The sequence below is a fragment of the Paraburkholderia sp. BGA-UO-ETr-F12 genome (assembly GCF_059567945.1).
On sequence record NZ_JCAQOZ010000051.1, the window covers coordinates 115,343 to 230,685 of the forward strand.

At 62.3% G+C, this 115,343-nt stretch carries 95 protein-coding genes (2 of these 95 running past the window's edge); 56 read left to right on the forward strand and 39 right to left on the reverse strand.

The features are described from left to right. Nucleotides 1–852 carry the 3' portion of a DUF1254 domain-containing protein gene (locus tag AC57B6_RS22600; protein ID WP_216750946.1) on the forward strand. 567 nt of this gene lie to the left of the window's left edge, so only the last 852 of its 1,419 coding nucleotides appear in the window; its start codon lies beyond the left edge, outside the window; it ends in the stop codon at nucleotides 850–852. Nucleotides 853–1,116: 264 nt separating this feature from the next. Beyond that, complete coding sequence (locus tag AC57B6_RS22605; RefSeq protein ID WP_496422143.1) at nucleotides 1,117–4,944, forward strand: DUF748 domain-containing protein; 3,828 nt, start codon at nucleotides 1,117–1,119, stop codon at nucleotides 4,942–4,944. A 5-nt stretch (nucleotides 4,945–4,949) separates the two neighbouring features. On the opposite strand, the gene pdxR is transcribed toward AC57B6_RS22605, so the two are convergent. Further along, nucleotides 4,950–6,503: a MocR-like pyridoxine biosynthesis transcription factor PdxR gene (pdxR, locus tag AC57B6_RS22610; protein ID WP_496422144.1), complete on the reverse strand. Its 1,554-nt coding sequence runs from the start codon at nucleotides 6,501–6,503 to the stop codon at nucleotides 4,950–4,952. Between the two features lie 128 nt (nucleotides 6,504–6,631). Here pdxR and AC57B6_RS22615 point away from each other — a divergent pair, with 128 nt between their 5' ends. The 8 genes from AC57B6_RS22615 to AC57B6_RS22650 all read left to right on the forward strand — a co-directional run bounded on the left by AC57B6_RS22615 (nucleotide 6,632) and on the right by AC57B6_RS22650 (nucleotide 15,808). Continuing rightward, nucleotides 6,632–7,738: an ABC transporter ATP-binding protein gene (locus tag AC57B6_RS22615; protein ID WP_028196093.1), complete on the forward strand. Its 1,107-nt coding sequence runs from the start codon at nucleotides 6,632–6,634 to the stop codon at nucleotides 7,736–7,738. Between the two features lie 119 nt (nucleotides 7,739–7,857). Then, nucleotides 7,858–8,907: an ABC transporter substrate-binding protein gene (locus AC57B6_RS22620; protein ID WP_028196094.1), complete on the forward strand. Its 1,050-nt coding sequence runs from the start codon at nucleotides 7,858–7,860 to the stop codon at nucleotides 8,905–8,907. 180 nt (nucleotides 8,908–9,087) lie between these two features. Further along, entirely contained in the window at nucleotides 9,088–10,356 is a 1,269-nt protein-coding gene (locus tag AC57B6_RS22625; protein ID WP_183797276.1) for an ABC transporter permease, read from the forward strand. 24 nt (nucleotides 10,357–10,380) lie between these two features. Further along, the gene (locus AC57B6_RS22630) at nucleotides 10,381–11,220 is read left to right on the forward strand and encodes an ABC transporter permease (RefSeq protein WP_144195565.1); all 840 of its coding nucleotides are present in this window, start codon (nucleotides 10,381–10,383) and stop codon (nucleotides 11,218–11,220) included. A 593-nt stretch (nucleotides 11,221–11,813) separates the two neighbouring features. After that, nucleotides 11,814–12,881, forward strand: coding sequence for an OmpA family protein (locus AC57B6_RS22635; RefSeq protein ID WP_496422145.1), 1,068 nt, complete (start codon nucleotides 11,814–11,816; stop codon nucleotides 12,879–12,881). A 6-nt stretch (nucleotides 12,882–12,887) separates the two neighbouring features. Next, nucleotides 12,888–13,511 (forward strand): response regulator transcription factor, encoded by a 624-nt coding sequence (locus tag AC57B6_RS22640; RefSeq protein WP_028196098.1) that lies wholly within the window; start codon nucleotides 12,888–12,890, stop codon nucleotides 13,509–13,511. A gap of 258 nt (nucleotides 13,512–13,769) precedes the next feature. Then, on the forward strand, nucleotides 13,770–14,879 hold the full coding sequence (locus tag AC57B6_RS22645; RefSeq protein ID WP_496422146.1) for an Hpt domain-containing protein: 1,110 nt from the start codon (nucleotides 13,770–13,772) through the stop codon (nucleotides 14,877–14,879). Continuing rightward, complete coding sequence (locus AC57B6_RS22650) at nucleotides 14,876–15,808, forward strand: hypothetical protein (protein WP_496422147.1); 933 nt, start codon at nucleotides 14,876–14,878, stop codon at nucleotides 15,806–15,808. Before AC57B6_RS22645 ends, AC57B6_RS22650 begins: the two co-directional genes overlap by 4 nt. A gap of 113 nt (nucleotides 15,809–15,921) precedes the next feature. Here the strand turns inward: AC57B6_RS22650 and acnA are convergent, their stop codons facing one another. The 6 genes from acnA to AC57B6_RS22680 all read right to left on the reverse strand — a co-directional run bounded on the left by acnA (nucleotide 15,922) and on the right by AC57B6_RS22680 (nucleotide 24,212). Further along, nucleotides 15,922–18,639, reverse strand: coding sequence for an aconitate hydratase AcnA (acnA, locus tag AC57B6_RS22655; protein WP_028196101.1), 2,718 nt, complete (start codon nucleotides 18,637–18,639; stop codon nucleotides 15,922–15,924). Between the two features lie 45 nt (nucleotides 18,640–18,684). Then, nucleotides 18,685–20,136 (reverse strand): bifunctional 2-methylcitrate dehydratase/aconitate hydratase, encoded by a 1,452-nt coding sequence (locus AC57B6_RS22660; RefSeq protein ID WP_178370527.1) that lies wholly within the window; start codon nucleotides 20,134–20,136, stop codon nucleotides 18,685–18,687. Between the two features lie 25 nt (nucleotides 20,137–20,161). Then, nucleotides 20,162–20,668, reverse strand: a complete 507-nt coding sequence (locus AC57B6_RS22665) for a hypothetical protein (RefSeq protein ID WP_028196103.1) — start codon at nucleotides 20,666–20,668, stop codon at nucleotides 20,162–20,164. Nucleotides 20,669–20,770: 102 nt separating this feature from the next. Further along, nucleotides 20,771–21,958, reverse strand: a complete 1,188-nt coding sequence (gene prpC, locus AC57B6_RS22670; protein ID WP_496422148.1) for a bifunctional 2-methylcitrate synthase/citrate synthase — start codon at nucleotides 21,956–21,958, stop codon at nucleotides 20,771–20,773. 25 nt (nucleotides 21,959–21,983) lie between these two features. Next, complete coding sequence (locus AC57B6_RS22675; RefSeq protein WP_028196105.1) at nucleotides 21,984–23,000, reverse strand: HpcH/HpaI aldolase/citrate lyase family protein; 1,017 nt, start codon at nucleotides 22,998–23,000, stop codon at nucleotides 21,984–21,986. Nucleotides 23,001–23,228: 228 nt separating this feature from the next. Further along, nucleotides 23,229–24,212 carry a malate dehydrogenase gene (locus tag AC57B6_RS22680; protein WP_028196106.1) on the reverse strand — a complete coding sequence of 328 codons (984 nt, stop codon included), beginning with the start codon at nucleotides 24,210–24,212 and terminating at the stop codon, nucleotides 23,229–23,231. 505 nt (nucleotides 24,213–24,717) lie between these two features. Here AC57B6_RS22680 and AC57B6_RS22685 point away from each other — a divergent pair. The 24 genes from AC57B6_RS22685 (at nucleotide 24,718) to AC57B6_RS22800 (ending at nucleotide 50,359) form a co-directional block, all read left to right on the forward strand. Then, a complete protein-coding gene (locus tag AC57B6_RS22685; RefSeq protein WP_028196107.1) occupies nucleotides 24,718–25,518 on the forward strand; it encodes a GntR family transcriptional regulator in 801 nt (266 codons plus the stop codon). A gap of 157 nt (nucleotides 25,519–25,675) precedes the next feature. Continuing rightward, complete coding sequence (gene sdhC, locus AC57B6_RS22690) at nucleotides 25,676–26,092, forward strand: succinate dehydrogenase, cytochrome b556 subunit (RefSeq protein WP_028196108.1); 417 nt, start codon at nucleotides 25,676–25,678, stop codon at nucleotides 26,090–26,092. A gap of 4 nt (nucleotides 26,093–26,096) precedes the next feature. Then, the gene (sdhD, locus tag AC57B6_RS22695; RefSeq protein WP_028196109.1) at nucleotides 26,097–26,465 is read left to right on the forward strand and encodes a succinate dehydrogenase, hydrophobic membrane anchor protein; all 369 of its coding nucleotides are present in this window, start codon (nucleotides 26,097–26,099) and stop codon (nucleotides 26,463–26,465) included. Nucleotides 26,466–26,469: 4 nt separating this feature from the next. Then, complete coding sequence (sdhA, locus tag AC57B6_RS22700) at nucleotides 26,470–28,245, forward strand: succinate dehydrogenase flavoprotein subunit (protein WP_028196110.1); 1,776 nt, start codon at nucleotides 26,470–26,472, stop codon at nucleotides 28,243–28,245. 24 nt (nucleotides 28,246–28,269) lie between these two features. Beyond that, on the forward strand, nucleotides 28,270–28,974 hold the full coding sequence (locus AC57B6_RS22705; RefSeq protein WP_028196111.1) for a succinate dehydrogenase iron-sulfur subunit: 705 nt from the start codon (nucleotides 28,270–28,272) through the stop codon (nucleotides 28,972–28,974). A gap of 84 nt (nucleotides 28,975–29,058) precedes the next feature. Beyond that, on the forward strand, nucleotides 29,059–29,334 hold the full coding sequence (locus tag AC57B6_RS22710) for an FAD assembly factor SdhE (protein WP_028196112.1): 276 nt from the start codon (nucleotides 29,059–29,061) through the stop codon (nucleotides 29,332–29,334). Nucleotides 29,335–29,426: 92 nt separating this feature from the next. Then, entirely contained in the window at nucleotides 29,427–30,728 is a 1,302-nt protein-coding gene (gene gltA, locus AC57B6_RS22715; RefSeq protein WP_028196113.1) for a citrate synthase, read from the forward strand. 409 nt (nucleotides 30,729–31,137) lie between these two features. Beyond that, entirely contained in the window at nucleotides 31,138–32,547 is a 1,410-nt protein-coding gene (leuC, locus tag AC57B6_RS22720; protein ID WP_028196114.1) for a 3-isopropylmalate dehydratase large subunit, read from the forward strand. Nucleotides 32,548–32,553: 6 nt separating this feature from the next. Next, nucleotides 32,554–32,712 (forward strand): entericidin A/B family lipoprotein, encoded by a 159-nt coding sequence (locus tag AC57B6_RS22725; RefSeq protein WP_028196115.1) that lies wholly within the window; start codon nucleotides 32,554–32,556, stop codon nucleotides 32,710–32,712. Nucleotides 32,713–32,799: 87 nt separating this feature from the next. After that, entirely contained in the window at nucleotides 32,800–33,453 is a 654-nt protein-coding gene (gene leuD / locus AC57B6_RS22730) for a 3-isopropylmalate dehydratase small subunit (RefSeq protein ID WP_028196116.1), read from the forward strand. A 77-nt stretch (nucleotides 33,454–33,530) separates the two neighbouring features. Continuing rightward, the gene (leuB, locus tag AC57B6_RS22735) at nucleotides 33,531–34,598 is read left to right on the forward strand and encodes a 3-isopropylmalate dehydrogenase (RefSeq protein WP_028196117.1); all 1,068 of its coding nucleotides are present in this window, start codon (nucleotides 33,531–33,533) and stop codon (nucleotides 34,596–34,598) included. 361 nt (nucleotides 34,599–34,959) lie between these two features. Continuing rightward, nucleotides 34,960–36,081, forward strand: a complete 1,122-nt coding sequence (gene asd / locus AC57B6_RS22740) for an aspartate-semialdehyde dehydrogenase (RefSeq protein WP_027805102.1) — start codon at nucleotides 34,960–34,962, stop codon at nucleotides 36,079–36,081. Between the two features lie 167 nt (nucleotides 36,082–36,248). Then, the gene (locus AC57B6_RS22745; protein WP_496422149.1) at nucleotides 36,249–38,792 is read left to right on the forward strand and encodes a motility hub landmark protein FimV; all 2,544 of its coding nucleotides are present in this window, start codon (nucleotides 36,249–36,251) and stop codon (nucleotides 38,790–38,792) included. Further along, a complete protein-coding gene (gene truA, locus AC57B6_RS22750) occupies nucleotides 38,789–39,601 on the forward strand; it encodes a tRNA pseudouridine(38-40) synthase TruA (RefSeq protein ID WP_278496700.1) in 813 nt (270 codons plus the stop codon). The genes AC57B6_RS22745 and truA overlap by 4 nt, the downstream gene beginning before the upstream one ends. Next, a complete protein-coding gene (locus AC57B6_RS22755; protein WP_496422150.1) occupies nucleotides 39,598–40,311 on the forward strand; it encodes a phosphoribosylanthranilate isomerase in 714 nt (237 codons plus the stop codon). Before truA ends, AC57B6_RS22755 begins: the two co-directional genes overlap by 4 nt. Before the next feature lie 59 nt (nucleotides 40,312–40,370). Then, on the forward strand, nucleotides 40,371–41,564 hold the full coding sequence (trpB, locus tag AC57B6_RS22760; RefSeq protein ID WP_183797035.1) for a tryptophan synthase subunit beta: 1,194 nt from the start codon (nucleotides 40,371–40,373) through the stop codon (nucleotides 41,562–41,564). 11 nt (nucleotides 41,565–41,575) lie between these two features. Next, nucleotides 41,576–42,496 (forward strand): DNA-methyltransferase, encoded by a 921-nt coding sequence (locus AC57B6_RS22765; protein WP_216751767.1) that lies wholly within the window; start codon nucleotides 41,576–41,578, stop codon nucleotides 42,494–42,496. Between the two features lie 33 nt (nucleotides 42,497–42,529). Continuing rightward, entirely contained in the window at nucleotides 42,530–43,342 is an 813-nt protein-coding gene (gene trpA / locus AC57B6_RS22770; protein ID WP_444514287.1) for a tryptophan synthase subunit alpha, read from the forward strand. An 81-nt stretch (nucleotides 43,343–43,423) separates the two neighbouring features. Next, nucleotides 43,424–44,296, forward strand: a complete 873-nt coding sequence (gene accD / locus AC57B6_RS22775) for an acetyl-CoA carboxylase, carboxyltransferase subunit beta (RefSeq protein WP_028196124.1) — start codon at nucleotides 43,424–43,426, stop codon at nucleotides 44,294–44,296. Between the two features lie 147 nt (nucleotides 44,297–44,443). After that, nucleotides 44,444–45,754 carry a bifunctional tetrahydrofolate synthase/dihydrofolate synthase gene (gene folC, locus AC57B6_RS22780; protein WP_028196125.1) on the forward strand — a complete coding sequence of 437 codons (1,311 nt, stop codon included), beginning with the start codon at nucleotides 44,444–44,446 and terminating at the stop codon, nucleotides 45,752–45,754. Nucleotides 45,755–45,783: 29 nt separating this feature from the next. Beyond that, nucleotides 45,784–46,689: an SPOR domain-containing protein gene (locus AC57B6_RS22785; protein WP_496422151.1), complete on the forward strand. Its 906-nt coding sequence runs from the start codon at nucleotides 45,784–45,786 to the stop codon at nucleotides 46,687–46,689. A 7-nt stretch (nucleotides 46,690–46,696) separates the two neighbouring features. After that, nucleotides 46,697–47,191 carry a CvpA family protein gene (locus tag AC57B6_RS22790; RefSeq protein WP_028196127.1) on the forward strand — a complete coding sequence of 165 codons (495 nt, stop codon included), beginning with the start codon at nucleotides 46,697–46,699 and terminating at the stop codon, nucleotides 47,189–47,191. Nucleotides 47,192–47,327: 136 nt separating this feature from the next. Further along, nucleotides 47,328–48,875 carry an amidophosphoribosyltransferase gene (gene purF / locus AC57B6_RS22795; RefSeq protein WP_028196128.1) on the forward strand — a complete coding sequence of 516 codons (1,548 nt, stop codon included), beginning with the start codon at nucleotides 47,328–47,330 and terminating at the stop codon, nucleotides 48,873–48,875. 293 nt (nucleotides 48,876–49,168) lie between these two features. Then, on the forward strand, nucleotides 49,169–50,359 hold the full coding sequence (locus AC57B6_RS22800; protein WP_028196129.1) for an O-succinylhomoserine sulfhydrylase: 1,191 nt from the start codon (nucleotides 49,169–49,171) through the stop codon (nucleotides 50,357–50,359). Between the two features lie 94 nt (nucleotides 50,360–50,453). Here the strand turns inward: AC57B6_RS22800 and AC57B6_RS22805 are convergent, their stop codons facing one another. Both AC57B6_RS22805 and AC57B6_RS22810 read right to left on the reverse strand, forming a co-directional pair. Continuing rightward, nucleotides 50,454–51,233 carry an AraC family transcriptional regulator gene (locus AC57B6_RS22805; protein ID WP_183797033.1) on the reverse strand — a complete coding sequence of 260 codons (780 nt, stop codon included), beginning with the start codon at nucleotides 51,231–51,233 and terminating at the stop codon, nucleotides 50,454–50,456. 34 nt (nucleotides 51,234–51,267) lie between these two features. Then, nucleotides 51,268–51,609: an FKBP-type peptidyl-prolyl cis-trans isomerase gene (locus AC57B6_RS22810; protein WP_006047612.1), complete on the reverse strand. Its 342-nt coding sequence runs from the start codon at nucleotides 51,607–51,609 to the stop codon at nucleotides 51,268–51,270. 188 nt (nucleotides 51,610–51,797) lie between these two features. On the opposite strand from AC57B6_RS22810, the gene AC57B6_RS22815 reads away from it, so the two are divergent. Together AC57B6_RS22815 and AC57B6_RS22820 are read left to right on the forward strand one after the other, a co-directional pair. Beyond that, nucleotides 51,798–52,604: a sensor histidine kinase gene (locus tag AC57B6_RS22815; protein ID WP_183797032.1), complete on the forward strand. Its 807-nt coding sequence runs from the start codon at nucleotides 51,798–51,800 to the stop codon at nucleotides 52,602–52,604. A 93-nt stretch (nucleotides 52,605–52,697) separates the two neighbouring features. Then, complete coding sequence (locus tag AC57B6_RS22820; RefSeq protein WP_028196132.1) at nucleotides 52,698–54,041, forward strand: hemolysin family protein; 1,344 nt, start codon at nucleotides 52,698–52,700, stop codon at nucleotides 54,039–54,041. A 171-nt stretch (nucleotides 54,042–54,212) separates the two neighbouring features. Here the strand turns inward: AC57B6_RS22820 and AC57B6_RS22825 are convergent, their stop codons facing one another. Further along, the gene (locus AC57B6_RS22825) at nucleotides 54,213–54,971 is read right to left on the reverse strand and encodes a TetR/AcrR family transcriptional regulator (protein WP_496422152.1); all 759 of its coding nucleotides are present in this window, start codon (nucleotides 54,969–54,971) and stop codon (nucleotides 54,213–54,215) included. A gap of 47 nt (nucleotides 54,972–55,018) precedes the next feature. Between AC57B6_RS22825 and AC57B6_RS22830 the strand changes: the two genes are divergently transcribed. Further along, nucleotides 55,019–55,468: a nuclear transport factor 2 family protein gene (locus AC57B6_RS22830; RefSeq protein WP_028196133.1), complete on the forward strand. Its 450-nt coding sequence runs from the start codon at nucleotides 55,019–55,021 to the stop codon at nucleotides 55,466–55,468. Between the two features lie 113 nt (nucleotides 55,469–55,581). Here AC57B6_RS22830 and treY read toward each other — a convergent pair whose 3' ends face one another. The 8 genes from treY to AC57B6_RS22870 all read right to left on the reverse strand — a co-directional run bounded on the left by treY (nucleotide 55,582) and on the right by AC57B6_RS22870 (nucleotide 75,089). Then, a complete protein-coding gene (gene treY / locus AC57B6_RS22835; protein ID WP_178370517.1) occupies nucleotides 55,582–58,458 on the reverse strand; it encodes a malto-oligosyltrehalose synthase in 2,877 nt (958 codons plus the stop codon). Further along, nucleotides 58,455–60,680: a 4-alpha-glucanotransferase gene (malQ, locus tag AC57B6_RS22840; RefSeq protein WP_106352213.1), complete on the reverse strand. Its 2,226-nt coding sequence runs from the start codon at nucleotides 60,678–60,680 to the stop codon at nucleotides 58,455–58,457. The genes treY and malQ overlap by 4 nt, the downstream gene beginning before the upstream one ends. Then, nucleotides 60,677–62,596: a malto-oligosyltrehalose trehalohydrolase gene (gene treZ, locus AC57B6_RS22845; RefSeq protein ID WP_183797030.1), complete on the reverse strand. Its 1,920-nt coding sequence runs from the start codon at nucleotides 62,594–62,596 to the stop codon at nucleotides 60,677–60,679. Before treZ ends, malQ begins: the two co-directional genes overlap by 4 nt. A gap of 30 nt (nucleotides 62,597–62,626) precedes the next feature. Beyond that, nucleotides 62,627–64,846, reverse strand: a complete 2,220-nt coding sequence (gene glgX, locus AC57B6_RS22850) for a glycogen debranching protein GlgX (protein WP_183797029.1) — start codon at nucleotides 64,844–64,846, stop codon at nucleotides 62,627–62,629. Nucleotides 64,847–64,944: 98 nt separating this feature from the next. Next, nucleotides 64,945–67,155, reverse strand: a complete 2,211-nt coding sequence (glgB, locus tag AC57B6_RS22855; RefSeq protein ID WP_178370513.1) for a 1,4-alpha-glucan branching protein GlgB — start codon at nucleotides 67,153–67,155, stop codon at nucleotides 64,945–64,947. After that, nucleotides 67,148–70,603: a maltose alpha-D-glucosyltransferase gene (treS, locus tag AC57B6_RS22860; RefSeq protein ID WP_444514295.1), complete on the reverse strand. Its 3,456-nt coding sequence runs from the start codon at nucleotides 70,601–70,603 to the stop codon at nucleotides 67,148–67,150. Before treS ends, glgB begins: the two co-directional genes overlap by 8 nt. Beyond that, a complete protein-coding gene (locus tag AC57B6_RS22865) occupies nucleotides 70,593–74,042 on the reverse strand; it encodes a maltotransferase domain-containing protein (protein ID WP_081833030.1) in 3,450 nt (1,149 codons plus the stop codon). The genes treS and AC57B6_RS22865 overlap by 11 nt, the downstream gene beginning before the upstream one ends. Nucleotides 74,043–74,423: 381 nt before the next feature. After that, nucleotides 74,424–75,089: a DUF1345 domain-containing protein gene (locus AC57B6_RS22870; RefSeq protein WP_030102197.1), complete on the reverse strand. Its 666-nt coding sequence runs from the start codon at nucleotides 75,087–75,089 to the stop codon at nucleotides 74,424–74,426. Nucleotides 75,090–75,465: 376 nt separating this feature from the next. Between AC57B6_RS22870 and AC57B6_RS22875 the strand changes: the two genes are divergently transcribed. From AC57B6_RS22875 to AC57B6_RS22890, 4 genes are all read left to right on the forward strand, one after another. Further along, the gene (locus tag AC57B6_RS22875) at nucleotides 75,466–76,098 is read left to right on the forward strand and encodes a sugar dehydrogenase complex small subunit (RefSeq protein WP_028196141.1); all 633 of its coding nucleotides are present in this window, start codon (nucleotides 75,466–75,468) and stop codon (nucleotides 76,096–76,098) included. A 124-nt stretch (nucleotides 76,099–76,222) separates the two neighbouring features. Beyond that, nucleotides 76,223–77,824 (forward strand): GMC family oxidoreductase, encoded by a 1,602-nt coding sequence (locus AC57B6_RS22880; protein WP_496422153.1) that lies wholly within the window; start codon nucleotides 76,223–76,225, stop codon nucleotides 77,822–77,824. A gap of 19 nt (nucleotides 77,825–77,843) precedes the next feature. Beyond that, on the forward strand, nucleotides 77,844–79,271 hold the full coding sequence (locus tag AC57B6_RS22885) for a c-type cytochrome (RefSeq protein WP_491562964.1): 1,428 nt from the start codon (nucleotides 77,844–77,846) through the stop codon (nucleotides 79,269–79,271). Nucleotides 79,272–79,419: 148 nt separating this feature from the next. Beyond that, nucleotides 79,420–80,157 carry a metallophosphoesterase gene (locus AC57B6_RS22890; protein ID WP_028196144.1) on the forward strand — a complete coding sequence of 246 codons (738 nt, stop codon included), beginning with the start codon at nucleotides 79,420–79,422 and terminating at the stop codon, nucleotides 80,155–80,157. Between the two features lie 7 nt (nucleotides 80,158–80,164). Here the strand turns inward: AC57B6_RS22890 and AC57B6_RS22895 are convergent, their stop codons facing one another. Both AC57B6_RS22895 and AC57B6_RS22900 read right to left on the reverse strand, forming a co-directional pair. After that, nucleotides 80,165–80,866 (reverse strand): RES family NAD+ phosphorylase, encoded by a 702-nt coding sequence (locus AC57B6_RS22895; protein WP_496422154.1) that lies wholly within the window; start codon nucleotides 80,864–80,866, stop codon nucleotides 80,165–80,167. Further along, nucleotides 80,863–81,300, reverse strand: a complete 438-nt coding sequence (locus AC57B6_RS22900; RefSeq protein ID WP_496422155.1) for an MbcA/ParS/Xre antitoxin family protein — start codon at nucleotides 81,298–81,300, stop codon at nucleotides 80,863–80,865. The genes AC57B6_RS22895 and AC57B6_RS22900 overlap by 4 nt, the downstream gene beginning before the upstream one ends. 112 nt (nucleotides 81,301–81,412) lie before the next feature. Here AC57B6_RS22900 and AC57B6_RS22905 point away from each other — a divergent pair, with 112 nt between their 5' ends. Next, nucleotides 81,413–82,030 (forward strand): hypothetical protein, encoded by a 618-nt coding sequence (locus AC57B6_RS22905; RefSeq protein ID WP_444514301.1) that lies wholly within the window; start codon nucleotides 81,413–81,415, stop codon nucleotides 82,028–82,030. Between the two features lie 12 nt (nucleotides 82,031–82,042). Here the strand turns inward: AC57B6_RS22905 and AC57B6_RS22910 are convergent, their stop codons facing one another. The 3 genes from AC57B6_RS22910 to AC57B6_RS22920 all read right to left on the reverse strand — a co-directional run bounded on the left by AC57B6_RS22910 (nucleotide 82,043) and on the right by AC57B6_RS22920 (nucleotide 84,550). Further along, nucleotides 82,043–82,966, reverse strand: a complete 924-nt coding sequence (locus AC57B6_RS22910; protein WP_028196148.1) for an HTH-type transcriptional regulator ArgP — start codon at nucleotides 82,964–82,966, stop codon at nucleotides 82,043–82,045. A gap of 34 nt (nucleotides 82,967–83,000) precedes the next feature. After that, nucleotides 83,001–83,402, reverse strand: a complete 402-nt coding sequence (locus AC57B6_RS22915) for a DUF2442 domain-containing protein (protein ID WP_496422156.1) — start codon at nucleotides 83,400–83,402, stop codon at nucleotides 83,001–83,003. A gap of 296 nt (nucleotides 83,403–83,698) precedes the next feature. Then, nucleotides 83,699–84,550 (reverse strand): LysR family transcriptional regulator, encoded by an 852-nt coding sequence (locus tag AC57B6_RS22920; RefSeq protein ID WP_496422157.1) that lies wholly within the window; start codon nucleotides 84,548–84,550, stop codon nucleotides 83,699–83,701. Nucleotides 84,551–84,650: 100 nt separating this feature from the next. Here AC57B6_RS22920 and AC57B6_RS22925 point away from each other — a divergent pair, with 100 nt between their 5' ends. After that, nucleotides 84,651–85,034 (forward strand): tautomerase family protein, encoded by a 384-nt coding sequence (locus tag AC57B6_RS22925; RefSeq protein ID WP_028196151.1) that lies wholly within the window; start codon nucleotides 84,651–84,653, stop codon nucleotides 85,032–85,034. Between the two features lie 111 nt (nucleotides 85,035–85,145). Continuing rightward, entirely contained in the window at nucleotides 85,146–85,982 is an 837-nt protein-coding gene (locus tag AC57B6_RS22930) for a TOBE domain-containing protein (protein ID WP_144192932.1), read from the forward strand. A 42-nt stretch (nucleotides 85,983–86,024) separates the two neighbouring features. Here the strand turns inward: AC57B6_RS22930 and AC57B6_RS22935 are convergent, their stop codons facing one another. The 4 genes from AC57B6_RS22935 to AC57B6_RS22950 form a co-directional block, all read right to left on the reverse strand. Then, a complete protein-coding gene (locus AC57B6_RS22935; RefSeq protein ID WP_216751784.1) occupies nucleotides 86,025–86,726 on the reverse strand; it encodes a sulfate/molybdate ABC transporter ATP-binding protein in 702 nt (233 codons plus the stop codon). Between the two features lies 1 nt (nucleotide 86,727). Then, nucleotides 86,728–87,402, reverse strand: coding sequence for a molybdate ABC transporter permease subunit (gene modB / locus AC57B6_RS22940; protein ID WP_496422158.1), 675 nt, complete (start codon nucleotides 87,400–87,402; stop codon nucleotides 86,728–86,730). A 16-nt stretch (nucleotides 87,403–87,418) separates the two neighbouring features. After that, a complete protein-coding gene (gene modA, locus AC57B6_RS22945; protein WP_496422159.1) occupies nucleotides 87,419–88,192 on the reverse strand; it encodes a molybdate ABC transporter substrate-binding protein in 774 nt (257 codons plus the stop codon). A 169-nt stretch (nucleotides 88,193–88,361) separates the two neighbouring features. Continuing rightward, nucleotides 88,362–89,063: a phosphatase PAP2 family protein gene (locus AC57B6_RS22950; RefSeq protein ID WP_183797011.1), complete on the reverse strand. Its 702-nt coding sequence runs from the start codon at nucleotides 89,061–89,063 to the stop codon at nucleotides 88,362–88,364. A 357-nt stretch (nucleotides 89,064–89,420) separates the two neighbouring features. Between AC57B6_RS22950 and AC57B6_RS22955 the strand changes: the two genes are divergently transcribed. Together AC57B6_RS22955 and AC57B6_RS22960 are read left to right on the forward strand one after the other, a co-directional pair. Then, nucleotides 89,421–90,617, forward strand: coding sequence for an extracellular catalytic domain type 1 short-chain-length polyhydroxyalkanoate depolymerase (locus AC57B6_RS22955; RefSeq protein ID WP_178370504.1), 1,197 nt, complete (start codon nucleotides 89,421–89,423; stop codon nucleotides 90,615–90,617). A gap of 107 nt (nucleotides 90,618–90,724) precedes the next feature. Beyond that, the gene (locus AC57B6_RS22960; RefSeq protein ID WP_081833034.1) at nucleotides 90,725–90,901 is read left to right on the forward strand and encodes a DUF3563 family protein; all 177 of its coding nucleotides are present in this window, start codon (nucleotides 90,725–90,727) and stop codon (nucleotides 90,899–90,901) included. Between the two features lie 152 nt (nucleotides 90,902–91,053). On the opposite strand, the gene AC57B6_RS22965 is transcribed toward AC57B6_RS22960, so the two are convergent. The 6 genes from AC57B6_RS22965 to AC57B6_RS22990 all read right to left on the reverse strand — a co-directional run bounded on the left by AC57B6_RS22965 (nucleotide 91,054) and on the right by AC57B6_RS22990 (nucleotide 96,383). Next, a complete protein-coding gene (locus AC57B6_RS22965) occupies nucleotides 91,054–92,553 on the reverse strand; it encodes a cryptochrome/photolyase family protein (RefSeq protein ID WP_496422160.1) in 1,500 nt (499 codons plus the stop codon). Nucleotides 92,554–92,820: 267 nt separating this feature from the next. Further along, on the reverse strand, nucleotides 92,821–93,240 hold the full coding sequence (locus AC57B6_RS22970) for an organic hydroperoxide resistance protein (RefSeq protein ID WP_030102183.1): 420 nt from the start codon (nucleotides 93,238–93,240) through the stop codon (nucleotides 92,821–92,823). 172 nt (nucleotides 93,241–93,412) lie between these two features. After that, nucleotides 93,413–93,865, reverse strand: coding sequence for a MarR family winged helix-turn-helix transcriptional regulator (locus tag AC57B6_RS22975; RefSeq protein ID WP_028196160.1), 453 nt, complete (start codon nucleotides 93,863–93,865; stop codon nucleotides 93,413–93,415). A gap of 170 nt (nucleotides 93,866–94,035) precedes the next feature. Beyond that, entirely contained in the window at nucleotides 94,036–94,842 is an 807-nt protein-coding gene (locus AC57B6_RS22980) for a BPSS1780 family membrane protein (RefSeq protein WP_144192938.1), read from the reverse strand. After that, nucleotides 94,833–95,828 (reverse strand): homoserine kinase, encoded by a 996-nt coding sequence (locus AC57B6_RS22985; protein ID WP_496422161.1) that lies wholly within the window; start codon nucleotides 95,826–95,828, stop codon nucleotides 94,833–94,835. Before AC57B6_RS22985 ends, AC57B6_RS22980 begins: the two co-directional genes overlap by 10 nt. 159 nt (nucleotides 95,829–95,987) lie before the next feature. Then, on the reverse strand, nucleotides 95,988–96,383 hold the full coding sequence (locus AC57B6_RS22990) for a hypothetical protein (protein WP_028196163.1): 396 nt from the start codon (nucleotides 96,381–96,383) through the stop codon (nucleotides 95,988–95,990). Nucleotides 96,384–96,583: 200 nt separating this feature from the next. Between AC57B6_RS22990 and AC57B6_RS22995 the strand changes: the two genes are divergently transcribed. Further along, nucleotides 96,584–98,110, forward strand: coding sequence for an AMP nucleosidase (locus AC57B6_RS22995; RefSeq protein WP_030102181.1), 1,527 nt, complete (start codon nucleotides 96,584–96,586; stop codon nucleotides 98,108–98,110). Between the two features lie 61 nt (nucleotides 98,111–98,171). Here AC57B6_RS22995 and AC57B6_RS23000 read toward each other — a convergent pair whose 3' ends face one another. Both AC57B6_RS23000 and AC57B6_RS23005 read right to left on the reverse strand, forming a co-directional pair. After that, nucleotides 98,172–98,702, reverse strand: coding sequence for a chromate transporter (locus tag AC57B6_RS23000; RefSeq protein ID WP_028196165.1), 531 nt, complete (start codon nucleotides 98,700–98,702; stop codon nucleotides 98,172–98,174). Beyond that, nucleotides 98,699–99,268 (reverse strand): chromate transporter, encoded by a 570-nt coding sequence (locus AC57B6_RS23005; protein WP_496422162.1) that lies wholly within the window; start codon nucleotides 99,266–99,268, stop codon nucleotides 98,699–98,701. Before AC57B6_RS23005 ends, AC57B6_RS23000 begins: the two co-directional genes overlap by 4 nt. Nucleotides 99,269–99,366: 98 nt before the next feature. On the opposite strand from AC57B6_RS23005, the gene AC57B6_RS23010 reads away from it, so the two are divergent. Next, a complete protein-coding gene (locus AC57B6_RS23010) occupies nucleotides 99,367–100,284 on the forward strand; it encodes a transcriptional regulator GcvA (protein WP_496422163.1) in 918 nt (305 codons plus the stop codon). 99 nt (nucleotides 100,285–100,383) lie between these two features. On the opposite strand, the gene AC57B6_RS23015 is transcribed toward AC57B6_RS23010, so the two are convergent. Next, nucleotides 100,384–101,127 (reverse strand): LOG family protein, encoded by a 744-nt coding sequence (locus AC57B6_RS23015; protein WP_054034825.1) that lies wholly within the window; start codon nucleotides 101,125–101,127, stop codon nucleotides 100,384–100,386. A gap of 1 nt (nucleotide 101,128) precedes the next feature. Here AC57B6_RS23015 and polA point away from each other — a divergent pair, with 1 nt between their 5' ends. The 3 genes from polA to AC57B6_RS23030 all read left to right on the forward strand — a co-directional run bounded on the left by polA (nucleotide 101,129) and on the right by AC57B6_RS23030 (nucleotide 106,379). Beyond that, complete coding sequence (polA, locus tag AC57B6_RS23020) at nucleotides 101,129–103,870, forward strand: DNA polymerase I (protein ID WP_496422164.1); 2,742 nt, start codon at nucleotides 101,129–101,131, stop codon at nucleotides 103,868–103,870. Nucleotides 103,871–104,059: 189 nt separating this feature from the next. Next, nucleotides 104,060–105,409, forward strand: a complete 1,350-nt coding sequence (locus AC57B6_RS23025) for an NAD(P)/FAD-dependent oxidoreductase (protein ID WP_046571987.1) — start codon at nucleotides 104,060–104,062, stop codon at nucleotides 105,407–105,409. 97 nt (nucleotides 105,410–105,506) lie between these two features. Then, nucleotides 105,507–106,379: a dienelactone hydrolase family protein gene (locus tag AC57B6_RS23030; protein WP_496422165.1), complete on the forward strand. Its 873-nt coding sequence runs from the start codon at nucleotides 105,507–105,509 to the stop codon at nucleotides 106,377–106,379. 136 nt (nucleotides 106,380–106,515) lie between these two features. On the opposite strand, the gene AC57B6_RS23035 is transcribed toward AC57B6_RS23030, so the two are convergent. After that, the gene (locus AC57B6_RS23035) at nucleotides 106,516–107,385 is read right to left on the reverse strand and encodes a sulfurtransferase (protein ID WP_030102171.1); all 870 of its coding nucleotides are present in this window, start codon (nucleotides 107,383–107,385) and stop codon (nucleotides 106,516–106,518) included. Nucleotides 107,386–107,595: 210 nt separating this feature from the next. Continuing rightward, nucleotides 107,596–108,702 (reverse strand): aromatic ring-hydroxylating oxygenase subunit alpha, encoded by a 1,107-nt coding sequence (locus AC57B6_RS23040; RefSeq protein ID WP_028196173.1) that lies wholly within the window; start codon nucleotides 108,700–108,702, stop codon nucleotides 107,596–107,598. A 287-nt stretch (nucleotides 108,703–108,989) separates the two neighbouring features. Between AC57B6_RS23040 and AC57B6_RS23045 the strand changes: the two genes are divergently transcribed. The 4 genes from AC57B6_RS23045 (at nucleotide 108,990) to folE2 (ending at nucleotide 113,316) form a co-directional block, all read left to right on the forward strand. Beyond that, complete coding sequence (locus AC57B6_RS23045; RefSeq protein WP_028196174.1) at nucleotides 108,990–109,298, forward strand: exodeoxyribonuclease VII small subunit; 309 nt, start codon at nucleotides 108,990–108,992, stop codon at nucleotides 109,296–109,298. Continuing rightward, complete coding sequence (locus AC57B6_RS23050) at nucleotides 109,295–110,176, forward strand: polyprenyl synthetase family protein (protein WP_496422166.1); 882 nt, start codon at nucleotides 109,295–109,297, stop codon at nucleotides 110,174–110,176. Before AC57B6_RS23045 ends, AC57B6_RS23050 begins: the two co-directional genes overlap by 4 nt. 85 nt (nucleotides 110,177–110,261) lie before the next feature. Beyond that, on the forward strand, nucleotides 110,262–112,169 hold the full coding sequence (gene dxs, locus AC57B6_RS23055) for a 1-deoxy-D-xylulose-5-phosphate synthase (protein WP_028196176.1): 1,908 nt from the start codon (nucleotides 110,262–110,264) through the stop codon (nucleotides 112,167–112,169). 340 nt (nucleotides 112,170–112,509) lie between these two features. Beyond that, nucleotides 112,510–113,316 (forward strand): GTP cyclohydrolase FolE2, encoded by an 807-nt coding sequence (gene folE2 / locus AC57B6_RS23060; protein ID WP_046571986.1) that lies wholly within the window; start codon nucleotides 112,510–112,512, stop codon nucleotides 113,314–113,316. Between the two features lie 78 nt (nucleotides 113,317–113,394). On the opposite strand, the gene tsaD is transcribed toward folE2, so the two are convergent. Continuing rightward, nucleotides 113,395–114,423, reverse strand: coding sequence for a tRNA (adenosine(37)-N6)-threonylcarbamoyltransferase complex transferase subunit TsaD (tsaD, locus tag AC57B6_RS23065; protein ID WP_153142495.1), 1,029 nt, complete (start codon nucleotides 114,421–114,423; stop codon nucleotides 113,395–113,397). A gap of 121 nt (nucleotides 114,424–114,544) precedes the next feature. Between tsaD and AC57B6_RS23070 the strand changes: the two genes are divergently transcribed. Continuing rightward, nucleotides 114,545–115,343 carry the 5' portion of a BaiN/RdsA family NAD(P)/FAD-dependent oxidoreductase gene (locus AC57B6_RS23070; RefSeq protein WP_496422167.1) on the forward strand. The gene runs 419 nt beyond the window's last position, so only the first 799 of its 1,218 coding nucleotides appear in the window; its start codon is at nucleotides 114,545–114,547; its stop codon lies off the right edge, out of view.

Sequence of the window (115,343 nt, forward strand, 5' to 3'; positions counted from 1 at the left end):
AACGGCACCCGTGACCTTACCGCGGTGCGCAAGCTGCAGCGCGCGATTCGCGTTGTGCCGCTGAGCGTCTACGCCGGCGGCACGCGCTCGGCGTCGATCGCGGCGCCGCGCAGCACGGCCGCCGATGCCGCGGTGGCCGCTTCCGGCACACCGGCCGCGCAAGTTGCTGCGCTCGACGCAAACGGTTTTTTCAGCCGGCTCGCGCAGGCGCTGCCGGACAACCCGCCAACGCCGGCTGACCCGCATGCGCTGAAAATCCTTTCCGATTTCGGCGTGACGCCAGGCGAGCCGGTGAAGCTGCCGAACTCCCCCGATGTGATTGCCGCGGGTCTCGCCGACGGGCACGAGCGCGTCGTCACGCCGCCGTCCAATCTGCTGAGCAGCAATGGCTGGAGCTGGTTCGGCGACGGCGTCGGCAATTACGGCACCGACTACGCGATGCGGGCCTACGCTGCGGCGACCCAGCCGGGCATCGGCACGAAGGACGACGAAGTGCGCGCTGTCGTTACCCAGGACAGCGACGGCCATGCGCTCAACGGTGCGAACCGCTACGTGATCCACTTCGCGCCGAATCAGTTGCCGCCGGTGCGTGGTTTCTGGTCGATCACCGCCTACACGAAGGACGGTGCGTTAGGGGAAAGCGCGCCGGCGCGTCTGGCGGTTGGCGATCGCAACGGCGCGCGCCGCAATCGCGACGGTTCGCTCGACGTGACGGTGTCCTCGGTGCGCAGCAGGAGCGGCAACTGGCTGCCGGCGCCGCGCGCCGATCTGCAACTGGTGCTGCGCTTGTACGCTCCTAAGCCGCAAGCGACTGACGGCAGCTGGCAACCACCGGCCGTGGTGCGCCAGTGAAATGGCGGCAATGCAGTTCGCGAGTGAAAGACCTCAATGAAATACCTTGGCGATATGCGTCGCTAATGTGACAGCCATGCATGAATGACGCATAAATCGCCCATGTCCGCCACTTTGTGCCGGCGGACATGGGCAACGGCAGCATGCAACAATATGTAAGCTGCGTCTGACATTGCTACCCCGCGTAAGATTCACCACTTATACTGCCGCTTGCGGGATTTTCGTTTCGCGGCGGGCTTGCCGCCGCATTACCCAAGACCGAGCATGGCAAGCCTCAACAAAGCATCAATCGCTTCTTCCATGCAGACCGTGCGCAATGTCGCGCAGTCACGCCGCACCCGGCGTGTCATCACAGGTCTGCTGATCTTCCTCTTATTGTTCGGTCTGCTGGGTTTTTTCGCGGCACCGCCATTGATTCGCCACATTGCCGAGCAGCAACTCAGCAAGCAACTCGACCGGCCTGCCACGATCGGCCGCATCGCGCTCAATCCGTACACGCTCAAACTCGAAGCCGATCGCGTGCATATCGGCGAGCGAGGCGGCGCGGGCGACTTCGTCGATATTTCGCGGCTTATCGTAAAGCCGTCGTGGAGTTCACTGTTTCGCGCAGCACCGATCATCGACGAAGTGCAGCTCGATTCACCGCGTTTTCATATCGTTCGGTACGATGCGCAGCGCTTCAATTTCACCGACCTGATCGAGAAATTCTCGAAGCAGCCGGCCAAGCCCGATAGCAAACCGACGCTCTTTTCGGTGTCGAACATTCGCCTCGAAAACGGCCAGATCACATTCGACGACAAGCTGCTCGGCGTCACGCATGTGATCGATCAATGGAAGCTGGGCATTCCGTTCATTGCCACGCTGCCTTCGAAAACCGATATCTTCGTCGAGCCGTTGCTGCGTGCGCGGATCGACGGCAGCCCGCTCGCTATCGACGGCAAGACCAAGCCGTTTGCCGCGTCGCGCGAATCGGAGGTGTCGCTGCGCTTCGACGGGCTCGACGTGCCGCGGCTCATTTCCTATGCGCCGACCAAATTGCCGGTGGTTGTGCAGAGCGGCAAACTGTCCACCGATCTCAAGCTTAATTTCGTAGTCTCCAACGACGCGCCTTCGTTGCGGGTGGCGGGCACGGTCGATTTGAACGACGTGGACATACGCGACCAGAGCAAGGCGCCGTTCTTTGCCGCGCGCACGGTGCATGTGGCCGCCGCGACGCTCGAGCCGCTGAAGAGCCTGTATCACTTCGACGATATTCGCATCGACGCGCCGAGCGCCAGTCTTGCGCGTGATAAAAACGGCGTGTTGAGTGTCGAGAAAATGTTCACGCCTGAGCCTGCCGCTCATGCATCCGTTCCGGCGTCGGCTGCGGCCGCATCCGCGACGGCAAAAAATGCGGCGAGCGCGCCCGCTGCGGCATCCGGTGCAAGCGCGCCCGTCGCCGCATCCGGCGCAAGCGCGCCGGAAAAAGCCGCGCAGCCGCTGGACCTGTCGATCAAGCGTTTTGCGATCAACGACGGCACCGTCAACGTTCACGACGAAGCCGCCTCGCGGCCGGTCGAGCTTGGCCTGCAAAAACTGGCCGTCACGCTGACCGATTTTTCGACGCTCGCGACTGCTCCCGCGCACTACACGCTCAATACCAACTTCAAGGACGCTACCGGCTCGCTCGGCGTGGCCGGTGCGTTCGGCCTCGTCGCGAAGACCGCCAGCGCAAAGCTCGATCTCAAGTCGCTGCCATTGCCGCCGCTGCAGCCATACCTCGATACGGCGACCGCGGCGCAAGTTGTCGACGGTGCGTTGTCTGTCAATGCGAATGTCGACGCGAACTGGTCGAAATCGCCGGTTGCTGTGATGGTCAGCGATACGCAACTGAATCTGCAATCGCTCAAACTCGCGGCGCGCGGCAGCAAGGCGCCAGCCGTCTCGCTCGCGCAAGGTCAGGTGACGATCAAGCAGGTGGACGTGGCGGGACGCACGGCCGACATCACCGGCGTCGATACGACCGGCCTGGCGGTCAATGCTCAGCGTCTGAAAGACGGCAGCATCGACCTCGCCGCCCTCGCGGGTCCGCATCAAGCCGAACAGCAGCGCACCGCGATCCACGCAGCGAAGAAAGCAGAGGCGGAGGGACCCGCCTGGCACTACAAGATCGGCGAACTCAATCTGAAAGACGCGACCGCGAATTTCACCGACAACACCACGCCGAATCCGGTGAAGCTGAGCGTGACGCCGCTGCAACTGAAGGTGCAGCAGATCAGCGACGATCTGAGCAAACCGTTGCCGATCGATCTGCAAGCCACGCTCAATAAAAAAGGCACGCTCGGCGTGAAAGGCGATGTCACGGCGACGCCGCTCAAGGTGGCCGTCAAGGTGAACGCAAACCGCCTGGATGCGGCGGCTTTCGAACCGTACTTCGGCGGCAAGCTCAATGCGCTGATCGCAAGCGCGTTGCTCAACGCGAACGGCGATCTCGCGCTGAGTCAGGCAAAGGCGCTGAAGGCGACTTATCGCGGCGACGTCGCGCTGGTCGACGTACGGATGCTCGACAAGGTGACGTCCGACCCGTTTGCCGGTTGGGGCTCGCTCGCGCTGACCGATCTGAAGGCAGACTACGACGAACGCGGCACGGTGGTCGACGCCGGCCGCGTCACGTTCACGAAGTTCTATGGGCGTGTGCTGCTCGACGCACAAGGCAAGCTGAATCTCAACGACGTGGTCGCGCATGAAAGCGGCGCCGCGCAATCGCTGACACGCGACAAGAGCGGTTCGGAACCCGTGCCGTTGACACCGCAAGCGGCCTCGTCGCCCGAGGTGGCGTCAGCGCCGGTACCGGCGTCGTCCGTCAAGTCCGCCACTGCGGCCGCTCCGGCCACGGTCACGGCAGCAACGCCGCCGCAAAGTCCCGTCAAACTGCATTTTGGCCAACTGGTGCTGCAACAGGGCCGCGTGACGTACACCGACAACTTCATCAAACCGAACTTCACGGCGAACCTGGTCAGTATTCAAGGCACGGTGGGTGCATTCGGCACACAATCGACCACCCCCGCTCCCGTGGACATTGCCGCGAAACTGGCAGCCAATGGCCCATTGTCGATTCGTGGCACGGTCAATCCGCTGATTGCGAAGCCCGCGCTCGATCTGACCGCGAGCGCGCACGATATCGAGCTCACCAACCTCACGCCGTATTCGGCGAAATATGCCGGGTATCCGATCACCAAGGGCAAGCTGAACGTCGATCTGCACTACAAGCTCGATAACGATCAGTTGAACGCGAACAACCACATTTTCATCGACCAGCTCACGTTCGGCGATCATGTCGAGAACAATACGGCGACCAAGCTGCCGGTGCGTCTCGCGATCTCGCTGCTGAAAAATTCGCGTGGAGAAATCGATGTGAACCTTCCGGTGTCGGGATCGCTGTCGAATCCTGAGTTCAGCATCGGCGGCTTGATCTGGCATGCGGTGCTCAATCTGCTGCAGAAGGCCGTGACCGCGCCGTTCTCGTTGATTGCCAACGCGTTTGGCGGCAGCGGCGAGGAAATGGGCTATGTCGAATTCGACCCGGGCTCGGCGAAACTATCGGACGCCGCGGATAAAAAGCTCGACGCCATCGTAAAAGCACTGGCCGACAAGAGTTCGATCCGTATCGATCTGATTGGCCGGGTCGATCCGGCGGTCGACGAACCGGGCCTGCGGGCGCAATACGTCGAGCGGGCGGTCAAGCAGCAGAAGATCAAGGACGTGGTGGGCAACGGCGAGAGCGTCGATCTGTCGACCGTCACGGTGGATCCGAAGGAATACGACAAGTATCTGACCAAGGCCTACAAGGCGGCCGACTTCAAGAAGCCGCGCAATTTTGTCGGCTTGACCAAGAGCCTGCCGGAGGACGAGATGAAGGCCGCGATGGCCGCCAACGCGCCGATCGACGACGCCAGCTTGCGTCAGCTCGCGCAGCAACGGGCGCAAGCCGTGCAGCAGTATTTCGAGGGCAAGATCGACAGCAGCCGCGTGTTTATCGTCGCGCCGAAGCTGAATGCGGACGGCATCAAGGACAAGGGGGCGACGACGCGGGTGGACTTCGGCCTCAAGTGAGGCGCTTAGGCGGCGCGCGTGGGCTTTTTCTGCAACACCGTCTGCTCGATCACGCGCGCGAGGGTGTCGAACGCGGGACCGATCTTCTCGTTCGCCACGCACGCATAGCCCAGCAATAGTCCGCGCCGGGCGGGCGTCTCGCTGCTGTAATAAGCGGCGAGCGGCCGCACGATCACGCCGGCATCGTAAGCCGCGGCCGTTACTGCCCGATCGTTCGCATGATCCGGCAGGCCGAGTACCAGATGCAGGCCGGCCTCGTCACCCATCACCGGCAGTTCGTTGCCGAACCGCGCGGTGATCGCATCGATCAGAATCTGCCGCCGCTCGCCGTATAGCGCACGCATACGGCGAACGTGCGATGTGAGATGCCCGTCCATGATGAAATCGGTCATCACAGCCTGTTGCATCAACTGGCCCTCGCGGTAGAGCTCGGCAACGCCCGTGCGGAAGGTATCCACCAGATGCTCCGGCGCGATCATGTAGCCGATCCGCAAACCCGGAAACAGCATCTTCCCCAGGCTTCCCACATAGATCACCTGGCCGGCGTCGTCGAGCCCTTGCAGGGACGCGAGTGGGCGGCTGCCGTAGCGGAACTCGCTGTCGTAGTCGTCTTCGATGATCCAGACGTTGTGCTGGCGTGCGTACTCGAGCAGCGTGCGGCGGCGCGCGAGACTCATCACCATGCCAAGCGGATACTGATGTGACGGCGTGACGAGCGCCAGGCGCGGCGGCTGTTGCAAATCCTGCTCGCGCGGGTTGAGTCCCTCATCGTCCACCGGCACCGGCACCAAGGTGATCCCCGACGATTGCAGCACACTGCGCGCGCCCCAGTAGCACGGCTCCTCCACCCAGGCGCGATCGCCGACGTCGGTCAACAGGCGCACGGCCAGATCGATCGACTGATGGATGCCTGTCGTGATGATGATCTGATCGGGCGTGCAATTCACCGAGCGGGCGACGCGCAGGTAATCGGACAACGCACGCCTCAACGGCCGATAGCCGCCGCCTGGCGCATAGGTCAACAGATCGGGATTGGCCTCCTTCCAGAGTCTTGCCTGCAAACGGCTCCATGTACGCGCCGGAAATTCGGCGACGTCGGGCACGCCCGGCATGAACGCACCCCACTGTTTGGCGGAGACGCCGGCCTGATCGATGAGTCTGCGTCCACGCGTGGAGAGGTCACCCAGATCGCGTGCTGGCGGCGTCAAGGCCTCGTCGGCCGGATTGGCGCCGGCCGCATCGACGCCCGCCGCCACCGGCTTCTTGCGCGTATTCATGGCTGCCGCGTCCGGCCGCGTGTCGGCGACGTAGGTGCCGCTGCCGGTGGTCGAGATCACGTAGCCTTCGGCGGTCAACTGGTCGTAGACATGCAGCACCGTATTGCGCGCAATGCCGAGGTCTTCGGCAAGCGTGCGCGAGCTCGGCAGCTTGGTGCCGGGCGGCATCTGGCCGGTCAGGATGGCCTGCTGCATCAGCCGCAAAGTCTGCCTGTAGACCGGTTCGGCGGCGGCGCGGTCGAGCCGTGCGGCAAGCCAATCCGACAAGATCACGGTGTCCAAGTGGTTCTATCCAGAATAATGAAATGGCTCCATATTGTAGAACCGTAAGGGACTATAGTGAGCCACGCAATTGATACACACCTCTGTTTGCAGAGGGAGTCAGCCGGACCGTAGAGGAGACTGAAGCGATGAAAACCGATGACGTGATCGTCAGCTTTCGAGGGGTGCGCAAGACGTACGACGGCGAAACGCTGGTCGTCAAGCAACTCGATCTGGATATCTATCAAGGCGAATTTCTGACGCTGCTCGGACCGTCGGGATCAGGGAAAACCACATGTTTGATGATGCTGGCGGGCTTTGAATTTCCCACCGGCGGCGAGATCTGGCTCGATGGCACGCTGCTCAATACCGTGCCGCCGCATAAGCGCAACATCGGCATGGTGTTTCAGAACTACGCGCTGTTTCCGCATTTGACGGTCGAGCAGAACGTTGCGTATCCGCTTACCGTGCGCAAGCTATCCGCGGAAGAGCGGGCCCATCGCACGAATAATGCATTGAAGATGGTGCGCATGGAGAGCTTCGCGAAGCGCTATCCGGCGCAGCTTTCCGGCGGCCAGCAGCAGCGTATCGCGTTGGCGCGGGCGCTCGTGTTCGAGCCGAAGCTCGTGCTGATGGACGAGCCGCTCGGTGCACTCGACAAACAATTGCGCGAACACATGCAGTACGAACTTAAATCACTGCACGAGAAGCTTGGCGTGACTTTTGTGTACGTCACACACGATCAGGGCGAAGCGCTGACCATGTCGGACCGCGTTGCCGTGTTCGACAAGGGCATCGTGCAGCAACTCGACACCGTGGACCGTTTGTACGAATCACCGTGCAACGAGTTCGTTGCGAACTTCATTGGCGACAGCAACAAGCTGCGCGGCACGATCGCGAACGTCGACGGCGAGTACTGCGAGTTTCACCTGATCGACGGCACGCGGCTCACAGGTCGCAATATCGGCGGCGCGCGGGCGGGCACGCCGGCGGTCGCGTGCATCCGGCCCGAGCGTATGAAACTCGCCAACATGGCGAATGGTGCATCGCGGCACGGCGCCAACGCGCTCAACGGCGAAGCACGCGGGTTGATCTATTTCGGCGACCACGTGCGCATGCGCTGTGGCCTCCCGGAGCAGGACGAGTGCTTCGTCAAGGTGCCGCTCGGTACCGACGCACTCGACACCTTCTCGCCTGGCGCGCCGGTCGCGCTGGAGTTCGCGCCCGAGCATCTGCGGGTGTTCGCAGGGGCGTGAGGCACGTTCGAGACGTTATAGCCGTTTAATGTGGGAAAGAAGTGAATCACGTGAGCAGTACATAACAAAGTCGCACTCTAAATAGCTTGAAGCACACCATCAAAGGAGAGCAACACACCATGAGCAAGATCGGGAAATCGCGCTGCGCCATCGCTGTCGGTGCTGTGGCGCTTGCGTTGGGCGCTGCGCAAGTCAATGCAGCCGAACTGACGGTCGTCAATTTTGGCGGCGCGAATGGCGACGCGCAAAAGGTCGCCTTCAACCAGCCGTTCGAAACGCAAACTGGCAACAAGGTGACCGCCGTCGAGTACAACGGCGAGCAGGCCAAAGTGAAGGCGATGGTCGAAGCGAAGCACGTGAATTGGGATGTGGTGGAAGTCGAATCGGGCGACATCGGCCGTGGCTGTGACGAAGGGCTGTACGAGAAACTCGACTGGTCGAAGATCGGCAAGAAGTCGGATCTGATTCCGGAAGCGCCGCAAACTTGCGGTGTGGGTTTCTTCGTGTGGTCGACGGCGCTGGCCTATAACGCCGACAAACTCAAAACTGCGCCGACAGGCTGGGCCGATTTCTGGGACGTGAAGAAATTCCCGGGCAAGCGCGCAATGCGCAAGGGCGCGCGTTACAACCTCGAATTCGCACTGATGGCCGACGGCGTAGCGCCGAAGGACGTCTACAAGGTGCTCGCCACCAAGGAAGGCCAGGACCGCGCGTTCAAGAAGCTCGACGAACTGAAGCCGAACATCCAGTGGTGGGAAGCGGGCGCGCAGCCGCCGCAATTCCTGGTTGCGGGCGACGTGGTGATGTCCACCGCTTACAACGGCCGGATCGATGCCGCGCAGCGCGAAGGCAAGAACCTGAAAGTGGTGTGGAACGGCAGCATTTACGACCTCGACTACTGGGCAATTCCTAAGGGCACGCCGAATAAGGCGCTGGCGGAGAAGTACATTGCCTATTCGATTTCGTCGAAGCCGCAACAGGACTATGCGCACAATATTGCGTACGGTCCGGTGAATGTGGCGGCCATCAAGGCGCTCGATCCGAAGACGCTCTCCAATCTGCCGAACTCGCCGGCCAACGGCAAGAATGCCGTGCTGCAGAACCTCGCGTTCTGGACTGACCACGGCGATGAACTGGAGCAACGTTTTGCGTCGTGGGCCTCGAAGTAATTAGCCGGGTGCAGGAAGGCGCGGTTTTTCTACGGTGAAGCCGCGCCGTATTGATGCGATGAAGCGCAAACGCAGGTCTTCGCGATGTGCGCGAACGGGCGGATCGACTTGCGATGCGTGGGATTGGAATAGACGCCAAAGCGTCAAGTCCGGTCGACTTAGGAGACGGGTGTGACTACGATGACGATCGCCGCCGATTCAACGCCTGAGTCGAGTGTTCGGCTCAAGCGGGAACTGAAAGCAGCGGAAGCGAAGAAGCGCGCGATGGCGCTGTTATTGATTGCGCCGCTCGCCATTTTTTTACTGCTGATTTTCGTCGTGCCAATTGGCGCGCTGCTTACGCGCGCCGCACAGAATCCGGAAGTGGTGAGCGCCTTACCGCATACGCTGAATGCGTTGAGTGGCTGGGATCGCAAGACGCTACCTCCCGACGCCGCGTATGCGGCATTGGCCGCGGACCTGACCACGGTTGCCGATGGCGACGGCATGGGTGCGCTGGCACGCCGGCTGAACGTCGAAATTCCGGGCTACCGTTCTTTGGTCGCGAAATCGGCACGCGCGATGCCGTTTGCCGACGATAACAGCAAACCGTTGAACCTCACGCCTGCCCAGATCCACGCGAAGTTCGTCGAACTCGACGAGCGGTGGAATGACGTTACTTACTGGCAGGCGATCGCAAAGAACTCGAACGCCTATTCGCCGTTTTACCTGCTGGCTTCGTTGGACCACAAACAGGACGCATTCGGCCATATCATTCCGACCGACCCTGACCAGCAGATCTATCTCGCCGTATTTGGCCGTACGTTTGTGATCGGCGCAGCCGTGACTTTTTTCGCGCTGCTGCTCGGCTATCCGCTCGCTTACTGGATCTCTACGCTTTCCGAGCGTCGCGCGAATCTGGTGATGATTCTCGTGCTGATTCCGTTCTGGACGTCGATTCTCGTGCGCGTTGCCGCGTGGATCGTGATTCTGCAAAGCGAAGGTTTGGTGAACAAGGCGCTGATGGCCACCGGGCTACTGCATGACCCGTTGTCGTTACTGTTCAACCGCACGGGCGTCTACATCTCGATGACGCACATTCTGCTGCCTTTTATGATTCTGCCGCTGTACAGCGTGATGAAGTCGATCCCGCCGACGTATCAGCGTGCCGCGATCTCGCTCGGCAGCCATCCGTTTGCCGCATTCTGGCGCGTGTACGTGCCGCAGACCTATCCGGGCATCGGCGCCGGCGCACTGCTCGTGTTCATTCTCGCGATCGGTTACTACATCACGCCGGCGCTGCTCGGCGGCCCGGGCGACCAGATGGTCAGCTACTACGTCGCTTACTTCACCAACGTGACGATCAACTGGGGCATGGCGTGTGCGCTCGGCGGCTTGCTGCTTGCCGCGACGCTCGTGCTGTATGTCATTTATGGGCGCTTTACGCGTTCGTCACTGAGCCTTGGCTGATTGCCTGAACGGAGCTGATTCGCGATGAAACTTGCCAAGCCCTTGTTCGCACCGCACACCTCGTTGGTGGAACGTGTGTGGTATTTCGCGCTGCGTGCGCTTGCCGTGCTGACCCTGCTGTATCTGATCTTGCCGGTGCTGGCGATCGTGCCCTTGTCGTTTTCGTCGAGCACGTTTCTGGTGTATCCGATTCCGGGCTGGTCGCTGCGCTGGTATCAGAACCTGATTGCGTCCGATGAATGGCGCATGGCGGCGAAGAACAGCTTTATCGTTGCGCCGTCCGCGACTGTAGTGGCGACCGTGCTCGGTACGCTGGCCGCTATCGGACTGACGAAAGCCAATTTTCGCGGCAAGGCGCTGCTCATGGCGATTCTGATCTCGCCGATGATCGTGCCGGTGGTGGTGGTCGGCGTGGGCATGTATCTGTTCTTCGCACCGCTGGGACTGGCGAATACGTATATCGGGCTGATTCTCGCGCATGCTTCTCTGGGTGTGCCGTTTGTCGTGACCACGGTAGCGGCGACGTTGCAGGGGTTTAACTACAATCTGGTGCGCGCGAGTTTGTCGTTGGGCGCGAATCCGGTGACGACGTTCTTTCGCATCACATTGCCGGTGATTGCGCCGGGCGTGATTTCCGGGGCGCTGTTTGCATTTGCCACTTCGTTCGATGAGGTGGTTGTCACGCTATTCCTGGCTGGCGCGGATCAAACGACCCTGCCGCGGCAGATGTTCACGGGTATTCGTGAAAACATCAGTCCGACGATCGCGGCATTGGCGACGATTTTGATCGTGTTTTCCACTTGTTTGCTGTTGGCGTTGGAGTGGCTGCGTGGGAGAAATGCGGCGCGGGCTGTCAGGGCTTGAGCACAGAGCCAGTTGAGAATTTATCGACAAACACAGTAGAAAAATCTGACCACTATCGGGCCGATTGAACGTGGTCGTCGAGAATCCTCACTTCACTCGAATAGGCAGCCGCACACATTATGTGCGTCCAAGTGGATGCGCGAGCGCGCGTACGTTTAGGCCGCCGGTCGGCGGTGGATGAGTGCGCCGGTTCCCACACCGGCATTCCGAACGCCTTAGCGATACAAAGCGGCTCCCTTTCGCGGCTGTCAACGACAGCTTGTGCATATTTCATCGACCTCGTTTTGCATGCCGATTGCACACCGCATTTGCAGCCGAGCGTGCCGAACCGGTCGTCAGCCTTCGCTCTGTCGAACGCGTCCCTTCTCGGCGCGAATCCCATCTCCCATAGTCCAAAATCGCATTCACAGCCGCCTTAAAGGGTAAAAGCCGTTGTATCAAGCACGCGCTCAGAAAATCGTCAACGCGGTGCGATTTCTCATTGACCGGCGACCTGTCCGACAGAACTCCAGGACTTTTCTCATTCCATACGCATCTTCGTGTCTCTAAGCTCGACTTTTCTCAAGTAAACGTGGGCGACACGTAAGGGCACTATGAAATTTCACACAACAATGCTTGCTTGTGCGCTGGTTCTGTCCGGCTGCGCGAGCCAAGCGGAACGTGACCGACTGGGCATCGCAGATCCCACGGTCATGAAGACGGGTATCGGTGCGACGCAAGATCTTGCGGCAGGCGCTGCAACCCCGCAATGGGTCGGCACTTACGCGCCGATCAAGAATCGAGGTGCTGTGTTGGAAGGTCTACAGAGCCGGCTCGACAAACTAGCCACCGACAAGAAAGGCTATTTCCAGGCAAAGGCCCAATGCTGGGTCGATGCCGGACAGCAGGCGTTGCGTGAGCACGATCAGTGGGGATTCGTCGAAGAGGCAATTGGCCAGGCCGCCACAATCACCATCGGTCTCGAACGGGGTACAGCGCTTTCCGCAGCTAACCCGGAGCTGCGTACCGTATCGACGGTGCGGCCGGATTTGTGGAACATTGTCAACGTAATCAAGGCCGACCCGGCTATCGCCAATTGTCCTGAAGCACAACAACCGCTCGCTTGCGCCGAAGTCGAACTGATTCGCGCCGGCCACTATGCATGGACGCGCAACTTCCAGGCCGCTGAGAAGGTCCTGCCGGGCGTTCAGAGCACGCTGCAGAAATCGGCCCAAACAGCGCTTCAATGCGCACAACGGAAACCTGCCGCGCCGGCAGTGCCGCAAAAAATCACGCTGCGAGCGGATTCCATGTTCCGTTTTGATCGCGGCGACGAAGCGGGCATGCTGCCCGGCGGGAAGACGCAACTCGACACACTGGTGACCGGCTTGCAGCGGGCTAGCAATATCGAGAAGCTGAATATCAGCGGCTACACGGATCGGCTTGGCAGCGATGCCTATAACCAGAAGCTTTCGCTTCAACGTGCTCAGACCGTTCAGGATTATCTGCGCAAGCACGGCGTGTCGTTACCGATGTTGGCACAAGGACGCGGTAAGGCAAATCCGGTTGTGCAATGCGAGCAAAGGAATCGCGACGAACTGGTGCGATGCATGGCGCCGAACCGTCGTGTCGAGATTGAGTTGGTGCGCGGTGCGGCACTAAACACGGCTGTCGTGGAGTAAATTCGAATGACTACAATTCTTATCGTCGACGATCATCCGGCCTTCCGGCTGGTGATCAAAACACATCTTACGCAGTTGCTCGGCGTCACCGATGTGATCGAGGCCGAAAACGGCCAGACCGCGGTCGAAATGGCCAGACTTCATACGCCTGATCTGGCCATTCTCGATCTGGACATTCCCCGCATCAACGGGCTGGACGTTATCTCCCGTCTGAAACTGACCTCCCCGCAGATTCGCATACTAGTTCTGTCCGGTCACGATCAGGCGACTTTCGCACCGCGTGCGTTGCGCGTGGGTGCGCAAGGTTACGTCTGCAAGTCGCAGGAAATGCGCGCCATCATGCGCGGTGTAGAGGCCGTACTGGCGGGCTACACGGTATTCCCTGTGATGTCAGAAAGCGCTGATAAGGGTGTGGCCAATGACGAAGACAGGCTCGCGCGCCTATCCGACAAGGAGCTCGCTATTCTTCAAATGCTCGCCAAGGGGATGTCCAACAAAGCCATCGGTGACGCACTGTTCATCAGCGACAAAACCGTCAGCACATATAAAAGCCGTTTGCAGGAAAAGCTAGGTGTCTCGTCGCTTGCCGGTTTGATCGAATTCGCGTCGCTAAACAAGCTGATCGACTGAGTTGTCATGAGTATGGACACCATGAACCAGTCCGATTCCCGAGGGAGCGAGCACGGTCGTACGCGGCAGATTTCGTGCGCCCGCCGCCTGAAATCGATTCGCTACGCTACCGTGGCAGGTGGTCTGCTGGCGTTCACGCTGTTGTGGGCCGTATCGATGCGCGTCAATGCAATGCCTGTTAGTGTCGCGCCCATCGAAACAGGCATATCCCGATTGCCGAGCGTGTTCACGTCGATATCGCACATCTGGTTGATACTGGTGCTCGCGATGATGATCGAGAGCGTCGCGCTGGTGGATCTGTTTCGCTCGCGCACGGTGCAATCGCGCACAAAAAGGCAATGGCCATTGCTCGCTGCCGGGAGCAAGTCGGAGAATCTATTCAGTACGGCGGGCCTGCCGGAACATTCTGTGAGCAACTGTGATTCCACATGTGTGGATTCCCGAACGTTGATCCTCGACGAGAGCGTGAGTGATCCTCGCGCCGTCATCTACCATGCGGTTGCGCAATTCTCTCAAACAGTCGCACCGAACGGGTGTCATCCAAGCATCAGCATCGACGATTCCGTTGCCCCGCGTATCTTGGCTGATGGCGCGCGCCTGGGCCAGATCGTCTTCCACCTGTTGAGTTGGGTCGCGCGTTGGACAGAGCACGCACAGATTGTGGTTGCCGCGCGCGCAGACCCGCTGAACAGCGGCGCACAACGAATTTTCATTAGCGTTGGAGGTATTGACGCAAACGTGTGTCGGATTGTCGAGGCACGGGTTGATTCATTGCTCCCAGCGCCGACAGTTCGGCCCGAGACGGACAAGGAAACCGATCCTGACCTCGCTCGATGCGGACTGTTGGCGCAACGCATGCGCGGTGAATTGAGATTCACAAACAAGGCGGACCGCGAGGTCTACGTCACGTTCAGCGCGCCGTTCACAATCGAACATCGGCATATCGCAGCGGAGCCGTCGTTACCGGGCGCTCAACCGCGACAGCCCGCCGTGGTTGGGCGCGCGGAAGATCAAACGGATCTCTCCGTCGAGCCATTCGATGCTCACTATCTCCACGCTCTTTCAGAAGAAGGCATCGATCTGCCGACGTTTCTAAGGGGTTGGCGTGCCTCGATGAAAGACGATGTACAACGCGTGCGCACCATGCTCAAGCAGATCGATGCGGATGGCCTGCATGCCGCACTACACAGATTGAGCGGCGCCGTGGGTCTGGTCGGGGCGCACAGCCTGATGGCCGCGTTGCGAAACGCGTATGTTGCCGGCGCGCTAGCTGAACCGTCCGCGATCGAACAGCTAGCGCTACGCGCCGAAGCATTGATGAATCAATTCGACGAAGCGGCCGATTCGCATTGGAGCACCTTGCGATGAATCGACCGTTAGCTTTGATCGAAGGCGATCTCGCCGTTCCGCTACCCCTTCCGTTCGACAAGCTGCCGCCGCCGTTTGGCGGCGGTCATTTGCGAGTGGTGCCAAAGCCGGAGCAACATTCAGGTCCGTCTTCGCAAGCCGTGAAGTCGACACAAGCTGTGCCGCCGAAAATGGGCAGACGCTTTCCGCCCGGCGCCAAGATATTGGTGTACAAGGCGCCGCCGCCGCGCGTGGACTCTGGACGTTTCGACGAAGCGCTGGCTGAAGCTAAGCGCTATCAGGAAATGGATACGTTCCGCCCGAGGTCATCGCGTTCGGATCACGTGTACAGCGCGTTGATCTTCGCGGGATGCAGTATTGCGCTTGCGTGGCTGGTCACGACTTGTTCGATGCAGGAGGCGCAGAAAGCGCAGATCGCGAGTGTGTTGCCGGCAACTCAACCGGCAGTCAGCACACCGGCCACGGCGCCGTCGCAACAACCTGTCGCGTCGGTCGTCGCAGATGTTCGTACTGCCTCGCAGAGCGCCGTCGTCGCGACAGCGGCGAACAAAGATACGGTGCGAGTGGCGCCTGTCGGCAACGCCGTATTGCCTCAGGTCGTGCAGTCCGCGAAAGCGGCGAAAAAGGCAAAGACGGCGCGCTTTACCCAAGCCCAGTTAGCCGAACGGCAAGCGTTGGCACGCGTTGTCCGTTCGTCGACGCGGCCTTCCGTGTCGAAGCAACCGGAATGGACTGCGCCGGCGTCACGAGATTCTGACGCGATCGAACGGGCACAGTGGCTCAAATGGGCCAACCAGCAACCGCGCGTTCAAATCACCACGCGTGAGTCGTCGGTGCCAGCCGACACCAACTGGAACGCCCACATGACCCAACGCCGGGTCACCGACAATCCGGATGCCTTTCAGCACGACGATCGTAGTAAGCAGTAAAAGCCCATAAAAAAAGCCCGACCAGAGGTCGGGCTTCTAAAGTCGGCTGCGCCCTCCACAGGACGCAGCCCCTGCAAAACAATTCGCAGTTACTACTCGCGTCAGCTAGTACCTTAAGCAGCCAGCAACGAACGCAGCACGAACGGCAGAATGCCGCCGTGCTTGTAGTAATCAACTTCGATTGGCGTGTCGATACGCAGCAGCACCGGCACACGCTTTTCCTTGCCGTCCTTGCCACGAATCACCAGCGTCACTTCCTGTTGCGGCTTGAAGTCAGCGCCCAGGCCTTCGATGTCGTACGTTTCTTCGCCGGTAATACCGAGCGATTGCACGCTATCCGAGCCCTTGAACTGCAGCGGCAGAACGCCCATGCCGACCAGGTTCGAGCGGTGGATGCGCTCGAAGCTGCGTGCGACCACAGCCTTCACGCCCAGCAGTTGCGTGCCCTTCGCTGCCCAGTCACGCGACGAGCCCGTGCCGTACTCTTCGCCCGCGAACACGATGGTCGGCGTGCCGGCGTCGATGTACTTCATCGCTGCGTCATAGATCGACAATTGTTCGCCGCTCGGCTGGTGAATCGTCAGGCCGCCTTCGACGCGCGAACCGTCTGCCTTCGCCGGGATCATCAGGTTCTTGATCCGGACGTTGGCGAACGTGCCGCGCATCATCACGTCGTGGTTGCCGCGACGCGAGCCGTAGCTGTTGAAATCGGCCTTCTGTACGCCGTTTTCCTTCAGCCACTTGCCTGCCGGCGAGTCTTCCTTGATCGAGCCAGCCGGGCTGATGTGGTCGGTCGTGACCGAGTCACCGAAGATGCCCAGTGCGCGTGCGTTCTTGACCGCAGCGATGCTGTCGGCCGGCGTCATCGAGAAGTCCTTGCCGAAGAACGGCGGCTCAGCGATGTAGGTCGACTTCGGCCAGTCGTAGACTTGACCTTCTTCGCCTTCGATCTTGCTCCACAGGTCGCCCTTCTTGGTCAGCGACGAGTAGTTCTTGCGGAACGCATCGGCGTCCAGCGCGAACTTGAGCAGCGCATCGACTTCTTCGCTGGTCGGCCAGATGTCGCCCAGGTAGATGTCGCGGCCGCCCTTGCCCTTGCCGACCGGCTCGGTCATCAGGTCGCGCGTGATGTTGCCGGCGATCGCGTAAGCCACCACCAGCGGCGGCGAGGCCAGGAAGTTCGCGCGGATGTTCGGGTGAATACGCGCTTCGAAGTTACGGTTGCCCGACAGCACGGCAGCCGCGACGATGTCGTTCTTCGTGATCGCTTCGTTCAGTTCCGGCGTCAGATCGCCCGCGTTACCGATACAGGTCGTGCAACCGTAAGCGGCGAGCGTGAAGCCGAGCTTGTCGAGGTACTTCATCAAGTCGGTCTTCGTCAGGTATTCCGTGACGATGCGCGATCCCGGCGCCAGTGACGTCTTGATGTGCGGAGCGACCGTCAGGCCGGCTTCCACAGCCTTCTTTGCCAGCAAACCAGCAGCCAGCAGCACGCTCGGGTTCGACGTGTTCGTGCACGACGTGATCGCGGCGATCAGGATGTCGCCGTTCTTCACGTCGACGCCGTTGCTCGTCGTGTATTGCGCGTCGAGGTCTTCCGACTTCTTCGCAAAGCCGTTTTCCGCCACGGGCTTCGAGAACAGGTCGCTGAAGGTCGACTTCACGTGACCGATTTCGATGCGGTCTTGCGGGCGCTTCGGACCTGCCAGCGACGGCGTGACCGTGCCGAGATCCAGCGTGACGACCTTGGTGTAGTCGATCTGGCCAGCCTTCGGAATACCGAACAGGCCTTGCGCCTTGAAGTAGTTTTCGAAGGCGGAGATTTCCGCGTCGGTGCGGCCCGTGCCCTTGAAGTAGTCGATGGTTTTTTCGTCGACCGGGAAGAAGCCCATGGTTGCGCCGTATTCCGGCGCCATGTTGCCGATCGTCGCACGGTCCGGCAGCGACAGCGACTTCGTGCCTTCGCCGAAGAACTCGACGAACTTGCCGACAACCTTTTCCTTACGCAGCAGTTCGGTGACGGTCAGGACCAGGTCGGTTGCCGTCAGGCCTTCGCGCAGCTTGCCCTTCAGTTCGACGCCGACCACGTCCGGCGTCAGGAAGTACACCGGCTGGCCGAGCATGCCGGCTTCAGCTTCGATACCGCCCACGCCCCAGCCCACCACGCCGATACCGTTGATCATGGTCGTGTGGCTGTCCGTGCCGACCAGCGAATCCGGGTAGTACACGGTGTCCGCGCCTTCGGCCTTCTTGTGCACGCCGCGTGCGAGGTATTCGAGGTTCACCTGGTGAACGATACCGACGCCCGGCGGCACGACCTTGAACGTGTCGAACGCCTGCATGCCCCACTTCATGAACTGGTAGCGCTCGTTGTTGCGCTGGAATTCCAGTTTCATGTTCAGGTCGAGCGCGTTCTTTTCGCGGAAGTGATCGATCTGCACCGAGTGATCGACGACTAGATCGACCGGGACCAGCGGTTCGATCGACTTCGGATCCTTGCCCATGTGCTTCGCGACACCGCGCATCGCTGCGATGTCGGCGAGCAGCGGCACGCCGGTAAAGTCTTGCAGCACGACGCGCGACACGACGAACGGGATTTCGTCGACACGTGCTGCCGTCGGCTTCCAGTTCGCGAGTTGCTCGATGTGTTCTTCGGCGATCTTCTTGCCGTCGTAGTTACGCAGCACCGATTCCAGCACGATACGGATCGAAACCGGCAGGCGGTCGATCTTGATGTTCAGTGCCTTGCCGAGTTGCGGCAGGGAGTAGAACTTGCCTTTGCCGGAACCGCTGTCGAATTCCTTGAGCGTTTTGTGGAGGTTGTGGGCCATGGTGTTTTCCTTGGTTTGATCGCGGAACTACAGTACTTAACTTGACTAGATGACGTACAGATCGACGTATTCATTGACCGGCATGGCTTCGAGCCGCGCCTGGTCCAGCGACACATCGAGAATCGCCAGTTGTTGCTTGACCGGAAAGCGGCGCGCGAGGTTGGTCTTGAACTTCTCGACCAGCAACGGAATTCCGTCTTCGCGACGACGCTTATGACCGATCGGGTATTCGACTACAACTTCGTCGAACGTCGACCCGTCGTTGAATTCGATCGTCAGTGCATTGGCGATCGAACGCTTCTCCGGATCGTGGTAATCCTTCGTGAACTGCGCATCTTCGACACATTCCATCTTCGCGCGCAGCACATCGATGCGCGTGTCCTGCGCGATCGAATCTTCATAATCCGCGGCCGTCAGGCGGCCATGGATCAACGGCACGGCGATCATGTACTGAATGCAATGGTCGCGGTCGGCCGGATTGTTCAGGGGGCCTTTTTTGTCGATGATGCGGATTGCGGCTTCGTGCGTGCGGATCGTGATCTTCTTGATGTCCTCCACTCGCTTGCCCGCGCTCTGCAATTGCGCGTGCAACGTCATCGCCGCCTCCACCGCCGTCTGCGCGTGGAATTCAGCCGGGAACGAAATCTTGAACAGCACGTTTTCCATCACATACGAGCCGTAAGGGCGCTGGAATTTGAACGCGTTACCCTTGAACAGCACATCGTAGAAGCCCCACGTTTTCGCAGTCAGCACCGACGGGTAGCCCATCTCGCCGGTCTTCGCGATCAATGCGAGCCGCACGGCGCGCGAGGTTGCATCGCCGGCGGCCCACGACTTGCGCGAGCCGGTATTGGGCGCATGGCGGTAGGTGCGCAGCGCGTGCCCATCGACAAACGCCTGCGATACCGCGTTGATCAACTCGTCGCGCGTCAAACCGATCATCTGGCCGACCACCGCGGTCGAAGCCAGTTTCACCAGCAATACATGATCGAGCCCGACTTTGTTGAACGAATTTTCGAGCGCGATACAGCCTTGAATTTCGTGCGCCTTGATCATGCCGATCAACACGTCTTTCATCGTCAGCGGCTGCTTGCCCGCTGCGATGGCACTGCGCGAGAGCCAGTCGGCCGTCGCCAGAATTCCGCCGAGATTATCCGACGGATGGCCCCACTCGGCGGCGAGCCATGTGTCGTTGAAATCGAGCCAGCGGATCATCGCGCCGATGTTGAAGGCGGCCTGAACCGGATCCAGCTGGAACGACGTGCCCGGCACCTTCGCGCCGTTGGGGACGATCGTGCCCGGCACGATCGGTCCCATCAGCTTGGTGCAGGCCGGGTAGGTGAGCGCCTCGAGTCCGCAACCGAGCGTATCGATCAGGCAGTTACGCGCGGTGTCCAGCGCGAGCGTGCTGTCGATCGGGAAATCCAGCACGTAATCGACAATATCGACCAGGACGGAGTCCGGGGCGGGTCGTACGTTGGAAATCGGAGCGGACATCGGGGTGCTTTCCTGATGTAACGGATTAGTTGGTTTTGTTGATCGCGTTGGATTGCGTCGGAGCCGGCGCGCCCTGGATCATCTCTGCCGTCTTGCACTCGTCGGCCAGACGCGAGCTGTCCTTGTCCGAGAACAACATTGCCTTCGTCGGGATCACGACCAGATCCATACCCGATGCGGCGTCGTGGAAACGGTCTGCGCCCGTGGTGGTCGATTCGCGCGGCAGATTGTAGTTTTTGTTCGCCCAGTGAACCGTGACGATCTGGTCACGCTTCATGTCGCCCTTCAGGTCGAAGGCCAGACCTTCGTTGCACGACCACTTGACCGAGCCGTCCGGCACCGGATCGACCTTCGCTTCCTTGGCCGGATTGGCTTTGCGCTTGATCAGGCGCTTCGGTTGCGGGCGCTTAGCCACAGCCTTGGCAGCCGGCTTCGTGGTGGTGGTCGCCGTTTGCGCGACAGCGTCGGTGGCGACGGTCAGCATCGTGGTGGACAGGGCGCCAATCACTGCGGCGATCATCAGTTTTTTCATGGAGAAAACCTTTCTATCTAGTTTCAGTTAAACAGTGCGCGGTTGGCCATCTGGAGAACCGCGAGGTTGAACTGCACGCGCTTTGAAAGCGCACAGCGCCCGCTATTTTCTCCTATTTAGCGGCACGTACTTCAAATTCTCGGGACCGGTGTAATTCGCGCTCGGCCGGATGATCTTGTTGTCGATCCGTTGCTCGATGATGTGCGCGCTCCAGCCTGCCGTGCGGGCGATCACGAACAGCGGCGTGAACATCGCCGTCGGCACGCCCATCATGTGATACGACACCGCGCTGAACCAGTCCAGATTCGGGAACATCTTCTTCGCTTCCCACATCACCGCCTCGAGCCGCTCGGCGATGTTGAACAGCTTCAGGTTGCCTGCTTCCTTCGACAGCTTCTTCGCGACTTCCTTGATCACCTTGTTGCGCGGATCGGAAATCGTGTACACCGGGTGGCCGAAACCGATCACCACTTCCTTGTTTTCCACGCGCTTGCGGATGTCGGCCTCAGCCTCATCCGGCGTCTGATAACGCGACTGGATCTCGAACGCGACTTCGTTCGCGCCGCCGTGCTTCGGGCCGCGCAGCGCGCCGATCGCGCCGGTGATCGCCGAGTAGATGTCCGAGCCCGTGCCCGCGATCACGCGGCCGGTGAAGGTCGACGCGTTGAATTCGTGCTCGGCATACAGGTTCAGCGACACGTGCATCGCGTCGACCCACTCCTTCGACGGCTCCACGCCATGCAGCAGGTGCAGGAAGTGGCCGCCGATCGAATCGTCGTCGGTTTCCACTTCGATGCGCTTGCCGTTGTGCGAGTAGTGGTACCAGTACAGCAGCATCGAACCGAGGGAAGCCATCAGCTTGTCGGCGATGTCGCGCGCGCCCGGCAGGTTGTGGTCGTCCTTCTCCGGCAGCACGGTGCCAAGCACCGACACGCCGGTGCGCATCACGTCCATCGGGTGGGCGGCGGCCGGAATCCATTCGAGCGCGGCCTTGACGTTCGCGGGCAGGCCGCGCAGCGCCTTGAGCTTCGTTTTGTAGGCGGTCAGTTCGGCCTGCGTCGGCAGCTTTTCGTGAACCAGCAGATAGGCGATCTCTTCGAATTCGCACGCGCCGGCGATGTCGAGAATGTCGTAGCCACGGTAGTGCAGGTCGTTGCCGGTCTTGCCGACCGTGCACAGCGCGGTGTTGCCGGCCATTACGCCGGACAGGGCGACCGACTTTTTCGGTTTAAAGGCGCCTTTCGATTCGTTCTCGCCCGGTGCGCCGGCGGTTTGCGTCGTCTCGCTCATTTCCCGCAATCTCCTTTGTACCTGCTCATGATGCGGCTTGCCCGTTAGCGCCCACTTTCGTGAAGAGCGGCGCGGCGTCTTGCGGGACGGCGCGGCCAGTGGATTGCGCGCGACGCAGCACCGACCAGTAATAGCGATAGCTGGCCCGGTCGTGCAGCGTGTCGTGATGGCGCGTCGGTCCCCATTGTGCGGATTGCGCGGCCAGCAGAATCTCGGTAGCGGTGGCGATTTCTTCGTCGCGCGGTGCAAAGGCGGCCACGATCGCCTCAATCTGCGCTGGGTGGATGCTCCACATGCGCGTGTAGCCGAACTCGTTGCGGGCGCGGGCGGCGTCGTTCGCGACCACGCTCATGTCGCGCACTTCGGTGCTGACGTTGTGCGACGGCACCTTGCCGTACGCGTGACAGGCCGCCGAAATCTCGAGCTTCGCGCGCCGCACCAGCGGGTGATCGAACTGACCGGGCGAGCGCATGGCGGTATCGGGAATCGCGCCGTCGTGCGCGGAGACGAAGTCCATCAGGCCGAAGCTCAGCGCCTCGACGCCTGGCAACGCGGCGAGATCGAACACACGCGTCAACGCGCCATGTGTTTCGACCAGTAATTGCACCGGCACCGGCTGGGCAATGCCGAGTTCGCGCCGCGTCGCCTCGATGAACGCGACCATTTCGGCTGCATCGGGGACGTTGCGGATCTTCGGGAGGGTGATGTAAGCAGGCGCGCGTTTCGCGGCGCGCAGAATGAGGCGGACGTCGTCGCGCCAGTGCGCGTGATCGAAGTCGTGAATCCGCACGCCGACGCGGCCAAAGCGGTCATGTTCGCTGCCCAGCAGCGACGCGACCAGCTCCGCGTGCTCGGCTTCCCGGCCTACTTGCGCGCCGTCTTCACAATCGAGCGTGATGTCGAACACCGGGCCGAGTTGCTGCTGCAATGCCAGTGATTTCAGCATCAGCTTCTCGCTGCCGGCGTAGTGATCGCAGGCAGGCAGCACAGCGGGCGGCACTTCGCCGTCAAACAGCACTTCGGCGGGTGTGAGGGCGCGCATCTTCGGCGTCAGGATTCTGGGTGGTCGGGTGAGTAAATCGGATTCGGACGCGTTCTGCCCGGCGATCAGCCGGCCATGCCGCAAAGCGCGTTCGAATCAGAGGCGAATACTGGCACGACAAATTGCGAAGTGAACCGCAATTTCGTGGGGCGTACCTGCATTCGCACGTAAAAAACCGGAACCCGCCGCAACGAAGCTACGGAGTTCCGGTTCATCTGCATCAGGCGCTTAGCCGAGCAGGTGTTGAACGCCTTCGCGCTCTTCGAGCAGCTCGTTCAGCGTGCCGTCCATCTTCTCGCGCGAGAACGCGTCGATTTCCAGACCTTCGACGCGCTTGTACTCGCCGTTTTCGCAGGTAACCGGCACACCGTAGATGATGTCTTCCGGAATGCCATACGAGCCGTCCGACGGGATACCCATGGTGACCCACTTGCCGTTCGTGCCGAGCACCCAGTCACGCACGTGGTCGATTGCAGCGTTAGCCGCCGATGCCGCCGACGACAGGCCGCGCGCTTCGATGATCGCCGCGCCGCGCTTGCCGACCGTCGGGATGAATTCGTTGCGATTCCATGCGTCGTCGTTGATCAGCTTGGTCAGGTCTTGACCTTCTGCGGTTGCGAAGCGGAAATCCGGGTACATGGTCGGCGAGTGGTTGCCCCACACAGCCAGCTTTTCGATCGAAGCGACCGGCTTGCCCGACTTGGCGGCCAGTTGCGACAACGCGCGGTTGTGGTCCAGACGCAGCATGGCGGTGAAGTTCTTCTTCGGCAGATCCGGTGCCGACTTCATCGCGATGTAAGCATTCGTGTTGGCCGGGTTGCCGACCACCAGCACCTTCACGTCGCGGCTGGCGACTTCGTTCAGCGCCTTGCCCTGAACCGTGAAGATTTCGGCGTTGGCCGACAGCAGGTCTTTACGCTCCATGCCTTTCGAACGCGGACGTGCGCCGACGAGCAGGGCAACGTCTGCATCCTTGAACGCAACCTTCGGGTCGTCAGTGATCACGACGCCCGACAGCAGCGGGAATGCGCAATCATCCAGTTCCATCACGACGCCTTTGACGGCGCCTTGCGCTTGCGGCAGGTCGAGCAGTTGCAGGATAACCGGCTGATCCTTGCCGAGCAGATCGCCATTGGCGATGCGAAATAGCAGGGAGTAAGCGATTTGACCTGCGGCGCCGGTGACGGCAACGCGCTTTGCGGGCTTAGCCATTGAGAAATCTCCAGGACGATGCGTTAGACGCTAGGGAAAACGCCATTCTATATGCGCGTTCAGCGAAGCGTTGTGAAACACGGCGGAATTCACTGTTCGCGTACGGCCTCGTAATTTTGCGAGGCTGTGCGGCGCGCTGCGGCAAGACCGCCATGCCGGAAATCTGTACTACTAGCGGGGAAGCGAGGCAGCCTGGTGCCGGTAGCCGCTGCACGGTGCGGGCTCCTGCAAACAGCGCGTTTCGGCAAGCGTCTGACCAAGCGAATGGCGGCGAATCGAAACCTGGACTGCGTGGGAACAGCATGGTGCAGAGTGGCTGCCGGTGCGCTACGGCGCTGCATTGCACAGTGCAAAACAGCCGCCAAAAAACCCGCAAACCCTTGCTCGACAAGGAGTGTAGGAGTCGCCAGACACAAAGTCAACATTATCTTATGTCTTATATAAGACATATCTATTGCGGGGAAAACCCTAGACGCGGCCCAGCCCTTTATGATGAAATGCGCGGATGAATTCGAACCCGGCGAACACCACGAATCCGAGCGGCCATGGGGCCGCGGGCGAGGGTGTATCCGCCGCCTCGACCGCTACATCGCCCACCTTCAGCCCCTTGTATCAGCAGATCAAGGGTTTGATTACGCAGAGTCTCGAAAGCGGCGAGTGGAAGCCTGGCGAGATCATTCCTAGTGAAGTCGAATTGGCGGCCAGATACAAGGTCAGTCAGGGAACCGTACGCAAAGCGATTGACGAGCTTGCCGCCGACAACCTGCTGGTGCGCCGTCAGGGCAAGGGTACTTTTGTTGCAACGCACAATGAAGACCGTGCCCAGTTTCGCTTCCTCAGATTACTGGCCGATGACGGCGCGGAACACCCGCACGTCAGCCGCCTGCTTGAGTGCCGGCGCTTGCGCGCATCGGCGGATATTGCCCGGCAACTCGATCTCAAGCCCGCCGATCCGGTGGTGTTGATCAAGCGCTTGCTGCAGTTCGACGGCGAAGTCACCGTGCTCGACGAAATCTGGTTGCCCGGCGCGGTGTTCCGCGGGCTCACGCTCGAGCGGCTGTCGGAGTATAAAGGTCCCCTCTACGCAATGTTCGAGACGGAGTTCGGTACGCGCATGATCCGCGCCACGGAGAAAATCCGCGCGGTTGCGGCCGAGCCTTCGGTGGCCGATCTGCTGCATGTGCCGGCGGGTTTTCCGCTGCTCTCGGTCGAGCGGGTGTCCTACACATACGGAGACCGGCCGGTCGAGGTGCGCCGTGGTTGGTATGTCACAACCGGGTATTACTATCAGAACGATCTGAGCTGAAGCAGGATGAAAAAGGGCGCCGCGCCCTGCGCGCGCGCCTGTTTGACGGCGCCTTTATCGCGCACGCTGTAACGGACCTGTGGTGGTTTTCGCTGCAGCGCGATATAAAAAGGCGCTAAAATTGCGGATTAGTGTGACTACATAGTAGGGGTCTAGCATGGCTGAAGCCGTAAAAAAACCGAGGCCGGAATTCCGGAACATCGGTATCGGGCAGATTTTGACGGCATACCGTCTCCCGCTAGCGGGGCGAGTGTCGATCTTGCACCGCGTGAGCGGTGGTCTGCTTTTTGTTTTTCTTCCGTTCCTGCTGTACCTCTTCGATCAGAGCCTGACTTCCGAACTTAGTTTCGAAGTCTTCAAGGGTTTCCTCTCCAACATCGTCGTCAAGCTCATCACGCTGGTTCTCGCGTGGGCTTTCCTGTTTCACTTCTGCGCCGGCGTCCGCCACCTGTTCATGGACACGAGCCACGGTCTCACGACTAAAGAGAAGGGCAAGCAAACCTCCATCGTGGTGCTGGTCGTTTCGTCGCTTCTGACGATTGCATTCGCGCTCAAACTCTTCGGAGCATTCTAAAAAAATGGCAGCTAATAACCGAATCGGTCCGAAGCGTCTTGTCGTCGGCGCACATTACGGTCTGCGCGACTGGCTCGCCCAGCGCATTACCGCCTGCATCATGGCGATCTACACGGTCATCCTGCTCGCCTGGTTCTTCGGCGCGCGCGATTTCTCGTACGACGGCTGGGCATCGATCTTTGCAACGCAATGGATGAAGCTCGCCACGTTTGTCACGCTGCTGTCGCTGTTCTATCACGCGTGGGTTGGTATCCGCGATATCTGGATGGACTATGTGAAGCCCGTTGGCATGCGTCTGTTGCTTCAGGCGCTGACGATCGTCTGGCTGCTCGCATGTGCGGGCTACGCTGCGCAGATTCTCTGGAGAGTGTAAAAGAATGGCTGCAATCAAGAATTCTCTGCCGCGTCGCAAGTTTGACGTGGTTATCGTCGGCGCAGGCGGCTCGGGGATGCGCGCTTCGCTGCAACTCGCGCGCGCCGGTCTGTCGGTCTGCGTGCTGTCCAAGGTGTTCCCGACGCGTTCGCACACGGTCGCGGCTCAAGGCGGCATCGGCGCATCGCTCGGCAACATGAGCGAAGACAATTGGCACTATCACTTCTACGACACGATCAAGGGTTCCGACTGGCTCGGCGACCAGGACGCGATCGAGTTCATGTGCCGTGAAGCACCGAACGCGGTGTACGAGCTCGAACACTTCGGCATGCCGTTCGACCGCAACGCTGACGGCACGATTTACCAGCGCCCGTTCGGCGGCCACACCGCCAACTACGGCGAAAAGCCGGTGCAACGCGCTTGCGCGGCCGCTGACCGTACCGGTCATGCGCTGCTGCATACGCTGTACCAGCAAAACGTGGCGGCCAAGACGCAATTCTTCGTCGAGTGGATGGCGTTGGATCTGATTCGCGACGCCGACGGCGACGTGCTCGGCGTGACCGCGCTGGAAATGGAAACCGGCGACGTCTACATCCTCGAAGGCAAGACCACGCTGTTCGCTACGGGTGGCGCGGGCCGGATCTTCGCGGCTTCGACCAACGCGTTCATCAACACCGGTGACGGTCTGGGCATGGCGGCGCGTTCGGGCATCGCGCTGCAAGACATGGAATTCTGGCAATTCCACCCCACCGGCGTGGCCGGCGCGGGTGTGCTGATTACCGAAGGCGTGCGTGGTGAAGGCGGTATTCTGCGTAATTCGAATGGCGAGCGTTTCATGGAACGCTACGCACCGACGCTGAAGGATCTGGCGCCGCGCGACTTCGTTTCGCGTTCGATGGACCAGGAAATCAAGGAAGGCCGCGGCGTGGGTCCGAACAAGGATCACGTGCTGCTCGACCTGTCGCACATCGGCGCCGAGACGATCATGAAGCGCCTGCCGTCGATCCGCGAAATCGCGATGAAGTTCGCGAACGTCGATTGTATTAAAGAGCCGATTCCGGTTGTGCCGACCATCCACTATCAAATGGGTGGTATCCCGACGAACATCAACGGCCAGGTCGTCGGCACGTCGCGGGATCACAAGGAAGTCGTCAACGGTTTCTACGCAGTGGGCGAATGCTCGTGCGTGTCGGTGCACGGTGCAAACCGTCTCGGCACGAACTCGCTGCTCGACCTGGTGGTGTTCGGCCGCGCGGCCGGCAACCACATCGTCAAGCACGTGAAGGACATCAAGGAGCACAAGCCGCTGCCGGCGGATGCGGGCGATTTCTCGCTGGCGCGTCTGAACAAGCTGGACAAATCGACGTCGGGCGAATACTCGCAAACCGTCGCGGCCGACATCCGTTCCACCATGCAGGCACATGCCGGCGTGTTCCGCACGTCGAAGCTGCTGGCCGAAGGCGTCGAGCGGATCCGCGAAGTGGCTGACCGGGTCGACAACATCTACCTGAAAGACAAGTCGAAGGTGTTCAACACGGCACGTATTGAAGCGCTGGAAGTGGAGAACCTGATCGAAGTGGCACGCGCCACGATGGTTTCCGCCGAAGCGCGCAAGGAAAGCCGCGGTGCGCATGCGCAAAACGACTTCGAACATCGCGACGACGAAAACTGGCTGCGTCATACGCTGTGGTTCAGCGAAGGCGATCGCCTCGACTACAAGCCGGTTCAAATGCAACCGCTGACCGTCGAATCGGTGCCGCCGAAAGCGCGTACCTTCTAAGGCACAAGTCAAAGGAATTCAGAAATGGCTAAGCGTACATTTGAAATTTACCGCTACGACCCGGATAAGGACGCAGCACCGCGCATGCAAACGTACGAGATCGAAATCGACTCGCACGAACGCATGCTGCTCGACGCACTGCTCAAGCTGAAGGCGATGGACGAAACCTTGTCGTTCCGCCGTTCGTGCCGCGAAGGCGTGTGCGGTTCGGACGCAATGAACATCAACGGCAAGAACGGTCTGGCCTGCTTGCAGAACATGAACGATCTGCCGCAAAAGATCGTGCTGCGTCCGCTGCCGGGCCTGCCGGTGGTGCGCGACCTGATTTGCGACTTCACGCAGTTCTTCAACCAGTATCACTCGATCAAGCCGTACCTGATCAACGATACGCCGCCGCCGGAAAAGGAACGTCTGCAGTCGCCGGAAGAACGCGACGAGCTCGACGGCCTGTACGAATGTATTCTGTGTGCCAGCTGCTCGACTTCGTGCCCGAGCTTCTGGTGGAATCCGGACAAGTTCGTCGGCCCGGCAGGCTTGTTGCAAGCCTATCGTTTCATCGCGGATAGCCGCGACCAGGCGACGGGTGAACGCCTCGACAACCTGGAAGATCCGTACCGTCTGTTCCGTTGCCATACGATCATGAATTGCGTCGACGTCTGCCCGAAGGGCCTGAACCCGACCAAGGCGATTGGCAAGATCAAGGAATTGATGGTTCGCCGCGCGGTCTGATATGAATAGTCCCCTCGCTTCCTGGCGTTCGCTGCTCCCCGAGGGAGCGGTCGGTACGCTTGGGACGGGCCGGGGCGTAACGACATGAACACCGAAACATCGCATCAGTCCGACCCTCTCCGCCGCGCGCGCCTTCGCTGGCGTGCGCGGCGGGGCCTGCTGGAAAACGATCTGATTTTTGAACGTTTTTTCAGCCGATATGAGCATGACCTCAGCGATGCCGACGTGGGCGCTCTCACGCGCCTGCTTGAGCTGAGCGATAACGACCTGATGGACTTGCTGCTGGCTCGCAAGGAACCGGAAGGCGAGCTTGCCGACCCGGATGTCATCCGGGTGCTGGAGCTGTTGCGGAATGCTTGAGCGCCGCTAACGCCTTGAGCACCGCTTGTCCGTTGTTCCCAGGCGTGCAAATTATCGAAACCCTGTTTCCATACTTCGATTGAGGATGTGCTATGACCCCGTCAGATGTTAAAGCCACGCTATCGTTCAGCGACAATTCGCCGAGCGTTGAAATGCCGATTTACAAGGGCACTCTCGGCCCGGACGTGATCGACATCCGCAAACTGTACGGCCAGACTGGCAAGTTCACGTACGACCCGGGCTTCATGTCGACGGCGGCGTGCAACTCCGCGATCACCTACATCGACGGCGACAAGGGCGAGCTGCTGTACCGCGGCTACCCGATCGACAACCTCGCGCAAAACGCCGACTTCCTCGAAACCTGCTATCTGCTGCTGAAGGGCGAACTGCCGAACGCGCAACAGAAAGACGAGTTCGTGAACACCGTCACGAAGCACACGATGGTGCACGAGCAGATGCACTTCTTCTTCCGTGGCTTCCGTCGCGACGCACACCCGATGGCGATTCTGGTCGCTGCGGTCGGCGCACTGTCGGCGTTCTATCACGACTCGCTCGACATCAACAATCCGCGTCACCGTGAAGTGTCGGCCATTCGCATGATCGCGAAGCTGCCCACGCTGGTCGCGATGGCGTACAAGTACAGCATCGGCCAGCCGTTTGCGTACCCGAAGAACGACCTGTCGTACAGCGCGAACTTCATGCACATGATGTTCTCGAACCCGTGCGAAGAGTACAAGGTCAACGACGTGCTGGTGCGCGCGCTCGACCGTATCCTGATCCTGCACGCTGACCACGAACAGAATGCGTCGACCTCGACGGTTCGTCTGGCCGGCTCGTCGGGCGCGAATCCGTTCGCGTGTATCGCAGCGGGTATCGCCTGTCTGTGGGGCCCGGCACACGGCGGTGCGAACGAAGCCGCACTGAACATGCTGGAAGAAATCGGCTCGGTCGATAACATTCCTGAGTTCATCAAGCAGGTGAAGGACAAGAACTCGGGCGTGAAGCTGATGGGCTTCGGTCACCGCGTCTACAAGAACTACGATCCGCGTGCGAAGCTGATGCGCGAAACCTGCCACGAAGTGCTGGAAGAGCTGGGCCTGCACGACGACCCGCTGTTCAAGCTGGCCATGGCATTGGAAAAGATCGCGCTGGAAGACGAATACTTCGTGTCGCGCAAGCTGTACCCGAACGTCGACTTTTACTCGGGCATCGTGCAGCGCGCGCTGGGCATCCCGACCTCGATGTTCACGTGTATCTTCGCGATGGCGCGTACGGTCGGCTGGATTGCACAGTGGAACGAAATGATCGCCGATCCGGAGCAGAAGATTGGCCGTCCGCGTCAACTGTTCATCGGCGACACGCAGCGTGAAGCGAAGCCGATTGCGCAACGCTAAGCGGTAGCCGGTCCCGCGTTTTGCATGGCCCGCGGGGGCTGTGAATCACGCGTGAGACAGGACGGATGAAAAACGCCCCAACGGCTTAACCGTTGGGGCGTTTTGTTTGGGGCGCGCGGAACCTGTGCGCGGCAAATGGGGTTCGATCTTAAGTATCGAACCGAGCCTATGCGGATGGGCGTGTCAGCGCATGAGGCGGTACATCGCGCCAACCCTTTGAACATGCGTGCCGCTGCATCGCGCACGCCACGTCATCCCATGCCGGGTAACACCCATACAGGTATCGACACTACCACCCAACTCTCTGTTTTTTATCGGTTTTTTCCATGATTGATGGTCCCATGGCGCGGTTCTGCATGGCATAATCGACTGACACAGTCAGCCCGCAGTCATTACTACCCCGCATACCATGGCACAGACTCTCTACGACAAATTGTGGAACACACATGTGGTCCACACGGAAGAAGACGGTACGACGATTCTTTATATCGACCGTCACCTGCTGCACGAAGTGACCAGCCCTCAGGCGTTCGAAGGCCTGAAACTGGCTGAGCGCCCGGTGTGGCGCATCAGCGCGAACCTGGCGGTGTCGGACCACAACGTGCCCACCACGGATCGCAGCCACGGCATTGCCGATCCGGTTTCCAAGCTGCAAGTCGATACGCTCGACACGAACTGCGACGCCTACGGCATCACGCAGTTCAAGATGAACGATCTGCGCCAGGGCATCGTGCATATCATCGGGCCGGAGCAGGGCGCTACGCTGCCGGGCATGACCATCGTCTGCGGCGACTCGCACACGTCCACGCACGGCGCGTTCGGCGCGTTGGCGCACGGCATCGGCACCTCGGAAGTCGAGCACGTGCTGGCCACGCAAACGCTCTTGCAGAAGAAGAGCAAGAACATGCTGGTGAAGGTCGAGGGCCCGTTGCCGCGCGGTTGTACCGCCAAAGACATCGTGCTCGCGATCATCGGCAAGATCGGCACGGCAGGCGGCACGGGCTACGCGATCGAATTCGGCGGTTCGACGATTCGCGCGCTGTCCATGGAAGGCCGCATGACGGTCTGCAACATGGCGATCGAAGCGGGCGCGCGCGCCGGCATGGTCGCTGTCGACGACACCACGATCGAATACCTGAAGGGCCGTCCGTTCTCGCCGACGGGCGTCGAGTGGGACCATGCGGTTGAGTACTGGAAACAGTTCAAGTCGGACGAAGGTGCGCAATTCGATCGCGTGGTCGAACTGAACGCCGCGGAGATCGTGCCGCAAGTCACGTGGGGCACCTCGCCGGAAATGGTCACCGCCGTGGACGGCCGTGTGCCGGACCCGGAACGCGAAAAAGACCCGGTCAAGCGCGATGCCATGGAACGCGCACTGAAGTACATGGCGCTCGAACCGAATGCGCCGATCGAATCCATCAAGCCGGATAAAATCTTCATTGGGTCGTGCACCAACGCGCGCATTGAAGACATTCGCGCCGCGGCCTACGTCGTAAAGAAGCTCGGCCGTCGCGTTGCGCCGAACATCCGTCTGGCCATGGTCGTGCCGGGTTCGGGTCTGGTGAAGGCGCAAGCGGAACGCGAAGGCCTCGACAAGGTCTTTACGGACGCCGGTTTCGAATGGCGTGAGCCCGGTTGCTCGATGTGTCTCGCGATGAACGCCGACCGGCTGGATCCGGGCGAGCGTTGCGCATCCACGTCGAATCGTAATTTCGAAGGTCGTCAGGGCGCCGGTGGCCGTACCCACCTCGTGAGCCCCGCGATGGCTGCCGCTGCGGCTATCGAAGGGCATTTCGTCGATATTCGCAAGCTTGGATAAACACGCATGATGAAAAACATGAATCGCACCACTCTATTGCGCCGCTTCGCACTCGGTACGCTAGCCGGGCTATTGCTCGGTCTGGCCGGTTGCAACACGGTGCACGGATTCGGCGAGGACATGTCGCACCTCGGCAATTCGATCAGCAATCACGCTGACAAATAAGCGGTTTTTGATTTTTTGCCGGCAATGCGGCGAGCGGCTTTCCGGCCGCCGCGCGCATCGCCCGGTCTTGAAACAGGCGCAAGCGTCATGGATAAATTCATCGTACATACCGGCGTCGTGGCGCCGCTCGATCGCGAGAACGTCGACACGGACGCGATCATTCCTAAGCAATTCCTGAAGTCGATCAAGCGCACGGGCTTTGGCCCGAACGCGTTCGACGAATGGCGTTACCTCGACCACGGCGAGCCGGGTCAGGACAATTCGAAGCGTCCGCTGAATCCGGATTTCGTGCTGAATCAGCCGCGCTATCAGGGCGCGTCGGTGCTGTTGGCGCGCAAGAACTTCGGCTGCGGCAGCTCGCGTGAGCATGCGCCGTGGGCGCTGCAGCAATACGGCTTCCGCGCGATCATCGCGCCGAGCTTCGCCGATATTTTCTACAACAACTGCTTCAAGAACGGGCTGCTGCCGATCGTGCTGACCGAGCAGCAAGTCGATCACCTGTTCAACGAAACGTACGCATTCAATGGCTTCCAGTTGACTATCGACCTGGACGCGCAAGTCGTACGCACAACGGATGGCAACACCGCGTATCCGTTCGAAGTCGCGGGCTTCCGCAAGTACTGCCTGCTGAACGGCTTTGACGATATCGGCCTCACGCTGCGTCATGCCGACAAGATTCGCCAGTTCGAAGCCGAGCGGATCGCGAAGCAGCCGTGGCTGAATCACCGCATCGTCGGTTAAAGGCAGACAAGCCTTAGAGCCCTATGGCTCGCTTATTCACGCTCAACAGTTTCCAGGAAAACCATCAAGGAATTCGCATGAAGATCGCAGTCTTGCCGGGCGACGGCATCGGTCCCGAAATCGTCAAGGAGGCCGTGAAGGTCCTGAACGTGCTCGGCGAAAAGTTCGAGCTCGAAGAAGCGCCGGTTGGCGGCGCGGGCTACGAAGCCAAGGGCCACCCGCTTCCCGATTCGACGCTGGCGCTGGCGAAGGAAGCCGACGCGATCCTGTTCGGCGCCGTCGGCGACTGGAAGTACGACTCGCTCGAACGCGCGCTGCGCCCCGAGCAGGCCATTCTCGGTCTGCGCAAGCATCTGCATCTGTTCGCGAACTTCCGTCCGGCAATCTGCTATCCGCAACTGACGGGCGCTTCGTCGTTGAAAGAAGAAATCGTTTCGGGTCTCGACATCCTGATCGTGCGCGAACTGAATGGCGACATTTACTTCGGCGCGCCGCGTGGCGTGCGTTCGTCGCCGGACGGGCTGTTCGAAGGCGCGAAAGAAGGCTTCGACACGATGCGTTATTCGGAACCCGAAGTACGCCGCATCGCGCACGTGGCGTTTCAGGCGGCGCAAAAGCGTCAGAAACGGCTGACGAGCGTGGACAAGGCCAATGTGCTCGAAACGTCGCAGTTCTGGCGTGACGTGATGATCGACGTTTCGAAGGAATACGCGGACGTCGAGTTGTCGCACATGTACGTCGACAATGCCGCGATGCAATTGGTCAAGGCGCCGAAGGCGTTTGACGTGGTCGTGACCGGCAACATGTTCGGCGACATTCTCTCCGACGAAGCCGCCATGCTGACGGGTTCGATCGGCATGCTGCCGTCAGCGTCGCTCGACAAGAACAACAAGGGCTTGTACGAGCCGTCGCACGGTTCGGCACCGGATATCGCCGGCAAGGGCGTGGCCAATCCGCTGGCCACGATTCTGTCGGCGGCGATGATGCTGCGTTACTCGCTGAACAAGGCGGAGCAGGCGGATCGCATCGAAAATGCGGTGAAGAAGGTGCTGGAGCAAGGTTTCCGCACCGGCGACATTCTCACGCCGGGTTGCAAGCAGGTCGGCACCGTCGCCATGGGCGATGCGGTGGTCGCGGCGCTGTAAGGCAATAAAAGGCAGGTGGCCGTCAGATCGCCAGACGATCGTCAAAGCGGCCTTTAAAACGCGAATCGGCCTAAAAACAGGCCGATTCGCGCGTGATACGAACGATAGCGGCAGACAATCGCGTCGCCAGATTCCGGTTTTCGTGTATATTGTAGCGATGGCACAGACGGCTCAAATCTCCTCGATTTCGAAACTGCACGGCAAAACGGCCCGTGTGGTTGAGCTCGCCATTACCACCACAAAAACGATTACCCCGAAAACGATCACGAAACGCTGATCGTCCGTCGTGCCCGCTCATCTTCCCCGCGCGGTCACTGCGGGCAAAGATGCGGGGAAGTTTCCATTCGAAGGGTATGAAGTCATGAACGTAGGTCTCGTAGGTTGGCGCGGTATGGTCGGCAGCGTCCTGATGCAACGTATGCAACAGGAAGGCGATTTCGACTTGATCGAACCGGTGTTTTTCAGCACCAGCAACGCGGGCGGCAACGCGCCGTCGTTCGCCAAAAACGAGACCAAGCTCAAAGATGCGACAAGCATCGAAGACCTGAAGAAGTGCGAAGCAATCATCTCCTGCCAGGGCGGCGATTACACCAATGAGGTGTTCCCGAAGCTGCGCGCAGCGGGCTGGAACGGCTACTGGATCGACGCGGCTTCGTCGCTGCGCATGAAGGACGACGCAGTCATCATTCTCGATCCGGTCAACCTCGACGTGATCAAGAACGCGCTGGTCAAGGGCCAGAAGAATTTCATCGGCGGCAACTGCACGGTCAGCCTGATGCTGATGGCGCTGGGCGGCCTGTTCCGCGAAAACCTCGTCGACTGGATGACGGCCATGACGTATCAGGCCGCTTCGGGCGCGGGCGCGCAAAACATGCGCGAACTGCTGCAACAAATGGGCACGCTGTACGGTGCGGCCAAGGAAGATCTGGCTGATCCGTCGTCGGCGATTCTCGATATCGACCGCCGCGTGTTGAGCGCCATGAACAGCGACCGCATGCCGACCGACAACTTCGGCGTGCCGCTCGCCGGCTCGCTGATTCCGTGGATCGACAAGGATCTCGGCAACGGCATGTCGAAAGAAGAATGGAAGGGCGGCGCGGAAACCAACAAGATTCTCGGCAAGCCGGCCATGGGTACGCCGGGTTCGATCCCGGTGGATGGCCTGTGCGTGCGGATCGGCGCGATGCGCTGCCACTCGCAGGCGCTGACCATCAAGCTGAACAAGGATGTGCCGCTGGACGAAGTGAACAGCATCCTCGCGTCGGGCAACGATTGGGTCAAGGTCGTGCCGAACGAACGCGAAGCGTCGATGCGCGATCTGTCCCCGGCGGTAGTCACAGGCACCCTGACGGTACCGGTCGGCCGGGTGCGCAAACTGGCGATGGGCGGCGAATATCTGTCGGCCTTCACGGTCGGCGATCAGCTGCTGTGGGGCGCGGCGGAACCGCTGCGTCGCATGCTTCGCATTGTGCTCGACAAGTAAAGTAAACTACGCGCTCACGACGCGTAGAAAACTCAAGAAGCGTCGCGCTTGCGCGGCGCTTTTTTCATTGTGCTCCGATTATCTTGTCTCTTTCCAACCGCAAAAAAGGGCTGCGCGCTGACGCGCCAGGGGTCCCGATGAACCTTCGATTCTCCTCCCTTCGGGCTATGTTTATGCATCAAGCTACCGGCCGACTGACGGCCGCAGCCGCTTTGGCGTTTGCATTGGCCGGTGCCGGCATGAATAGCGCGATGGCCGCGCCCGGTGACGCCGCAAGCGCGCCGGAGGGCGCCTCCGTGTCTTATGCCGCCGGGAGCCAATATACGGTGCGACCCGGGCAGTCGCTGAACGACGTGGCGATCGCCGTCACCCAATCGCATGACAAGGGGACGCTCGCACGTGCTTCGCGCGCGCTGTTCGATGCGAATCCGAATGCCTTCATGAGTCATGACCCGAGCCGGATGCGCGTCGGCGCGCTGCTGACGATTCCGGCACTGGATGCATCGGGCGCGCTGGCCGCTTCCGCGCCGGTGGCGGGGTCTGCGTCTGCCGCACCATCGGCTGCGCCGGTGACGTCGGCTTCCGCGCCGAATGCAGCGCCGGCCGGTGCGGTGGTCGGCGCCGCAAGCGGCGTGGCACAGGTCAATGCCGCTGCTGCAAGCGCGGCAAGTGCCGCGGCTCGCGCGGCAGCACCAGCCACGGCGGCGGTTTCAGAAGCGGGCAGCTCGACGGTTGGAGCCAGTCCGGTTGCGCCGGGCAGCTCGACAGCGGCGGGGATGGCTCCGGCAGCGCCAGCGGCGGGCTCACAAGCTGCGGCCGCGTTGCCGGGCAGCGGCGCCCATGTCTGGTCGGGTGCGATCCAGCCTTCCGCCAGCGAGGCGGCCGAAGGCGCGTCGGCGGCCACAGCAGCCACGCCGGCAACGGCCGCCGCGCAGTCGGCGTCGCAACCGCGCGCGCAGGTGTCCAGCCTGCAGCAATTGCTCGCGCTGAAAAACCGCGTGCTGATGGAATTGCAAAAACATGGTATCGGCGGTTCGCCTGCCGCGCCGGTCAAGCCTTCGACGAACACGGTGCAGCCGGCCACAGGCGCTTCGTCCGCGGCTGCGATTTCTAGCAATGGCGCCGTGCCGACTTCCACGTCGAATGACACCGGCATCTCGCAAACGAATTTGAGCATAGCGGCGGCAATCGGTGCGGCTTTGGTCGTACTGTTGGCGGCTTTCCGCATGCGTCGGCGTAAGCGCGTCGCCGTTGCCGCGACTGAGGGTACGCTGGCAGCCGATGCGGCGGCGGCTGCCGCCCGAGCGGCAGAGTTACAGGAAGCCGGTTCGACGCACGAGCCGACCCCGGCGCCCGAAGCGTCGGACGCAGGCGGCGAAGCGGCGCAAGGATACGCAGTAACGCTGACGCCGGCTGACCGGGAGGCGGCGGAAGCTGACGCAGCGGCGCGGGAAACGGCAGAACGCGTGGCAGCGGAGCGCGCAGCGGAAATTCGCGCGGCGGCAGAGCGTGAGGCAGCGGAGCGGGAAAGGGCGGAGCATGCGGCGGCGGAACAAGCCGCAACCGACCATGCGGATCAGGAACGTGCAACAGCGGAGCGTGAAGCCGCAGAACAAGCTGCAGCGGAACATGAGGCCGTTGCCCGCCAACTGCACACCGACTTGCCTGCGCAAGATCTCAACACGCCTCAACACGTGTTGCAGGAAAGCCACCCGGCGCCTACCCCCATCGAACCAGACGAGCAACGGAATTCGGAGCTCACGTCGGCTGCCCAAGGCGGTCCGACGGCCGAACCGCTTCCGTCCGCTCATCACGAAAACCTCGACGGCGCGACCACGGCTGCGAGCCTCGCTGCTGCGGCGGAACTCGGCGCAGACGCGTTGCCGCGCACGCCGCTTGAGCCGGTTAATGAGGCCTTCCCGGAAGAGGTGCCTCCGCACCGTCTGCAATGGGATGACGAGCCGGCATCAAGCGTGCCGCTGGCCGAGCCGAAGAACGACCTGTCCGCTGATTCGCCGCACCCGCTCGACACGCCGGCTCCGGTCATCGATTTCACACAGCAGCCGGTCGAGCCGCATACGACTTCGCCATTCGGCAATCCGCTTGTGGAGACGCAACCGCAGCCCCCTCAGCAAGTCGAAACCGCGACGCCTCATGAAGCGTCGCACGCCGAGCCGGCACCGGTCGCGCAAGTTCCGCCCGCGCTGTCCGTGCCGTCCGAGTTTCCGCGTGACGCCGTCGATGCGTTCAGCAGTCTCGACATGCCGTTGCCGCCGCGCATCGAATTGCCCGACGCAGCGCTGGGCACGCCCGAATCGCTTGCGACCCAGCCGGTCGCATCGCCAGAAAGCACCGCGCGGCAAGCCGTGGCGCCGCACGATCCGGACGACGTCCCGCACGCCGCCGACGAAATCTCCGCGGGCACCGCTGGTCATGCAGCCGTCGCAGGCCTGGGCGCGGTCGGCTTCGGTGCGTTGAAGCTCGATTTCGACCTTGAATTGCCGCCGAGTCCGGCTCAGCCCCTGCCCGTTTTCACATCGGCCGATCTCACCCGCATCGCCCGTAACAAGCTCGATCTGGCCGCCGAATATATTGACCTCGGCGATCTGTCCGGCGCGCGCGTGCTCATCAACGAAGTGATCGAAGCGAACGATCCGGCCACGCGCACCGAGGCCCGCGCGCTGCTCTCGACGCTTGCGCCGTTGTCGTGAAGCGTATTGCGCTAGGCGTCCAGTACGACGGTTCGGCATTTTGTGGCTGGCAGTCGCAGCCGCACGGCAAAACCGTGCAGGATGAGCTCGAACGGGCGTTGCGCGAGTTCGCACAAACGCCCGTGCAAACCGTTGTAGCCGGTCGCACGGATACCGGCGTGCACGGCCTGGGCCAGGTGGTGCATTTCGACACGGAACTCGATCGCACGGATTTTTCGTGGATTCGCGGCACCAATGCGTTTCTGCCAAAGACGATCGCCGTGCAATGGGCCAAGCCAATGCCGGATGAGTTCCACGCGCGCTTTTCGGCGTTCGAACGCACGTATTACTACGTCCTGTACGTCCATCCGTTCCGTTCGCCGATGCAGGCCACGCGGGCTGGCTGGGTGCATACGCCGCTCGACGTCGACGCCATGCGGGCTGCCACCGCTCATCTGATTGGCGAGCACGATTTTTCGGCGTTTCGCTCGTCGCAATGTCAGGCGAAGACGCCGGTCAAGCATCTGTATCAGATCGACATCCTGCAACAGGGAGACTTCGTTCATTTCCGCTTCCGGGCAAACGCGTTCCTGCATCATATGGTGCGCAACCTGATGGGTTGTCTCGTCGACATCGGCCGGGGACGCCATCCGGCCGAATGGATGGCAGAGGTGCTCGCCAGCCGCGATCGCGATTGTGCTGCGCCGACTTTCATGCCTGACGGCCTGTATCTGGCGCAGGTGGGCTATCCTGAGCAATTCGCCGTGCCCGCGCCGCACACCGGCAGCGTGCCCTGGAGTACTGTATGGACCGAGCAAGCGAAACCATGAAATCAACCGAAAACCTGGCGGCCGAAGCTCACGCGGGCGCATCGCAACACGCCGTGCCGCATCGTACGCGTATCAAGCTGTGCGGCCTGTCGAAGCCGGAAGACGTGGCGTACGCGATCGACCTCGGCGCCGACGCGATCGGCCTCGTGTTTTATCCGCCGAGCGCGCGTTCGGTGAGCGTCGCGCAGGCCGTCGAACTGGTGCACGATGTGCCGCCGTTCGTGTCGGTAGTCGGCTTATTCGTGAACCCGACGCAGGACTGGATTCGCGAAGTCGTCAGTAACGTCGGGCTCACGCTGCTGCAGTTCCACGGCGACGAAACCGTCGCGCAATGCGAATCGCTCGCCAGTCTTGCGGGTTTGCCTTGGTTGCGTGCTTTGCGGGTTGCGGCGGATACTCAACCGGCAGATTTGGTAAAATCAGCGCTTAACTATTCAGCAGCCAATGGCCTTCTGTTCGACACCCATGTCGAAGGCTATGGCGGCGGCGGGAAGGTTTTCGATTGGTCACTTATTCCAGCAGAGCTCGCGCGTCGGGCCGTTTTGAGTGGTGGGTTGAACGCGCAAAACGTCAGTGATGCGATCCATCGCGTGCGCCCGTACGCGGTCGATGTCTCGAGCGGCATCGAAGTACCGGGCGCCCGGGGCGTGAAAGATCACGCCCGGATGTCGGCGTTCGTACGCGCAGTGCGCGCGGCGGACGCTGAATGATTCAGGCGGCGCGGTTTCTCCCATGACAACCGCGCGCCACACTGAGAAGAGTGATCACCATGTATAACTTGCCTGACGAAAGAGGCCATTTCGGCCCATATGGCGGCGTGTTCGTTGCCGAAACGCTGGTTCATGCACTCAGCGAGCTGCGTGCCGCATATGAGAAATATCAGAAAGACCCGCAATTCGTCGCCGAATACGAGCGCGAACTGAAGCATTTCGTGGGTCGTCCGTCCCCGATTTATCACGCACAGCGCTGGAGCGAAATGCTCGGCGGCGCGCAGATTTTCCTCAAGCGGGAAGATCTGAATCACACCGGCGCGCACAAGATCAATAACGTGATCGGCCAGGCGCTGCTCGCAAAGCGCATGGGCAAACCGCGCGTGATCGCGGAAACCGGCGCGGGCCAACACGGTGTGGCGACCGCGACCATCGCGGCGCGCTTCGGCATGGAATGCGTGGTCTACATGGGCGAGGAAGACGTGCGCCGCCAGGCCGCCAACGTCTATCGGATGAAACTGCTCGGTGCGAGCGTCGTGCCCGTGCAGTCGGGCTCGCGCACGCTGAAGGACGCGCTCAATGAAGCGATGCGCGACTGGGTGACCAACGTCGAAAATACCTTCTACATCATCGGCACAGTGGCGGGACCGCACCCGTATCCGATGATGGTGCGCGACTTCCAGCGCGTGATCGGCGACGAGTGCAAGGTGCAGATGCCCGAACTGGTGGGCCGTCAACCGGATGCTGTAATTGCGTGCGTTGGCGGTGGTTCGAATGCAATGGGTATCTTTTACCCGTACATTGACGACACTTCTGTTCAGTTGATTGGCGTTGAGCCTGCCGGTGACGGGATCGAAACTGGCCGTCACGCGGCCTCGCTGATCGGCGGCAGTCCGGGTGTGCTGCATGGCAACCGCACTTATCTTCTGCAAGACGAGAACGGGCAGATCATCGAGACGCATTCGATCTCGGCCGGTCTGGATTATCCGGGCGTCGGTCCTGAGCATGCATGGCTAAAAGACAGCAAGCGCGCGCAATATGTCAGCATCACCGACGAAGAGGCGCTTAAGGGATTCCACGATTGCTGTCGCATCGAAGGCATTATTCCGGCATTGGAATCCAGTCACGCACTGGCCTATGCAGCGAAGCTCGCGCCGACACTGCCGAAGGACAAGGTGCTTCTGGTCAATCTGTCGGGCCGCGGCGACAAGGACATGCATACGGTCGCTGAGCGATCGGGCATTCAGTTCTGAGCGCCGCGACGATGCGCGACGAGTTCGACGAGCCGCAACCGGCACTTGAAAGCACGACCCCGGTCGCCGAGGTCGTGGTGGCCGAGGCGCCTGCACCCTTGCTGCCGCAGGTGCCCGCCAGTATCCGGCTGTTGAACCGCGATTTTTTGTCCGATGTGTCGAACATTCCCGACGGGTCGATTGACCTGATCCTGTGCGATCCGCCTTATGGGCTCGGCAAGGATTATGGCAACGACTCCGACATGCGTTCCGGCGAGGATTTTCTCGCCTGGACGCGTGGCTGGCTCGAGCTGGCTATTCCGAAGCTCAAGCCGTCGGGTTCGCTCTATATTTTCTGCACATGGCAGTACGCGCCGGAAATCTTTAGCTTCCTGAAGACAAAACTCACGATGATCAACGAAATCATCTGGGACCGGCGTGTGCCGAGTATGGGCGGAACGGTGCGCCGTTTCACCTCGGTGCACGACAACATCGGCTTTTTCGCGGTGTCGAAAGATTACTTTTTCGATCTCGATCCCGTCCGCATCCCGTACGATGCCGTCACGAAGAAGGCGCGTTCGCGTAAATTGTTCGAAGGCAGTAAGTGGCTGGAGCTTGGCTATAATCCCAAGGATGTCTGGTCGGTATCGCGGCTGCATCGGCAACATGCCGAGCGCGTCGATCACCCGACCCAGAAGCCTCTGGAAATTGTCGAGCGGATGGTGCTGGCAAGTTGTCCGAAGGGCGGGCGCGTGCTCGACCCGTTCATGGGCAGCGGCACCACCGCAGTCGCTTGCGCCCGGCAGCAACGCGAATTCGTCGGCTATGAGATCAATGAAAGTTACTGCGCAATAGCGCGCGAACGCGTTAGCGCGGCCGCGTCGGCGCCCACTGCCGCCCGCAAAACCCGCAAGAATGCGGCCAAGGCTGAGCGGCAAACCGAGGCGCAATAAGCGCGCGGTAGCTTAAAAATCCGAGAATATTCCATGTCCCGTATCAAGAACACGTTTGCTGCGTTGTCCGCCCAGGGTAAGAAAGGCCTGATTCCGTTCATGACGGCCGGTGATCCGGATCCGGCTCGCACGGTCGAATTCATGCACGCGCTCGCTGCCGGCGGCGCCGATGTGATCGAACTTGGCGTGCCGTTTTCCGACCCGATGGCCGACGGCCCGGTGATCCAGCAGTCGTCCGAACGCGCGCTGGCGCATGGTGTGTCGCTGCGTCACGTGCTGGCCGACGTGAAGCGCTTCCGCGAAACCGACGACAAGACGCCGGTAGTGCTGATGGGCTACGCGAACCCGATCGAGCGCATGGGCACAGAGGCCTTCGCCAAGGCGGCGAAAGAAGCCGGGGTGGACGGCGTGCTGGTTGTCGACTACCCGCCCGAAGAGTGCGCTAACTTCGCCGAACAGATGCGATCTGCTGACATCGATCCGATTTTTTTGCTTGCGCCCACGTCCACGGCCGAACGTATCGCCCAAGTCGGTAAAATTGCGAGCGGTTACGTCTATTATGTGTCGCTGAAGGGCGTGACCGGCGCGGCAAATCTGGACGTTTCCAGCATCGCGAGTAAAATCCCGGCCATCAAGTCGCACGTCCCCCTGCCGGTGGGCGTCGGTTTCGGCATCCGCGACGCGCAAACAGCGCGTCTGGTGGCCGAAGTGTCCGATGCCGTCGTGATCGGCAGCCGTATCGTGCAGTTGCTCGAACAAGCGGCCCCTGAAGCTGCCGCCGAGACGCTCACGCGCTTCGTCGCCGAGGTGCGCGAGGCGATCGACAGCGTCGCGACTGCCCGATAACAGTTATTTTTTGTCGTCTGTAGTGTGAACGGCGGGTTTGTCCCGCCGTTTGCGCAACCGCTGACCCCAGAAGGATTCAATATGAGCTGGATCGATAAGCTGCTCCCGCCGAAAATCAAACAAACCGACCCGAAGAACCGCAAGGGGATTCCGGAAGGCCTGTGGATCAAGTGCCCGTCGTGCGAAGCCGTGCTGTACCGCAACGACGTCGAGGCCAATCTGCACGTTTGCCCGAAGTGCGACCACCACATGCGCATCGGCGCGCGTGAGCGGCTCGACAGCCTGCTCGATCCGGAAGGCCGCTACGAGATCGGCCAGGAAATCGTGCCGGTCGACGCGCTCAAGTTCAAAGACAGCCGCAAGTACCCGGACCGCCTGAAAGAGGCGATGGACGACACCGACGAAACCGACGCCATGGTCGTGATGGGCGGCGCCATCCACACCCTGCCGGTGGTGGTCGCATGCTTCGAGTTCTCGTTCATGGGCGGCTCGATGGGCTCGGTAGTTGGGGAGCGCTTCGTGCGCGGCGCCCAGAACGCGCTTGAACAGAAGGTGCCGTTTATCTGCTTCACCGCTTCCGGCGGCGCGCGGATGCAGGAAAGCCTGCTTTCTTTGATGCAAATGGCAAAGACCACGGCAATGCTGACCAAGCTCGCCGAAGCCAAGCTGCCGTTCATTTCTGTGCTGACCGATCCGACCATGGGCGGCGTGTCGGCGAGTTTCGCGTTCCTGGGCGACGTGGTGATTGCCGAGCCGAAGGCGCTGATCGGCTTCGCCGGCCCGCGCGTGATCGAGCAAACGGTGCGCGAAAAGCTGCCGGAAGGCTTCCAGCGTGCCGAGTTCCTGCTGACGAAGGGCGCGGTCGACATGATCGTCGACCGTCGCAAGCTGCGCGAAGAAATCGCGCAATTGATGGCGCTGTTGAGCCATCAGCCGGCTGACGCGGTCGCGTAATCTTCATATCAATGCCGTGCCGTGCGCTTTCAGGCGCGGCGGCCGTCGGAAAAGCAGTAAAAAAATAGCGCGCCGCGAGAGTCATCAAGCGGCGCGTTGTCATTTCCGGGATAATCACGGTCTCGCAACGCAGCACAGATTCACTCGATGACCACATTCCCCACCCTCGACGCGTGGCTCACGCACCTTGAATCCGCGCATCCTGTCGGCATCGACATGGGATTGGGCCGTATCACGCAGGTACGCGACGCGATGAAGTTGTCGTTTGAGTGCCCGATCATCACGGTCGGTGGCACCAACGGCAAGGGCTCGACCTGCGCGATTCTCGAATCGATTTTGCTGCGCGCGGGCTTCACGGTTGGCTGCCACACGTCGCCGCATTTGCTGTCGTTCAACGAGCGGGCGCGCGTGAATGGTGAAATGGCGAGCGACGCAGACCTGCTGCCGCATTTCGAAGCCGTCGAAGCCGCACGCCTGAGCCTCGCCGAACCGGTCACGCTGACCTACTTCGAATTCACGACGCTGGCGATCATGAGCCTGTTCGCCTCGCGCGGCCTGGATGCGGTCATTTTCGAAGTCGGCCTGGGCGGTCGCCTCGACGCGGTCAATATCCTCGACGCGGATTGCGCGATCGTTACCAGCATCGATATCGACCACACCGAATATCTCGGCGACACGCGCGAGAAGATCGCTTTTGAAAAAGCCGGTATTTTCCGTCCGGGCAAGCCGGCGATCTGCGCCGATCCGGTGCCGCCGCAGACCCTCATCGATCATGCCGAGAAGATTGGCGCCGAACTGTGGCTATTTGGCCGCGATTTCCGCTACGAAGGGCAGGCGGGCAGCGAACGCCAGCAATGGAGTTATGTAGGGCCGACCATGCGCCGTTCAGCGCTCGCCTACCCGGCGTTGCGCGGCGCGAATCAGTTGATCAACACGTCGGCTGCGCTGGCCGCTCTTGAAGCGCTGCGCGACCGTTTGCCCGTGTCGGCGCAGGACATCCGGCTCGGCCTCGCCAACGTCGAATTGCCGGGACGCTTCCAGGTCCTGCCCGGCAAGCCCGCCGTGGTGCTCGACGTGGGCCACAATCCTCACGCTGCGGCGGTTTTGGCGCAGAACCTCGGCAATATGGGCTTTTTTCCGTACACCTACGCCGTGTTCGGCGCGATGCGCGATAAGGACATTGCCGGCGTACTGACCCATCTGAAAGGCGAAATCGACCACTGGTGCGTGACCGATTTGCCGACCCCGCGTGCGGCTTCGGCGGAAGAACTCGAAGCGGCTTTGCGCGAGCAGGGCGTGAGCGACGCCAACGACAGCAGCGTGACGCGCTACGCAACACCGGCGGAGGCATTCCAAGACGCGCTAAAACGAGCGTCAGAGAATGATAGAATCGTGGTTTTCGGCAGTTTCTATACGGTAGCAGGCGTTATGGCCTACCGTAAATCGCAGCAACACTGAACGGGCGCCAGGCTCGAACCAAGCGATTCATGGGAATTTTCTCGTTCGGCAAGAAAGACGACGCGCCCACCCGGCGCGGCGCAAATACCAGTTCCACTCGGGCCGCTCGTGGCGAGCGCGTGGAGCGGCGAACCCGCCGCACGGAGCGCGCCGTGGATGCCGATGCGATGCTGCTCGACCCCACGTTGCCGGAAAAGCAGCGTGCTCGGCGCAGGCTCGTCGGCGCGATCGCACTGGTCGTCGCGGCGGTGGTCGTCCTGCCCATGGTGCTGGATTCACACCCGAAGCCCGTTACGGACGACATCTCCATCGACATTCCAAGTCGTCCTGCGCCGAAGGTCGCCAAGACCGACGAAGATACGCAGGCCGGCGTAGCCCCGGATAACCCGGCGCCTGATACGGCACTTGCCGCTTCCAGCCTGGCGCCGACAACGGCAGCCACGCAAGGCCAGTCCGGCGCGGCGAAGCAGCAGAGCGCCGCTACCAGCGCCGCGCCTGCCGCCAAGCCGGCTGCGAAAGCGCAGGCACCGGCCGTTGCCGCCAACACGGCGCCCGCCAAGCCGGCCAAATCGACCAACACACCCGCGCCCGCCGCGCAAAGCGTGGCGACCGCGCCAGCAACGAGCGCGGACAGCACGAATACCGCCGCCGCGAGCGCCGATGCGAATTCCGGCACGCCGGCTTCGCCGCCGGGCAGCCGTTTTGCCGTCCAGCTCGGCGCGTTTGCGAACGACGCTAACGCGCGTAATTGGGCCGCCAAGTTGAAAGCGGCTGGTGTGCCCGCATATACCGAACATCGGAAACAGGCCGACGGCTCGACGCTCACGTTATTGCGCGCTGGTCCGTTCGCCGATCGTGCAGCGGCTTCCGCCGCAATTGCGAAGGTTCGTGAGGCCGGCCTGACGTCGGGCGCGAACAGCGGCGCTGCACAGTAAGCGAGCGATGTTCACTGCCTTCGACTACGCTGTAATGGCGGTGATCGGTTTGTCAGCCTTGCGCGGCACCTGGCGCGGGTTTTTGTCCGAGATATTCGGGCTGATCGGCTGGATCGCGGCGTTTTTCATTGCGTGCCGCTTCGTCGGGTATGTCGTGCCTTTTATCCCTGCCACGTGGCCGGGGGGCGCGCTGACCCAGTGGCTTCTGGCGTTCGCGTTGGTGGTGATCGGCGTGGTGCTGGTGGCAAGCGTGCTGAACGCATTGCTAAGCCGCATTGTGCAGGCAACCGGCTTGAGCGGCGTGGACCGCTCGCTCGGTTTGATGTTCGGCCTCGTGCGCGGGGTCATTCTGGTGCTGATTCTGGTCGCCCTTGCAGGCTTGACCGAACTGCCCCAACAGGAATTCTGGCGCAACGCCTTGCTTCGGCCCTATGCGGTCGAGGGCGTGCACATAATGAAACCGCTGCTTCCCGAGACGCTCGCTGCCTACGTCCACGTGTGACGATCAGGCGGGTGGCCACGGGAAGCTTGCAGGACTCCGGCGCAATCCGGTTGCCTGTACGCACCGTCGCGTACTCACGCGGAGCATTGCAGGCACCGGCCGCCGTTACGAATTTCGTACCTTTGAAGGACATGCCATGTGCGGCATCGTAGGCGTAGTTTCCCACTCTCCGGTCAATCAGCTGATCTATGACAGCCTGCTGCTTCTGCAGCACCGCGGTCAGGACGCCGCCGGCATCGCAACCGCGAACGGCAGCAATTTCCACATGCACAAGGCCAATGGCATGGTGCGCGACGTGTTCCGCACGCGCAACATGCGCAGCCTGCCCGGCACCACCGGGATCGGCCAGGTCCGTTACCCGACCGCCGGTTCTGCATCGAGCGAAGAAGAAGCCCAGCCGTTCTACGTGAACGCGCCGTTCGGCATCATCCTCGCGCACAACGGCAATCTGACCAACTGGCAGCAGCTGAAAGATGAGATGTTCCGCATCGATCGCCGCCATATCAACACCAACTCCGATACGGAAGTGATGCTCAACGTGCTCGCGCACGAATTGCAGCTTTCCAGTTCGAGCCTGCAACTCGATCCGGCCGCGCTGTTCAAGGCTGTGTCGGGCGTGCATCGCCGGGTGCGGGGTTCGTACGCGATCGTGTCGCTGATTGCAGGCTACGGCCTGCTCGGTTTCCGCGACCCGTTCGGGATTCGCCCGCTGTGCCTCGGCAAGCAGGAAACGCCGGAAGGCGTCGAGTGGATACTGGCGTCGGAATCGGTTGCGATCGAAGGTATCGGTTTCGAATTCGTGCGTGATATTGCGCCGGGCGAGGCCATTTTCATCGACCTCGAAGGCAACCTGCACTCGCAGCAATGCGCGACCAACCCGAGCCTGAACCCGTGTATTTTCGAACTCGTGTATCTCGCGCGTCCGGACTCGGTGCTCGACGGCGTGCCGGTCTACAACGTGCGTTTGCGCATGGGCGACTACCTCGCCGAGAAGATCAAGCGTGAATTGCCCGACGTCGAGATCGACGTCGTGATGCCGATTCCCGATTCGTCCCGTCCGGCCGCGATGCAGGTCGCCAAGAAGCTGGGCGTCGAGTACCGCGAAGGCTTCTTCAAGAACCGCTACGTGGGCCGCACCTTTATCATGCCGGGCCAGGCGATGCGCAAGAAGTCGGTGCGCCAGAAGCTCAACGCCATGGGCATCGAGTTCAAGGGCAAGAACGTGCTGATCGTCGACGATTCGATCGTGCGCGGCACCACCTCGCACGAAATCGTGCAGATGGCACGCGACGCAGGCGCGAACAAGGTGATCTTCGCTTCGGCGGCGCCGCCGGTGAAGTACCCGAACGTCTACGGTATCGACATGCCCACGCGCGGCGAACTCGTCGCCCATGGCCGCACGGACGACGAAGTCGCGCGCATGATCGGCGCGGACCATCTCGTTTATCAGGACGTCGACGCCCTGAAGCAGGCAGTGCGCGATATCAACCCGGCGCTGAAGGAATTCGAGGCCTCGTGCTTCGACGGCAATTACGTGACCGGCGATGTCACGACCGAGTATCTCGACCGCATCGAAACCGCGCGTCTCGCGCCGTCCTCGCAATCGGACCGCGACGCCGCCAGCGAAGCGGCCGAGGGCGGCCCGTCGCGTTCGCAACTGCATCTGCAATTGTCGGTCGGTTGAGTGATAACGCTTACGGCGTGGCGCGCTGCACGCCACGCCGCGAGCGTGTTAGCATGACGGCTTGCGTCGATTTGATCTCAGCTTGCGGACGCGGGGCAACCCAAAACAGCTAAAGCGAATGGTGGAAAAGCCGCAGTCATCCGCCTCCGCTCCAGCTTTCCCCGCACATGAAGCCCGCTTATGCCGACGCAAAAGCGGGCTTTTTTGTTGCTGTCGTTTGGCGTTGTTGAACTCGTCTAACGCGAGCCGCCGACGCTGAACCCAGCTATGGAACATTGGAAACCAGAACTAACATGGACGACTCCCTGAACTTCGATACGCTGGCGATCCGCTCGGGCACAGCGCGCAGCGACTTCAACGAACATTCGGAAGCGATTTTCCTGACGTCGAGCTTCGTCTTCGCGAGTGCCGCGGACGCTGCCGAAAAATTCAAGAATTCCGAAGACAACTACACCTACTCGCGATTCACGAACCCGACGGTCTCGATGTTCCAGGACCGTCTGGCCGCGCTCGAGGGTGGTGAAGCGTGTATGGCCACGGCTTCGGGGATGGCGGCGATCATGTCGGTGGTGATGTCCACGCTGCAGGCCGGCGACCATCTGGTCAGCTCGCAGGCGCTGTTCGGCTCGACGCTCGGCATGTTCTCGCAAATCTTCAGCAAGTTCGGCATTACCACGACCTTTGTCGATCCGACCGATCTGGATGCATGGAAAAACGCCGTGCGCCCGGAAACGAAGATGTTCTTCCTCGAAACGCCGTCGAACCCGCTGACCGAAGTCGCGGACATCGAGGCGATCAGCAAGATCGCGAAGGCGGCCAATGCGGTTTTCGTGGTCGACAACTGTTTCTGCAGCCCGGCCTTGCAGCAGCCGCTGAAATTAGGCGCCGACGTCGTCATGCATTCGGCCACCAAGTTCCTCGACGGCCAGGGGCGTGTGCTCGGCGGCGCGCTGGTGGGCTCGAAGAAGTTCATCATGGAAAAGGTGTTTCCGTTCGTGCGCAGCGCCGGGCCGACGCTGTCCGCGTTCAATGCATGGGTGCTGCTCAAGGGCATGGAAACGCTGTCGCTGCGGGTCGACAAGCAGTCGGCGAATGCGCTCGAGATCGCGCGCTGGCTGGAGACGCATCCTGCCGTGAACCGGGTGTTCTATCCGGGGCTCGAATCGCATCCGCAGCACGCGCTGGCCATGCGTCAGCAAAAGTCGGGCGGCGCGATTCTGTCGTTCGAATTGAAAGGCGATACGCCTGAGCAGATGCGCGCGAATGCCTGGCGCGTGATCGACAGCACGAAGATCTGCTCGATTACCGGCAACCTCGGCGACACGCGTACCACCATCACGCATCCTGCGACCACCACGCACGGTCGCGTAACGCCGGAAGCGCGTGCCGCGGCGGGTATCAGCGAAGGTCTGATCCGTCTTGCAGTAGGTCTGGAAAACGCCGGCGATATCCGCGGCGATCTGGAACGCGGCCTGGCGGGTTAAGCGTTCAGCGTGCGGGGCAGCGTTAGCAAGCAACGGTAGCAAGAAGTGCGAGCCGCCTTTTTCAGGTGGCTCGCGGATCGCCCGAACGCAATCATCAATGACGCAGCGCGCGCCATTGACCGGGCGCCAGCCCGAAGCGCCGCGTGAATGCGTGGGTGTAGGCGCTCTGATCGCCAAAGCCGATTTCCAGCGCGATATCGCTCAGCGACAAACGTGGATCGGACAGCAAACCCAGTGACGTATCGAGCCGCAGACGCTGCAAATAGCGATGCGGCGTTTCGCCGAAGGCTTCGATAAAAAGCTGATGGAAGCGCCGCATGCCGAAGCCGCAATGCGCGGCAAGGTCGGCGATACGCAGCGGTTCCGAAAGATGGGTGCGCAGCCAGCGGTCGATGCGCGCGAAGTCGAGGCCGGCGCCGTATGCCTGCGCTGCGGCCATGGTGCCGGTATCGGCCACCAGCGCAGCGCCCAATCGTGCGGCTGCATCCCATTGAAAACGCCGGGCGTCCAGATTGCTGGTCTGAGCGCCGCCTGTGGCGTGCCCCGCAATCCGATGCACGAGCTGCGTGAGCGAGGCGTCCACTGTGACCGCCCGCGCGCGGTCGAACAGACGCTCCGGCACGGCCAGCGAGGCGGCCGGCAGATCCAGCACCAATTGCCGGTTCTCGCCGATGCCCGCATAGTCGTGCCGCGCGCCTGCCGGAATGAGCCACGCGGAACCGGCGTCGATCTGTTGCGCGACGCCGTCTACCGCCATCACCATCGCGCCGTCGAGTCCGAGCACGACCTGGTGAAAATCGTGCACGTCCGACGCTTCGACCGTGCCGTAACGGCGCAGCGAAACGCTAGGTGCGGTGATGGCGGCGTGACCCATTGGCTTAATGGCGCAATTACAAAACAGTGAAAACTTAGACGTCGAGCAGTTCGACTTCGAACACGAGCGTGGCATTCGGCGGAATCACGCCGCCCGCGCCACGTACGCCGTAGCCGAGTTGCGGCGGAATCGTCAGCTTGCGCGTGCCGCCGACCTTCATGCCTTGCACGCCTTCATCCCAGCCCTTGATGACCATGCCGCCGCCCAGCACGAACGCGAACGGGTCGTTGCGGTCCTTGCTCGAGTCGAACTTCTGACCGTCGGTCAGCCAGCCCGTGTAGTGCACGCTGACGGTCTTGCCGGCAACCGCTTCGGCGCCGGTGCCTTCAACGATGTCTTCGTATTTCAGGCCGGATTCGGTAGTCACAGTCGACATATGTCGCTCCTTAGGTCAAAAACGTAAAACCGACATTGTAGGCGTGTTGAGGTCGTATCGCCGAGGATTGGCAGGTGGCATGCGGTTTGCGTCCACGTTAGCCGTCCGGCCAGGCTGGTTGCCCAGGACGGCATGCCTATAATGGGGTTTCGTTCAATATTCCATGTACTGCCTGAGAGGGCTCGATCGTGACAACGTCTTCCACCGGGACCACCGGCGCCAAGCCGGTTTCTTCCGGCCTCGTCGTCTCCGAACGCACCGCGCGTCTGCGCGCGGAGACTGCGCTGTTCATGCGCGATCACGTGCTGTCGCTTGTGTCACACGACCTGCGCGGTCCGCTGAACGCCATCCATAGCTGGGCGTACGTGCTCGAGCGCAAGCTCGATGCAAACGATCCCAATTCGCAGCGCGCCGTCACCGGAATTCGTAATGGCGTGGACCAGCAGGTGAAGTTGCTGGAGACGATTGTCGATGCCACGCGCGCTGAGACCCGATCGCTCGCACTTGAGTTGGCGCCGTTTCCGCTGCATCCGCTACTCGATGAAACCGTGGAGGAAGTTCGCTCGGGGTTGGCTCGTGCGCGTGGCGTCGAGCTCACGGTCGAGTCGCAACTTGCTACCGAGCAGCTCAACGGCGACCGTGAGCGCCTCGCCGCCGCGCTGTGGGTGATGCTCACATTTGCCGTCGAAGCGAGCCCAAAGGGTGCCGCAGTCACGCTGGCCGCGCGCGCGGACGCCTCCCGGTGGTACGCCACGGTCGCTTTCAATCAGAGCGCCGCCGCCCTGGACGATGCTTCGGTGCCCCATGTGCTGGAAGCTTTTGCCCTCAAACAGGCGCGTGAACCGCGCGAGGCCAAACGGATCGCGTGGGTGCTCGCGCTGTGTAAGCGCGTTGCGGAAGCACACGGCGGCAGTTTCGAGCAAAGCGACGCATCTGAGGGCGAAACTGTTACGCTCGCGCTGCACGTGCCACTGAGTGCATCGACTCCCACGTGAGCGGCGGTTGTCGGCGCACTTCCTGGGCACGATTAACTTTCATCTTGCTTTCGCGTCTTATACTGACAACTTTTGTTGCCGGAGCCCCTCGCTTTGATCCAGGTTGTCGCCCTTATTGGTGCATTGTTTCTCGTCGCCCTCAACGGTTTCTTTGTCGCCGCCGAATTTGGTCTGGTGAAGCTGCGCCAGACGCGCGTGCAGAGCCTCGCGGCCAAACACGGAATGCGTGGGCGTTTGCTGGCGAAGGTGCATGGACGGCTCGACGCCTATCTGTCGGCCTGTCAGCTTGGCATTACGCTGGCATCCCTCGGGCTCGGCTGGATCGGCGAGCCGGCGTTCGCGGAACTGCTCACGCCGGTCTTTAGCCTGCTTGGAGTGGAATCGGAAAAGCTGATCCACGGCATCTCGCTGTTCTTCGCGTTCTCGTGCATATCGTTCCTGCATATCGTGGTGGGCGAACTGGCGCCGAAATCGCTGGCCATTCGTGAAGCGGAAAAGGTTTCGCTGTGGGCCGCCACGCCGCTCTACGGTTTCTACTGGGCGATGTATCCGGCGATCTGGGTGCTCAACTCCAGTGCCAACGCGGTGCTGAAACTTGCGGGCCTCAACGGCGAGCACGGCCACGATTCGCATTACTCGACCGACGAACTCAAACTGATCCTGCGTGGCCGCCGCGCCAACGTCGCGACTGAACTCGGTTCACCGGATGGCGCCTACAGCCAGGACGAGTGGAACACGATCGCGCATTCGCTGGATTTTTCGCGCATGACGGTGTCGGATCTGATGCGTCCGTCTTATGAAATGGTCGGCCTGCGGCGCGATTTGCCGCTGCGCGAAAACATGCAGGTGGTGGCGCGGCATCGTTTCAGCCGCTATCCGTTGTTCGAAGACGCTTCCGGCGAGCGCGTGGCCGGCATGATCCATTTGAAGGACTTGCTGCTGGCGCGGCACGCGGGCAGCACGCTCGACGACCTGTCCAGATACGCGCGCCCCGTGCAGTACGTCAAACCGGATATGCCGGCGCTCGAACTGTTTCGCCGCTTCCGCAAAGGTGCGCCGCATTTCGCGCTGGTGGGCCATAAGAACGCGAAGCCGATCGGCTTTCTCACGCTGGACAATCTGCTCGGCGCGCTGGTTGGGCAGATTCACGACGAATTCCGCCAGGGCGACGCCGACTGGACGCGCATGGACGACGGCACCTTGATGGGCAAGGGCAGCTTGCCGGTGGTCTCACTGGAACGTGCGCTTGGGATCGACATCGACGAAGGCCGGGCTGAATCGGTTGGCGGCCTGGTGATTCAGGCGCTCAACGATCTGCCTACTGAAGGGCAGCGCATCGAATTCGATCGCTTCGACGTAGTGATCAAGAAGATGAAGGGACCGCGCATCGTGCTGGTGCGCGTTTATCCGAAAACGTTCGACGATGAGGGCGGCTAAGCCGCCTCAAGCCGCCCTACACCGCCTTGAACCACTTTAACCGGCTTCGTCACCGTACTCGTCGTAAGTCGACCGCGGCATGGCTCAAGTAAAGTCGCCGTCCGTACCACGGAGCGACACGGGATATTTGCTGCTGCTATACGTCGGTTTGCCGGCCGGCACGACAACAGCTTACTTGCGGTTTGCCGTATTCCGGTTCCTGTCAGCCGTCAGCGCGCCGGCCATGCTTTCAACGAGCTTCAATGCGTCCGCTTTCATGGCGACCGGGTCGTCCGCGCCATCGAGCAATTGTGCCGCCTCGCACACCATGCTGCCGATCATGCGCGCGGCGAGATACGCCTTTGCTTTTTCCTTGCCGGAGACCTGATTCGTCAGTGCGCCGATCAGCAGACCATACACGTGCGCTTCTTCGATCTCGCGGCATCGTGCCGGACCGAGCACGGCGGGCGCGGTTTCAATGACGAGTTGCCGGTAGGCGGGTTCGATGCAGATCTCCAGGAATTCGCGAATGCCCGCGCTTATCCGTTTTGCCTCAGGAACTGCTTCGGCGGCGGCTTTGACTTTGGATGCAGCGTCCGCCTGAAGAGCCTGCACCAGCGCGTCGAACAACTCGGCCTTGTCTGCAAAGTGATGATAGAAGGCACCACGGGTCACGCGTGCGCTGCGCGCGATGGCTTCGATCCCGACTTGCTGATACCCCTGCGACGTGAATAGCTCGGCCGCGGCGGCGATGAGCGCCTGCCGGGTCGCGTCCGCATATTCCTCGCGACGGGATTTGGGTGTTAGGGCTGCGCTTGGCATGGGCTTCGTTTTTATCCCTTGATTTTTCACATTCTGATTGTAGTATACATACACGGTGTATGTGAAAATCTGATTGTATGTTAAAGCGGCATTCCGGCTGCGGCCTGCACACCAGGGCAGCAACACCATAGGGCAGCTACACCGTAGGTAAGCAACCCATTCAGGAGCAAACCCACATGACGTCAGCAGAAAAATACCTTCCCCCGAGCGCGGAGCAGTTGGCCAACGCCAGGACCGCTGTTCAACGTTTCGCTTCGGAGTGGCAGCACCCCGTCGCGGATAACCTGGAAGCCCTCATGCACGAAGACACACAAAACCTGATCCCACCCATGACGGAGCCGGCCGACCGGAAAGGCGTCATCGAACATTTCCGTCAGGTCCTGGCGCAACTGCCGGACTTGAAAGTCGACGTCCTTCAATGGGCGCCCACCGGCGACGCCGTCATGATCGAATGGCGGGCATCGGCCACCGTGGCCGGGCAGGCACTCAACTGGCAGGGTGTCGACCGCTTCAACTTGCGCGGCGACCGGATGTACAAAGGGCAGGTGTACTGGGACACGAGGCGTGTGGCGGAACAGATGGCCGAAGCCGTCAAACGTGCACAGCAAGGCGGCTCGTCGGCGTGACGCATAGCGCTGAGCGCGCCGGTCAGGGAGCCGTTGCGTGAGCCGACAAAAAAGGCGGTTAAAGCACGTGTGCTTTCACCGCCCCTGCAAGCCAGGCCTTCAGCAAACGCGCATCAACTGCGTGGCACACCGTCTTCCACCAACACCGCGATAGGCATTGCGCCTAACGCATCGCGCAGATACAGCAAGCCGTTTTCGTCGACCTTGGGTGCCGCCGGACTCAACCAGTCGAATAGCGCTCGTGCGGCCAGATCCGTCGGCATCTCGATGGCTGTATCGCCCCATTTAGCCGGATCGACCATCGGCAGATCATCGGGTTCGCTGGTGTCGCCGAGCAAGCCGGCAGCAAGCCGGCTCGCCACCACCACGGCCCACGCATTCCCATGCCGCCGTGCGAACGCGATCACATTCGCCGCATGCGGACCGCGTACCTCCAGCGGCAGATACGTGCTTTGACTCAGCAACTCCGGCAAATGGGCGCGCAAGGCCAGCACCCGTTGCACCACGGCGAGCTTGACCCGTCCATCGCGCCAGTCCGCGAGGAAATCCGAAGGGGGTGTCTGCGCCAGCAACGCTTCACGTTTGGCAAAATCGACGGGCCGGCGATTGTCTGGATCGACCAGACTGAAGTCCCATAACTCCGTGCCCTGATAAAGATCGGGAATCCCAGGCGACGCCAGCCGCAACACCGTTTGCTGCAAACTATTGAGCGCACCCGCGCGGCTGATCCGCGTGACGAACGTGGACAATTCGCGCAGGAATCCATCGCGCCGCTGCGGTGCCAGAATGTCGAACAGGAATGCGCGGCAGCCGGCTTCATAGGCTTCGTCGGGGGCGAGCCAGTTGGTCTGCAGCTTCGCTTCCCGCAGCGCCTTCAACTGCCATTGCGCGACCCGTTCGGCGAGTTCCTTGATGCCGGCTTCATCGTCCGCTTGCAAGCCGGGCGGCCAGCAACCCACCAGGGTTTGATACAGCATCGCTTCAGCGGCCGGCCCGGGTGCCCAGTCGTAGCTGATGTCGTGGCTGACGCTGCTGATCGGTGTACCGTCCAGAGCACGGCGATGTGGTGCGTTTAGCGTCGACCATGCGCGCCACTTCGCGCTCCATTCGTCGGCGATTTCGCTCAACACCGCAAGGCGCGCGCGCACGTCTTCGCCACGCTTGTGGTCGTGCGTTGCCGTGGCGAGCATCGCGTGAGGAAAGCGCTGCGAGCGCTCGAGATTCGCCGCATGAAACTGCTCGACCGACAACGCGAACTCGCCCGGGTCCGAGCCCACTTCATTACGCGACAGCAAACGGCCATAGCGATAGCACGCGGTATCTTCAATCGCCTTTGCGGCGACTGGTGCGGTCAGTTGCGCGAACAGCGTTTGCGCGGTGCGCCGTGCCGAACCTGCATGACTCGGCGGCGCGCCACCTGGACCCTGCTGCTGCGCTTGCGCATTGCCGCGGGCATTCGGATTCGATACTTCTTCGGCGCTCTCGCCAAGCCACGCGTTAACACGGTCGAGCACTTCATGATCCGCGCGCGAAAGCGTCTGTTTCGCGCCTGCCAGTGCCTGATCGAAATACACGTTGTCGGCGGCGCTGCGCACGCCGTTCTGCGCATAGATCCGATATACCGGAAAATGCACGACCAGTTCGGTCAGCACGCGCCGCAACGCGGTGAAGGTGAAATCACGTGTCGCGAGCGAGTCGCGGGCAATCCGATGCAACGCGCGCGTCGCGCGGTCCAGTTCGGCGGAGAGGTTCTCCGCGAGAATCTTGCGCCGGGCCGGCAACGCTTCGTCGGCGAAGCGCGGGCTGCGGGCGGTGAGTTCGGTCCACGTTTGCGCAAGCGGTTCGGCACCGGCCGGATCGTGCAAGAGGGCGCCCACGTCGTTCATGAAATCGTAGCCGGTCGTGCCGTCCACGGGCCAGTCGTCGCGCAGCGGTTCGCCGCGGCCGAGAATTTTTTCGACGACCACATATGGCGTGGTGTCGCGCAATTCGGTGAGGCGTTGGCGCAGACGCTGACAGTACTCACGCGGTTCAGCCAGACCGTCCACGTGATCGATCCGCAAACCGTCCACCACGCCTTCCTGATATAGACGGAAAACCAGCGCATGCACTGCCTCGAACACCTCGGGCCGCTCCACGCGCACGCCGGCCAACGTCGAGATGTCGAAGAAACGCCGCCAGTTCACTTCGTCTGAAGCAGTGCGCCACCAGGCAAGACGGAAATGCTGCCGTTCGATCAATCGATGCAAGCGGTCACGCGTCACCGGATCCGCGGGTGAATACGCTTGCAGCACCAGCTCGATCGCCGAGGCGCCGTTTTGCGCGACGAACTCGCGCAGCATGTCGCGTCCTTCGGCGGCGCGCGGCTGATCGGTCGGCTGCGTCGTCAGACCCTGGAAACGTTCGGCCAGCGCGTTGAGATCGGCGCGGTCGGCGCTTTGCAGAATCGCTGCGTAGTCGGTCGGACACACGGGAAATACGTGCGGGCCGTAGCCGATATAGAAGCGTCCACTATCGGCCGCGAAATGCAGCGCAATCCGGCCCTCGGCGAGTTCATCGCCGTACGGTGCACCGAGTGTCGGCAACAGCACCTTGCCACGCAGGGCTGGATCGGGCGAATGCCAGTCGACGTCGAAATGGCGCGCGTAGGCGCTATGCCTGCCCCATTCGAGGATATCGAGCCACCACGCATTGCTCGAACCGCCGACGCCCATATGGTTCGGCACCACGTCGACGATCAGCCCCATGTTGTGCGCGCGCAGTTTTTCGACGAGGCGTTTCAAGCCCGCTTCGCCGCCGTATTCCGGGTTGACCTGGGTGTAGTCGACGGTATCGTAGCCGTGCATCGAGCCCGGCTCGGCGGTGGTGATCGGCGACGCGTACAGGTGGCTGATGCCGAGCGCGGCGAAGTAGTCGACGTGCTTCGCGGCATCGTCGAAGGTAAAGCCTCGATGGAACTGGAGGCGAAGCGTGGAGCGCGGGACGGTCATGGCGTATCAGGCTCCGAAGAAACGTTGGTGGAGGCGGGAACGGTTGCGCCGCGGCGCGCGCGGTCGACGGCCAGCAGGCGATCGTTGAAGGCGTCGTCCTCGAACAATGCGTCGATCGGCAGACTCACGCGGCGGCGCCAGTTCGGATGCTCGTCGATCGAGCCGGGCAGATTGGGCTGCTCGACGAGGCCCAGCAGATCTTCGAGCGGGAATGTGACGAGCGGCCCAGGCGTGGCGGCGACGAAGGCAAGCGCTTCATCCACGGGCGCCTCGTCGGGCGGCGGCGCCGCCACGCCCGGCGCGGCGACGCCGGCCTGCTGGAACGCTTGCCAGAGCAGCGCGCGATCGGCGGCGCGTTCTTCCAGCGCCACTTGCTCCGCATCGCGGCCATCGGCGCGCGCCATGGTCTGGCCGATCCGGTTGCGCCACGTGATGTCGCTGCCGCGCCACCAGCCCGCCACGGTCGGCAGGTCGTGGGTCGTGGTGGTGCCGACGGCATTGCGATCCCACGCGTACGGCGGTTTGAAGCCCTTGCCGCTTTCCGCGCCTTCGAACCACAGCACGCGAATGCCGGCGAGACCATGCTCTTCGAGCCGTTCGCGAAAGCCGGGCGGCACGGTGCCCAGATCTTCGCCGATCACGATTGCGCGATGCCGCCACGATTCGAGCGCGATCAACCGCAGCAGGTCTTCGAGCGGATAGCGCAGATAGGCGCCGTTGCGCGCGCTCTCGCCTTCGGGCACGAGCCACAGGCGCCGCAAACCGAGAATGTGATCGATGCGGATGCCGCCCGCATGCGCGAACGCCGCGCGCAGCATGTCGATGAAGGCGGAGAAGCCCTGCGTGCGCATCGCGCGCGGCGAGAAGGTGGTGAGACCCCAAGCCTGTCCGGCCTGGTTGAACAGATCGGGCGGTGCGCCCACCGAGACACCTTGCAGCATGTCGTCGCGATACGACCATGCGTGGCTGCCGGCACTATCGCAGCCAACGGCGAGATCGGCGATCAGGCCGATGGCCATCCCGGCATCGGTCGCGGCCTGCTGGGCGTGCGACAGACCCTTGGCGGCGAGCCATTGCAGAAACAGATGAAAATCGACTTCATGCCGATGCGCTTCGGCAAAGGCTTCGACTTCCGCGCTGCGCGGATCGCGCAACGGTTCGGGCCAGTCGCGCCAGTGGCCCTTACCGTCCTCCTGCGCCAACTGCACGGCCTGCAACGCCTCGAAGCGCGCATGATCTTCGAGCGCGCGACCGGCACGTTCACAGAAACCGTGAAATTCGAGAGCGCGCGGTGTGCCGGCTGCGCGTTCCTGAGTGCAGAAGTTCTCGTACAGCGCGCGCAAAACCTTCAGTTTCAGCACCACCGCGCTCGGCCAATCGATCAGCGGCAAGTCTTCGAGCGCCGACCATGCGCTGGTGGCCTGCGCGGCCTCGAGCGCGGCGCGCGCGGCATCCTCGCCGAACACGGCGGCAGGGTCGATATGCGTGACGTTCAGCCACAAACGCGACGACGGCGAATACGGGCTGAAGCGACCCGGCTCGGCACTGAACATCGCGTGCGTGGGGCTGACGGCGAGCGCATGCGCGCCGCGCTTCGCGCTCTCGGTCGCCATTTGCGCGAGGGCCGTATAGTCGCCGAGGCCGCCGTCGCCAGTGCGGCGCAGACCGTACAACTGCGCGGCAATGCCCCACAGCGGCGGCGTTTGTGCCGGTCGTGCCGGTTGTGCCGTTTGCGCGGCGCCGCCGCCATGCAGCGTGTGCCATGCATCCGCGACGGTATAGCAGCGCGACGGCGCCACGGCCAATGTCATGCGTTGATCGTTGATCACCAGCGTGTGGTAGCCGGGCTCTTCGATCGGCGTGAGCAATGCTTCCGCGCCCTTCGGCACCGTGAAGCGGCCGTCGATGATCGAGCCGCTTTCGAGTTCGATCCGGTAGTGACTGGCGGATTTGATCGCCGCAGCCGGCAGCGCGATGCCGCGGTCGACCTCCGCGGTCATCAACGGCGGCAATTTGCGCCCGGACAGTTCGGCGTCGAGCGTGGCCGCGCTGTGCCGGATCTGCGTGGCGTTGGCGCAGGGCAAGCCCATCCGTTCGAGCAGCACGGCGAGCGTGCTCTCCGGTACATGCTGCGTCGTATGGTGCGCATCCTGCCACTCGACCTCGAAGCCGGCGCGCGTGGCAAGGGTAGTGATCGTATCGGTCGGGCGTCGGGTGCTCACGCGTGGCGCTCCTGTTGGCTCGCGATGCGCGCATCGTGGCCGATGGCGTAATCGCTGACGTCGCCGGTTACCCACGCGACAAACGCGTATGACGGCAACACCTTGGCGTCGACCTGCTCGCGCACGCGCGGCGGCGTTTCGAAAATTACCTTGCCGGCTGGCGGATCGGGAAACGCTACGTCTTCTTTCGAGAGATTCAACGCGATCGACAAGGTCTCGCCGTCGCCGAGTTTCCAGCGGGCAATCAGCGCATCGGCATCGTCGCCGTTTGCGGCGGTGAGCACGGTTGCGCCGAGCGCTTTCGAATGCTTCAGGCGCGGCGTGATCAGTTTTGCCCGCACGGCAAGCGCGGATTTGTAGAAGTGCATCCAGTCGAGCCGGTCTTTCGCGTTGTCGTCCGCGGACGCGCTTTGAACAGGCTCAGGCGGCGACGAGGCCTCGAAGGTTTTCGGGTCGTTCGGATCGGGAATCTGCGCGCGACGCTGTTCGTCGCTGAACGCCGAAAAGCGTGCGAATTCGCGACGCCGTCCTTCACGTACGGCGTCGGCGAGTTCGCCCGTGTAGTCGGTGAAAAACAGGAACGGCTGGGTCGAGCCGTATTCCTCGTCCATGAACAGCAGAGGAATTTGCGGCGACAACAGCAGCAAACCGGTGGCCGCCCGCAAGGCATCGTCCGACGTCAGTGTGCGCAGGCGTTCGCCGAATGCGCGATTGCCGATCTGGTCGTGATTCTGCAGGAACATCACGAATGAAGTGGTCGGCAGATGCCCGCTCGACTCACCACGCGGCGCGCCTTCGTGAATGGGTGACGGTTCGCCCTGATACGCGAAGCCTTCCGACAATACGCGTGCAAGGCGGCGGATGGGCTGATCTTCATAGGCGTGGTAGTAGCCTTCGGTTTCGCCCGTCAGCAGCACATGCAGCGTGTTGTGTGCGTCGTCGTTCCATTGCGCGTCGAAATGCGTTTCTAGCAGGCTTGCACTATTGCGCTCGTTTTCCAGTACCAGATGCACATGCCGCCCGTGCTGCACTTTCGCGCGGATATGGTCGGATAAATCGCGCAGCCATGCGGGATTGTCGATGGCATGCACCGCATCGAAGCGCAGGCCGTCGAAGCGGTACTCGTTGATCCAGTAGACGGCGTTGTCGGTGAAGAAGTCGCTCACTTCGCAGCGGTCGAAATCGATCGCGGGGCCCCACGGCGTGTGCGTGCCCTCGCGGAAGAACGAGCGGGCGTATTCATGCAGATAATTGCCGTTCGGGCCGAAGTGGTTGTACACCACGTCGAGAAATACCATCAGGCCGAGGCCGTGCGCGGCGTCGATCAGCGCTTTCAATTCTTCGGGGCGGCCGTACGCTGAATCGGGCGCATAGGGCAACACGCCGTCGTAGCCCCAGTTGTGCTGGCCGGGAAAATCGTTCAACGGCATCAATTCGATTGCCGTGACGCCGAGCGCGACCAGCGCGGGCAAACGCTTCATCACGCCGGCATAACCGCCCATCGCGCCGACGTGCAATTCGTACAGCACCGTTTCTTCCCACGGACGGCCATGCCAGTTCGTATGCTCCCAACGGTACGCGCGCGGATCGATCACTTCGCTCGGTCCGTGCACGTCTTGCGGCTGGAAGCGCGACGCGGGATCGGGCACCGCCTGTCCGCCATCGAGGCGGAAGCGATACAACGTGCCCGCGCCGCTCTCGACGGTCGTTTCGAACCAGCCGTTGCCCGTGGCGGTCATGTCGTGCGTGCCTTGGGCCGGTCCGTTTTCGATTTCCACCTGCACCGTCTTGCACGAAGGCGCCCAGAAGCGAAACCGGGTGCGCGGCTTCGCGCCCGTTGCGCCCAGCAACTGCGCGCTGAACGGCAGGCAATGCGCGTGATGGTGCGCGTGCGGATCAATCGGACTTTCGGACATGATTCATCACCATTCGGTTTTGCTTCCCGCCTACGTGGACGGCGACGTATCGCTACCGGGCATATGCGCACCCGGATCGGGCGGCAGGGCGGTCAATAAGCGCGGCCCGTGCTGCGCGCCGGCCTTCCAGCCCGTCTGCCAATCCGCTTCGCCGACTGGTTGCGCCGCCAGCATCACGAGGCTATGCGCGGCCACTTCGATGTCGGGCGTGGTCAGCGGGTGCGGCGCGCTTTCGGGCTCGGCCGTGTCTATCAGCACGTGCCATTCCAGGTGCGGCGCGGGCGGCACGAAACGCAAGGTGTCCGCCGAAGCGTTGAGCATCATCAACAATACTTCCGTTTCGCCATTCGAGCCCGGACCCGCGCGACGCAGCGTGAACGCGCGGCCTTCGGGGTCTTGCCAGGCTTCGATAGTGAGCGGGTCGCCGTGTTCATCGAACCAGCCGACGTCGTACAGACCGGGCAGTACTTCGCGGTCGCCGAACAGAAAGCGCGTTTCGCGCAGTAGTGGGTGCTGTTTGCGCAATGCAATCAGACGCGCGACGAACTCGGTCATCTGCCGCCCGTCGGGCGACTCCATGCGATCCCAGTCGAGCCATGATAGTTCGTTATCCTGGCAATACGCATTGTTGTTGCCGTGCTGCGTGCGCAGCGATTCGTCGCCGGCCAGCACCATCGGTGTGCCGAGCGCCATCAGCAGAGTGGCGATCAGCGAGCGGGCCACGCGCTTGCGCGTTTCGAGTATCGCCGGATCGTCGGTCGGACCTTCCACGCCCCAATTGCTGCTGCAGTTTTCATTGTGGCCGTCGTTGTTGTCTTCGCGATTCGCTTCGTTATGCTTGTGCTCGTACGCAGTGACGTCGGCGAGCGTAAAACCGTCGTGCGACGTGACGAAGTTGATCGAAGCCCATGGTTTCCTGAAGCGCCGGTTGAACAGATCGGCGGAGCCGGTCAGCCGCGCGGCGAGATCGGGGCGCAAGCCAGCGTCGCCGCGCCAGAAGCGGCGTACCGTGTCGCGGAAACGGTCGTTCCATTCGGCGAACCCCGGCGGATGATTGCCGAGTTGATAACCGCCCGGGCCAATGTCCCACGGCTCGGAAATCAGCTTGCGTTCCGACAGGATCGGGTCCTGGCGCAACGCGTCGAAGAAACCGGAACCGGGATCGAAGCCGTGTTGCTCGCGGCCGAGCGTCACGCCGAGATCGAAACGGAAGCCGTCGATATTGAACTTCGTCGACCAGTAGCGCAGCGAATCCATCACCATCTGCAGGACACGCGGGTGCACTACGTTGACGGTATTGCCGCAGCCGGTGTCGTTGATATGGTGGCGTTCGTCGCCGGGAACCAGGCGGTAGTAGCTCGCATTGTCGAGGCCGCGCCACGAGATGGTCGGCCCCGCCTCGTTGCCCTCGCAGGTGTGGTTGTAGACCACGTCGAGGATCACTTCAATACCGGCCGCGTGCAACTGGCGCACGGCGATGCGCATTTCGTCGAGCCGGTGCGTACTCAGATAAGACGGCTCCGGCGCAAAAAAAGCCGCGGTGTTGTAGCCCCAGTAATTGCGCAGGCCGCGCGCCACCAGAAAGCGGTCGTTCAGAAACGCGTGCACCGGCAGCAATTCGACTGCGGTGACACCCAGCTTCAGCAAATGCTCGATGAATTCCGGCGCAGCCAGCGCGGCGAACGTGCCGCGTTCGTGCTGGCGCAAATCGGGACGCAACATCGACACGCCGCGCACATGTGCTTCGTAGATGACGGTTTCGCCCCACGGTACATTCGGGCGCTTGTCGTGCGACCAGTCGAAAGCCTCGTCGATCACGACGCACTTCGGCATGGCCGGCGCCGAATCGCGCCGATCGATCGAGAGGTCGGCACGATTCGAATGCACGCGATAGCCGAACAGCGCGTCGGACCAGCGGAACTGCCCGACCAGTTTGCGTGCATACGGATCGAGCAGGAGCTTGTGCGGATTGAAGCGATGCCCATGCTGCGGCTGATACGGCCCGTGCGCGCGAAAACCGTACGCGGTGCCGGGGTGCGCGTTGGGCAGATAGCCGTGCCAGACTTCGTCGGTGCATTCGGGCAGCGTGAAGCGCCTGATCTCTTTGCGACCGGTGGGATCGAACAGGCAAAGCTCGATTTTTTGCGCATTCGCCGAGAACACCGCGAAGTTGACGCCGAGGCCATCCCAACTGGCGCCGAGCGGATAGGGCGAACCGGGCAGAAGCCGGTCGGGCATTGCGTGCGACATGATTCCCGTTCCTTGTTCTGTTTTATGAACGCTCTCGTGGGATTTCATGCAACGAGCGCGCCGCCCGTCGGCCGCGGGCTCGCCTTACTCCTCATCCGTCAATCCGCGCGCAACACGATCGTCGCCAAAGGCGGCAGCGTCAGCGCGGCGGAATTCGGCCAACCGTGGCTCGAGGCGTTGTCGGTATGAATCACGCCACCGTTGCCCATGTTCGAGCCGCCATACACGCTGGCATCCGTGTTCAGTACTTCTGTCCAGCGGCCGCCGCGCGGCATGCCGATCCGGTAGCCGAGGCGCGGCACCGGCGTCATGTTGCACACCACGACAAGTTCGCGCCCCTCGCCATCGCTGCGGCGGTAGGCATACACGCTGTTGCCGCTGTCGTCGCCTACCAGCCACTGGAAGCCGCCTGGCTCGCTGTCGAGCCGATGTAGCGCGGGGTCTTCGTGGTACAGATGGTTCAGATCGCGCACGAGCATCTGTACGCCGTGATGGTTCGGATCGTCGAGCAGATGCCAGTGCGGCGACGCGTCGTGGTTGAATTCGGCCATCTGGCCGAATTCGCCGCCCATGAACAGCAGCTTCTTGCCCGGATGCGTCCACATGAAGCCGAAGTACGCCCGCAGGTTGGCGAATTTTTGCCATCGGTCGCCGGGCATCTTGCCGAGCAGCGAGCCTTTGCCGTGCACCACTTCGTCGTGCGAAAGCGGCAGCACGAAACGCTCGGAATACGCGTACACCATGCCGAACGTCATCATGTGATGATGGTATTGGCGGTACACCGGGTCTTCCTGCATGTAATGCAGCGTGTCGTGCATCCAGCCCATGTTCCACTTGAACTGGAAGCCGAGGCCGCCGTCTTCGACGCGCGCCGTCACCCCTGGCCATGCGGTCGATTCTTCCGCAATCGTGATCGCGCCCGGAACGCCTGGCACATAGCCGACTTCATGATTCAGCCGCTTCAGAAACGCGATCGATTCGAGATTTTCGCGGCCGCCGTAGATGTTCGGCACCCACTCTCCGGCGTTGCGCGAATAGTCGCGATACAACATCGAGGCGACCGCATCCACGCGCAGGCCGTCGACGTGATAGCGCTTCAACCAGGCGAGTCCCGACGCCACCAGGAACGCGCTCACCTCGTTGCGGCCGAGGTTGTAGATCATCGTGTTCCAGTCCTGGTGATAGCCTTCGCGCGGATCGGCGTGCTCGTAGAGCGGCGTGCCGTCGAAGTCGATCAGGCCATGCGCGTCGTTCGGGAAGTGCGCCGGCACCCAGTCGAGAATCACGCCGAGACCGGCCGCGTGTGCCTTGTCGACGAACAGCGCGAACTGCTCGGGCTTGCCGAAACGGGCGGATGGCGCGAACTGTCCAAGCGGCTGATAACCCCACGAGCCGCCGAACGGATGCTCCGCGATCGGCATGAACTCGACATGCGTGAAGCCCATGCTTTTAACGTAGGGAATCAGCCGTTCGGCGAGTTCCTCCCAGGTCAAACCGCGCTGCCCCTCTTCGGCGACGCGCAGCCACGATTCGGCATGCACTTCGTAGATCGAGATCGGTGCGCGCGGCGTCTGTTTGTCGGCGCGCGATTGGATCCACTCGTGGTCGGTCCACGCGAACTGCTCGATTTCGTCGACGTGCGCGACCACCGACGCGGTGCCCGGCGGCTTTTCCGTTTGCATGGCACACGGATCGGCCTTCAACGGCAGCGGATGGCCGTCACGGGCAAGCAACTCGTACTTGTAACGCGTGCCCGGGCCGACGCGCGGCACGAACAATTCCCACACGCCGGCCTGGTGACGCAATCGCATCGGATGGCGGCGCCCATCCCATGAATTGAAGTCGCCGACTACCGACACGCGCCGCGCATTCGGCGCCCAGACGGCGAAGCGCACGCCCGGCACGCCGTCCACTTCCATCGGGCGTGCGCCGAGGCACTCGAGCACAGCATAGGGATCGCCGCCGGCGAGACGCCCCAGCGGTTCGTCGCCGAGAATGGGGCCGAACGAATACGTGTCCTCGATTTCCTGCACGGTGCCGTGCCAGTCGATACGCAGACGATAGGGCGCCGCCGAACTCACGCGACCGGCGAACAGCCCCGGTTTGAGCTGTTCGAGTTCGCCGAGCGTCGAACCATCGGCACGCGCGATAACCTTGACGTGCGAAGCATTCGGCAACAGCGCACGCACCACCGGACCCGCGTCCGTCTGATGCATGCCGAGCTGCGAGAAAGGATCGGGGTGACGCGCTTCGACGAGCGCGTCGATATCCAGTGGTTGGAGGCCTGCGGCCGGATCGTGCTCACTCATAATCGCCCTCGGCCGGGGTAGGCGGTGCGGCGGCGCCTGGCGCCTGGGTTGACGGATCGTGCTTACCGGTGTCGCCGAGCAGGCGGCTGGTGAGCGCGGCAAGGCCGCGTACCGGCAGACTGAGCCACGTCGGCCGATTGGCCGCTTCGTAACGGATTTCGTACGCGGCTTTCTCGATCAGGAACAGATCGAGCAGAGCCTGTTCGGCTTCCGGCGCGACCAGTTGCGTCGCCGAAGCGGCGGCAGCGGCCCGGTATTCTTTCAGGAATGTTTCGGTGGCGTGCGCACGGAAACGCTCAAAAAGGGCGCGCTTGCGATCGGCGGTCTGCACCGGCGCGCTTTCCGTCGTGGACTGCGCCGCGGCGCTCGCATAGGACAGCGAACGCATCAAGCCAGCGACGTCACGCAGCGGGCTCGATTTCTGGCGCCGCTCCTCCAGGGTACGCGCGGGCTCGCCTTCGAAGTCGATCAGATACGCGTCGCCCTGCGCGACCAGCACCTGCCCGAGATGGAAGTCACCGTGAATGCGCGTGCGCAACGCGCCTGCGTTGCCCGATATCAGTTTGCTGACCGCGTCGACCAGCGCCGCGCGACGGTCGATCAGGCTTTGCGCCAACGCTTTGGTGTCCGGATCGCTCATCTGCTCGATACGCGGCGCAAGCAGATCGAGCGCGCTTGCGAGCATGGATTGCGTGCCGTCGACCCACGCCTTCACCTGTTCGGCGCTGGCCGGTTCGGGGGCGAACGCCGGGTCGTCGGACGGCGAAGCGAGCGCCACGTGCAATTCGCCCAGGCGCTTGCCGATGATGCCGGCGAGCGCACTGTAGCCGTCCACGAGAATCGCTTCGTTGTCGCGGTCCGGCGATTGTGCTTCCGTATCGACCGCAATGGCCAGTTCATCCACCGAGCGGCGCAGGTAGTCGAGCGACCAGTTCCACGCGTCGCCCTGGTTGTCGATATAGCCTTGCAAGATCGCGAGTGTATGCGGCACGCCTTCGGGATCGACGCGCACCACTTCACCATACAGCGGCGCGGTGTTCGCGTAGCCGAGCTGGGTCAAGTAGCGGCTGATTTCGGCTTCCGGATGGATGCCGCTCACCAGACGCCGGACCAGTTTCAGCACCGCGGCATCGGCGATGATCAGCGAACTGTTGCTCTGTTCGGCCGCCAGCCAGCGAATCTCGGGCTGTTCGCCGAGATCGGCGAGTTCGGAGAAACGCTCGGTCGGGATGAACCTGATCTCACTCTTCTGCACGGTCGGAATCACCGCGCGCTCGCGCAGCTTGCGCAATACCCCGTGGGCGAAGATGGGCAGCGCGAACGCGTCGGTCAGATGGCCGACATTGCGGCCACGGCGAACGCGCGCCAGCGCCAGTTGAAGGAATAGCGGCGTGGTGGTTTCACCGCCCCATGTGATCGCGATCGGCACGACGTAGCGTTCGGTATGGTCGCCCACGTCGGCTTCGATTTCGGTGAACGCGAAGCCGCCTTGAGGAATCGTGGTCAACGCGGCGAGCCGCACCGCGTGCATCTTTTGATCCTTGGAGGCAAACCAGCGGCGCCGGCTCAGCCACGACGGCAGCACTTCGGATTCGAGCAAGCGGACGTTTTCCGGTGTCGGACCGACCTGGCCTTCGCGGATCACGATCGTGACGAATTCGGGCAGTGGCTCGGAATGCGCCTGCGCCCAGGTCGGGCGTTGGCCGCCTGAACACAGCAAGAACCACAGGAAACCGTACGGCGGAAAGGTCAGCAGATAGGTGAGCTGGCCGATCGCGGGGAATACGGAATCCGCGGTCATTTCAACCGGCACCGCGCCATTGAATTCGGATAGATCCAGCTCGACCGCTTGCGGTGCGCGTGACAGATTCGCCACGCACAGGATCGGCGGCTCGCCGGGTAATTCGCGGAGATACGCGAGGATTTTACGGTTTTCCGGCTTCAGGAAACGGATCGTGCCACGTCCGAAAGTCTGTTTCGCGCGCCGCGTGGCGAGCATGCGCCGGGTCCAGTTCAACAGCGAATGCGGGTCGCGGCTTTGCGCTTCGACATTGACGGCGTCGAAGCCGTACAACGCGCCCATTACCGGCGGCAGCACCAGTTGCTCGGGATCGGCGCGCGAGAATCCACCGTTGCGATCCGACGACCATTGCATCGGCGTGCGCACGCCGTCGCGGTCGCCGAGGTGGATGTTGTCGCCCATGCCGAGTTCGTCGCCGTAATAGATCACGGGCGTGCCGGGCATCGACAGCAGCAGCGAGTTGATCAGCTCGATGCGGCGGCGATCGCGCTCCATCAGCGGGGCGAGACGGCGGCGAATGCCGAGATTCAGGCGTGCGCGGCGATCGCTTGCATAGGTGTTCCACAGATAGTCGCGCTCGGAATCCGTGACCATTTCGAGCGTCAGTTCGTCGTGATTGCGCAGGAAAATCGCCCACTGATTGCTGGGGGCGAGGTCCGGCGTCTGGCGCATGATGTCGGTAATCGGGAAGCGGTCTTCGCTCGCAATCGACATATAGATGCGCGGCATCAGCGGGAAATGGAACGCCATGTGGCATTCGTCTTCGTCGCCGAAATATTCCTTCACGTCTTCCGGCCACTGGTTCGCTTCGGCGAGCAGCATGCGGTTGGGGTACTCGGCGTCGATGGTCGCGCGAATCTTCTTCAGCACCTCGTGCGTTTCCGGCAGATTCTCGTTGTTGGTGCCTTCGCGTTCGACCAGATACGGCACTGCGTCTAGCCGCAGCCCGTCGATCCCCATATCGAGCCAGAAGCGCATGATCTGCAGCACTTCCTTTAGCACGGCCGGATTGTCGAAGTTCAGATCGGGCTGGTGCGAATAGAAGCGGTGCCAATAGTAAGCACCCGCAACGGGGTCATGGGTCCAGTTCGACGGCTCCGAATCGATAAAGATGATCCGCGTTTCCTGGTACTTCTGATCGGTATCGGACCACACGTAGTAGTTGCGATGATTCGACCCCGGCTTCGCGCGGCGCGCGCGTTGAAACCATGGGTGCTGATCCGACGTGTGGTTGATCACCAGTTCCGTAATCACGCGGATGCCGCGTGCGTGCGCTTCCTGAATGAAGCGCTTCACGTCGGAAAGCTGGCCGTAGTCCGGATGCACATTGCGATAGTCGGCGATATCGTAGCCGTCGTCGCGGCGCGGCGATGGATAGAACGGCAGCAGCCAGATCGCATTGACACCGAGCTCGGCGATGTAATCGAGCTTCGCGATCAGGCCGGGAAAGTCGCCTACGCCGTCGTTGTTCGCGTCGAAGAACGACTTGATGTGTACCTGATAAATGATCGCGTCTTTGTACCAGAGCGGATCGTCGCTCAAGGCAGCAGGTTTGCTGCGCCGATGCGAGCGCGCTTTGGCGGCGCTGCCGGTGCTCACGTTGGTCGAGGCTTGCGGCGGAGTTTGGGCTGGATCGTCACGCTTCATGTGCGCCTTCCGTAGAGGTGGGGTTGCCAGCGTCGTCTGCGTGATAGTCGCTGTCGGCGGCAGCGGGGCGCTCGGCGGGCAGGCCGCCAAGCGGCGCGATGCGCCAGATCGAAAACGGTTGATCCGAACCGAGGCGGACATGCTGCCAGCGGCCGTGCCATTCGAAGCGGGCGCCCGTCATCTGATCGGTCACTTCCAGTGCGCCATGATCGTGCAGATTCCAACGCTGGAAAGTGTCCCACGACAATTCGATATCCGCCCCCTGTTCGTTGAACGGGTCGAGATTGATTGCCACCAGGATGACGTTATCGCGTGCTTCGGTCGCTTTCTCGAAGAACAGAATGTTGTCGTTGTGCGCGGTGAGGAACGTGAGGCCGAGATGCGTGTGCAGCGCCGGGTTCGCGCGTCGAATCCGGTTCAACGCACTGATTTCGCCGACGATATTGCCCGGCCGGTTCCAGTCCCACGCACGCAACTGATACTTTTCGGAGTCGAGATATTCCTCGCTGTTCGGCAGCGCGGCGGCCTCGCACAATTCGAAACCGCTATACACACCCCATAAACCGGCGAGTGTGGACGCGAGCGCCGCGCGAATCAGAAAGCCCGAACGCCCCGACGATTGCAGATGCCGCGGGTTGATGTCCGGCGTGTTGACGAAGAAATTCGGCCGGTAGAAATCGCGCGCGCCGGTTTGCGTGAGTTCGGTCATGTACTCGATGAAATCGCGCTTCGATTCGCGCCACGTGAAGTACGTGTACGACTGCGAGAAACCGATCTTGCCGAGGCGGTTCATCATGCGCGGTCGCGTGAAGGCTTCGGCGAGGAAGATCGTGTCGGGATAGCGCGAACGCACGTCGTTGATTACCCATTCCCAGAACGGCAGCGGCTTGGTGTGCGGATTGTCCACCCGGAAAATATGCACGCCGGCTTCGATCCAGAACAGGAAAACGTCGCGCAGCGCGAGCCACAAATCAGGTTTGGCGTCGTGCGCATAGAAGTCCGGATTGACGATGTCCTGATACTTCTTCGGCGGATTTTCCGCGTAACGCAGCGTGCCGTCGGGGCGCCACGCAAACCAGGTGGGATGCTCCTTGAGCCATGGGTGATCCGGCGAGCACTGGATCGCGAAATCGAGTGCGATTTCGAGGCCGTGCGCGTGCGCGGCGGCCAGCATCTGCTTGAAGTCGTCGAGCGTGCCGAGTTCGGGGTGCACGGCGGTGTGGCCGCCTTCGGCCGCACCGATTGCATACGGGCTGCCGACATCGCCCGGTTGTGCATTCAGCGTGTTGTTGCGGCCTTTGCGGTTCGTCATGCCGATCGGGTGGATCGGCGGGAAGTACAGCACGTCGAAACCCATGTCGCGGATGCGTGGCAATTTCGTGACGACGTCGGCAAAGGTGCCATGACGCGATTCGTCGTCGCTCATCGAACGCGGGAAGATCTCGTACCAGCTGGCGAAACTCGCGGCGGTCCGCTCGGCGTCGATCTTGTAGACGATCGGATCGCGGCTCAGGAACGGCCGGTGGCGCGCGGCGCTCATCGCCTGCGCGGTGGCCGGCTCGAGCAGCAAGGCGAGCTTCGTTGCGGCGTCCGCCTTGGTGAAGCGTTTGACGATTTGCTCGAGCGGTTCGGTCACGGCGCCCTCTACCGTTTCCACTTCGGCGAGCACGAGTGCGAACAGATGCGCGGCTTCTTCGAGTTCGAGTTCGACGGTTTGGCCCGCTTTCAGCTTCTTCTGGATATGCTCGACCAGCGAAGCAAAGTCGTCGCGCCATGCAATGACCGTGAATTCGTGGCGGCCGAGCCGTTCCAGCGGAATGCGCGCGCTCCAGATATCCAGGCCAGCCGGTTGTGCCGGGCGCATCGGGACTTCGTGCCAGGCGGTTTCGTCGGCTGCGCGCCAGATGACGGCAGCGGCGATCTTGTCGTGTCCTTCGGCGAAGATCGCGGCGGTGATTTCGGCGCGCTCGCCCACCGTGCGCTTGGCGGGAAAGCGGCCGTTGTCGACCGCGGGCGTCACGCTCTCGATCGCCACGCGCGGCGCGTTGATCGCTTCGAGCACCGTCTTGTGGCCGCTGCGCTTGCCGGTCGCCTTGTCGATCGGCGGCGCGAGCCGGATCGGCTGCTCGGCGACGCCGCGGAACAAGCGCACGGCGCCGGCTGCGAGCGTGAATGGTGTCAACGTGGCGGGCGTGGCATGTCCGGGCGCGTCGAGCGGCACGAAGCGCGTGAAATTGCCCGGTACGCCCGCCAGGAAGCGCGCGGGATCGACGCGCACAGGCGCACCGAGTTCGGGATTGATGGCGATCAGGATTGCTTCGCCGGCGTCGCGCAGATCGGCCGTGTCGGCGCGCAGCAACACGGCTGCCGGCGCGCCGGGCCCGCTTAGCGGACGCAATTCGCCGTTGCTGTGCAACGTTTTCGTCTTGCTTACCAGTTGGTTCGCATGGCTGATCCGCTCGGAGAGATCGAATCGCTTCGACTGGCTGGCAAGCGCGAACTGCGCCGCGTCGCCGCGTGTTTGCGACATCGGCTCGGCGATGCCGTACTCGAAGCCCATCGGCATCATCCAGCCGGTGCCGATGGAGGCCGACGCGAACAGCGCGCGCCGGTAGGCCCGCTCGACGATGGCGGCGTCGTGCGCCTCGCCGAGGTCGGCGGCAAGGCGGGTGCCGTAAGGCGCTTCCGGAAAGGCGACCGGGGCGGCGATGCGGGCGAGGGCCGCATGTTCTTCCACCATCCAGCTGGCGCGGAAGTCCCACCAGCGCACTGACGAAAACACGCTGTCGAAGCCCGCGCCTGCGAGGCCGAGCAGATCGCCACGGGCGAGACCCGGCGTCGCGGCGAGGAAGCGCACTTCCGGGTGCTTTGCGCGAACCGCGTCGCCGAGTTGCCGCCAAACGGCGGCCGGCACACGGTGTGGTGAATCGAAGCGGAAGCCGCTCACGCCCGCGTCGGCGAGTGCCAGCAGTTGCTGGGTCCACCAGCCGACTAGCGCCGCACGGCTGGCGCCGTCGTTGAAGTTGGCATACGCGACGTTGTCCTCGCGGTGCACGTGGCGCGGATCGAGGCGTGCCTCTTCAGACTCGAATGGGTGGAACCAGTCTGCATGTTCTGCGTATAGCACGCCATCGGCGGCCATCCGGTCGATCACCAGATCGACCAGCAAGGCCAGGCCATTCTGGCGAGCGGCCTGTGCCAGCGTGCGGATCGCTGTCGTGGCAGATTGCTGGGTCTCGAACACAGGATGCAGCCGGCTGTGGTTGCCGACCACCTGCCCATGCCCGCCTCGCCCGGGCTCGAAGACGCTGCCAATCAGCGCGTGATCGAAGCCCAGCCCGGCTGCGTGAGCAAACTGTGCGGGCCATGCATCGAGCGGCCCGACGAGAAGTGAATGAAAAAAGTAAATCCGCGGCGCGTACCCGTTTGGGGATTCCATCGGTCGTTTCCAGATTCGTCCTGCTGCGGTGTGGATGCAATTGACATGCGATCACAGCGCTCATTGGGCTTCCAGAGCCGGATACCGCGCGATGCGCAAAGCGAGGGCGCGTACTGGTCAATGTAGTGCAAAGATCGTCACGCCGCTGGCCAGTAACAGGTGCTTTGACGCCAGGCTTCAAGAGCGCGCGAGCGGCCAGAACTATTCGCAAGACGCAGCAAACGTTGTGCCAGTGCGTTTTTAGACCGGATGGATCGAAGCGAAAAGGTGGGGGATGCGCGCCCGGCAGGAAGGGGCGCGGAGTGGCCCCGGGGCGAAGTTGCCCGCGGGCGCGGGCGGCCCGCGTGTAAAACGGGCGGGCGTCGTCCGGGTTTTACACGGCTACGAACCGAGCAGGCCCGCTGCGATGTTCACGCACAAGCCGAGCACGGCGACGTTGAAGTAGAACGACAGGATTGACTGCGCGAGTGCCGCGCGGCGGATCGATCGCGAGCGCAGCACGACATCCGAGGTTTGCGAGGCCACCGCGATGGTGAACGAGAAATACAGAAAGTCCCAATAGTTCGGCTGGAGCTGGTGGTCGGGAAACAGCAGCGCGGTTTCCGTCGTATCCAGGTCGTAGTACAGCCGCGCGTAGTGCATCGTGAAAATGGTCGGAATCAGGAACCATGCACCGAACAACGTGAGCCCGGTCAGAAGATAGTGCCAAAGCGTCGAGGCGCCGGCCGTGCCCTTCACCGAGGCAAGTTCGAGCACGATCGCAACAATACTGGCGATCGTGGCTGCGCAGATCACGACCAGCACCACGCCGGCGTTTTCATCGTCGCGCCGTGCGAACTCGCGGACCCGGCCTTCGTCGGCCATAGCCATGTGCATCCAGATCAGCACGAGATAGCTCCATACCGCGGCATCCCAGCCGGCCAAGGTGCGCGCCATCGGGCTTGCGTGTTTGGGGAGCAGCAGCAGTGCGACCACGAGGCCGACGGCGAGGCCGACCAGCATACGTGGTCGATTGCGAAGAACCTGTGGATAGTATTTTATGGACATGTGATCAAGGGAAGGCCGACTGTGTCGCGAATTCTACTCGCGCTTCGAGCGCCATTTGTCGAATCGGTGAATCACAGGCTATAGTCTTTTGCAGTGGTCCAGCGTACGGGGTCTGATTGAAAGGCGATTGGCAGGCGGCACGCCTGTCGCCTTGCATACCGTGCGCCCAGGCCGGGCAGAAGCCTTTCATCAACACAACGTAATGCGCTTCGCATCGGCATCATGCAGTCTCACGAGACCGCTTAAGCGGCGCCAGGCCAGATTTTTTGGGGTAGAGAAATCGAGGTAACGCGCGGGCGCTTTTCGCGCCATGCCACATTACGGCGGCGTTGCCCGTTGAGAATGACTCACGATCGACTCACCATCTGGAGTCCCCATGACAGATGCTTCCGAGAACAAAGATGCGCACCACGAAGTGACGCATTTGGCCCGGTTCCCGTCGTCTACTTCATCGTCCTCGCAGTCGCCTCCGCTTCAAGTTTCGCGTTCGTTTTCAGCCTCGCGCCGGGCGTGGGTGCTGGGCGCGTGTGCCGCTGCCGCGGCGCTCGCGTTTGCCGGCGCGGGCCGTTCGTTCTCGTGGGTCGCCCCGGCGTTTGCCGACGCGCCCGCCGGCGGCGGGCTCGACGCTTTCCTCGCGCTCTCGCAGCGTCTCACCGGCCGCACGGGTTTCGACGCCGTGCTCGGCAAGCGGGTCTATGACGCGCTTGCGAAATCCGACAGCCAGTTCGCGCAGAACGTCGCCGCGCTCAACACGTGGCTGCAAGGCCACGGCGGGGTGCCGTCCGACACCGTCACGCAGGCACTGGCGGCCGATCAGCCCGCGCTCGCCAAGTCCGTCAGCGCGATCATGCGTGCGTGGTATCTCGGTCTTGTGGGTGACATGCCGCATGTCGACGTGGTCGCTTATGAAAAAGCGCTGATGTTCGAACCGGTCAAGGACGTGCTGACAATTCCGTCCTATTGCCGCGACGTGCCGTTCTATTGGACGCAGAAACCGGTGAGCACCTGAACGACGTTCCTCTCGCGCGTGCCGTGTCGATTGTCGTAGCGCCGGATCGCCTGACTGAGCCGTTCGACGAAACGCCGGCACGTGGGATCAGCAAGCAACGATAAGCCAGGATAAGAGGGCAACAATGGCAAACTCAAATTCCGCCGACATCGTCGTAGTCGGATCGGGCGTGGCAGGTGGGCTGGTTGCACATCAGATGGCGCTGGCCGGTGCATCGGTGATTCTGCTCGAGGCCGGGCCGCGAATTCCGCGCTGGCAGATCGTCGAGAACTTCCGCAACTCGCCGGCCAAGTCCGACTTCGCGACGCCCTATCCCTCCACGCCTTACGCGCCGCATCCCGAGTACTCGCCGGCCAACCATTACCTGATCCAGAAGGGCGACTATCCGTACAACTCACAGTATGTGCGGCTGGTCGGCGGCACGACGTGGCACTGGGCGGCCGCTGCCTGGAGGCTGTTGCCGGCGGACTTCAGGTTGCACACGCTGTATGGCGTGGGACGTGACTGGCCTTATCCGTATGAGACCCTGGAGCCGTGGTACCAGGCGGCCGAAGTGCAACTGGGTGTTTCCGGCCCGGACAGCACGATCGATCTCGGTTCGCCGCGCTCGCAACCCTATCCGATGAGCCAACTGCCGCTGTCGTACATGGATCAGCGCTTTAGCGACGTGCTCAACGCGCAGGGCTTCAAGGTGGTGCCCGAGCCGGTCGCGCGCAACAGCCGTCCCTACGATGCGCGGCCCACCTGCTGCGGCAACAACAACTGCATGCCGATCTGCCCGATCGCGGCGATGTACAACGGCGTGGTGCATGCCGAGAAGGCCGAGCAGGCCGGTGCGAAGCTGATTGCCGAGGCGGTTGTGTACCGCGTCGAAGCGGACAACAAAGGGCTCATTACGGCTGTCCACTACAAGGACCCGAACGGCAACAGCACGCGCGTGACCGGCAAGCTGTTCGTGCTCGCCGCAAACGGCATCGAAACGCCGAAGCTGATGCTGATGTCGACCTCCGACAAATTCCCGCACGGTATCGGCAACAGCTCCGACCAGGTGGGCCGTAACCTGATGGATCATCCGGGCACGGGCGTCACCTTCCTCGCCAACGAACCGCTGTGGCCAGGGCGCGGGCCGATGGAAATGACCTCGATCGTCAACTTCCGCGACGGCGCGTTCCGCTCCGATTACGCGGCGAAGAAGCTGCATCCGTCGAATGGCGTGCCGACCATGGGTGTGACCGCCGACCTGCTGAAAAAGGGTGTGACGGGCGCCGAGCTCGACCGCCAGATTCGCGATCGCGCGGCTCGCACGCTGAACATCAACAGTTTTCACGAGCATCTCCCTGAGCCGCAGAACCGCGTGGTGCCATCGGCGGATCACAAGGACGCGCTGGGCATTGCGCAACCCGAGATCTACTACTCGATCAACGACTACGTGAAGAAGAGCGCGGCGAACACGCATGAGCTTTACGCGCAGATCGCCGCGCTGTTCGGCGGCGCCGAGGTCTCGTTCGACGATACATTCGCGCCGAACAATCACATCATGGGTACCACCATCATGGGCAGCGATCCCGGGGATTCGGTCGTCGACGTGGATTGCCGCACGCACGATCACTCGAATCTGTTCATTGCCAGCAGCGGCGTGATGCCCACTGCAGCCTCCGTGAATTGCACGCTGACGATCGCGGCCTTGTCGCTGAAACTGGCGGACAAGCTCAAGCGTGAAATCTGAGCCTGAACGGAGAGCCAACATGATGAAGAACACCTCTCGCGTGCAGCCGGCCGATCTGCCTGTTCAGAGCATACGTCGTCGCCGTTTGCGGGTGGCGACGCTGGCGGCCATTTTTGCGCTATTCGCGCTGTACGTTGCGTGGCACGAAGCACGTGGGCCGGGCGAACGGCATAACGATGAACTGCCGATCACGCAGGCTCACGCGGACGATGCCTCGCAACCGTCCAATGCGGCGGGTACGCCGGCGGCGGTGGCCGGCGGCGATCTCGTGAAGCGCGGCGAGTACCTTGCGCGCGTCGGCGATTGCGTCGCGTGTCACACAGCGGACAAATCACGCCCGTTTGCGGGCGGCCTGCCGATCAACACGCCGGTCGGCACGATCGTGACGCCCAACATCACGCCGGATCCGGACACCGGTATCGGCCAATGGAGCGACGCCGATTTTCTGCGCGCGATGCACGAAGGTATCGGCAAGGGCGGCGAGCGGTTGTATCCGGCGTTTCCGTACGTGGAGTACACCAAGGTCACCGATCAGGACGTGATGGCGATTCGCGCGTATCTGAAGACACTGACGCCGATCCATTACGCGCCGCCGGGCAATACCCTGAAATTCCCCTTCAACCAGCGCTGGCTGATGGTGTTCTGGAATCTGTTCAATTTCAACGAGGGCCGCTTTGTTCCCGATCCGAAGCAAAGCGCCGAGTGGAATCGCGGCGCGTATCTGGTCGAGGGACTCGCGCATTGCGAGGAGTGCCATACGCCGCGCAATTTCATGCAGGGCTTGAAGACGAGTTCGCGTTTCTCCGGCGCGGTCCAGGCTGGCTGGCACGCGTACAACATCACACCCGATAAGAACAGCGGCGTGGGCAACTGGAGCGATGACGAACTGGCCGCGTATCTGTCGACCGGGGCGGCGCCGGGCCGCGCCAATGCGGCCGGCCCGATGGCCGAAGTGGTGACCGACAGCACGCAATACCTGACGCAAGAGGACGTCGGCTCAATCGTCAAGTATCTGCGTTCGCTGCCGCCGATCAGCGGCGGAGAATCCCGTCCGCGCGACCAGTGGGGCAATCCCGCCGCCGACGACGTCACCACGTTGCGCGGCACCACGGTCAATGCGGTGAACGGCGCGCAGCTGTTCATCGCCAATTGCGCGACCTGCCATAACTGGACGGGTCAGGGCATCGGCGCAAGCGCGCCGGGGGCGTACCCCTCGTTGATTCACAACTCGGCGGTCGGCGCGAGCGACGCCAACAATCTGGCGATGGTGATTCTGCACGGCGTGACTCGTACGACGAAACAGGCCGATGTGCTGATGCCCGCCTTCGGCACCGAGCTCACCGACGATCAGGTGGCGGCGATCACCAACTACGTGACCAAACAGTTCGGCAATCCGCAGTCCACGGTGACGGTGGATCAGGTGGCCAGGTTGCGCACTCAGCAATAACGACTGCGTCAATGGCGCGTTTCCCGGTAAGTTATGCCGGAGACGCGCCATTTTTGCGTCGTTTCTACGTGATCCCGGTGCTTTGGCACGCCAGGAAAAGATAGGGAGCGCGCATACGCATTTGCGCATGCCGATCTATCATGAACGCATGGCTTCCGTACCCGTCAATCCCGTCCAGCATCATTTGACCAATTCAAGCGGCCGCGACTTTGTCGTAGGCGATTTGCATGGCTGCGTCGATGCATTGCGCTATCTGCTGCGCGACATCGCGTTCGACCCGGCGCGCGACCGGCTGTTTTCGGTCGGCGACCTGGTGGACCGCGGCGAACATTCCGAGCAGGCGCTAGCCCTGCTCGACAAGCCGTGGTTTTATGCGGTGCTCGGCAATCACGAAGACACCTTGTGCGCGGTTGTCGATGGACGCATGCGGCGGCAGTGGTGGTATGGAATCGGCGGGACGTGGGCCGCGAATGTCCCCGACGAACGCTTGCAGCAGTATGCCGAACGTCTGCGGACGCTGCCGCTCGTGCGAGTGGTGGGCAGCGGTAAGGAGCGCTTCAATATTCTGCATGCCGAATTCTTCGGCACGGACGCTGAACTCGACGCCGGGAATTATTCCGATGAAACGCGCCAGCAATTGCTGTGGGGGCGCGATCTGGCCGTGGGCAATGGCGATCCGCAGCGTCAGCGTGGCCTTTCGCTGACCTATTGCGGCCATACGCCTGTACGCGACATCCAGCAGATCGGCTCGCAGGTGTTTATCGACACGGGCGCTTTCGGGCCCGGCGGCAAGCTGACGATTGTGGAGCCGCTGGCGCTACGGCGCTGGTCGATCTCGGTCGAGGCGGCACGGGAGAGCGGCGCGGCGGCGTTGGCCCTGCCCTGATGGCCGCTCAACCCACCTGATTGAGTTCGAACACGATATCGACGGTGGTGCCGTTCCAGTTGTATTCCAGATACGCCGCGTGATGGCAATCGCGCAGCAGCGTGGTTCTGAACGCGGCGAGGCATTCGCCTTCGTCATCCCGCACCGACGGATACACAATGCCCGGCGCGCCGGCCTCGCGTACGGCGCGGCCTAGCGATTGCCCGGCGACGTAATCGTCGGGCGACAGCACCGCCGGATCGAGCGACGCGTCGCCGCGGATATCGACCACGTTGCCTTGCGCCACCACGGTGTAGAGGCGCATCTGCTGGCGCATGGGCGGCTCCGCGGTTGCCTCCAGAAACTTCCCTGTGTGATAGCGCGTCTCGGCGATTGCCGTGGCCCGTGAGCGGGCGCAGTAGAACACGCCATACGTGCCGTCAGAGAAGCGGCTGCCGAGTGGATTCAGGTGCGTCAGCGCGGCCATGATCGGACCGTATCCCGAGCCGAAACGGCGCTCTTCGCGGGGCACGAGATCGAGTTCGCCGACTTCGGTGCGCAAGCGGTCGTTGGTCATTGCTTCGAGCGCATAGAGCGCGTCGAAGTCTTCGGGCGAGGCGACCCGATCGAACAGATTGACGGCCGGAAAGCGCGTGGGAATCACGCGATACGCGGGCGACCAGTCGAGCGGCGCGCTGCGCCAGCGGTCCTGCCAAAGCGGTTTTGTCACGCCCAGCCGCCTCGCATTGCGTCGAGATACTGGCGCACGGCCACGAGGTCGCTGATGTTGCCGGCCAGCATGCGGTCGAGCGCACGGCGGCCGCCGAACGGCGGGGCGCTGTTGGGGCGCTTGACCCAGGTATCGGCAACGCCGGGTTGCGGCAGCAGGATTTGTAGCGACTTATAGATGCCTAGCAGCAGCGACAGGCGTTCCAGCGTGTCGCGCCCCAGACGAGCCGTTTGCGGGGCGGATTTCCATTTGAAATAGGTGGAGCGGCCCGGCGAGCCGAGCAGGACGATCTGCTCTTCGGCGCTCAAATCCCAGTCCCGCGCGATATTGAAGAACGCGCGCAAGCCTGCCGCCGACATTTCGGTAAGCGTGGGTTCCGAAGCAGGCCGACGAATCGGCAGTTCGGGTTGCGTGGCGCGGGCAGCGTGAGCCATGACTGAGTGAGTCCTTATCTGTACTTGTGATTGATATTAGTCTAAAAATGGATTTTTGCAAGAGAATATAATCCCGGCTCGTTATGAGGCCGAAGATCAGGAGAAGCAGGAGATGTGGGTTCGTGCAGTAGCAACAGCAGTTGCAGTGTGGTGTGTGTCGGGTGCGGCAATGGCCGCTGGTTATGCGGAAGTGTGGAACCCGCCCGAGGCGACCGGGCACGCGGCGAAGCACGCAAAGAAAGCGGCAGGTGCCACCAAGGTCAAGCCGGTCGCCGGCGCAAAGACGGGTTTGACGCACGCGGCGAGCGCTCAGCATGGCGCGCAACGGGCTGCGTCGGCGTCGAAGAGCGGCGTGCATGGCGACGTAAAGAAGGTCGCCAGCAAGAATGTTGGCCACGGCGGCGCGCTCAAGGGCGCGGGCAAGCCTAAGTCGAAAACAGCCGTGATCGCGCAGGGTAAAAAGCCGCACGCAAAAATCGCTCAGGCGAAACCGGGGAAACCGGGCCAAGGCAGGGTCATGCGCGCCAACCTGATTCAAGGCCATGCAGCACCTACTCACGCGGTCAAGGTGACGGCGAAAACCGGTGCTTCGGCCTCAATGAGCGCACCGGCCAAGGCCGTAAACGGAGCGCCGGGCCCCGCTGCCGCGAACGTCACCGCAAGTCCCGCAGGCTCAAACACTAATCCCGCGACCGCCAGCAGCGGTTCGTTGCCACCGATCCTTCACTAACCAATCGCCGGTTCAGGCGGCGCGTTTGCGTTTGGTCTTTGCCCCCGGCGGCCCAAGCGCGGCGCGGCCGAGTTCGACGATGCGCGCCGAGAGCGTTTCGAGCCGTGGCGACTGGACCTTCCAGGCATGCCAGTACAACTCGACGTCGGTGGGTTGCTTCGGCGCAAGATCGACCAGTTCGCCGCGCTCCACCGCGTCGCCGAATTCCAGTTCGGGCACCATGCCGTACGCCAGGCCACGCTGGATTGCCATGTAGCGCGGCACCGGTGCCGGCACGTAATGGCACGGATAAGCCTCCGGCGGCAGACCGAAGCGTGTCTCGAGAAAGCGCGCCTGCAACGCGTCCTTGCGTGAGGACAGGATGACCGGCGCGCGCCGCGCGCTTTCGCGCGTCAAGCCATTCGGAAACCAGCGCTCGACGAACGCAGGCGACGCCACCAGCCGGTAGCGCATCGCGCCGAGCCGTTCCGCGAAACAACCGCGCATGGGAGCCGGTTCGGTCGTAATGCAGCCGATCGCGAGACCGGAGGCGAGCAGCGCGTAGGTGTGATCCTGATCGTCGACGGTCAGATCCAGCAGGACGTTTTCCCGCAGAAGGATCTCGGCGAGCGCGGGGAAAAACCACGTGGAGAGCGTATCCGCGTTGACGGCCGCGGCGACGTTCAGCAGCGCTTCATTGGCGCCTGCCAGATCGCTGGCAAAGTCGTCTTCGAGCAGGGCGGCGCGACGCAAATACTGCAATAGGCGCTGGCCCATCTGCGTTGCGCGGCACGGGCGGGTGCGCACGATCAGCGGACTGCCGAGGCGTGTTTCGAGCGCCCGCACACGCTGCGATACCGCCGACGACGTGATGTTCAGGCGCGCGGCGGCCTGCTCGAAACTGCCGGTTTCGATGACCGCGCGCACCGCGGTGGTTTGTCGGGGGTCGAGGTCCACTAAGTGCCTTTGCGGTGATAAGCGGTGATAACCCTCATGCAGCCTTTCGCGGCCGGCCGCCTTTCTTCCCGTTCTCGCGCGCAGCCGCCGATTTCGCCTCGGATTTCACGCTGCCGCCAGTACGGCCAATATCGCGCATCCATGCTTTTGAGCCGAACACACCGTCGATCAGACCATGCACCGACACGACCACATCAAGCGCCGGAAAAACGAGCGCCGAGCCGAGACCGAAAATGTCGATCGAGCGCAAATCGACAGCCGACGCATTGTGCAGCCCCTCAATATAGGCGACGGGCACTAACAGCGAAATGTCGTTGGTCAAGGTGATTTCGAGCCGTTTCGTGCGCGGCTGATAAGATGCGCTGCGCGCGGCGGGACGCCTCGCGGTTTCAGCGCCGCGCTCCCGCGCAAGCCGCCATTCATCGCTGCGATTCATGAGTGGATTCCTTTCCATGCGGAGCACAGGAACGGCACCATTTCGGTAATGCGTTTTGCCAGCCGGCGCGCTTCGCGTTCTGAATACCCTCGGGCCATCGCGGATGGAAACCGGGCCGTTGGGAAAATTCAAGATAAAGATAATCTCACCATCCGGACCGAGAACATGAACATGAGGCGGCGCGTGATCGTGAGGGTAGATAACCACGATCAGCCCGTCGATCCGGGCAAGGATGGGTGTGGCAACGATTATATACCGTAGCCGCTTGGGTTTTTATGAAAGCGCGTCCGAATGCCTCAACCGCTGGCCAGGCCGTTCGTCACCAACCGCAACGTCTCCATCGACCGCTTGTCCCGCACCCGCGAATGCAGCGTCACGCGCGATTCCGGCAACTGCGGCAGCCCTAGCCGCAGACCCACATCGACCAGGCCTCGCGGCGCGACTCTACGCGCCAGCGGCGACACGGCGAGGCCGGCCGAGAGCGCGGCGCCGACCGCCGCCACGCCGCCGCCGACGAACACTTCCTGCCACGCCAGCCCCGCCTTGTTCAGCGCGTGCAGCGCGACTTCGCGCACGTTGCATGGCGGACTCAGCAGCGCTAACGCCAACGGCTCGCCAGTACGCGGCAGCCATTCCGGCGTGGCGAGCCAGCCGAGCGGCTCGCTGAACAGCACCTGCGCGTCGTCACGCGGAGGCTCGTCGGCGCCATAGCGAACGATCACCGCGTCGAGGCGGCGCTCGTCGAATTGCGCGACTAGCGCCGCCGACGTGCCCAGATGCAACTCGACCACCAAGCCCGGATCGTGCGCATTGAGCCGCGCCAGCAACTGCGGCAAATTCGGTCCCGCGACATGCTCGCTCAGCCCCAACGTGAGCCGCCGGCGCTCCACCGACAAGGAACCGAGCGCCCGCTCATGCGCGCTCAGCAGATCGCGAGCCGCGCCAAGGAACGCGTTGCCATCCGCGGAGAGACGCACCACGCGCGGCGTGCGCGCGAGCAACTGCTTGCCGAGGTGGGCCTCCAGCCGCTTGAGCTTCAGGCTGACGGCCGATTGCGTGGTGTCGAGCGCATCGGCGGCCCGTGTGAAGCTATGCAGGGCGGCGACCAGCACGAAGGCACGCACCGCATCGAGATCGAGGACTTTCATTTCAATTGAATATAGATGAAATAGCCAGTGATGTCTGTTTATTATGAATGAGCGCGCCTAAGCTGTGTTTACCCCATCACAGCAAGCAAGGAGTTTCACCATGCCGCTCACACGAATCGCATTGCGCGCCGGCAAGCCGGCGCAATACCGGAAGGCGCTGACGGACAGCATTCAGCGTTCGCTGGTCGACACCTTCAATGTGCCGAAAGACGACATCTTCATGCTGATCACCGAGCACGACGCCGGCAATTTTGTCTACGACAAGCAGTATCTGAACGTCGAACGCAGCGACGATCTTGTGATCATTCAGATCACGTTGAACAACACGCGTACGCTCGAACAAAAGAAGGCGCTGTACCAACGCATGGCGGATGAACTGGCGGAGTCGCCGGGGCTGCGGCGAGAGGATGTGTTCATCAATCTCGTCGAAGTGCTGAAGGAAAACTGGTCGTTCGGAAATGGGATTGCGCAGTACGCGCTCTGAGTGAGCGGCGGGCGCGACAGGCGGCGTGACGAACCTGATGCGCCGCCGCCGGAGGGTACCGCGTCGCTATAATGGTTCGCTGTCCTTTCCTCGCACAACGAACCCGCCGCCATGACATCCCACCGCATCGATCCGCCTCACGAATCCCTTGAACTCGGTGGCTCCATCTGGTTTCAGGCGGGCGCGCAAACGCTCGGCGGCGCGGCGCGAATCGCGCTGCTTGCGGCGATCGGCGAGACCGGTTCAATCACCAGCGCGGCGAAAGCCATCGGCATGAGCTACAAAGGCGCGTGGGATGCCATCGACACGATGAACAACCTCGCTGGCGAGCCACTCGTCGTGCGCTCCACCGGCGGTAAGGGTGGTGGCGGTACGACGCTCACGCCGCGCGCGGTGAAACTGATCGACACGTTTCGCGCGGTCGAGCGCGAGCATCGGCGTTTTCTCGAAAGGGCGGGCGCGGCTATTGAGGGCTTTGCGACCGAGTGGGATCTGATCGGCCGCATCGGCGTCAGAACGAGCGCGCGTAATCAGCTCTATGGAACGGTATCGGCGATCACGCGCGGCTCGGTCAACGACGAAGTGTCGCTGGCGCTGCCAGGCGGCCACACGATTGTGGCCGTGCTCACGCATGAAAGTACCGAGACGCTGGGGCTTGTTACGGGCGCGCCGGCGTTCGCGTTGATCAAGGCATCGTGGGTCGTGCTGCTGGTGGAGAACGACAACGGCGCGCCGCTGCAACTGTCCGCGCGCAATCAGTTGCGCGGCACCGTGCAGAGCGTGAAGCGCGGGGCGATCAACGCGGAGGTGTCGTTGGTGCTGGACGGCGGCACGGTGATTATCGCGGTCGTCACGAACGAAAGCGTCGACACGCTCAAGCTTGTGGAAGGCGGCATCGCGGTTGCGGCATTCAAGGCGTCGAGTGTGATTCTGGGCGTGAAAGACTGAGTGAGCCTGGGGCGCAGGGCGCGGAAAGGGCGCGCCCTATGCTCAAGACTCACTGCGTACGTAGCCCGCGAACGTCTGATTCTCGCGCACGCAGCCATCGCTGACCTGTACGACCTGATCGCCGAAGGCGGCGACGTCGTCGGGATCGTGCGTGATCAACACCATCGGGATATCGAGCCGCGTTTGCAGGTCCGACAACTCGCTGCGCATGCGCTGACGCAGCGCGCTATCGAGCGCGGAAAACGGCTCGTCGAGCAGCAGCAACTGAGGCTGCGCGACCAGTGCCCGCGCTAGTGCTACGCGCTGCTTCTGTCCTCCCGAAAGCTGCGCAGGATGATTGCCGGCCACGCTTTTCAATTCGAGCGCTTCGAGCCAGTAATCCACTTGTGGATGCGAGAATCGCGCGCGCGGATTGAGCCAACCCTGCTGCAAGCCGAAGCCGATGTTTTGCCGCACATTCAGATGCGGAAATAGCGCGTAGTCCTGAAACAGATAGGCGATCTTGCGCGCCTGCGGTTTCTGATCGACGCCGCGCGCGCTGTCAAATAGCGCGTTGCCATGTAGTGTGATCGACCCTTCGTCGGGACGCAGCAAGCCGGCGATAGCCTGTAGCGTCAGGCTCTTTCCGGCGCCGGACGGCCCGAACAGCACGACGCGCTGCGTGGTCGTCCTGAATGCGACATCGAGCGTGAAACGGCGCTCGGCGCTCTGGAAGGTCTTGCGGATGTCGACAGCAAGCGGCATATCAGCGGGACGTCAAAAGCGTGTGCTGCGGCACCAGACGCCCCGCGAGCAACAGGATTACGACACACGTCACCGAAGTCACGAGCACGAGGAAATTGGCGGTGCTGTCGTCGCCGGCCTGCACGGCTGAATAGACCGCCACCGAAAGTGTCTGCGTGCGCCCCGGCAAGTTGCCCGCGATCATCAGCGTCGCGCCGAATTCGCCGAGCGCCCGCGCAAACGCCAGCAATCCGCCGGCGAGAATGCCGCGCGCGGCGAGCGGCAGCGTCACACGAAAAAAGATCGCCGTCTCGCTGACGCCGAGTGTGCGCGCGGCCCGTTCGAGCTGCGGATCGACCGCTTCGAAGGCGGCGCGGGCCGATTTCAGCACGAGCGGAAACGCCACCACCGTCGACGCGATGACCGCACCCTGCCACGTGAACACCAACTGGATATCGAAACGGTCGAGCCACCCGCCGATCACGCCGCGCCGGCCGAGCATGACGAGCAGGTAGTAACCAAGCACGGTGGGTGGCATCACGAGCGGGAGCATGAGCAACGAGTCGATCACGTCGCGCGCACCTGAGCGCCAGCGCGACAAACCGAAACCGGCCGCGACGCCGAACACCAGATTGAGCGCGGTGGCCCAGCCCGCCACTTTCAGGGACAGCAGGAGCGGAATCCAGGCCTGTTGCATGAGTGCGGTACCTGAGTTAGTGCGCGGGTTTGAAGCCGTACTTCGCGAGCACGGCCCGGCCGGCCGGCGAGAGCACGAAGTTCATGAAGGCCTGCGCGTCGGCAGCATGACGGCTGCCTTCGACCTGCGCGATCGGATAGGTGATCGGCGTTTGCGTCGGCACGTTCAGCGCGACCTTGACCTTGTCCGGCATGACCGCGGCGTCGGTACTGAACACGAAGCCGGCGTCGACTTCGCCACGCGACACATAATCCAGGCTCTGGCGTACGTTCGATGCCAGCACGGCCTTCGCGCTGACTGCGTCCCACACGCCCGCGGCCTGCAGCGCGCCTTGCGTGTAGCGGCCAACCGGCACCGAAGCCGGATCGCCATAAGCCACCCGCTTCACATTTGCCGACGTCAGCTCGTTCAGGGAGGCAGGCGCAAAATGGCTATCGGTCGGCACGATCAGGACCAGCGAATTGGCGGCGAAATCCTTGCGCGTGGCCGGAACGATCACTTTTTCCGCCGCGGCTTTGTCCATCGCTTTCTGGTCGGCGGAGGCGAACACGTCGGCCGGTGCGCCCTTGACGATTTGCTGCATCAGGACGTCGGACGCGCCGAAGTTCAGCAGGACCTTGGTGCCGGGATGCTGCTGTTCGAACACCTCGCTCACTGCTTTGAACGCGTTGGTCAGGCTCGCGGCGGCCGAGACCACCAGCTCGTCGGCACGCGCGTTGGCGCTGACGGCAACGGAGACGGCGCTGGCAATGAACAGCGCATGTTTCACAAGGCGGCGGGACAATGTCATGAAGGTCTGGATGTCCGGCGCAGGCCGGAGCGATGGGTTAAAACGCTATCGTAATATACGTAAGGTTATAGCGGTACCCATGACGATTATTCAATTGCGCGCATGAAGTGGCAGCGCGGGTCGGTGAGCGTGGGCTTCATTGCCGGTCGGTCGCCCGGCCGGATGTGCTTCAGACGTCGGACGAGTGCGGCAGCGTAAGCGTGTTGAGGGTTTGCGACAGCGGCGCCGTGCCCGGGCGTACGTCGCGCAAGGACCGCCATTTGGCGCGGATGAACGGCCGGTCGTGACCCGACACCTTCAGCGCGATGTGCGTGACCCAGCGCTGCGTCGGCACGTGCACGCCGTGCATCAGTACCGCGAGGACCATCAGAGACGCGGTGACGGGCCACGCCGACAACCGGCCCGGCTCGAGATTCCACGCCATGCGCACAAAGACCAGCGCCGCCAGTGCGCCGACCAGGCAGCCGGTGACTGCTTCAGACGGCGAATGGGCGCTCAGCACGACGCGCGACAAGCCGACCGCGACGCCCGCGGCCAGGCCGAACACGACGCCAAGCAGGCGAATGGCCGGCCGAGCCGGCAGCAGCATCAGGAATAGCGCGACCGGATAGACGGCGGTAGACAGCATGGCATGACCGCTGACGCCGGTGAAATCCAGTTCGCGTATGCCGACACCCCAGCCGAGAAAGGCCAGCTTGGTCACCGTCACAACGCCGATGGCCGCGCCAAGCAGCAGCAACCAGCCAACAGCCATGCGCCACGTGTAGCCGACTGCCAGCCAAAGCGCGATGGCGAACGCGAGCGGCAGCGTCATGCCGGCGCTGCCGAGGCTGGTGATCGAGTACCACAGGTGGACAGGTAAATCGGGCATGGCAAAGGAGCGACCAAGGCCGCGTAGAATCGGTTGGTAATGGATTTAACGCGCGAACGGCGTAAATCGCCGACGCCGCGAAGGCGTGTTCCGAAATTAATTACCAGCCAGTATAGACGGGTGCTTCGGAGCAGGCTTGCCGCGCGTCAGGCTTTTTGTCACGGGACGTTGGCTGGCGAACAAGGCTTGCAGAGGTTTGACGATGTTGCGGCTGCAAGGTTCGCCGCGCGGAAAAATCGGTGTTCGACAGTGGTTCTGACCGCCAGCATCGCATGAGGATTGGTGTTATTGTGCATTGCACAACAAAGCGTCGTTCTATCGAACGGCACCTGTCCCTTTTTGCGAGGTTACCCGCCGATGGCAAAAAGTCTATCGAAAATCTGGCTGCGCGGTCTCAAGCGGCTGCTCGCTATTCAAACCGAGCACGCCCACGCAACGACCAAGCGCGCTACCGCACGGCCGACCCGCGCCGCCACCAGCAAACCATCAGCTAAGGTTCGTCCTGCCAAGCCGGTGGCCGCGCTGCGTGCATCCGCGAAACGCGAAGCGCCGCGCGCCGCGCCGCGGGAGTCGCGGGTTCGCCCGCGTGCTTCGGCATGGGCGAGCGGCGCGTGGACGCGCTCGTTTCATTCGGCGCCCGCCGCGCCTGGGCGGCTCGTCAACCATCTTCAGTACGGTTTGTATATCCCGTCCGGCCATGCGCACGACTCCATGCCGCTGGTCGTGATGCTGCACGGCTGCACCCAGTCGATCGACGAATTCGCGGAAGGCACGCGGATGAATGTACTGGCGGACCGCTACGGCTTTGCGGTGGTTTATCCGGAACAGTCGAAGCACGTGCATGCGCATCGCTGCTGGCATTGGTACGACGCCGGCGATAGCGCGGGCGGCGCCGAGGCGCGTGCCGTCGTCTCGCTGGTGGATGCGCTGGTTGCCCAGCATGGCTTCGACAGCGAGCGCGTGTATGTTGCCGGCATCTCTGCGGGCGCCGGCCTGGCAGCGCTTCTGGCCGTCAATTATCCGGAGCATTTCGCTGCGGTCGCACTACATTCCGGCCCCGCTTTCGGGGAGGCACGCTCGGGTATTACGGCGATGGACGTGATGCGGCGCGGCGCCCGCCGTGAGCCGGCCGAACTCGTCGATGAACTCGTCAACGTCGCTGAGTATCCCGGCATGCCGGCCATCATTCTCCACGGCGACACCGACCATGTAGTCGCACCAGTCAATGCGGAGCAGTTGGCGGTGCAATTTCTTCGCCTGAACCGGATCGTCGACGAGAAAGGCGCGCGCAAAGCCGGCGAAGTCAAGGAAGAGCGCAAAGGGGGCGTGGTGATGCGCGACTATCTGCGCGGCGGTCGGCGTGTGGTACGGCTGTGCCGTGTGCAAGGGCTCGCGCACGCGTGGAGCGGTGGCGACGACGCCGTACCGTTCCATTCCGCCAAAGGTCCGGACGCGAGCGCCATGGTGTGGGAATTCTTCAGGCATCAGCGGCGCACAGGGACTGGCCGTATCGCTGAAAGCACCGCCACGGAAGCTTCGGCGAACGCGCGGTGAGGTTGGAGCAACACTTCGAAATGAGTATTGGCGCGCTACTAGGGTTTTCCCTATAATACGGGTTATCCCTTAGGCGTTAACGCCTAAATTCATTGTCGAGGTTGACCATGTATCTGCTTAGCCGCCTGTTTCTGTTTCTGACCAAATCGCCCGATCAACTCGCGAAAGAACGCGCTGATGCCTTCCTCGCAGAAGCAACCGATCTGTACGATCTGGAATTCCGTATGCGCAAGCTGGACCGTGAGGCGACCACACGTCATCCGTCGTGGATGAGCCAGCACTAAGCTGCGCGGGTTTGAGCATCGGCGTGTAGTGAAGAACGCCGGTGTTTGGGGTCAGGCGCCCCCACTGTCGAGTCGTTATAAGCACGGCGACAGCAAAAACGCCTCGCTCAGTGTCCTCCAGACATTTTCGAGCTAACCACGTTAGTGGGCACTTACTTGCCGAAACGGGCAAGTGTGCGTTGTCGTGCCTCGGCATGATCGACGATCGGTGCAGGGTAATCCTTGCCCAATATCACGCCGAACTCCGCTAGCCGTTCCGCACCTGCCAGCCATGGCGCGTGAATCCATTTGGCTGGGAGTTTCGCAAGCTGCGGTAAGTAGCGCTTGATGAAGCGGCCATCCGCATCGAATTTTTCGGACTGCGTGATCGGGTTGAAAATCCGGAAATACGGTTGCGCATCGCATCCCGTCGACGCCGCCCATTGCCAGCCCCCGTTATTCGCCGCGAAATCGAAGTCGTTCAATTGTTCGGCGAAATAGCGCTCGCCGAGCCGCCAGTCGATGCCCAGATCCTTTACCAGAAAGCTCGCCGTCACCATTCGCAGGCGGTTGTGCATGTACCCCGTGCGGTTGAGCTGCTGCATGGCGGCGTCGACTAACGGATAGCCGGTACGGCCGTCACACCATGCGGCAAATGCTTCGTCCGCTGCCCGTCCATGCTCCCAGCGCAGCCGCTCGTATTCTTCCTTGAATGACGCGCCGGCTGCCAGCTTCGGATGATGCGCGAGGATCATGAAGTAAAAATCCCGCCAGATCAGCTCCGAAAGCCATGTGGCTGAGCCTTGCCCGTCGGGCTGCAGTGAGCTTTCGTGCGCGAACCGTGCGAGCGTGCGGATCGAGACCGTACCGAAACGCAGGTGCATCGACAGATAGCTTGGTCCTTTGACGGCGGGAAAGTCGCGCCGGTCCTGATAGCTGTCGATGCGGGTCATGAAGTCGTCGAGCAGATGTTGCGCGCCGCTCATTCCGGTGGGCAAGCTGAGTTCCGCGAGATTGCTCGGTGCGAAGCCGAGTTGATCGAGCGTCGGTAACGCGCGGTCCAGCCCCGGCGGTAGGGTGGCCAGATGGTTCGCGTAGCTTTCTACCGGATACGGCTTCAAATCGAAGGCCGTCAGTTGCTTGAGCCATGCGTTCTTGTACGGTGTGAACACCGTGAATGGTTTGTTCTGGCCCGTTAGCACCTCCTCACGCTCAAAAATCACCTGATCCTTGAACGTCAGCCATTGCCGTCCAGCTTCGGCGAGCCGCCCCCGCACCGTTTCATCACGCTCGATTGCGACTGGTTCGTAATCGTGATTCGCGAATACCGCGTCGACCTTGAGTTCGTCGGCAAGCCTGGGTACGAGATCGGCCGGATCGCCGTACAGCACGACGAGGCCGCCGCCCTTGGCGCGCAGCGCGTCGTCCAGTTCGCCCAATGCAGCAAGGATGAACTCGATGCGGCGGTCCTGCGCTTGCGTGCCCGGATGTCGGGTTTGCCAGGCGTCGATCAGCGGTTGCAGGATTGTCGTGTCGAATACGAACACGCACCACACGCGCTCGCAATGCTTGAGCGCGTAGTAGAGCGCGGCGTTGTCCGTGTTGCGCAGGTCACGGCGAAACCAGACCAGGCCGGTATCGAAGGTATTGCTCAGGCGTCGGACGCGTGTCATCGGAATTGTGGACAGGGTGAATGGCTGGGGATCGAGCATCGGCCTGCGCAATGACAAATTGCCAGGCGGCGATATGACGGATCCGGACAATTATCCATAGGATCGGCGATGGTAAGTGATCGCCAACTCCCATAACGCACTTTACGTGCCGCATCCATGAACGGCGCAGCGCCCGGCCCCGTTTTACCGGGTGCGGGCGCTGTCCAACGTCGCGCGGTTTTGCCGCGCACGGTCAATTATTCACCAACGAGCCGTTCAGGCCACGGCTTACGCGACCTGCAGGCGCACCGCGACGTTGTTGCGCGTAGCGTTCGAGTACGGGCAGACCTGATGCGCTGCGTCGACCAGTTCTTGGGCCGCGTCAGCAGCGAGGCCCGGCAACGAGACGCGCAGATCGATGTCAAGCGCGAAACCGCCTTTGTCGTTCGGGCCGATTCCCACTTCTGCCGTAACTTGCGTGTCAGCCGGCAAAGCCTGCTTGCGCTGGCCGGCAACGAATTTCATCGCGCTCAGGAAACATGCCGAATAGCCGGCTGCAAAGAGTTGTTCCGGGTTGGTGCCCGCGGCGCCCGTACCGCCCAGTTCACGCGGTGCCGCCAGTTTCACGTCCAGCGCGTTGTCCGACGACACTGCACGGCCATCGCGGCCACCGGTGCTCGTTGCGCTTGCCTTGTACAGGATGTTCATGGTGCTGCTCCTCAATCTGGGTTGTCAGGGTGTGCTTGCTTGCCGCTGTATGCTTGCCAGCCGTTCTGGCGGAGTGCTATCGAAGCGGCATGTGATAAAGATAGTACACAAATCATTTGTGTGCAAATGAATTCTTGCATCGTAGCGATAGCATGCTTTTCCGGCAGGCTGGCTAGTGGTCCATGTAATCGTTGAGCGTAGCGCGCAAACGTGTCAGATCGTCGCGCAGGCGGAGCAGGAATTCCGGTGATTGCTGGGTTGCGCAGAAGATTTCCGCCGGCACTTCGCGTGCCTGACGCTTCAGTGCGGTGCCCGCTTTGGTGAGCCGGATATAGACGAGCCGCTCATCCTCGACGCCGCGTACCCGTTCCAGGTAGCCCTGTGCTTCGAGACGCTTGAGCAGCGGTGTGACCGTTGCCGAGTCGAGATTCAATCGCGCGGCGAGGTCCTTGACCGTAACGTCGTCGGCTTCCCAGAGCGCCAGCATTGCCAGATATTGCGGATAGGTGAGGCTGAGCTTGTCGAGCAGCGGCTTGTACGCCTTCGTCATCGCAAGCGAGGTTGAATAGAGGGCGAAGCAGAGTTGCTCGTCTAGTGTGAAGGGCAAAGCAGGGCGCTGGGTCATGTTGCATCTCGCGTGAAAAGAGCGTGCAAATCGATTGCGCGCAAACTATTGTGCCGCAAATTGACGCAACTTGACGAGTAGGGCGGGGATTCACTGGAGCGGCGCGCCGCGCCCTTTAGGACCGGAGGGCGAGGGTGGGCGTCAGAAAACGCCCGCCCCTCGAAAGACAATCAAGCCGCCGGCGTGGTCGGCAGGTCTGGTGCTTCGGGCGTTTGCACACCGAAGCAGCCGCGATAGGTCGCGTAGAACGAGCAGTACAGCATGGTTATGACGATCATCGTGGCGGGCATCAGGATCGCGAACGCGAAGTCGCCTGCGCCTAGTGCCTGCATCAACGCGGTCAGGCCGAACGAGACCGTGGTTGCTACGGCGAACCATAGTGCGCCGAACACAATGAACGCACCACGATTGCGCCAGCAACTGACGACGCTGAAGAACATCGCCTTGACGGGGGGTACGTCGTGCCACGCGGTAAGAATCGGTGAGAACCAGAAAATCATCGCTACAGGTACGTAGAACGCGAACGCAGTGAGCACCGCCAGCGGGATATTGCTGTTGGCGACCACGTCCTGATCCACCGTGGCCATGCCGAGCATGACCTTCAGCAGCATGCCGCCGTCGGCAAGCGCCGAGCCGGCCAGCACCAGCGCCATTGCGACGACGTACAGCAAGCCCAGCAGCAGCAGGCGCTTGGCGACCCCCGGGCCATACGAGTGAAAACCGTCCACCAGAATGGTCGGGAACACCGGCTTGCCCGCGATGGTGTTGCGGCACGCCGCCATGAAGCCGACCGCCACGCCCGGAATGAAGACCAGTGGCAACACGCCGCCGATCACCGGAATCTGCGCGGCCAGCGTCATGACCAGCAGATAGGTGAAGAACAGCGTCAGAAACGCGAGCGGGTTCTTGCGGAACAGCCAGATACCCTGCCGGAACCAGACGTAGCCGGTTTTCGCGGGGACTTCGATCAGTTGCATGAGCTATGAATGCCTGGAAGAGCAGCGCCGGTCAGGCGTTCGCGCAGGATGCGCTCGAAATGGCCGGGGTCGTGCGGCTTGAGCATCTCGGCCGCGCGCGGCAAATGAAAATCATACAGGCGCGAGACCCAGAAGCGGTAGGCGCCCGCGCGCAGCATATCGCCCCAATGGCGGTTTTCTTCGACGGTGAACGGGCGCACGGTTTGGTACGCGCGCAGCAGGGCCTCGGTGCGCGCCTCATCGAGCTTGCCGGTGGCGAGGTCGACGCACCAGTCGTTGACGGTGACCGCGACGTCGAACAGCCACTTGTCGCAGCCGGCGAAATAGAAGTCGAAGAAGCCGCCTAGGCGCACCTCGTGGCCGCTTTTCGGCGCTGCATGCGCGAACAGCGCGTTATCGCGGAACAGGTCGGCGTGGCAGGGACCTTCGGGCAAGCGGGCGTACTCCGCTGACGCGAAGAACGCCTCCTGATGCGCCAGTTCGGACGACAGCAAGTCGCGCTGCGCGCCCTCGAGGAACGGCAGGATGGTCGGCACGGTTTCCTGCCACCACGGCAGGCTGCGCAGATTCGGCTGATAGCGCGCGTAATCGCGTCCCGCCAGGTGCATGCGTGCGAGCATTTGCCCGACTTCGACGCAGTGTTCGACTTGCGGGGCCATCTCCGGCGTGCCTTCGAGTTTGGTCACGATGGCTGCGGGCTTGCCATGCAATGTGCCGAACAGCGCGCCATCTTCGCGCGGCATGGGGTCCGGCACCGGCACGCGGTGCGCGGCGAGGTGTCGCATCAGATCGAGATAGAACGGCAGTTGTCCGGCCGTCAGCTTCTCGAAAATGGTGAGGACGTATTCGCCGCGCGTCGTCGTCAGAAAGAAATTGCTGTTCTCAATACCGGACGGGATGCCGCGAAACTCGACGACTTCGCCGAGATCGTAGTGACGCATCCATTCTGCTAGTTGGGGTTCGGTGACAGCGGTGAAGACAGCCATGCGGGAAACGTCGAGTCAGGTTAGTCGGGCTGGCGCGATGCGGCCAGTGCGAGGTGTGAGGTACTGAAAATCGGCAAGCAGGCTGAAAGCCCGGGGCGACGCCCGCGGGCCGCACAGATCCAGGGGGCGGCTTACGCCGGCCGCCCACCCGGGCAACGATCAATAAGTCAGGTTCACCGACGGCAAACGCGTGCTGGCGCGGCCGTTGTCGCGCACGGTAGGCGACGAGTCGAGCGGCGCGCTCATCTGGTAGCGCGTGCCGAGATTCGAGTGCACGTTGATTTCGACGGGTTTGCCCTTGTCGCGGTATTCGGTGATTTCGGTGCCGTTAGCGCTGCGTTCGTAGAAGCTCGGCGTGCGCGGGACGTTGATTTCGACCTTCGAGCTGACCTCGGCGGCCGGACGATTGATCTTCGCCAGGTCAGGCAGGCCGGCCCGTTCATTGGCGGACTGGGGCGTACCGGGAGGCGGCGTGTCATCGACAGGCTGGGCAGCCATCGCGGCGTTGCCAAAGGCGAGGGCCAGTGCAACGGCGACGGGAAGGAACGGCTTCATGGTGATTCTCCAATATGGTGCCCCGATTCTAGCAAATCCAGCCTTGCTCCCGGGCGCGATCACCTTATTTTGCGCCGCTTTCGCGCGGCGTGCGCGCAATCTTGCGATCACCGCCGCGGCATTTATGGTAGGCGCCGCGAGGTCATTTGGCGATCACGGGTTCCGTGGTAATGTCGTCTCATCAATCGAGGTGAATGAAGATGAACAACGATACCAATCAACGCGCGGTGCAGACTCCCGCCAACAGCTTCCCAACCGAATCCTTTGACGACGCGACCGAGGCCGTCACGCGCCTGTCGGCGATCTACGAAGCGAACACCTCGTTCCTGCGCGACGCCTTCGCGCGCTATCGCCGCAACGAACTGTTCGAACGCCGCGTGCGGGCCTGCTATCCGTTCGTCAGGGTACGCACCGAAGTCAACACGCATATAGACTCGCGCCGGTCATATGGGTTCGTCGCGGGTCCGGGCGTGTTCGAGACGACCGTTACCCGGCCCGATCTGTTCGGCAATTACTATCGCGAGCAATTGCGCCTGCTGGCGAAGAATCACCACGTGAAGATCGAAGTCGGCGTGTCCGAACAGCCGATTCCGATTCACTTTGCGTTTTCCGAAGGCATCCATCTCGAGGGCGATCTGGATCGGGAACGCCTGTTCCTGATGCGCGACGTGTTCGATACACCGGACCTCGCGCTGCTCGACGACCGTATTGTCAATGGCACGTATGAACCGCTGCCGGGCGAGCCGCATCCGCTCGCGCTGTTCACGGCGGCGCGGGTGGATTTCTCGCTGCATCGGCTGAAGCATTACACGGCGACCTCGCCCACGCATTTCCAGAATTACGTGCTGTACACGAACTACCAGTTCTATATCGACGAATTCGTCAAACTCGGCCGCACGATGATGGCGCATACCGACGAAGAGGAATTGCGTGCTTATCGCAGCGAATACACGTCATTCGTCGAACCGGGCGACGTGATCACGTACAACGAGAATCTCGGCGAGCAGGCGCAGGAAGGCACGGCGCCGCCGCGGCTGCCGCAGATGCCCGCGTATCACCTGAAACGGGCCGATGGCAGCGGCATCACGATGGTCAATATCGGCGTCGGGCCGTCGAACGCGAAGACCATCACGGACCACATCGCCGTGCTGCGTCCGCATGCGTGGATCATGCTCGGACATTGCGCGGGTCTGCGCAATACGCAGCGCTTGGGCGACTACGTGCTGGCGCACGGCTATGTGCGCGAAGATCACGTGCTCGACGACGATTTGCCGCTGTGGGTGCCGATTCCCGCGCTGGCTGAAGTGCAGGTGGCGTTGGAACGCGCGGTCGCGCAGGTCACGCAACTGGATGGCGTCGAATTGAAGCGTGTGATGCGCACGGGCACGGTGGCGAGCGTGGACAACCGCAACTGGGAGCTACGCGATCATCGTGAACCGGTGCAGCGGCTGTCGCAAAGCCGCGCGGTCGCGCTCGATATGGAAAGCGCGACGATCGCCGCGAATGGCTTTCGCTTCCGCGTGCCTTACGGCACCTTGCTATGCGTGTCGGACAAGCCTCTGCATGGCGAATTGAAACTGCCGGGCATGGCCGATCAGTTCTATCGTGCGCAAGTCGATCAGCATCTGCAGATTGGTGTGAAGGCGATGGAGTTGTTGCGGATGAATGGGCTGCATCGTCTGCATAGCCGGAAGTTGCGCAGCTTTGCGGAAGTGGCGTTTCAGTAAGCGTCGGTAAGGGATGAGGAAGCCGGGACGAGCATCTGCTTGCTCGCCCTGGCCTCGAGACTTAGAACTGCCCAAACCCCGTCAGCCCAATCAAACTCCCCGCCGCCAGCAGCCACAGCGGATGAATCCGCGTCTTCAGCGCCAGCACAGCGGTAAACGCGCAGATTGCCCATGCAATCGCCGTCGGGTTCGACGCTTCGGCGATCAGCGCGGCGCTCGCCGCGACGATGCCGGCAGTCACCGGCACCAGGCCCGCTTGCGCATAACGTCGCCACGGACGGTCCTTGAACCGATCCCACGCGTGCAGCGCGAGGATCGTGACGAGCGAAGACGGCCCGAACTTCGCCACTGAAGTCACCAGCATGCCTGCCCAACCCGCCACATGCCAGCCGATCAGCGTGACGATCATGAGATTCGGCCCCGGCGCCGCTTGCGCGAGCGCGAACAGCGCACTGAACTCGCTGGCGGGCATCCAGTGATGCACGTCCACGACCTGACGCTGCATCTCCGGAAGAATCGTATTGCCGCCACCGAACGCCAGCAAAGAAAGCTGGCTGAAAATAATGGCAAGAGAAATCAGCGTGTCGTTCATCGTGCGGCCCTCGATGCGATGTAGATGCTAAGCGGCGTGAGCACCAGCATCGTAGGCAGAAGCGGCAGACGCATGATGGCAATCGCGATGAACCCGAGCGCTGCGATGAGCGCGGCCATGGGTTTATTCCGCAGTGGCAGCAGGATCTTCACGGCCATCGAGATCAGCAGGCCGGACGCGGCCGCCGCGAGGCCGGCGAACAGATGGCGAACGTGCGGGTCGTTTTGCGTGTGTTCGTACAGCACGCCAAGGCCGATTACCACCAGCGAAGGCCCCGCGATCAAGCCGAGCAAACCCGCCAGCGCCCCTGGCACACCGCGAAAGCGCATCCCGATCGCCACTGAAAGATTGATGACGTTGCCGCCCGGCAAGAATTGGCATAAACCGAGCAGATCGGTGAATTCCGCGCCGCTCAGCCAGCGCCGTTGCTCGACCAGGGCGCGCCGCGCCAGCGGCAGCGCACCGCCAAACGAGATCAGCCCGAGGCCGAGAAAGCCGCCAAAAATCTCCCGCAATGTGGGCGTGGGCGCGAGATCCATCTCGGCCGAGGTGAGTTCATGATCCATTTCGCTACGCTTCCAGTTCAAGCTCAGGAGGTTAGCGCCAGAACCAGTTCTGGGCAAAACGATTTTTGAGCGCGCCTTTGTGATCTAGAATCACAAGCATGGCCCGCAATCTCCCTCCTTTTCCGGCGCTCCGCGCGTTCGAAGCCGCGGCGCGGCACGAAAGCTTCACCGCCGCGGCGAACGAATTGCATGTGACGCACGGTGCAATCAGCCGGCAGGTTGCTGCTTTCGAAACCTGGCTCGGCGTGCAGGTGTTCCATCGCCACGGCAAACGCGTGCGTCTGACCGACGACGGTCGCCGCTGTCTGGCCACCGTCCAGGCCGCGTTCGACAGCATCGCACTTGCTACCGACCAACTGCGCGATACGGGCGTCGTTCACGTCTTGCGGGTGAATGCGTTGCCGACGTTCGCAATGAAATGGTTGCTGCCACGGCTCCATCAGTTCCAACGCAAGGTGCCGAATGTGGAACTGCGCTTGTCGACCTCAAACGCCCCGGTCGAAACCCTGGATAGCTTCGACGTCGCGGTGCGGCGCGGTCCGGCGCATTGGGCGAACTGCGTAAGCGGTCATTTCCTGGGTGAGAGCGAGATTCCGGTGTGCAGCCCCGCGCTTCTGCAGCGCTCGCCGATCAGCGTAGCGGACGATCTTGCGAGGCACGTGCTGCTGCACTCGGACACGCGGCCCGATGCATGGGGCATCTGGTTATCGGCAGCAGGCGTCACGGCGAAATGCCGGAAGAAGCAGTCGTTCGATCACTTCTATCTGGCTTTGCAGGCCGCGGTGGATGGCCTCGGCGTGGCGCTCGGTCCATTGCCTTTGCTGGCGGATGAACTGGCATCGGGACGGCTTGTCGTGCCGCTGGCCGGCCCGCGTATCGATGCACGCGGCTATTGGTGGGTGGCGAGGCGGGAAGTCGCGCAGGCGCCGCTCGTGGCGCAGTTCTGCGAATGGCTGCAAGCGCAGGGGGATCAGACCGATGTGGCGGAAGCGAGCGACCTGGAGGCCGCCCGCTAGGACCTGCGCGTGCTGTCCGATGCACGTCGAGCGGCCCGCGACTGGTCCGCGCGCGCATTTGCTGCACCTACTTCGCGCACGGAGCGCGAAGATCCGGCATCACAGATAGAACATCCGGTCTTCATCCGACTTGGCCGGATGCGGTTCGGCTTCTTCGCGGTCTTCGTAGAACTTCAGCACCGCTTCGAGCACCTGATCCGGGTCGTCGATTACCTGCATCAAGTCCATGTCCGTCGGATTGATCAGGCCCATCGGCGTAAGCGAGTTCTTGAACCACGCGAGAAGGCCTTCCCAGAACTCGCCGCCCACCAGAATAATCGGCACGTGGCGCGACTTCTTGGTTTGAATCAGCGTGAGCACTTCGGCGAGTTCGTCCAGCGTGCCGAAGCCGCCCGGCATGACGATCACCGCGTCCGAGTTCTTCACGAACGTGACCTTGCGCGTGAAGAAATGGCGGAAGCGCAGCGAAATGTCCTGCCACTGGTTGCCCGATTGCTCGTGCGGCAGTTCGATGTTCAGGCCGACTGAAGGAGCCTTGCCGGCATGAGCGCCCTTGTTGGCCGCCTCCATAATGCCGGGGCCGCCGCCCGATATGACCGCGAAGCCGGCGTCCGACAGTTTGCGCGCAATTTGCGTGGCGAGTTTGTAATAGGGCGAGTTCGGTTTCAGGCGCGCTGAACCGTAGATGCTGACAGCCGGACGAATCTCCGAGAGGTACTCGGTCGCCTCGATAAACTCTGCCATAATCGTGAACATCTGCCACGATGCGCGGGCCTTCTTAGCCGTAGCGCGCTCTTGATCTGCGAGTGATCGCAGACTCGGAATCACTTTTCTCTTAGTCATAATGCCTGAAGAACGAAGCCTTGAAGGTAAGACCCTGCTATTGGTCGACGGTTCGAGTTATCTGTACCGGGCCTACCATGCGATGCCTGATCTGCGCGGACCCGAAGGTGGTCCGACGGGGGCGCTCTATGGAATGATCAACATGCTGCGGCGCATGCGCAAGGAAGTCACCGCAGAGTATAGCGCGTGCGTGTTCGACGCCAAGGGCAAAACGTTCCGCGACGACTGGTATGCCGACTATAAGGCGAACCGCCCGTCGATGCCGGAAGACCTCGCTCGCCAGATCGAGCCGATTCACGTCGCCGTGCGCGCGCTCGGCTGGCCGCTGCTGATGATCGAGGGCGTCGAAGCGGATGACGTGATCGGCACGCTCAGCACCGAGGCCGAGAAGCGCGGCATGAATGTGATCGTGTCGACCGGGGACAAGGATCTGGCGCAGCTCGTGTCGGATCATGTCACCCTCATCAATACGATGACGAACGAGAAGCTCGACCGCGAAGGCGTGATCGCCAAATTCGGCGTGCCGCCGGAACGCATCATCGACTACCTGTCGTTGATCGGCGATACCGTCGACAACGTGCCGGGCGTCGAGAAATGCGGCCCGAAAACGGCCATCAAATGGCTCACGCAGTACGAGACACTCGACGGCATCGTCGCACATGCGGACGAAATCAAAGGTGCGGTAGGAGACAATCTGCGACGTGCGCTCGATTTTCTGCCCATGGCGAAGAAACTCGTCACCGTCGAGCGGCAATGCGATCTGACCGGCCACATCGTGTCGATCGAAGAGAGCCTGCAAAGCCGGCCGGAATCGCGTGAGGAACTGCGCGACGTGTTCACGCGCAATGGTTTCAAGACCTGGCTGCGCGAAGTGGAAATCGCCGATGCTGTGGAAGGGCCCGAGACCGACGTGCCGCCGGCGCTCACCGTGGATCACGAACGTCACTACGACACCGTGCAGAGCTGGGAGCAGTTCGACGCGTGGCTCGAGAAAATCAACGCCGCCGAATTGACGGCGTTCGATACCGAAACCACCTCGCTCGATCCGATGACCGCGCAAATCGTCGGCTTGTCGCTGTCGGTCGAACCTGGCCGCGCGGCTTACGTGCCGCTCGCGCACCGTGGCCCGGACGCGCCCGTGCAATTGCCGCGCGACGAAGTGCTGGCGAAGCTCAAGCCGTGGCTGGAAAGCGCCGAACACAAGAAAGTCGGCCAGCACATGAAGTACGACGAGCAGGTGCTGGCTAACTACGGCATCGAAATGCGCGGCGTCGAACACGACACGCTGCTGGAGTCGTACGTGCTCGAATCGCACCGCACACACGACATGGACAGCCTCGCGCTGCGCCATCTCGGCATCAAGACGATCAAGTACGAAGAGGTCGCGGGCAAGGGCGCGTCGCAAATCGGCTTCGACGAAGTCGCGCTGGACAAGGCCGCCGAATACGCGGCGGAAGACGCCGACATTACCTTGCGTCTGCATCAGGCCTTGTATCCGCAGGTGGCCGCGGAGAAAACGCTCGACTACGTGTATCGCGATATCGAAGTCCCCACCTCGCGTGTCCTGCGCAAGATGGAGCGCACCGGTGTGCTGATCGACGCGGAAAAACTGCGGGCGCAAAGCAGCGAAATCGCCACGCGTCTGATTCAACTGGAAAGCGAAGCGTACGAGCTGGCCGGCGGCGAATTCAACCTGGGCTCACCCAAGCAGATCGGCCAGATCTTCTTTGAGAAGCTCGAATTGCCGGTGGTCAAAAAGACCCCGAGCGGCGCGCCGTCCACCGACGAAGAAGTGCTGCAAAAGCTCGCTGAAGACTATCCGCTGCCGAAGATTCTGCTCGAACACCGCGGCCTGTCGAAGCTGAAATCGACCTATACGGACAAGCTGCCGCGCATGGTCAACGCCACCACCGGCCGCGTGCATACGAACTATGCGCAGGCAGTAGCGGTCACCGGCCGGCTGGCGTCGAACGATCCGAACCTGCAGAACATCCCCGTGCGCACCGCCGAAGGCCGCCGCATTCGCGAGGCGTTCATTGCACCGCCGGGCCACAAGCTCGTCTCCGCCGACTATTCGCAGATCGAATTGCGCATCATGGCGCACATTTCCGGCGACGAATCGTTGCTGCGGGCGTTCTCGCAGGGCGAAGACATTCACCGCGCCACCGCGGCGGAAATTTTCAGCGTGACGCCGCTCGAAGTGTCGAACGATCAGCGGCGTGTCGCGAAGGTCATCAACTTCGGCCTGATCTACGGCATGAGCGCGTTCGGTCTTGCCGCGAACCTCGGCATTACGCGCGACGCGGCCAAGCTGTATATCGACCGCTACTTCGCGCGTTATCCGGGCGTCGCGCGGTATATGGACGAAACCCGTCTGAGCGCGAAGTCCAAGGGCTACGTGGAGACGGCTTTCGGCCGCCGCCTGTGGCTTCCGGAGATCAACGGCGGCAATGGTCCGCGCCGTCAGGCAGCGGAGCGAGCCGCCATTAACGCGCCGATGCAGGGCACCGCCGCCGATCTGATCAAGCTCTCGATGATCGCGGTGCAGAACTGGATCGAGACGTCCAAGGTCGGCACGCGCATGATCATGCAGGTGCACGACGAACTGATCCTCGAAGTGCCGGACGCGGAATTGTCCGATGTACGTAAGCGTTTGCCGGAACTGATGTGCGGTGTCGCCGCGCTGAAAGTGCCGCTGGTCGCTGAAGTGGGCGCCGGTCTGAACTGGGAGGAAGCGCATTGACGTGCATGTGACGGGACGCCTGAAAGGCGATAACGTCGTGCACATGTCACATATGCGTATTGATAGCTTGTGACACCCCGTGCCGCTCGCGGACAATCGGTCAACACAGGCGGTGCATCCTCGAGGCGTGGTTGAGGCTCGAGGCGCACCGTCGCGACGCATAACCCATCGGCAAATACGGAGAGTTCAATGCATCGTTTTATCGTCGTTGGCGGAGGCGCGGGGGGGCTGGAACTGGCGACGCGCTTAGGCGACCGCTACGCGCCCCACAAGAACAAAGGCGGCGTGCGCGCACAAGTGACGCTCGTCGACCGTAATCCAACCCATATCTGGAAGCCGCTGCTGCATGAAGTGGCAGCCGGCAGCATGGACCCGTTCACCCAGGAGCTCGAATATGCGGCGCAAGCGCGCTGGCACGGCTTCGAGTTTCAGCAGGGTGATCTGACCGGTCTGGACCGCGCGAACAAGCGTCTGACGCTCGGCACCGTGCTCGACGACGACGGCGCCGAATTACTGCCCGCGCGCGAACTCGAATACGACACGCTGATCATCGCGATCGGCAGTACCACGGCATTCTTCGGCGTGAAGGGCGCGCCCGAGTTTTCGCTCGCGCTCGACACGGTCGCCCAGGCGGAGCGCTTCCGCAAGCGCCTGATCGCGGCCTGCATGCGCGCGGAGCATCAGGCGCATGAACCCGTTGAATCGACCCCGGGCACGGCGGTTTCGTCAGAGCCGCGCATCCAGGTGGCGATCGTCGGCGGCGGCGCGACGGGCGTCGAACTCTCGGCTGAATTGCGCAATACGGCTCAGGTGTTGTCCGCTTACGGCCTGCATAAGCTCGATCCGCGGCACGACGTCGGCATTGTGCTGATCGAGGCGGGGCCGCGCATTTTGCCGGCTTTGCAGGAGCGTGTATCGACCGCTACCGCCGAGTTGCTCACCAAGCTCGGCGTGAAGCTGATGATCGGCGAGACCGTGGCGGAAGTTGCGCCCGGCATGATCCGCACGGCGAGCGGCAAGACCGTGCGCGCCGATCTGACGGTGTGGGCGGCGGGCATCAAGGCGCCGGCCATTCTGAGCGAACTCGACGGCCTGCCGGTCAATCGGCTGGGGCAATTGATCGTGCGCCGTACGCTGCAAACCGAAATCGACGACAACATCTTTGCGCTCGGCGATTGCGCGGCTTGCCCATGGCCGGGCAATGAGCGCAATGTGCCGCCGCGTGCGCAAGCGGCTCACCAGCAGGCAAGCTTCCTGATGAAAGCGCTGGCGGCCCGGCTCGAGAACAAACCGCTGCCGGAGTTCACCTACCGCGACTTCGGCTCGCTGGTGTCGCTCGGGCACTTCAGCGCGGTCGGCAATCTGATGGGTGGCGTGATCGGCGGCAATATGCTGATCGAAGGGCTGTTCGCGCGCTTCATGTACATGTCGCTGTACCGGCTGCATATCGCGGCGCTGCACGGCTACGCGCGGATGGTGCTCGATACCTTCGCGCACTGGCTGCGGCGCACCACGCTGCCGCGGGTCAAGCTGCACTGAAGGCTAAACGCCGAACGCGCTGGGAAAGGATGCATCTGCAACAGGATGCGGGTGAAGCGTATCCTGTTGCATCCAACCTTTCCGCGAGGAGCGCCGCATGCTGAAACCCGAAATCGACAGCCTGGTCCCGCACGTTCCTTTCAATCGGCGTACCTTCATCAAGGCCGCGCTCGGCACCGGGTTCGCCGCTGCTGTGCTGCCGGTGTCGGCGCAAACCATTCATACCGATAGCGACGGCCTCGAGGCCGGCGAGATCGCGGTGCAGTCGGGCGACACGCTGGTGCCGGCTTATCGCGCGCAGCCCAAGGGCAAGACGCATTTGCCGGTAATCATTGTCGTGCACGAGATTTTCGGCGTGCACGAGCATATCGCCGACGTGTGCCGGCGTTTCGCCAAACAGGGTTATCTGGCGATCGCGCCGAATCTGTACGAGCGGCAGGGCGATCCGGGCGTGTACACGAGCATGCAGCAGCTCAACGATCAACTGGTCAGCAAGGTGCCGGACGATCAGGTCATGGGCGATCTCGATGCAACCGTCGCGTGGGCGGGTGAACACGGCGGTGATCTGAACCGGCTGGGTGTGAACGGTTTCTGCTGGGGCGGCCGGATTGCGTGGTTATATGCCGAGCACAATCCGCGGCTAAAGGCGGGCGTGGCCTGGTATGGGCGCGTAACGGGCCAGAAAACCGCGATGACGCCGGCTAACCCACTCGACGAAGTGGCGCAGTTGCACGCGCCGGTTCTGGGTTTATACGGACGCCAGGACCAGAGCATCCCGCAAGACACACTTGAACAGATGAAGCAGGCCATCGCGCAGGGTCCGCAGGCCGGGCGCGGCTCGCAATTCGTCGTGTATGACGATGCGGGTCACGCATTCTTTGCTGACTACCGGCCGAGCTATAAGAAAGCTGACGCTGAAGATGGCTGGCGACGTGCGCTGGCGTGGTTCAAGCAGCATGGCGTCGCCTGAAGGGGCGCGTCGTCCGATACCTTCGTTTGACGTGCCGTAGTGGCGTGACGATGCGCTTGGCTGGATGAATGTAAAAGTACGTGGCCGCTTTCCAGCGGCCACGTACTTTTGCGAATCGTCCTGCTTGCCGGACCGTTTAGGGATTCGGACCCGTTGCAACCGGCCGCTTCGGGTCAGAACTCCATTCGCTCCATGATCCCGCGTACAGCGCCGCGCCGTGCATGCCGGCGACTTCCATGGCGAGCGCGTTCACACATGCCGTCACGCCCGAGCCGCATTGCAGTACGACGTGTTCCGGCGACGTATCGCCCAGCAACGCGTGGAATTCCTCTCGCAGCGTGTGGGCCGGTTTGTAGCGGCCGTCGGCGGTGAGGTTGTCCTTGAAGAACCGGTTGAGCGCGCCGGGAATATGGCCGCCGACGCGATCCAGCGTCTCGTTCTCGCCGCGATAGCGATCGTTCGCGCGCGCATCGACCACCACGCGTTCTTTCGTGCTGAGATTGCGCTCGACCGTTTGCGCGTCGACGGTGACGGAAAGCGGTGCGCCGGCCTTGAAGTCGCCGGTGTTCTGCGCCGGGACATCCTGCGTCAGCGCATGGCCGGCGGCCTGCCAGGCCTGCAGGCCACCGTCGAGCAACGCGACCGCGTCGTGGCCGAGCCAGCGCAGCAGCCACCACGCGCGCGCGGCGTACATGCCGCCCTGCGCGTCATAGGCGACCACCTGCTGACCCTGCTTGAGCCCGCGGGACTCCAGCGTCTCCACCAGCCGCCCGCGATCCGGCAGCGGATGGCGGCCATTGGTGCCGTTCTTCGGCCCCGACAGATCGCGATCGAGGTTCAGATAATGCGCGCCGGGCAAATGCCCGGCCAGATAGGCTTTCTCGCCCGCCTCGGTGTCGGCCAGATCGAAACGGCAATCGACGACGAACACGCTGCCTGGCGCGGCGGCCAGCCGTTCCGCGAGATTGGCCGCGGAAATGAGGGTGGTGTAGTGAGTGTGCGGCATGACGTCTCCGGTCCCAGGCAAGATGGTTGTAAAGCGGGCGATTGTGGCGCTCGCCCGGCGGCTTGGCGCCGTTAGCGAATGGCCGAACGATACTGATAGTCTAAACAAAAAAAGACGGGCCGAAGCCCGTCTTTCCATGCTTTGATGCCACTCGCGCAAGGATCGGTTCGAACGCCGATGCATGCACGGCACGCCCGGAGCGTGCGCTGATCAGATCGTGCCGAGTTCGCGCCGCAAGAACTCGTGGAAGTGCTGCATGCCGTCTTCCATCGGGCTCTGATACGGGCCGACCTGCGATTCGCCGCGCTCCATCAGCGCGCGGCGGCCTGCGTCCATGCGTTCGGCGATTTCGTCGTCTTCGCGAGCCGTTTCCATGTAGGCGGCGCGCTCGGCTTCGACGAACTCGCGTTCGAACAGCGCGATTTCCTCAGGGTAATAGAACTCCACCACATTGGTGGTTTTCTGCGGACCGCGCGGAATCAGCCACGACACGACTAGCACGTGCGGATACCACTCGATCATGAGGCCCGGGTAGTACACCATCCAGATCGCGCCGAACTCGGGCGGATTGCCGCCACGGAAGCGCAGCACCTCGTCGTGCCATTTACGGTACGTTGGGCTGCCCGGCTGCTCCAGATCCTTGTGGACGCCGACCGTCTGCACGCTGTACCACTCGCCGAATTCCCAGGTCAGGTCGTCGCAATTGACGAAGCTGCCGAGGCCCGGATGGAACGGCGCGACGTGGTAGTCCTCCAGGTAGACCTCGATGAAGGTCTTCCAGTTGTAATTGCACTCGTGCACTTCGACGTGATCGAACATGAAGCCCGAAAAGTCGAAGTGCTGCTTGGTGCCGAGGCGCGCCAGATCCCGCGCGACGTCGCGCCCCTGCGCTTCGAACAGCAGGCCTTGCCAGTTCTGCAGCGGCGTGGCGCCGAGATTCAGACAGGGGTTATCCGCAAAATGCGGCGCGCCGAGGAGCTGGCCGTTCAGGTCGTACGTCCAGCGGTGCAGGGGGCAGACGATGTTCTCCGCCTGGCCGCGGCCATTGAGCATGATGGCTTGCCGGTGGCGGCACACATTCGACAGCAGTTCGACTTGCGACTGTTGGTTACGGACGAGCACGCGCCCTTCGCTCTCGCTGGGCAAAGCAAAATAATTCCCCACTTCGGGCACCATGAGATCGTGGCCGATGTAGCGAGGACCTTTCTTGAAAAGGGTTTCGATTTCGCGCGTTAGAAGCGCTTCGTCAAAGTAAGCCGTGACTGGCAGCTGGCTGTGGACAGACCGCAACTGCAATGCATTGCTCAGATTGGACATTCCCACTCCCGTGAAGACGTGAAAGCAGTGAACAACCCAACCATCGATGGATTCGATTTAGGGAGCCCGCGATTATACCCGATTCCCCTTGTCTGGGGCGCTTAAGTGCCTGATTTGGGTCAAAAATGTCGGGGAAGTTCACGGTTTTCGCCGCAGACCAATCGATTTTTTTCTGCGAGACTGAGGGTCGGATACGGGGGGTAATGGCGAGGCGCGGGTCGGCGATGGGATCGGAAATGTCGCTTTTGCCGTAGAATGTCCGACTTGTTTTAATTTTGCGACTATTCATGGCGAAGACCGCGTCGAAAGATACTGCTGCCGCGTCGGCTGAAGGCGTCGACACCACGCCGCTGCCCGAGAATTACGAAGCGGCCCAGGCTGAGCTGGAGGCGCTGGTTGCGCGCATGGAAAGCGGCAACCTCAGCCTCGAGGAGTCGCTCGCCGCCTACCGGCGTGGTGCGGCTCTCGTCGCATTTTGCCAGCAGCAGCTCGAGAAGGTCGAGCAGCAGGTGCGCGTGCTCGATGGCGAGACGCTCAAGCCGCTGCCCATGAATACCGCAGGCACAGCCGCTACTGAAAGCGGGGACGACCTATGACATTCGAACAATGGACTCGCGCGGTACTCGAACGCGTCGAATCGGCACTTGAACACTATCTGCCCACGCAGGCGACCGAGCCGGCCAAACTGCACGAAGCCATGCGCTATGCGGTGCTGGGCGGCGGCAAGCGGGTGCGCCCGCTGCTGTGCCACGCGGCCGGCGAGTTGACCGGCGCGCGCGCCGAGTGCCTGGATGCGGCAGCGGCGGCACTGGAAATGATCCACGTGTACTCGCTCGTGCACGACGACATGCCATGCATGGACGACGACGCGCTGCGTCGCGGCAAACCCACGGTACACGTCAAATATGACGAAGCCACGGCGCTCCTGGTCGGCGACGCGCTGCAGGCGCAGGCCTTCGTCGCGCTGACGTCGGACGTGCTGGCGCCGGCGCAGCAGGCGTCGCTTGTGCGTGAACTGGCATTGGCGAGCGGCTCGATCGGCATGTGCGGCGGTCAGGCGATCGACCTGGCGAGCGTCGGCCATACGCTGACGCGCGCCCAACTGGAAACCATGCACCGGATGAAAACCGGCGCTTTGCTGCGTGCCGCGGTGCGCATGGGTGCGCTGGCGGGCGAAACGGCGAATGCGGACGCCATGCGTTCGCTCGACGCGTATGCGGCCGCTGTCGGTCTCGCGTTTCAGGTTGTCGACGATATTCTCGACGTCACGACCGATTCCGCGACGCTTGGCAAGACGGCAGGTAAAGACGCGAAGGACGGCAAGCCGACCTACGTGTCGATTATTGGGCTAGATGCGTCGCGTGCGCTTGCCGCGCAACTGCGCAGCGACGCTCACGCTGCGATTGCGCCGTTTGGCGCGCGCGCGCAGCGTCTGGCCGAATTGGCCGACCTGGTGGTGAACCGGGTTAGCTGAACGCGAAAGCCCGCCGCCGCGCACCTTCGCTATGAGGTGCATGTATGAAGTGCGGGCGCGTAAGTTTTCCTACAATGGAACGACGATGTACGACTTGCTGAAAACCATCGACGACCCGGCAGCTTTGCGCCGCCTTGATCGCCGCCAATTGCAACCGCTTGCCGACGAGTTGCGTGCTTTTGTGCTCGACAGCGTATCGCAGACGGGCGGCCATCTTTCGTCCAATCTCGGCACGGTCGAGTTGACCATTGCTCTGCACTATGTGTTCGACACGCCACGTGACCGGATCGTGTGGGACGTCGGCCATCAGACCTATCCGCACAAGATCCTCACGGGCCGCCGCGACCAAATGCACACGCTGCGCCAGCTCGGCGGCATCTCGGGTTTCCCGAAGCGCGACGAGTCGGAATACGACACCTTCGGCACCGCCCACTCCAGCACCTCGATTTCGGCCGCGCTCGGCATGGCCGTTGCCAGCAAGCTGCAGGGCGAGAACCGCATGGGCATCGCCGTGATCGGCGACGGCGCGATGACGGCCGGCATGGCTTTCGAGGCGATGAACAACGCCGGCGTCGAAGACGACGTGCCGCTGCTGGTCATCCTGAACGACAACGATATGTCGATTTCGCCGCCGGTCGGCGCGCTGAATCGCCATCTTGCGCGCCTGATGTCGGGCCGCTTCTACGCCGCCGCGCGTGCGGGTGTCGAACGCGTGCTGCGTGTCGCGCCGCCCATGCTCGATCTCGCGCGCAAGCTCGAAGAGCACGCGAAGGGCATGATCGTGCCGGCCACGCTCTTCGAAGAGTTCGGTTTCAACTACATCGGCCCGATCGACGGTCACGATCTCGATTCGCTGATCCCGACGTTGCAGAACATCAAGGAATTGCGCGGTCCGCAATTCCTGCACGTCGTGACGAAAAAGGGTCAGGGCTACAAGCTGGCCGAAGCCGATCCGGTGCTGTACCACGGCCCGGGCAAGTTCAATCCGGCTGAAGGCATCAAGCCGGCCACCACGCCGTCGAAGAAGACCTATACGCAGGTGTTCGGCGAATGGCTGTGCGACGCGGCCGAGCTGGACGCGCGCGTGGTCGGCATCACGCCGGCCATGCGTGAGGGCTCGGGCATGGTCGAGTTCGAGAAGCGCTTCCCGGATCGCTACTTCGACGTGGGTATTGCCGAGCAGCACGCGGTGACGTTCGCCGGCGGTCTGGCCGCGGACGGCATGAAGCCAGTGGTCGCGATCTACTCGACCTTCCTGCAACGTGCTTACGATCAGTTGATCCACGACGTCGCGTTGCAAAACCTGCCGGTGGTGTTCGCCATCGACCGGGCGGGTCTGGTCGGCGCGGACGGCGCGACGCACGCGGGCGCTTACGATCTGGCGTTCATGCGCTGCATCCCGAATATGACGGTGATGGCCGCATCGGACGAAAACGAATGTCGTCAGATGCTGTACACGGCATTGCAGCAGCCGAACCCGACGGCAGTGCGCTATCCGCGCGGCGCCGGCACGGGCGTGGCCACCGTCAAGCAGATGACGGCGCTGCCGCTCGGCAAGGGCGAGATTCGTCGCGAAACGTCGCAACCGGCCGGCAAGCGGATCGCGATTCTGGCGTTCGGCACGATGGTGGCGCCTTCGCTTGCGGCGGCTGAGCAGCTGGACGCCACGGTGGCGAACATGCGCTTCGTGAAGCCGCTGGACGCCGAGCTGGTTCGCCAACTGGCTGAAACGCACGACGCCATCGTCACGGTCGAGGAAGGTTGCGTGATGGGCGGCGCGGGCTCTGCCTGCGTCGAAGCCCTGCTTGAGAGTGGGGTTATGCGACCCGTACTACAATTGGGCCTTCCGGACCGCTTCATCGATCATGGAGATCCAGCCAAACTGCTCGCCGCGTGCGGTCTCGACGCTACGGGCATCGCAAAGTCGATTCGCGAACGCTTTCTTTCCAGCGGCGCGGTCGCCGGTCAGTCCTCGGTGAAGCGGGTTGCTTAACTGCGGCGCTTAGTGAAGTTGCTTAGTTAGGTCACTGAGTTGCGTTATTTAACTGTGTCGTCGATTGCCTGAGTCATTCAGCTGCCCCGCCGTGTGCAATGCCGCGGCTATGGCGACCATAGCAATCTCCAAATGAGTCGATGGGCCTTCGGGTCCATCATTCAACGCCGGCAGGGGCCGGCGTTCGCCATTGTGCGGCCTGACTTGCACGGTCGCTGAAGGCACCCAAATCTGTCGCTTCGCGACAACCCCTGATGGGGCAATCCGCTAATCTTCCTTGGGGACTTTCCTCGGAGCGGAAACTTGGGACGGCCCGGCGTTTTCTTGAAAGGACAAGAATATGAACCAGATGAACCCCGCCTTCGTGATGCCCGACGTGCAAAGCACGCCCGATACGCGTCAGATTCCGATTCAACGAGTCGGCGTCAAGGCCGTGCGTCATCCGTTGACGGTGCGCACGCAAGGCGGCGAAGTACAGCCCTCGGTCGGCACGTGGAATCTCGACGTGCATCTGCCGGCCGATCAGAAGGGCACGCACATGTCGCGTTTTGTCGCGCTGCTTGAAGAGAACAAGGCTCCGCTCGAGGCGGCCACGTTTCGCACCATGCTTGCCGCGATGCTCGAAAAGCTCGAGGCCGAGGCCGGTCGTATCGAAGTGTCGTTCCCGTACTTCGTGAACAAGACCGCGCCGGTGTCGGGCGTGCAAAGTCTGCTCGACTATGAGGTGACGTTAACGGGCGAGACCCGTGACGGCGCAACGCGTCTGTTCCTGAAGGTATTGGTGCCGGTCACGAGTCTGTGCCCGTGCTCGAAGAAGATCTCGCAGTACGGCGCGCACAACCAGCGCTCGCACGTCACGATCAATGCCGAGTTGGCGGGCGACGTGGCCGTGGAAGAACTGGTTCGCATCGCTGAAGAAGAAGCTTCGTGCGAACTGTGGGGCTTGCTCAAGCGTCCGGACGAAAAGTTCGTCACCGAGCGTGCGTACGAAAATCCGAAGTTCGTCGAAGACCTCGTGCGTGATGTCGCACAACGTCTGAATGCGGACGAGCGCATCGTCGCGTATGTGCTCGAAGCTGAGAACTTCGAATCGATTCACAATCACAGCGCGTATGCCGTGATCGAGCGGGATAAGCGGGTAGCGTGATTTGCGCAGGCTCGACCCAATGCTCAAATAAAAAGCCGCTCAACAGAGCGGCTTTTTTACGCCATCAGGTCGCGGTATTCAGCGTGCGAGCGAGGTCAAATCCCAGCGCGGCTTCACGGTGAACGCGTAGTCTTTAGCCGATTGATCGGGCCAGCGCTGCAATCGCAATGCGCCGGCCAGCGCGATCATCGCGCCGTTGTCCGTACACAGCGACAGGTCGGGATAGTGCACGAAGAAGTTACGCTTCTTCGCCGCCGCGGAAAGCGCTTCGCGCAGTTGGCGGTTCGCGCCAACACCGCCTGCCACCACGAGTCGATTGAGCTTGGTCCGTTTGAGCGCGGCCAGCGATTTCGCCGCCAGCACTTCCACGGCCGCGTCGACGAAACCGCGCGCCAGATCGGCCTTTGCCTGCTCGCAGATATTCGCGCCGCCGAGCTTCTTGGCGTGCGTGAGGACGGCGGTTTTCAGCCCGCTGAAGCTGAAATCGAGGTCGCCGGAATGTAGCATCGGACGCGGCAGCACGACTGCGCCGGGTGTGCCGAATTCAGCCATTCGCGACACTTCCGGGCCGCCCGGATAGCCGAGACCCAGCAGCTTGGCGGTTTTGTCGAAGGCTTCGCCGGCGGCGTCGTCCAGCGTCTCGCCAAGTGTTTCGTAGACGCCTACGTCCGTCACGCGCATCAATTGCGTATGGCCGCCCGACACCAGCAGCGCGACGAACGGAAACGGCGGCGGCTCGTCCACCAGCAGCGGCGACAGCAAATGCCCTTCGAGGTGGTGGATGCCGATGGTCGGCTTGTCCCAGGCCATGGCCAGCGAATTGGCGACGCTCGCGCCCACCAGCAGCGCGCCCGCGAGGCCAGGCCCCTGCGTATAGGCGATTGCGTCGATGTCGCTGCGTACCGCGCCGGCGCGTTCCATCACCTCTTCGAGCAGCGGCAGCGCGCGCCGGATGTGGTCGCGCGAGGCCAGCTCCGGGACCACGCCGCCATACTCCCGGTGCATCGCAATTTGCGAATGCAGCGCGTGCGCGAGCAGCCCGCGCTCTGTGTCGTAGAGCGCGAGACCGGTTTCGTCGCAGGAGCTTTCGATGCCGAGAACGAGCATGTTGGGTGGGTTTGAGCGGGCGCGCGAGTGAACCAACCCGGCGTCCAAATATGAAAAGGCAAGCCTGAAAGTATAGCAGCGCGGGCGAGGGGCCGCAGACGCGCGGGTACAATGCGGCCCCATGGAATCCTTCGATATCGCAGTGATCGGCGCGGGCGCGGCCGGCATGATGTGCGCGGCCGTGGCCGGGCAACTCGGCCGTCGGGTGGTGCTGATCGACCACTCGCAGCGCCTCGCGGAGAAAATCCGCATTTCCGGCGGCGGCCGGTGCAACTTCACGAATCTGTACGCCGGACCGGCCAATTACCTGTCCGCCAACCCCCATTTCTGCCGCTCGGCGCTGGCGCGCTACACGCCGCGCGACTTCATGGCGCTCCTCAAGCGCCATCACGTGACGTGGCACGAGAAACATAAGGGGCAATTGTTCTGCGATCAGTCGAGCGACGCGGTCATCAACGTACTGAAGAGCGAGTGCGACGCGGGCCGCATTGCGTGGCGCACGCCGCTCGCGGTCGAACAGGTGCGGCATGTCGCCGAAGGGCGCTTCACGCTGGATACCCACTCGGGCCCGATCACGGCCCGCGCGCTCGTGGTGGCGACCGGCGGCCTGTCGATTCCCAAGATCGGCGCCACGGATTTTGCCTACCGCCTCGCCAAGCAATTCGGCCACAAGCTGATCGACACCCGCCCCGCGCTGGTCCCGCTGACCTTCGCACCAGCCGACTGGGAGCCGTTCGCGGCGCTTTCCGGCGTGTCGCTCGAGGTGCAACTGGCGACCGGCAATAAGAAGATCGGCGCCGAATTCAACGAAGACCTGCTGCTCACCCACCGCGGACTGTCGGGTCCGGGCGTTCTGCAGATTTCGAGCTACTGGCAGCCCGGCGAGCCGATTCACATCAATCTGCTGCCCGAGCAGGATG

Bases quoted from the DNA above. Each gene is read 5' to 3' on its own strand.
- AC57B6_RS22880 (WP_496422153.1), top strand. From the start codon at position 76,223: ATGGCAAACTCAAATTCCGCCGACATCGTCGTAGTCGGATCGGGCGTG.
- AC57B6_RS23040 (WP_028196173.1), bottom strand. From the start codon at position 108,702: ATGTCCAATCTGAGCAATGCATTGCAGTTGCGGTCTGTCCACAGCCAG.
- AC57B6_RS22790 (WP_028196127.1), top strand. From the start codon at position 46,697: ATGTTCACTGCCTTCGACTACGCTGTAATGGCGGTGATCGGTTTGTCA.
- AC57B6_RS22950 (WP_183797011.1), bottom strand. From the start codon at position 89,063: ATGCCCGATTTACCTGTCCACCTGTGGTACTCGATCACCAGCCTCGGC.
- AC57B6_RS23000 (WP_028196165.1), bottom strand. From the start codon at position 98,702: ATGAACGACACGCTGATTTCTCTTGCCATTATTTTCAGCCAGCTTTCT.
- AC57B6_RS22660 (WP_178370527.1), bottom strand. From the start codon at position 20,136: ATGTCCGCTCCGATTTCCAACGTACGACCCGCCCCGGACTCCGTCCTG.
- AC57B6_RS22920 (WP_496422157.1), bottom strand. From the start codon at position 84,550: ATGAAAGTCCTCGATCTCGATGCGGTGCGTGCCTTCGTGCTGGTCGCC.
- glgX (WP_183797029.1), bottom strand. From the start codon at position 64,846: ATGTCGCACGCAATGCCCGACCGGCTTCTGCCCGGTTCGCCCTATCCG.
- AC57B6_RS22620 (WP_028196094.1), top strand. From the start codon at position 7,858: ATGAGCAAGATCGGGAAATCGCGCTGCGCCATCGCTGTCGGTGCTGTG.
- AC57B6_RS22630 (WP_144195565.1), top strand. From the start codon at position 10,381: ATGAAACTTGCCAAGCCCTTGTTCGCACCGCACACCTCGTTGGTGGAA.
- AC57B6_RS22615 (WP_028196093.1), top strand. From the start codon at position 6,632: ATGAAAACCGATGACGTGATCGTCAGCTTTCGAGGGGTGCGCAAGACG.
- AC57B6_RS22900 (WP_496422155.1), bottom strand. From the start codon at position 81,300: ATGGCTCACGCTGCCCGCGCCACGCAACCCGAACTGCCGATTCGTCGG.
- sdhA (WP_028196110.1), top strand. From the start codon at position 26,470: ATGGCTGCAATCAAGAATTCTCTGCCGCGTCGCAAGTTTGACGTGGTT.
- polA (WP_496422164.1), top strand. From the start codon at position 101,129: ATGCCTGAAGAACGAAGCCTTGAAGGTAAGACCCTGCTATTGGTCGAC.
- AC57B6_RS23015 (WP_054034825.1), bottom strand. From the start codon at position 101,127: ATGACTAAGAGAAAAGTGATTCCGAGTCTGCGATCACTCGCAGATCAA.
- AC57B6_RS22955 (WP_178370504.1), top strand. From the start codon at position 89,421: ATGGCAAAAAGTCTATCGAAAATCTGGCTGCGCGGTCTCAAGCGGCTG.
- AC57B6_RS22710 (WP_028196112.1), top strand. From the start codon at position 29,059: ATGAACACCGAAACATCGCATCAGTCCGACCCTCTCCGCCGCGCGCGC.
- AC57B6_RS23005 (WP_496422162.1), bottom strand. From the start codon at position 99,268: ATGGATCATGAACTCACCTCGGCCGAGATGGATCTCGCGCCCACGCCC.
- tsaD (WP_153142495.1), bottom strand. From the start codon at position 114,423: ATGCTCGTTCTCGGCATCGAAAGCTCCTGCGACGAAACCGGTCTCGCG.
- dxs (WP_028196176.1), top strand. From the start codon at position 110,262: ATGTACGACTTGCTGAAAACCATCGACGACCCGGCAGCTTTGCGCCGC.
- sdhC (WP_028196108.1), top strand. From the start codon at position 25,676: ATGGCTGAAGCCGTAAAAAAACCGAGGCCGGAATTCCGGAACATCGGT.
- AC57B6_RS23050 (WP_496422166.1), top strand. From the start codon at position 109,295: ATGACATTCGAACAATGGACTCGCGCGGTACTCGAACGCGTCGAATCG.
- sdhD (WP_028196109.1), top strand. From the start codon at position 26,097: ATGGCAGCTAATAACCGAATCGGTCCGAAGCGTCTTGTCGTCGGCGCA.
- AC57B6_RS22915 (WP_496422156.1), bottom strand. From the start codon at position 83,402: ATGAATCGCAGCGATGAATGGCGGCTTGCGCGGGAGCGCGGCGCTGAA.
- AC57B6_RS22905 (WP_444514301.1), top strand. From the start codon at position 81,413: ATGTGGGTTCGTGCAGTAGCAACAGCAGTTGCAGTGTGGTGTGTGTCG.
- AC57B6_RS22935 (WP_216751784.1), bottom strand. From the start codon at position 86,726: ATGCCGCTTGCTGTCGACATCCGCAAGACCTTCCAGAGCGCCGAGCGC.
- AC57B6_RS22995 (WP_030102181.1), top strand. From the start codon at position 96,584: ATGAACAACGATACCAATCAACGCGCGGTGCAGACTCCCGCCAACAGC.
- treS (WP_444514295.1), bottom strand. From the start codon at position 70,603: ATGAAGCGTGACGATCCAGCCCAAACTCCGCCGCAAGCCTCGACCAAC.
- AC57B6_RS22755 (WP_496422150.1), top strand. From the start codon at position 39,598: ATGAAATCAACCGAAAACCTGGCGGCCGAAGCTCACGCGGGCGCATCG.
- AC57B6_RS22635 (WP_496422145.1), top strand. From the start codon at position 11,814: ATGAAATTTCACACAACAATGCTTGCTTGTGCGCTGGTTCTGTCCGGC.
- treZ (WP_183797030.1), bottom strand. From the start codon at position 62,596: ATGTCCGAAAGTCCGATTGATCCGCACGCGCACCATCACGCGCATTGC.
- folE2 (WP_046571986.1), top strand. From the start codon at position 112,510: ATGAACCAGATGAACCCCGCCTTCGTGATGCCCGACGTGCAAAGCACG.
- leuD (WP_028196116.1), top strand. From the start codon at position 32,800: ATGGATAAATTCATCGTACATACCGGCGTCGTGGCGCCGCTCGATCGC.
- AC57B6_RS22890 (WP_028196144.1), top strand. From the start codon at position 79,420: ATGGCTTCCGTACCCGTCAATCCCGTCCAGCATCATTTGACCAATTCA.
- AC57B6_RS22800 (WP_028196129.1), top strand. From the start codon at position 49,169: ATGGACGACTCCCTGAACTTCGATACGCTGGCGATCCGCTCGGGCACA.
- AC57B6_RS22765 (WP_216751767.1), top strand. From the start codon at position 41,576: ATGCGCGACGAGTTCGACGAGCCGCAACCGGCACTTGAAAGCACGACC.
- AC57B6_RS23025 (WP_046571987.1), top strand. From the start codon at position 104,060: ATGCATCGTTTTATCGTCGTTGGCGGAGGCGCGGGGGGGCTGGAACTG.
- AC57B6_RS22680 (WP_028196106.1), bottom strand. From the start codon at position 24,212: ATGGCTAAGCCCGCAAAGCGCGTTGCCGTCACCGGCGCCGCAGGTCAA.
- AC57B6_RS22605 (WP_496422143.1), top strand. From the start codon at position 1,117: ATGGCAAGCCTCAACAAAGCATCAATCGCTTCTTCCATGCAGACCGTG.
- AC57B6_RS22785 (WP_496422151.1), top strand. From the start codon at position 45,784: ATGGGAATTTTCTCGTTCGGCAAGAAAGACGACGCGCCCACCCGGCGC.
- AC57B6_RS22865 (WP_081833030.1), bottom strand. From the start codon at position 74,042: ATGGAATCCCCAAACGGGTACGCGCCGCGGATTTACTTTTTTCATTCA.
- AC57B6_RS22665 (WP_028196103.1), bottom strand. From the start codon at position 20,668: ATGAAAAAACTGATGATCGCCGCAGTGATTGGCGCCCTGTCCACCACG.
- trpB (WP_183797035.1), top strand. From the start codon at position 40,371: ATGTATAACTTGCCTGACGAAAGAGGCCATTTCGGCCCATATGGCGGC.
- AC57B6_RS22625 (WP_183797276.1), top strand. From the start codon at position 9,088: ATGACGATCGCCGCCGATTCAACGCCTGAGTCGAGTGTTCGGCTCAAG.
- glgB (WP_178370513.1), bottom strand. From the start codon at position 67,155: ATGAGTGAGCACGATCCGGCCGCAGGCCTCCAACCACTGGATATCGAC.
- AC57B6_RS22930 (WP_144192932.1), top strand. From the start codon at position 85,146: ATGACATCCCACCGCATCGATCCGCCTCACGAATCCCTTGAACTCGGT.
- AC57B6_RS22925 (WP_028196151.1), top strand. From the start codon at position 84,651: ATGCCGCTCACACGAATCGCATTGCGCGCCGGCAAGCCGGCGCAATAC.
- AC57B6_RS22985 (WP_496422161.1), bottom strand. From the start codon at position 95,828: ATGGCTGTCTTCACCGCTGTCACCGAACCCCAACTAGCAGAATGGATG.
- modB (WP_496422158.1), bottom strand. From the start codon at position 87,402: ATGCAACAGGCCTGGATTCCGCTCCTGCTGTCCCTGAAAGTGGCGGGC.
- asd (WP_027805102.1), top strand. From the start codon at position 34,960: ATGAACGTAGGTCTCGTAGGTTGGCGCGGTATGGTCGGCAGCGTCCTG.
- trpA (WP_444514287.1), top strand. From the start codon at position 42,530: ATGTCCCGTATCAAGAACACGTTTGCTGCGTTGTCCGCCCAGGGTAAG.
- AC57B6_RS22685 (WP_028196107.1), top strand. From the start codon at position 24,718: ATGAATTCGAACCCGGCGAACACCACGAATCCGAGCGGCCATGGGGCC.
- acnA (WP_028196101.1), bottom strand. From the start codon at position 18,639: ATGGCCCACAACCTCCACAAAACGCTCAAGGAATTCGACAGCGGTTCC.
- AC57B6_RS22975 (WP_028196160.1), bottom strand. From the start codon at position 93,865: ATGACCCAGCGCCCTGCTTTGCCCTTCACACTAGACGAGCAACTCTGC.
- folC (WP_028196125.1), top strand. From the start codon at position 44,444: ATGACCACATTCCCCACCCTCGACGCGTGGCTCACGCACCTTGAATCC.
- AC57B6_RS22875 (WP_028196141.1), top strand. From the start codon at position 75,466: ATGACAGATGCTTCCGAGAACAAAGATGCGCACCACGAAGTGACGCAT.
- AC57B6_RS22650 (WP_496422147.1), top strand. From the start codon at position 14,876: ATGAATCGACCGTTAGCTTTGATCGAAGGCGATCTCGCCGTTCCGCTA.
- treY (WP_178370517.1), bottom strand. From the start codon at position 58,458: ATGACCGTCCCGCGCTCCACGCTTCGCCTCCAGTTCCATCGAGGCTTT.
- AC57B6_RS22885 (WP_491562964.1), top strand. From the start codon at position 77,844: ATGATGAAGAACACCTCTCGCGTGCAGCCGGCCGATCTGCCTGTTCAG.
- AC57B6_RS23010 (WP_496422163.1), top strand. From the start codon at position 99,367: ATGGCCCGCAATCTCCCTCCTTTTCCGGCGCTCCGCGCGTTCGAAGCC.
- AC57B6_RS22705 (WP_028196111.1), top strand. From the start codon at position 28,270: ATGGCTAAGCGTACATTTGAAATTTACCGCTACGACCCGGATAAGGAC.
- AC57B6_RS22745 (WP_496422149.1), top strand. From the start codon at position 36,249: ATGTTTATGCATCAAGCTACCGGCCGACTGACGGCCGCAGCCGCTTTG.
- AC57B6_RS22870 (WP_030102197.1), bottom strand. From the start codon at position 75,089: ATGTCCATAAAATACTATCCACAGGTTCTTCGCAATCGACCACGTATG.
- modA (WP_496422159.1), bottom strand. From the start codon at position 88,192: ATGACATTGTCCCGCCGCCTTGTGAAACATGCGCTGTTCATTGCCAGC.
- AC57B6_RS22810 (WP_006047612.1), bottom strand. From the start codon at position 51,609: ATGTCGACTGTGACTACCGAATCCGGCCTGAAATACGAAGACATCGTT.
- AC57B6_RS22805 (WP_183797033.1), bottom strand. From the start codon at position 51,233: ATGGGTCACGCCGCCATCACCGCACCTAGCGTTTCGCTGCGCCGTTAC.
- leuB (WP_028196117.1), top strand. From the start codon at position 33,531: ATGAAGATCGCAGTCTTGCCGGGCGACGGCATCGGTCCCGAAATCGTC.
- AC57B6_RS22980 (WP_144192938.1), bottom strand. From the start codon at position 94,842: ATGCAACTGATCGAAGTCCCCGCGAAAACCGGCTACGTCTGGTTCCGG.
- AC57B6_RS22830 (WP_028196133.1), top strand. From the start codon at position 55,019: ATGACGTCAGCAGAAAAATACCTTCCCCCGAGCGCGGAGCAGTTGGCC.
- AC57B6_RS22640 (WP_028196098.1), top strand. From the start codon at position 12,888: ATGACTACAATTCTTATCGTCGACGATCATCCGGCCTTCCGGCTGGTG.
- AC57B6_RS22825 (WP_496422152.1), bottom strand. From the start codon at position 54,971: ATGGTGTTGCTGCCCTGGTGTGCAGGCCGCAGCCGGAATGCCGCTTTA.
- leuC (WP_028196114.1), top strand. From the start codon at position 31,138: ATGGCACAGACTCTCTACGACAAATTGTGGAACACACATGTGGTCCAC.
- purF (WP_028196128.1), top strand. From the start codon at position 47,328: ATGTGCGGCATCGTAGGCGTAGTTTCCCACTCTCCGGTCAATCAGCTG.
- AC57B6_RS22725 (WP_028196115.1), top strand. From the start codon at position 32,554: ATGATGAAAAACATGAATCGCACCACTCTATTGCGCCGCTTCGCACTC.
- AC57B6_RS22965 (WP_496422160.1), bottom strand. From the start codon at position 92,553: ATGACACGCGTCCGACGCCTGAGCAATACCTTCGATACCGGCCTGGTC.
- AC57B6_RS23030 (WP_496422165.1), top strand. From the start codon at position 105,507: ATGCTGAAACCCGAAATCGACAGCCTGGTCCCGCACGTTCCTTTCAAT.
- AC57B6_RS22970 (WP_030102183.1), bottom strand. From the start codon at position 93,240: ATGAACATCCTGTACAAGGCAAGCGCAACGAGCACCGGTGGCCGCGAT.
- prpC (WP_496422148.1), bottom strand. From the start codon at position 21,958: ATGAGCGAGACGACGCAAACCGCCGGCGCACCGGGCGAGAACGAATCG.
- accD (WP_028196124.1), top strand. From the start codon at position 43,424: ATGAGCTGGATCGATAAGCTGCTCCCGCCGAAAATCAAACAAACCGAC.
- AC57B6_RS22990 (WP_028196163.1), bottom strand. From the start codon at position 96,383: ATGAAGCCGTTCCTTCCCGTCGCCGTTGCACTGGCCCTCGCCTTTGGC.
- gltA (WP_028196113.1), top strand. From the start codon at position 29,427: ATGACCCCGTCAGATGTTAAAGCCACGCTATCGTTCAGCGACAATTCG.
- AC57B6_RS22960 (WP_081833034.1), top strand. From the start codon at position 90,725: ATGTATCTGCTTAGCCGCCTGTTTCTGTTTCTGACCAAATCGCCCGAT.
- AC57B6_RS23045 (WP_028196174.1), top strand. From the start codon at position 108,990: ATGGCGAAGACCGCGTCGAAAGATACTGCTGCCGCGTCGGCTGAAGGC.
- AC57B6_RS22675 (WP_028196105.1), bottom strand. From the start codon at position 23,000: ATGCGCGCCCTCACACCCGCCGAAGTGCTGTTTGACGGCGAAGTGCCG.
- AC57B6_RS23035 (WP_030102171.1), bottom strand. From the start codon at position 107,385: ATGCCGCACACTCACTACACCACCCTCATTTCCGCGGCCAATCTCGCG.